This is a genomic window from Streptomyces sp. YKOK-I1 (genome assembly GCF_054660435.1).
On sequence record NZ_BAAGDR010000001.1, the window covers coordinates 6,264,288 to 6,378,273 of the forward strand.

96 protein-coding genes, 1 pseudogene and 1 riboswitch (2 of these 98 only partly in view) are annotated in these 113,986 nt (G+C 72.8%); of the genes and pseudogenes, 61 read left to right on the forward strand and 36 right to left on the reverse strand.

The annotated features are described in order from the left end of the window. Positions 1–1,198, forward strand: partial view of a glutamine--fructose-6-phosphate transaminase (isomerizing) gene (gene glmS / locus ACYQ8Q_RS27955; protein ID WP_460068602.1) — the 3' portion only. The gene continues 650 nt to the left of window position 1, outside the view; 1,198 of the gene's 1,848 nt are visible here — the last part of the coding sequence; its start codon lies off the left edge, out of view; the stop codon is at positions 1,196–1,198. Here the strand turns inward: glmS and ACYQ8Q_RS27960 are convergent. Beyond that, positions 1,172–1,360, reverse strand: coding sequence for a DUF397 domain-containing protein (locus tag ACYQ8Q_RS27960; protein WP_460068603.1), 189 nt, complete (start codon positions 1,358–1,360; stop codon positions 1,172–1,174). The genes glmS and ACYQ8Q_RS27960 overlap by 27 nt on opposite strands. 8 nt (positions 1,361–1,368) lie before the next feature. Continuing rightward, positions 1,369–2,205, reverse strand: a complete 837-nt coding sequence (locus tag ACYQ8Q_RS27965; protein ID WP_460068604.1) for a helix-turn-helix domain-containing protein — start codon at positions 2,203–2,205, stop codon at positions 1,369–1,371. Between the two features lie 116 nt (positions 2,206–2,321). On the opposite strand from ACYQ8Q_RS27965, the gene ACYQ8Q_RS27970 reads away from it, so the two are divergent. Further along, complete coding sequence (locus ACYQ8Q_RS27970; protein WP_460068605.1) at positions 2,322–2,735, forward strand: ATP-binding protein; 414 nt, start codon at positions 2,322–2,324, stop codon at positions 2,733–2,735. Here the strand turns inward: ACYQ8Q_RS27970 and ACYQ8Q_RS27975 are convergent. Beyond that, entirely contained in the window at positions 2,732–3,502 is a 771-nt protein-coding gene (locus tag ACYQ8Q_RS27975) for a calcium-binding protein (protein ID WP_460068606.1), read from the reverse strand. The genes ACYQ8Q_RS27970 and ACYQ8Q_RS27975 overlap by 4 nt on opposite strands. A 264-nt stretch (positions 3,503–3,766) precedes the next feature. Between ACYQ8Q_RS27975 and ACYQ8Q_RS27980 the strand changes: the two genes are divergently transcribed. Next, positions 3,767–4,468, forward strand: coding sequence for a PH domain-containing protein (locus ACYQ8Q_RS27980; protein ID WP_460068608.1), 702 nt, complete (start codon positions 3,767–3,769; stop codon positions 4,466–4,468). Positions 4,469–4,626: 158 nt separating this feature from the next. Here ACYQ8Q_RS27980 and ACYQ8Q_RS27985 read toward each other — a convergent pair whose 3' ends face one another. Next, on the reverse strand, positions 4,627–6,345 hold the full coding sequence (locus ACYQ8Q_RS27985; RefSeq protein ID WP_460068609.1) for a M16 family metallopeptidase: 1,719 nt from the start codon (positions 6,343–6,345) through the stop codon (positions 4,627–4,629). 6 nt (positions 6,346–6,351) lie between these two features. Then, on the reverse strand, positions 6,352–7,308 hold the full coding sequence (locus ACYQ8Q_RS27990) for a hypothetical protein (RefSeq protein ID WP_460068610.1): 957 nt from the start codon (positions 7,306–7,308) through the stop codon (positions 6,352–6,354). 93 nt (positions 7,309–7,401) lie between these two features. Between ACYQ8Q_RS27990 and ACYQ8Q_RS27995 the strand changes: the two genes are divergently transcribed. After that, a complete protein-coding gene (locus ACYQ8Q_RS27995; RefSeq protein ID WP_460068611.1) occupies positions 7,402–7,773 on the forward strand; it encodes a holo-ACP synthase in 372 nt (123 codons plus the stop codon). An 85-nt stretch (positions 7,774–7,858) separates the two neighbouring features. On the opposite strand, the gene ACYQ8Q_RS28000 is transcribed toward ACYQ8Q_RS27995, so the two are convergent. Genes ACYQ8Q_RS28000 through ACYQ8Q_RS28010 form a run of 3 tightly spaced genes read right to left on the reverse strand, consistent with a single transcriptional unit; the run spans position 7,859 to position 10,311 of the window. Continuing rightward, a complete protein-coding gene (locus ACYQ8Q_RS28000) occupies positions 7,859–8,644 on the reverse strand; it encodes an ABC transporter permease (RefSeq protein ID WP_460068612.1) in 786 nt (261 codons plus the stop codon). Then, complete coding sequence (locus ACYQ8Q_RS28005) at positions 8,641–9,597, reverse strand: ATP-binding cassette domain-containing protein (protein WP_460068613.1); 957 nt, start codon at positions 9,595–9,597, stop codon at positions 8,641–8,643. The genes ACYQ8Q_RS28000 and ACYQ8Q_RS28005 overlap by 4 nt, the downstream gene beginning before the upstream one ends. A 48-nt stretch (positions 9,598–9,645) precedes the next feature. After that, complete coding sequence (locus tag ACYQ8Q_RS28010) at positions 9,646–10,311, reverse strand: DUF4097 family beta strand repeat-containing protein (RefSeq protein ID WP_460068614.1); 666 nt, start codon at positions 10,309–10,311, stop codon at positions 9,646–9,648. 220 nt (positions 10,312–10,531) lie between these two features. Between ACYQ8Q_RS28010 and ACYQ8Q_RS28015 the strand changes: the two genes are divergently transcribed. From ACYQ8Q_RS28015 to tsaE, 5 genes are all read left to right on the forward strand, one after another. After that, a complete protein-coding gene (locus tag ACYQ8Q_RS28015; protein ID WP_460068615.1) occupies positions 10,532–11,299 on the forward strand; it encodes a helix-turn-helix domain-containing protein in 768 nt (255 codons plus the stop codon). Between the two features lie 10 nt (positions 11,300–11,309). Next, positions 11,310–12,848, forward strand: a complete 1,539-nt coding sequence (locus ACYQ8Q_RS28020) for an NAD(P)H-hydrate dehydratase (RefSeq protein WP_460068616.1) — start codon at positions 11,310–11,312, stop codon at positions 12,846–12,848. Beyond that, a complete protein-coding gene (alr, locus tag ACYQ8Q_RS28025) occupies positions 12,841–14,007 on the forward strand; it encodes an alanine racemase (RefSeq protein ID WP_460068617.1) in 1,167 nt (388 codons plus the stop codon). Before ACYQ8Q_RS28020 ends, alr begins: the two co-directional genes overlap by 8 nt. Positions 14,008–14,103: 96 nt before the next feature. Then, positions 14,104–15,360 (forward strand): alpha/beta fold hydrolase, encoded by a 1,257-nt coding sequence (locus ACYQ8Q_RS28030; protein WP_460068618.1) that lies wholly within the window; start codon positions 14,104–14,106, stop codon positions 15,358–15,360. After that, positions 15,326–15,838, forward strand: coding sequence for a tRNA (adenosine(37)-N6)-threonylcarbamoyltransferase complex ATPase subunit type 1 TsaE (tsaE, locus tag ACYQ8Q_RS28035; RefSeq protein ID WP_460068619.1), 513 nt, complete (start codon positions 15,326–15,328; stop codon positions 15,836–15,838). Before ACYQ8Q_RS28030 ends, tsaE begins: the two co-directional genes overlap by 35 nt. A gap of 14 nt (positions 15,839–15,852) precedes the next feature. On the opposite strand, the gene ACYQ8Q_RS28040 is transcribed toward tsaE, so the two are convergent. Further along, a complete protein-coding gene (locus ACYQ8Q_RS28040; RefSeq protein WP_460068620.1) occupies positions 15,853–16,035 on the reverse strand; it encodes a hypothetical protein in 183 nt (60 codons plus the stop codon). Positions 16,036–16,158: 123 nt separating this feature from the next. Further along, positions 16,159–16,710 carry a hypothetical protein gene (locus tag ACYQ8Q_RS28045; RefSeq protein ID WP_460068622.1) on the reverse strand — a complete coding sequence of 184 codons (552 nt, stop codon included), beginning with the start codon at positions 16,708–16,710 and terminating at the stop codon, positions 16,159–16,161. 120 nt (positions 16,711–16,830) lie between these two features. Between ACYQ8Q_RS28045 and tsaB the strand changes: the two genes are divergently transcribed. From tsaB to ACYQ8Q_RS28065, 4 genes and pseudogenes are all read left to right on the forward strand, one after another. Beyond that, positions 16,831–17,484, forward strand: a complete 654-nt coding sequence (tsaB, locus tag ACYQ8Q_RS28050; RefSeq protein WP_460068623.1) for a tRNA (adenosine(37)-N6)-threonylcarbamoyltransferase complex dimerization subunit type 1 TsaB — start codon at positions 16,831–16,833, stop codon at positions 17,482–17,484. Beyond that, complete coding sequence (rimI, locus tag ACYQ8Q_RS28055; protein ID WP_460068624.1) at positions 17,481–18,026, forward strand: ribosomal protein S18-alanine N-acetyltransferase; 546 nt, start codon at positions 17,481–17,483, stop codon at positions 18,024–18,026. The genes tsaB and rimI overlap by 4 nt, the downstream gene beginning before the upstream one ends. Further along, positions 18,019–19,104 (forward strand): tRNA (adenosine(37)-N6)-threonylcarbamoyltransferase complex transferase subunit TsaD, encoded by a 1,086-nt coding sequence (gene tsaD / locus ACYQ8Q_RS28060; RefSeq protein WP_460068625.1) that lies wholly within the window; start codon positions 18,019–18,021, stop codon positions 19,102–19,104. The genes rimI and tsaD overlap by 8 nt, the downstream gene beginning before the upstream one ends. After that, positions 19,101–19,349: pseudogene (locus ACYQ8Q_RS28065) on the forward strand (hypothetical protein); the annotation flags it as partial. The gene tsaD and the pseudogene ACYQ8Q_RS28065, both read left to right, overlap by 4 nt. 309 nt (positions 19,350–19,658) lie before the next feature. Here the strand turns inward: ACYQ8Q_RS28065 and ACYQ8Q_RS28070 are convergent. From ACYQ8Q_RS28070 to ACYQ8Q_RS28080, 3 genes are all read right to left on the reverse strand, one after another. Then, positions 19,659–20,600 (reverse strand): hypothetical protein, encoded by a 942-nt coding sequence (locus ACYQ8Q_RS28070; RefSeq protein WP_460068626.1) that lies wholly within the window; start codon positions 20,598–20,600, stop codon positions 19,659–19,661. Then, complete coding sequence (locus tag ACYQ8Q_RS28075) at positions 20,597–22,060, reverse strand: M48 family metallopeptidase (RefSeq protein ID WP_460068628.1); 1,464 nt, start codon at positions 22,058–22,060, stop codon at positions 20,597–20,599. The genes ACYQ8Q_RS28070 and ACYQ8Q_RS28075 overlap by 4 nt, the downstream gene beginning before the upstream one ends. A 76-nt stretch (positions 22,061–22,136) precedes the next feature. Continuing rightward, complete coding sequence (locus tag ACYQ8Q_RS28080; RefSeq protein ID WP_460068629.1) at positions 22,137–24,455, reverse strand: beta-xylosidase/alpha-l-arabinosidase; 2,319 nt, start codon at positions 24,453–24,455, stop codon at positions 22,137–22,139. A 128-nt stretch (positions 24,456–24,583) separates the two neighbouring features. Here ACYQ8Q_RS28080 and ACYQ8Q_RS28085 point away from each other — a divergent pair, with 128 nt between their 5' ends. From ACYQ8Q_RS28085 to ACYQ8Q_RS28110, 6 genes are all read left to right on the forward strand, one after another. Beyond that, positions 24,584–25,633 (forward strand): LacI family DNA-binding transcriptional regulator, encoded by a 1,050-nt coding sequence (locus ACYQ8Q_RS28085; protein ID WP_460068630.1) that lies wholly within the window; start codon positions 24,584–24,586, stop codon positions 25,631–25,633. An 81-nt stretch (positions 25,634–25,714) separates the two neighbouring features. Next, entirely contained in the window at positions 25,715–27,070 is a 1,356-nt protein-coding gene (locus ACYQ8Q_RS28090) for an endo-1,4-beta-xylanase (RefSeq protein WP_460068631.1), read from the forward strand. Between the two features lie 104 nt (positions 27,071–27,174). Then, positions 27,175–28,230: an LCP family protein gene (locus tag ACYQ8Q_RS28095; RefSeq protein ID WP_460068633.1), complete on the forward strand. Its 1,056-nt coding sequence runs from the start codon at positions 27,175–27,177 to the stop codon at positions 28,228–28,230. A 98-nt stretch (positions 28,231–28,328) separates the two neighbouring features. Then, positions 28,329–28,685, forward strand: a complete 357-nt coding sequence (locus tag ACYQ8Q_RS28100) for a YciI family protein (RefSeq protein WP_358990745.1) — start codon at positions 28,329–28,331, stop codon at positions 28,683–28,685. Between the two features lie 48 nt (positions 28,686–28,733). Beyond that, positions 28,734–29,993 carry an RNA polymerase sigma factor gene (locus ACYQ8Q_RS28105; RefSeq protein ID WP_460068635.1) on the forward strand — a complete coding sequence of 420 codons (1,260 nt, stop codon included), beginning with the start codon at positions 28,734–28,736 and terminating at the stop codon, positions 29,991–29,993. A 94-nt stretch (positions 29,994–30,087) separates the two neighbouring features. Continuing rightward, the gene (locus tag ACYQ8Q_RS28110; protein ID WP_460068636.1) at positions 30,088–32,127 is read left to right on the forward strand and encodes a cell wall-binding repeat-containing protein; all 2,040 of its coding nucleotides are present in this window, start codon (positions 30,088–30,090) and stop codon (positions 32,125–32,127) included. Here the strand turns inward: ACYQ8Q_RS28110 and ACYQ8Q_RS28115 are convergent. After that, on the reverse strand, positions 32,105–33,307 hold the full coding sequence (locus tag ACYQ8Q_RS28115) for a THUMP-like domain-containing protein (protein WP_460068638.1): 1,203 nt from the start codon (positions 33,305–33,307) through the stop codon (positions 32,105–32,107). The two genes, ACYQ8Q_RS28110 and ACYQ8Q_RS28115, sit on opposite strands and share 23 nt — an antisense overlap. 153 nt (positions 33,308–33,460) lie before the next feature. Here ACYQ8Q_RS28115 and ACYQ8Q_RS28120 point away from each other — a divergent pair, with 153 nt between their 5' ends. The 4 genes from ACYQ8Q_RS28120 (at position 33,461) to groL (ending at position 37,460) form a co-directional block, all read left to right on the forward strand. Beyond that, a complete protein-coding gene (locus tag ACYQ8Q_RS28120; RefSeq protein ID WP_460068639.1) occupies positions 33,461–34,393 on the forward strand; it encodes a polysaccharide deacetylase family protein in 933 nt (310 codons plus the stop codon). Beyond that, complete coding sequence (locus ACYQ8Q_RS28125; protein WP_460068641.1) at positions 34,390–35,175, forward strand: polysaccharide deacetylase family protein; 786 nt, start codon at positions 34,390–34,392, stop codon at positions 35,173–35,175. The genes ACYQ8Q_RS28120 and ACYQ8Q_RS28125 overlap by 4 nt, the downstream gene beginning before the upstream one ends. Before the next feature lie 213 nt (positions 35,176–35,388). Next, positions 35,389–35,697 (forward strand): co-chaperone GroES, encoded by a 309-nt coding sequence (gene groES / locus ACYQ8Q_RS28130; RefSeq protein ID WP_039652762.1) that lies wholly within the window; start codon positions 35,389–35,391, stop codon positions 35,695–35,697. 137 nt (positions 35,698–35,834) lie between these two features. Next, a complete protein-coding gene (gene groL / locus ACYQ8Q_RS28135; protein ID WP_460068642.1) occupies positions 35,835–37,460 on the forward strand; it encodes a chaperonin GroEL in 1,626 nt (541 codons plus the stop codon). A gap of 94 nt (positions 37,461–37,554) precedes the next feature. Here groL and ACYQ8Q_RS28140 read toward each other — a convergent pair whose 3' ends face one another. The 3 genes from ACYQ8Q_RS28140 to ACYQ8Q_RS28150 form a co-directional block, all read right to left on the reverse strand. Continuing rightward, complete coding sequence (locus ACYQ8Q_RS28140) at positions 37,555–38,262, reverse strand: ester cyclase (protein ID WP_460068643.1); 708 nt, start codon at positions 38,260–38,262, stop codon at positions 37,555–37,557. A 90-nt stretch (positions 38,263–38,352) separates the two neighbouring features. Then, the gene (locus ACYQ8Q_RS28145; protein ID WP_460068644.1) at positions 38,353–39,126 is read right to left on the reverse strand and encodes an SDR family NAD(P)-dependent oxidoreductase; all 774 of its coding nucleotides are present in this window, start codon (positions 39,124–39,126) and stop codon (positions 38,353–38,355) included. 108 nt (positions 39,127–39,234) lie between these two features. After that, positions 39,235–39,903 carry an MOSC domain-containing protein gene (locus ACYQ8Q_RS28150; protein WP_460068645.1) on the reverse strand — a complete coding sequence of 223 codons (669 nt, stop codon included), beginning with the start codon at positions 39,901–39,903 and terminating at the stop codon, positions 39,235–39,237. A gap of 81 nt (positions 39,904–39,984) precedes the next feature. Between ACYQ8Q_RS28150 and ACYQ8Q_RS28155 the strand changes: the two genes are divergently transcribed. After that, positions 39,985–40,926, forward strand: coding sequence for a LysR family transcriptional regulator (locus ACYQ8Q_RS28155; protein WP_460068646.1), 942 nt, complete (start codon positions 39,985–39,987; stop codon positions 40,924–40,926). Between the two features lie 72 nt (positions 40,927–40,998). On the opposite strand, the gene ACYQ8Q_RS28160 is transcribed toward ACYQ8Q_RS28155, so the two are convergent. Beyond that, a complete protein-coding gene (locus ACYQ8Q_RS28160) occupies positions 40,999–41,328 on the reverse strand; it encodes a WhiB family transcriptional regulator (protein ID WP_055638477.1) in 330 nt (109 codons plus the stop codon). 379 nt (positions 41,329–41,707) lie between these two features. Between ACYQ8Q_RS28160 and ACYQ8Q_RS28165 the strand changes: the two genes are divergently transcribed. From ACYQ8Q_RS28165 to ACYQ8Q_RS28180, 4 genes are all read left to right on the forward strand, one after another. Next, on the forward strand, positions 41,708–42,319 hold the full coding sequence (locus tag ACYQ8Q_RS28165) for a response regulator transcription factor (protein ID WP_003948568.1): 612 nt from the start codon (positions 41,708–41,710) through the stop codon (positions 42,317–42,319). Between the two features lie 1,339 nt (positions 42,320–43,658). Continuing rightward, complete coding sequence (locus tag ACYQ8Q_RS28170) at positions 43,659–44,246, forward strand: sigma-70 family RNA polymerase sigma factor (RefSeq protein ID WP_359287472.1); 588 nt, start codon at positions 43,659–43,661, stop codon at positions 44,244–44,246. Between the two features lie 155 nt (positions 44,247–44,401). Beyond that, positions 44,402–45,907 (forward strand): IMP dehydrogenase, encoded by a 1,506-nt coding sequence (gene guaB / locus ACYQ8Q_RS28175; RefSeq protein WP_460068647.1) that lies wholly within the window; start codon positions 44,402–44,404, stop codon positions 45,905–45,907. A gap of 114 nt (positions 45,908–46,021) precedes the next feature. Next, the gene (locus tag ACYQ8Q_RS28180) at positions 46,022–47,146 is read left to right on the forward strand and encodes a GuaB3 family IMP dehydrogenase-related protein (protein WP_398684473.1); all 1,125 of its coding nucleotides are present in this window, start codon (positions 46,022–46,024) and stop codon (positions 47,144–47,146) included. 638 nt (positions 47,147–47,784) lie between these two features. Here ACYQ8Q_RS28180 and ACYQ8Q_RS28185 read toward each other — a convergent pair. Beyond that, entirely contained in the window at positions 47,785–48,993 is a 1,209-nt protein-coding gene (locus ACYQ8Q_RS28185) for a nucleotide sugar dehydrogenase (protein WP_460068648.1), read from the reverse strand. Between the two features lie 272 nt (positions 48,994–49,265). Here ACYQ8Q_RS28185 and ACYQ8Q_RS28190 point away from each other — a divergent pair, with 272 nt between their 5' ends. From ACYQ8Q_RS28190 to ACYQ8Q_RS28230, 9 genes are all read left to right on the forward strand, one after another. Then, positions 49,266–50,972 (forward strand): glycerol-3-phosphate dehydrogenase/oxidase, encoded by a 1,707-nt coding sequence (locus tag ACYQ8Q_RS28190; RefSeq protein ID WP_460068649.1) that lies wholly within the window; start codon positions 49,266–49,268, stop codon positions 50,970–50,972. A gap of 207 nt (positions 50,973–51,179) precedes the next feature. Further along, positions 51,180–53,321 (forward strand): serine/threonine-protein kinase, encoded by a 2,142-nt coding sequence (locus tag ACYQ8Q_RS28195; RefSeq protein ID WP_460073512.1) that lies wholly within the window; start codon positions 51,180–51,182, stop codon positions 53,319–53,321. A 165-nt stretch (positions 53,322–53,486) separates the two neighbouring features. Further along, on the forward strand, positions 53,487–56,234 hold the full coding sequence (locus ACYQ8Q_RS28200; protein WP_460068650.1) for a protein kinase: 2,748 nt from the start codon (positions 53,487–53,489) through the stop codon (positions 56,232–56,234). A 190-nt stretch (positions 56,235–56,424) separates the two neighbouring features. After that, the gene (locus ACYQ8Q_RS28205) at positions 56,425–58,293 is read left to right on the forward strand and encodes a serine/threonine-protein kinase (RefSeq protein ID WP_460068651.1); all 1,869 of its coding nucleotides are present in this window, start codon (positions 56,425–56,427) and stop codon (positions 58,291–58,293) included. A gap of 59 nt (positions 58,294–58,352) precedes the next feature. Beyond that, the gene (locus ACYQ8Q_RS28210; RefSeq protein WP_460068652.1) at positions 58,353–60,158 is read left to right on the forward strand and encodes a serine/threonine-protein kinase; all 1,806 of its coding nucleotides are present in this window, start codon (positions 58,353–58,355) and stop codon (positions 60,156–60,158) included. Between the two features lie 51 nt (positions 60,159–60,209). Beyond that, entirely contained in the window at positions 60,210–61,820 is a 1,611-nt protein-coding gene (locus ACYQ8Q_RS28215; RefSeq protein WP_460068653.1) for a serine/threonine-protein kinase, read from the forward strand. A 48-nt stretch (positions 61,821–61,868) separates the two neighbouring features. Beyond that, positions 61,869–62,669, forward strand: coding sequence for a serine/threonine-protein kinase (locus ACYQ8Q_RS28220; protein ID WP_460068654.1), 801 nt, complete (start codon positions 61,869–61,871; stop codon positions 62,667–62,669). Positions 62,670–62,802: 133 nt separating this feature from the next. Then, a complete protein-coding gene (locus tag ACYQ8Q_RS28225) occupies positions 62,803–64,482 on the forward strand; it encodes a succinic semialdehyde dehydrogenase (RefSeq protein WP_460068655.1) in 1,680 nt (559 codons plus the stop codon). Positions 64,483–64,556: 74 nt separating this feature from the next. Beyond that, positions 64,557–66,353 carry a GMC oxidoreductase gene (locus ACYQ8Q_RS28230; RefSeq protein WP_460068656.1) on the forward strand — a complete coding sequence of 599 codons (1,797 nt, stop codon included), beginning with the start codon at positions 64,557–64,559 and terminating at the stop codon, positions 66,351–66,353. A gap of 118 nt (positions 66,354–66,471) precedes the next feature. Here ACYQ8Q_RS28230 and ACYQ8Q_RS28235 read toward each other — a convergent pair whose 3' ends face one another. Both ACYQ8Q_RS28235 and ACYQ8Q_RS28240 read right to left on the reverse strand, forming a co-directional pair. Next, positions 66,472–67,515, reverse strand: coding sequence for an LPXTG cell wall anchor domain-containing protein (locus tag ACYQ8Q_RS28235; protein WP_460068657.1), 1,044 nt, complete (start codon positions 67,513–67,515; stop codon positions 66,472–66,474). A 709-nt stretch (positions 67,516–68,224) separates the two neighbouring features. Continuing rightward, a complete protein-coding gene (locus tag ACYQ8Q_RS28240) occupies positions 68,225–68,506 on the reverse strand; it encodes a chorismate mutase (RefSeq protein ID WP_460068658.1) in 282 nt (93 codons plus the stop codon). Between the two features lie 429 nt (positions 68,507–68,935). On the opposite strand from ACYQ8Q_RS28240, the gene guaA reads away from it, so the two are divergent. Beyond that, on the forward strand, positions 68,936–70,516 hold the full coding sequence (guaA, locus tag ACYQ8Q_RS28245; RefSeq protein ID WP_460068659.1) for a glutamine-hydrolyzing GMP synthase: 1,581 nt from the start codon (positions 68,936–68,938) through the stop codon (positions 70,514–70,516). A 3-nt stretch (positions 70,517–70,519) separates the two neighbouring features. On the opposite strand, the gene ACYQ8Q_RS28250 is transcribed toward guaA, so the two are convergent. Then, complete coding sequence (locus ACYQ8Q_RS28250) at positions 70,520–71,008, reverse strand: pyridoxamine 5'-phosphate oxidase family protein (RefSeq protein ID WP_460068660.1); 489 nt, start codon at positions 71,006–71,008, stop codon at positions 70,520–70,522. 148 nt (positions 71,009–71,156) lie between these two features. Between ACYQ8Q_RS28250 and ACYQ8Q_RS28255 the strand changes: the two genes are divergently transcribed. Continuing rightward, positions 71,157–71,951 (forward strand): class II aldolase/adducin family protein, encoded by a 795-nt coding sequence (locus tag ACYQ8Q_RS28255; RefSeq protein ID WP_359287455.1) that lies wholly within the window; start codon positions 71,157–71,159, stop codon positions 71,949–71,951. On the opposite strand, the gene ACYQ8Q_RS28260 is transcribed toward ACYQ8Q_RS28255, so the two are convergent. Then, positions 71,920–72,846 carry a DUF4429 domain-containing protein gene (locus tag ACYQ8Q_RS28260; protein ID WP_460068661.1) on the reverse strand — a complete coding sequence of 309 codons (927 nt, stop codon included), beginning with the start codon at positions 72,844–72,846 and terminating at the stop codon, positions 71,920–71,922. The two genes, ACYQ8Q_RS28255 and ACYQ8Q_RS28260, sit on opposite strands and share 32 nt — an antisense overlap. 203 nt (positions 72,847–73,049) lie before the next feature. Between ACYQ8Q_RS28260 and ACYQ8Q_RS28265 the strand changes: the two genes are divergently transcribed. Both ACYQ8Q_RS28265 and ACYQ8Q_RS28270 read left to right on the forward strand, forming a co-directional pair. Continuing rightward, positions 73,050–74,339 (forward strand): hypothetical protein, encoded by a 1,290-nt coding sequence (locus ACYQ8Q_RS28265; RefSeq protein WP_460068662.1) that lies wholly within the window; start codon positions 73,050–73,052, stop codon positions 74,337–74,339. A 132-nt stretch (positions 74,340–74,471) separates the two neighbouring features. Next, positions 74,472–75,005, forward strand: a complete 534-nt coding sequence (locus tag ACYQ8Q_RS28270) for a DoxX family protein (RefSeq protein ID WP_460068663.1) — start codon at positions 74,472–74,474, stop codon at positions 75,003–75,005. Between the two features lie 6 nt (positions 75,006–75,011). Here the strand turns inward: ACYQ8Q_RS28270 and ACYQ8Q_RS28275 are convergent, their stop codons facing one another. Together ACYQ8Q_RS28275 and ACYQ8Q_RS28280 are read right to left on the reverse strand one after the other, a co-directional pair. Continuing rightward, positions 75,012–75,266: a hypothetical protein gene (locus ACYQ8Q_RS28275; protein WP_460068664.1), complete on the reverse strand. Its 255-nt coding sequence runs from the start codon at positions 75,264–75,266 to the stop codon at positions 75,012–75,014. Further along, positions 75,253–76,719 carry a PspC domain-containing protein gene (locus ACYQ8Q_RS28280; RefSeq protein ID WP_460068665.1) on the reverse strand — a complete coding sequence of 489 codons (1,467 nt, stop codon included), beginning with the start codon at positions 76,717–76,719 and terminating at the stop codon, positions 75,253–75,255. The genes ACYQ8Q_RS28275 and ACYQ8Q_RS28280 overlap by 14 nt, the downstream gene beginning before the upstream one ends. A 179-nt stretch (positions 76,720–76,898) precedes the next feature. Here ACYQ8Q_RS28280 and ACYQ8Q_RS28285 point away from each other — a divergent pair, with 179 nt between their 5' ends. Further along, entirely contained in the window at positions 76,899–78,191 is a 1,293-nt protein-coding gene (locus ACYQ8Q_RS28285) for an ATP-binding protein (protein ID WP_460068666.1), read from the forward strand. Beyond that, the gene (locus tag ACYQ8Q_RS28290; RefSeq protein WP_460068667.1) at positions 78,188–78,934 is read left to right on the forward strand and encodes a LuxR C-terminal-related transcriptional regulator; all 747 of its coding nucleotides are present in this window, start codon (positions 78,188–78,190) and stop codon (positions 78,932–78,934) included. Before ACYQ8Q_RS28285 ends, ACYQ8Q_RS28290 begins: the two co-directional genes overlap by 4 nt. A gap of 5 nt (positions 78,935–78,939) precedes the next feature. Here ACYQ8Q_RS28290 and ACYQ8Q_RS28295 read toward each other — a convergent pair whose 3' ends face one another. Beyond that, complete coding sequence (locus ACYQ8Q_RS28295; protein WP_460068668.1) at positions 78,940–80,016, reverse strand: C40 family peptidase; 1,077 nt, start codon at positions 80,014–80,016, stop codon at positions 78,940–78,942. Between the two features lie 515 nt (positions 80,017–80,531). Here ACYQ8Q_RS28295 and ACYQ8Q_RS28300 point away from each other — a divergent pair. Further along, positions 80,532–80,885 (forward strand): hypothetical protein, encoded by a 354-nt coding sequence (locus ACYQ8Q_RS28300; RefSeq protein ID WP_359287446.1) that lies wholly within the window; start codon positions 80,532–80,534, stop codon positions 80,883–80,885. Here the strand turns inward: ACYQ8Q_RS28300 and ACYQ8Q_RS28305 are convergent. Continuing rightward, positions 80,863–81,870, reverse strand: a complete 1,008-nt coding sequence (locus tag ACYQ8Q_RS28305) for a tellurite resistance/C4-dicarboxylate transporter family protein (protein WP_460068669.1) — start codon at positions 81,868–81,870, stop codon at positions 80,863–80,865. The two genes, ACYQ8Q_RS28300 and ACYQ8Q_RS28305, sit on opposite strands and share 23 nt — an antisense overlap. Before the next feature lie 91 nt (positions 81,871–81,961). Further along, positions 81,962–83,116 carry a C40 family peptidase gene (locus ACYQ8Q_RS28310; RefSeq protein WP_460068670.1) on the reverse strand — a complete coding sequence of 385 codons (1,155 nt, stop codon included), beginning with the start codon at positions 83,114–83,116 and terminating at the stop codon, positions 81,962–81,964. Between the two features lie 8 nt (positions 83,117–83,124). After that, positions 83,125–83,297: riboswitch (cyclic di-AMP (ydaO/yuaA leader) on the reverse strand. Between the two features lie 232 nt (positions 83,298–83,529). Here ACYQ8Q_RS28310 and pcrA point away from each other — a divergent pair. Next, positions 83,530–86,061: a DNA helicase PcrA gene (gene pcrA / locus ACYQ8Q_RS28315; RefSeq protein ID WP_460068671.1), complete on the forward strand. Its 2,532-nt coding sequence runs from the start codon at positions 83,530–83,532 to the stop codon at positions 86,059–86,061. A 60-nt stretch (positions 86,062–86,121) separates the two neighbouring features. Here the strand turns inward: pcrA and ACYQ8Q_RS28320 are convergent, their stop codons facing one another. Both ACYQ8Q_RS28320 and ACYQ8Q_RS28325 read right to left on the reverse strand, forming a co-directional pair. After that, on the reverse strand, positions 86,122–87,672 hold the full coding sequence (locus ACYQ8Q_RS28320; protein WP_460068672.1) for a M23 family metallopeptidase: 1,551 nt from the start codon (positions 87,670–87,672) through the stop codon (positions 86,122–86,124). Between the two features lie 230 nt (positions 87,673–87,902). Next, on the reverse strand, positions 87,903–88,817 hold the full coding sequence (locus ACYQ8Q_RS28325) for an esterase/lipase family protein (protein WP_460068673.1): 915 nt from the start codon (positions 88,815–88,817) through the stop codon (positions 87,903–87,905). Between the two features lie 353 nt (positions 88,818–89,170). On the opposite strand from ACYQ8Q_RS28325, the gene ACYQ8Q_RS28330 reads away from it, so the two are divergent. Further along, positions 89,171–89,587 carry a cobalamin B12-binding domain-containing protein gene (locus ACYQ8Q_RS28330; RefSeq protein WP_460068674.1) on the forward strand — a complete coding sequence of 139 codons (417 nt, stop codon included), beginning with the start codon at positions 89,171–89,173 and terminating at the stop codon, positions 89,585–89,587. Positions 89,588–89,624: 37 nt separating this feature from the next. Here the strand turns inward: ACYQ8Q_RS28330 and ACYQ8Q_RS28335 are convergent, their stop codons facing one another. Together ACYQ8Q_RS28335 and ACYQ8Q_RS28340 are read right to left on the reverse strand one after the other, a co-directional pair. Then, positions 89,625–91,247, reverse strand: a complete 1,623-nt coding sequence (locus ACYQ8Q_RS28335; protein ID WP_460068675.1) for a DUF5691 domain-containing protein — start codon at positions 91,245–91,247, stop codon at positions 89,625–89,627. 89 nt (positions 91,248–91,336) lie between these two features. Beyond that, positions 91,337–92,698, reverse strand: a complete 1,362-nt coding sequence (locus ACYQ8Q_RS28340) for an SWIM zinc finger family protein (protein WP_460068676.1) — start codon at positions 92,696–92,698, stop codon at positions 91,337–91,339. Positions 92,699–92,866: 168 nt separating this feature from the next. Here ACYQ8Q_RS28340 and ACYQ8Q_RS28345 point away from each other — a divergent pair, with 168 nt between their 5' ends. The 7 genes from ACYQ8Q_RS28345 (at position 92,867) to sucD (ending at position 102,028) form a co-directional block, all read left to right on the forward strand. Further along, on the forward strand, positions 92,867–93,997 hold the full coding sequence (locus ACYQ8Q_RS28345) for an ATP-binding protein (RefSeq protein WP_460068677.1): 1,131 nt from the start codon (positions 92,867–92,869) through the stop codon (positions 93,995–93,997). Between the two features lie 253 nt (positions 93,998–94,250). After that, positions 94,251–96,743, forward strand: coding sequence for a DUF5682 family protein (locus ACYQ8Q_RS28350; RefSeq protein ID WP_460068678.1), 2,493 nt, complete (start codon positions 94,251–94,253; stop codon positions 96,741–96,743). Further along, positions 96,740–97,912: a VWA domain-containing protein gene (locus ACYQ8Q_RS28355; RefSeq protein ID WP_460068679.1), complete on the forward strand. Its 1,173-nt coding sequence runs from the start codon at positions 96,740–96,742 to the stop codon at positions 97,910–97,912. The genes ACYQ8Q_RS28350 and ACYQ8Q_RS28355 overlap by 4 nt, the downstream gene beginning before the upstream one ends. A gap of 162 nt (positions 97,913–98,074) precedes the next feature. Further along, positions 98,075–98,896 carry a hypothetical protein gene (locus tag ACYQ8Q_RS28360; RefSeq protein ID WP_460068680.1) on the forward strand — a complete coding sequence of 274 codons (822 nt, stop codon included), beginning with the start codon at positions 98,075–98,077 and terminating at the stop codon, positions 98,894–98,896. Between the two features lie 147 nt (positions 98,897–99,043). Beyond that, entirely contained in the window at positions 99,044–99,493 is a 450-nt protein-coding gene (locus ACYQ8Q_RS28365; protein WP_460068681.1) for a hypothetical protein, read from the forward strand. A 450-nt stretch (positions 99,494–99,943) separates the two neighbouring features. Then, positions 99,944–101,122 (forward strand): ADP-forming succinate--CoA ligase subunit beta, encoded by a 1,179-nt coding sequence (sucC, locus tag ACYQ8Q_RS28370; protein WP_460068682.1) that lies wholly within the window; start codon positions 99,944–99,946, stop codon positions 101,120–101,122. Between the two features lie 21 nt (positions 101,123–101,143). Further along, positions 101,144–102,028 (forward strand): succinate--CoA ligase subunit alpha, encoded by an 885-nt coding sequence (sucD, locus tag ACYQ8Q_RS28375; RefSeq protein WP_460068683.1) that lies wholly within the window; start codon positions 101,144–101,146, stop codon positions 102,026–102,028. A 77-nt stretch (positions 102,029–102,105) separates the two neighbouring features. Here the strand turns inward: sucD and ACYQ8Q_RS28380 are convergent, their stop codons facing one another. Beyond that, positions 102,106–102,939 carry an RNA polymerase sigma factor gene (locus ACYQ8Q_RS28380; RefSeq protein WP_460073513.1) on the reverse strand — a complete coding sequence of 278 codons (834 nt, stop codon included), beginning with the start codon at positions 102,937–102,939 and terminating at the stop codon, positions 102,106–102,108. Positions 102,940–103,056: 117 nt separating this feature from the next. Here ACYQ8Q_RS28380 and ACYQ8Q_RS28385 point away from each other — a divergent pair, with 117 nt between their 5' ends. Next, positions 103,057–104,661 (forward strand): cell division protein PerM, encoded by a 1,605-nt coding sequence (locus ACYQ8Q_RS28385; RefSeq protein ID WP_460068684.1) that lies wholly within the window; start codon positions 103,057–103,059, stop codon positions 104,659–104,661. Positions 104,662–104,665: 4 nt separating this feature from the next. Here the strand turns inward: ACYQ8Q_RS28385 and ACYQ8Q_RS28390 are convergent, their stop codons facing one another. Next, positions 104,666–105,499 (reverse strand): hypothetical protein, encoded by an 834-nt coding sequence (locus tag ACYQ8Q_RS28390; RefSeq protein WP_460068685.1) that lies wholly within the window; start codon positions 105,497–105,499, stop codon positions 104,666–104,668. 301 nt (positions 105,500–105,800) lie between these two features. Here ACYQ8Q_RS28390 and purN point away from each other — a divergent pair, with 301 nt between their 5' ends. After that, positions 105,801–106,433, forward strand: coding sequence for a phosphoribosylglycinamide formyltransferase (gene purN / locus ACYQ8Q_RS28395; protein ID WP_460068686.1), 633 nt, complete (start codon positions 105,801–105,803; stop codon positions 106,431–106,433). Next, the gene (purH, locus tag ACYQ8Q_RS28400) at positions 106,430–108,007 is read left to right on the forward strand and encodes a bifunctional phosphoribosylaminoimidazolecarboxamide formyltransferase/IMP cyclohydrolase (protein WP_460068687.1); all 1,578 of its coding nucleotides are present in this window, start codon (positions 106,430–106,432) and stop codon (positions 108,005–108,007) included. The genes purN and purH overlap by 4 nt, the downstream gene beginning before the upstream one ends. Before the next feature lie 66 nt (positions 108,008–108,073). On the opposite strand, the gene ACYQ8Q_RS28405 is transcribed toward purH, so the two are convergent. Further along, positions 108,074–108,688, reverse strand: coding sequence for a hypothetical protein (locus ACYQ8Q_RS28405; protein ID WP_460068688.1), 615 nt, complete (start codon positions 108,686–108,688; stop codon positions 108,074–108,076). 198 nt (positions 108,689–108,886) lie between these two features. On the opposite strand from ACYQ8Q_RS28405, the gene ACYQ8Q_RS28410 reads away from it, so the two are divergent. The 5 genes from ACYQ8Q_RS28410 (at position 108,887) to ACYQ8Q_RS28430 (ending at position 113,055) form a co-directional block, all read left to right on the forward strand. After that, entirely contained in the window at positions 108,887–109,741 is an 855-nt protein-coding gene (locus tag ACYQ8Q_RS28410; protein ID WP_460068689.1) for a bifunctional methylenetetrahydrofolate dehydrogenase/methenyltetrahydrofolate cyclohydrolase, read from the forward strand. After that, entirely contained in the window at positions 109,731–110,204 is a 474-nt protein-coding gene (locus tag ACYQ8Q_RS28415) for a DUF3017 domain-containing protein (protein ID WP_460068690.1), read from the forward strand. The genes ACYQ8Q_RS28410 and ACYQ8Q_RS28415 overlap by 11 nt, the downstream gene beginning before the upstream one ends. Before the next feature lie 61 nt (positions 110,205–110,265). Next, positions 110,266–110,727 carry a helix-turn-helix domain-containing protein gene (locus ACYQ8Q_RS28420; protein WP_460068691.1) on the forward strand — a complete coding sequence of 154 codons (462 nt, stop codon included), beginning with the start codon at positions 110,266–110,268 and terminating at the stop codon, positions 110,725–110,727. 149 nt (positions 110,728–110,876) lie between these two features. After that, positions 110,877–111,758 carry a helix-turn-helix domain-containing protein gene (locus ACYQ8Q_RS28425; protein WP_460068692.1) on the forward strand — a complete coding sequence of 294 codons (882 nt, stop codon included), beginning with the start codon at positions 110,877–110,879 and terminating at the stop codon, positions 111,756–111,758. A gap of 307 nt (positions 111,759–112,065) precedes the next feature. Continuing rightward, on the forward strand, positions 112,066–113,055 hold the full coding sequence (locus ACYQ8Q_RS28430) for a malate dehydrogenase (RefSeq protein ID WP_460068693.1): 990 nt from the start codon (positions 112,066–112,068) through the stop codon (positions 113,053–113,055). Here the strand turns inward: ACYQ8Q_RS28430 and ACYQ8Q_RS28435 are convergent. Then, on the reverse strand, positions 113,048–113,986 hold the 3' portion of the coding sequence (locus ACYQ8Q_RS28435; RefSeq protein WP_460068694.1) for an MFS transporter. Its footprint extends 498 nt past the window's final position; only the last 939 of its 1,437 coding nucleotides appear in the window; its start codon lies beyond the right edge, outside the window — the gene reads right to left on this strand; it ends in the stop codon at positions 113,048–113,050. The genes ACYQ8Q_RS28430 and ACYQ8Q_RS28435 overlap by 8 nt on opposite strands.

Consider the following 113,986-nt stretch of genomic DNA (forward strand, 5'->3'; position numbering starts at 1 on the left):
GCGCCGGGACGGTGTGACGGTGACCGGCTTCGACGGGACCCCGGCCGAGGTGCGGTCGTACCACGTCGACTGGGACGCCTCCGCCGCCGAGAAGGCGGGTTACGACTACTTCATGCTCAAGGAGATCGCCGAGCAGCCGAAGGCCGTCGCCGACACCCTGCTGGGCCGGATCGACGCGAGCGGCTCCCTGACCCTCGACGAGGTCCGCATCGGCGCCGCCGAGCTGCGCGAGGTCGACAAGGTCGTCATCGTCGCCTGTGGTACGGCCTTTCACGCGGGCCTCATCGCCAAGTACGCCATCGAGCACTGGACCCGTATCCCCTGCGAGGTCGAACTCGCCAGCGAGTTCCGCTACCGGGACCCGATCCTCGGCCCCCGCTCCCTCGTCATCGCCATCTCCCAGTCCGGCGAGACGATGGACACCCTCATGGCGCTACGGCACGCCCGTGAGCAGGGCTCCAAGGTGCTCGCCATCTGCAACACCAACGGCTCGACCATCCCGCGAGAGTCCGACGCCGTCCTCTACACCCACGCCGGGCCCGAGGTCGCCGTCGCCTCGACGAAGGCGTTCCTGACGCAGCTGGTCGCCTGCTACCTGGTGGCGCTCTATCTGGGCCAGGTCCGGGGCACCAAGTGGGCCGACGAGATCCGCGCCGTCATCCGTGACCTCGCCCAGATCTCCGGCCAGGTCGAACGTGTCCTCAAGACCATGGAGCCGGTACGGGCGCTGGCCCGCTCCCTCGCCGACAAGAAGACGGTGCTGTTCCTGGGCCGGCACGTCGGCTACCCGGTCGCGCTCGAAGGGGCGTTGAAGCTCAAGGAACTCGCCTACATGCACGCCGAGGGGTTCGCCGCCGGTGAGCTGAAGCACGGGCCGATCGCCCTCATCGAGGAGGACCTGCCCGTGGTCGTGGTCGTCCCCTCGCCCCGCGGCCGGTCCGTCCTCCACGACAAGATCGTCTCCAACATCCAGGAGATCCGGGCGAGGGGTGCGCGGACGATCGTGATCGCGGAGGAGGGCGACGAGGCGGTCGCCCCGTACGCCGACCACCTCGTACGGATCCCTGCGACGCCGACGCTGCTTCAGCCGCTGGTGGCGACGGTGCCGTTGCAGGTCTTCGCCTGCGAGCTGGCGACGGCACGGGGCAACGAGGTGGACCAGCCGCGCAACCTAGCGAAGTCGGTCACGGTCGAGTAGGCCGGCCAGGAACGTGCCGAAGGCCTCGGCCGGGAAGGTGAGGGTGCCTCCGGCCGGGGCTTTTGTGTCGCGTACGGAGGTGTGGGTGGGGGTGGTGGCGATTTCTACGCAGGCGTTGCCGTCGCCCTCGCCGGAGTAGGACGACTTCCGCCAGTTGTCCATGGAGTACCTCACAGCTCTTTCGCCAGCTTGTGGATGAAGTCGCGGGATGGTTCGGGGCCGAGCGATGCAGCCTCCACCCTACGGAAGCGCGTTCGATAGGTGGTGAGTTCGGCTTCGGAATCGACCAGGACCGTGCCGTGGGGTGCGTCGCGTACGACCGTGTCCAGCTTGGGTACGGGACCGCCGACGTACGTCATCGTGCTGGAGGCGATGGCGAAGTCGTCGCGGTCGAAGGGGATGACCCGCAAGGTGATGTGGTCCACTTCGGAGAGTTCCAGCAGGCGGGCCAGTTGGGTCACCGTGGTGGCGCGGTCGCTGACCCGGATGCGCAGGGCCGACTCATGGAGCAACACCGTGTACGGGGTGGTGTGCTGCTGGCGTGTCATCCGATGCCGGATGCGCAACTCGATCTCCGACGGGGTGAGTTGCGGCAGCCTCGCTGAGAAGACGGCACGTGCGTAGCCCTCGGTCTGGAGGAGGCCCGGCACGTACAGAATGCCTACCTCGTGCCGGAACCGGCCGTGGTACTCCAGCTCGGAGAGGTCCAGAAAGGGGGTCGGCAGCAGCCCCCGGTACTCCTCCCACCAGCCCCGGGTCCGGTCCGTTGCCATCGGCACCAGGGCGTCGACGAATTCCCCGTCCGTGCAGGCGTAGTGGGACGCGAGTCGGCGCAGACGCTCCTCGCTCACGCCGACGATTCCGGATTCGATGTGGCTGATCTGAACCCTGCTTGCTCCGAGCAGCGCCGCTGACTGGGTGGCCGTGAGCCCTGCTGCTTCGCGGAGCCTGCGCAGTTCGATCCCCAGACGTGCCTGACGGGCCGTTGGGTCGCTCCTGAGGACCATCCGTTGCTCCTCCTCGTTCGGGGGTAGATTGCGCGATCGGCTTGCCTGGGATGACAGGTTATCCCTACGTTGGGTGATGTAACGCACACTCTACGAAACGGAGTTGAGGTAGCCCCATGCCCGAACCCTGGGAGTACTCCCTCCACATCCCCAACGACCCCCGCGCCGTCACCGTTTCGCGTCACACCCTCCGGGCGATCCTCACCCTCCACGGGCTCGCCGGCCTCCTCGACACCGCCGAGCTCCTCGCCGCCGAGCTGGTCTCCAACGCCGTACGGCATCAGAAGGGGCCCGCCGCGCTGAAGGTGCGATGGAAGGAAGGGGTGTTGCAGATCGGTGCCTGGGACGCGGACCCGGAGCCGCCCGAACCGCCTCTCCAGCTGGACGAGTTGGACGAGTTGGACGAGGGGGCGGAGAGCGGCCGCGGTCTCGCCATCGTCCGGGCCTGCTCGGACCTCTGGCACTGGCAGCCCATGTCGAGATTCGGCAACCGGGGCAAGTACGTGTGGTGCGAGCTGGCCGCGGCCTAGCGCACCACGACCCGGTCCCCCTGCGAAGTCGCCCCCGTGGAGACGGTGTTGGCGGTGAACCGCCAGCGCCACGTGCCGGTGGTGTTCGCGGTGACCTTGGTGCTCAGCTTGCCGTGGCTGTCGGTGGTGACCTTCTTGACCGTCTTGAAGGTGTCGGTTCCGGACTTGCGGAACTGGAGGGTCACGGACTTGCCCGCGTAGCCGCCCCAGACGTTGGTGTCCCAGTCGGCCCGGGTGAGCGAGCCCGTCACGGTGAGCTGGTGGCCCTTGGCGACCGGCTCGGGCGTGGCGTCGGCGGCCTCCAGTCTGGTGTGCCGCTTGACGGCGAACGGTACGCCCGGCGACAGGCGGTGGGAGCCGCCGTCGACGGCCACGGCCTTGGCCTTGAAGTGCCAGGCGCCCGCCGAAGCGTTCCGCAGGTCCTGCGCGTCCGTGCCGTCCGGCGAGAGCGGGAAGGAGTAGACGCAACTCCGGGTGGTCCCGCTCTGCGCGGTGCACTCGTTGCGGGTGGGGCGGATGACCAGCCCGTCGGGGCCCACCAGCTTGGGGCCGATGACGTCGGCGATCCCGGAGTCGTCCTGGGCGGTCAGCGTGACACCGACCGAGGTGCCGAGTGTGGAGCCGACGGCCACGGTCGCCTTGGACACGGTGACGGACGTGATGCGGGTGTCTCCCACGGTCGTGTCGGCGTGGGCGGCGGGCGCCACGGCGGCGAGGGCGACCAGGGGAGCGAGGGTGACGACAGTCGTCGTGCGGTGCTTGCGCATGGTTCTCCCGGTACGGGTGGGGCCGGAGCGGGGTCCGGATGCGGGGGGAGACTCACGAGGACGCCACCGAGTTGTACGTTCGCGTCCTGGGGATCCACGTACAACGCGGTCATGGGTGGCGGCGACATCACCGGCAACGGCAAGGGGTCCTTCGGCGGCCGCGTGAAGATCTTTACCGGCTGGAGGGGATACAAGGGGATCTTCCAGACCCGGATCACAGGCATCGGCGATACCCTCCCCCTGCCAAAACGGGGGGAGTTCGGGATGACTGACGGGATCGAGCGGGAGTACCGCAGACGGCGGGCGGTGCCGGTGGTGTACCTCAGCCTGGTGGCCGTGACGGTGGTCGTCGGCGTGAACGTGCTGCGGATGACGACGCTGCCCGGCACGACGGGCGGCTGGGACCTGGTGGCGCCGGCCCTCTGGGTCGTCGTCGGCGGCCGGGTGGCGCTGGAGCACTGGCGGGCGCGGACGTCCGTCACCGCCGAGGGTGTCACCGCGCGGGGGCCGCTGCGGACCCGTACCCGGGCCTGGTCCGAGATCTACGGCATCCGGGTCGAGGGCGGCAAGCGGGGCGGCAGCCCGCGCTGGCCGGCCTATCTGTACGACGTCGAAGGGCGCCGGATCCGTCTCTTCCAGCTCGACGAGCAGCAGGTGGGCGACCCGGTCGGCGAGGTCGCCGACCTGTCCGCCACCGCCGTACGGCTCGGGTTCCTGGCCCCGCAGACGCGGCCCGAGCTGGAGGAGCTGATCGCGCGCAGGGCACGGCGGCGCACGGCGTTCCAACGGGCGGTCGTCGGCTGTCTGATCGTCGTGGTCGCCGCGTTCGTCGTCTTCACCTGGCTGGTCTTCACCGACCGGCCGACCCATACGTTCCTGCTGCTCCTGGGCCTGCCGCTGCTCTGCCTTCCCGTCCTCTTCCTCGCCCTGGACCGGCTGGGCGAGACGCTCGCCGCGCGGCGGTGAGGCGTTCGCCGTCAGGAGAAGGCCCTGAGGTGGCTCCTCACAGCACAGGCGGAGTCCGGGGCCGCCGGGTACGCCAAGACCCTCCTCGACCAGTTGGCCTGGTGGTCCTTCGCACTCCGCTCGGCCCGCGAGGCCGTTCCGTATCCGGTGTGACCGGGTCAGCCCCGTCTGCGGCGGCGGGCCCGCCACAGGGCCGCCGTCACCGCCGCCAGGGGCAGCCACATGATCCAGACGCCCACCACCACGTCCCACTCCGGGTTCGCGGCCGAGGCCTCGTCCGCCGTGATGACGGCGCAGAGCAGGCCCCAGACGGCGGCCAGCAGGCCCACCGTCCACAGGCCGAGGGTCCAGGGCCAGGTGGACCGGCCGGAGGCGGCGGGGGCGGTCGCGCGCTTGCGGGGCTGCGGGATCCGGTCCGGTTCCCGCGCCGGCATCGGGACGGCCGCCGTGGCCGGCACCGCCGCGTCCAGGGCCGCGATGCGCTCCGGGGTCACGCCCTTGTAGAGGGTCGGCTCGACCGTCACCGAGAAGCCGTCGTGGCCGGTGAGGGTGCGGGCGCCGTCGGGGCGGACGGTCATCGCGGACGTCGCGTCGTAGCGGACCGTCACCGGTCCGCGCGGCGTGCGGAGACTGACGCCCTCCGCCCCGATGACCAGGGTCACCTTGTCGTCCTCCAGGGACTGGTGGCGGGTGCCCGTGACCGCCTCCGGCGAGTACTGCGGGGCCAGGGTCAGGCCCGCCCAGTCCACACCCCTCCCGGGGACCTGGAGGAGCGCGTCGGCCCAGACCTCCCGGGCCACCTCCCGCAGATCGGCCACGGTGACCGCGTCCAGCTGGGCCCGGCGCTGCTCGGGCGTGAGGATGCGGTGGCCGAGGAGCAGGCTCAGCGCGTACGAGGGCAGGGACGCGGCGCCCAGGTCCGGGACGTCGTACATCTTCACGAGCTTGGCGCGCACGGAGTCCAGTTCGGACTGCTCGATCCGGCCGGCGCGCAGCCGCGCGAGGGTGTCGACGAAGCCGCCGACCACCGCGTCCTGCTTCTGCGGGAGCGCGTCGGCGTACGCGGTGAGGGTGGCGTACTCGGCGTCGCGCGGGGTGTAGTCGGCCTCCGCCGAGTAGGAGTAGCCGCCCTCCTGGCGCAGGTCCTGGAAGAGGGCCCGGCCGAGGACGTCCGCGAAGACGGTGGCGGCCGTGGAGCGGCGGACGATCGAGGTGAGCACCACATGGCCGTCGTCGCCGTGGATGTAGGCGGGGGTGACGGGCAGCGCGCTGGTGGCGGCGGGGGCCGGCAGGCGGGTGCCGTGCGGGAGGGTGAGGTCGAGGCCCTCGGGGACCCGCTCGCTGGTGATCCACAGGACCGCGTTGTCACGGGTGAAGCGGGTCTCGGCCCACTGCCGGACATGGTCCGCCGTCAGGCTCCAGGTGCCCAGCTCGTTGTAGCTGGTCAGGCCGTAGCTCTGGGCGCCGTACCGCCACAGCGGCATCTGGTGGTTCGGGCCGCCGCCCCGGCCGGCCGCCTCGGTACGGAGGATCTCCTTCTCCGTCTCCAGCCGGTCCATCGGCAGGTCGCGCAGCGCCGCGCACACGCTGTTGAGGTACCGGACGACCTCCTCCTCGTCGCCGGTGACGTGGAAGAGGGTGTACGCGTTCGCCGTCGCGCCGTTGTAGTGCAGGTCGGACAGGCCGAGGCGGTGCAGCGCGAGATGCTCGACGAGATGGGTGATCCCGGAGGTGGCCAGCGTCTCGTCGGCGCGGCCCACCCGGAAGAACAGGCCCGCGGTGATCTCGCTCGCGGAGGTCGGGGCGTACAGGGTGGGGATGCCGTCGGTCGTGGTGTGGGAGAGCACGCCGTCGAGGAGGTCGAGTTCGGTCGTCATCGGTGGTCAGGCCCCCAGTGCGGACTTGCGGTACTTCAGGAACGTCGTCCTCGGGTCGCTCGTGTAGTCCCACGGGTCCTCCGAGGCGCGGTCGCCGAGGAACGCGAAGTGCGCAGCCGCGTCGGGGAAGTGGCCGCCGAGCGAGAAGGCGAACGCGAACGCGTTGTGCGCGCCGACCGAGTTCCAGTCGGGGCGGTGGTCCGGGTGCAGGACGGAGATCCGCGCCGCGTTGCGGAGGTCGTCGCGGACCGGTATCCCGCGCAGGTACGCCGTGGCTTCGGGGCCGTCCAGATCGAGCCAGTGCTCGATGTGGGCGAGCGCGACCAGCGCGCCGGAGTTCGAGCCGTCGGGGGAGGCCGTCGCGCACTCCCGGGCGAAGCCGTGCGCCGCCTCCCAGGAGCCGCTCCACTTCGGGCAGACCTGCTGGAGCAGCTGGACCTGGGCGCGGTAGTGGTGCGGGTGGTGGGCGGAGAGCCGGTCGTAGCGGCGGCGGGCCTCGGCCTGGCCCAACTGGAGTCCGCGCGCGGTCGTCAGACGGGCCGTCCAGGCCGGGGCGTACGACGGCTGTTCGGCGCAGACCTCGATCAGGATCTGCTCGGCCTTGCGCAGCCAGCCGTGGAACCGCTCGAACTGGTCGGCGGAGACGTGCTGGGCGCGGGCTGTGCTGCGGATCGCCCAGCCGATGCGGACGTACCGCTCCGCGAGGGCGGTGCGCGGCAGCGGATCACCCGGGTGGTCGGCGGCCGCCCGCTCCAGGAGGAACTCGGACCCGTCGATCCCGGCGAGGACCCCGACGGCGGAGGAGACCTTGTCGACCGAGTCCAGGCCCGAGACATACGCCTGCACGGCGTTCCAGTCCTCGGACCGCGCGGCCGTACGCAGGGGGATCAGCTCGGGAAGGTTGTCGAACAGATCGAAGGTCGGCCCGTTCGAGGGCCTGGCTCTGCCGCTGGTACCGCTCATCTTCCCGCCCCCTGGTGGTGATCAAGTTGCCGCAGGCTAGCACCAGGCTGCGACAACGGGGAGAGCGGTGCGCCCCGCCTTAGAGTGCTCGGCATGAGCATCATCGGGGTCGGTATCGACGTGGCCGAGATCGAACGGTTCGCGGCGTCGCTGGAGCGGACGCCCGCGCTTGCCGCGCGGCTTTTCGTCGAGAGCGAGTTGCTGCTGCCGAGCGGGGAGCGGCGGGGGGTCGCCTCGCTGGCGGCGCGGTTCGCGGCGAAGGAGGCGCTGGCCAAGGCGCTGGGGGCGCCGCCGGGGCTGCTGTGGACCGACGCCGAGGTGTTCGTGGAGGCGAGCGGGCAGCCCCGGGTGCGGGTGCGGGGGAGCGTGGCGGCCCGGGCGGCGGAGCTGGGGGTGCGGGGGTGGCATGTGTCGTTGAGCCATGACGCCGGGGTGGCTTCGGCCGTGGTGATCGCGGAGGGATAGGGCCGAGGGGCGAGCGCGCAGGGGGAGCGCGGCGGACCGCCATGGCGGTCCTTCGCCATGGCGGTCGCTTCGGGGCACACCTCGCTCACTTCTGGTCGGCGCCGAACCTCGCCGTCGACCAGAAGTAGCCGAGCACCGCGAGGCCCAGGCACCAGCCGACCGCCAGCCAGCCGTTGTTGCCGATCCCGGTGCCGAGCAGCAGGCCGCGGAGGGTCTCGATGGCCGGGGTGAACGGCTGGTACTCGGCGATCGGCCGGAACCAGCCGGGCATGGTGTCGGCCGGGATGAAGGCGCTGGAGATGAGCGGCAGGAGGATCAGCGGCTGGGCGCTGTTGGCGGCGGCCTCGGCGTTCGGGCTGGCCAGGCCCATGCCGACCGCGATCCAGGTGAGCGCCAGGGAGAACAGGGCGATCAGCCCGAAGGCGGCGAGCCACTCCAGGGCCGTGGCGTCGACGGAGCGGAAGCCGATGGCCACGGCGACCACGCCGACGAGGACCACACTGGCGACGCACTGGAGCACACTGCCCACGACATGTCCGACGAGCACGGAGCCGCGGTGGATGGCCATGGTGCGGAAGCGGGCGATGATGCCCTCGTTCATGTCGGTGGAGACGGACACCGCGGTCCCGACGACCGTGCCGCCGATGGTCATCAGCAGGATGCCCGGGACGATGTAGGCGATGTAGTCGGAGCGGTCGCTGCCGCCGATGCCCGCGCTCATCACGTCGCCGAAGATGTAGACGAAGAGCAGCAGGAGCATGACAGGCGTGAGCAGCAGGTTCAGGGTCAGGGACGGGTAGCGCCGGGCGTGCAGGAGGTTGCGGCGCAGCATGGTGGAGGAGTCGCGGACGGCCAGGGCGAAGGTGCTCATCGGGTGCTCTCCTTGGACTGGTGGGGGATGTCCGCCGGGCCGGTGAGGGCGAAGAAGACGTCGTCGAGGTCGGGGGTGTGGACGGTGAGTTCGTCGGCCTCGATGCCGGCGGCGTCGAGCCGGTCGAGGAGGGTGCGCAGGGCGCGCTGGCTGCCGTCGCTGGGGATCTGGAGGGTGAGGGCCTCGTCGTCGCGGGCGGCCTCGTGCAGTGCGGCGGTGGCGCGCCGGTAGGTGGTGGGGTCGGTGAAGCGGAGGCGGACGTGGCCGCCGGGGACGAGGCGTTTGAGTTCCTCGGCGGTGCCTTCGGCGGCGAGGGTGCCGTCGTGGAGGACGGCGATGCGGTCGGCGAGCTGGTCGGCCTCCTCCAGGTACTGGGTGGTGAGGAGAACGGTGGCGCCGTCGGCGACGAGTTCGCGGATGATCTGCCACATGCTGTGGCGGGAGCGGGGGTCGAGGCCGGTGGTGGGTTCGTCGAGGAAGATGATGCGGGGGCTGCCGACCAGGGTCATGGCGAGGTCGAGGCGGCGTTTCATGCCGCCGGAGTAGGTGGAGGCGGGCTTCTTCGCGGCGTCGGTGAGGTCGAAGCGCTCCAGCAGGGCGGCGGCGGTGCGCCGGCCCTGGCTGCGGGGCAGGTGGTGCAGGTCCGCCATGAGGAGCATGTTCTCCTCGCCGGTGACCAGGCCGTCGACGGCGGAGAACTGCCCCGTCACCCCGATCGCGGCCCGCACCGCCTGGGGGGCGGTGCGCAGGTCGTGGCCGCCGACCCGGATCTCGCCGGCATCGGCCGTGATCAGGGTGGAGAGGATCTTGACGGCGGTCGTCTTGCCCGCCCCGTTCGGGCCGAGCAGGGAGAAGATCGTGCCTTCCGGGACGGCCAGGTCCACGCCGTCCAGGACGGTCTTGTCGCCGTAGGACTTGCGCAGCCCGGTCGCCGCGATGGCGAGGTCGGTCATGAGAGGTGCCCCCTGTGTATGCGGTTGTGCTCGGTGACGGCTGGCTGATCAGTGGCTGGCGGCGGTGATGTCGCCGTGGGAGGTGGTGGCGCGGATGTCGAGTACGGCGGTGCCGTCGTTCTTGAGGGAGTTGCTGACGCGGCCGTGGCCGGTGCCGGCGTCCAGGGCGGCCGAGACCCCGGCGGCCGCGGTGACCGAGATGTCGCCGGACTGGGTGCTGAGGACGACCGAGCCGCGTACGGCCTCGGCGATCCGGATGTCGCCCCGCGCGGTGCTGATCTCCGCGGGGCCGCCCAGCCGGCCGATCTCGATGTCGCCGTCGACCGCGCCGAGGCGGACGCTCGCGGCCTCGTCGATCTTGATCTGGCGGTAGGCGCCCTCGAAGGCGAGGTCGCCGAGGCGTCCCACGACCCGGAGTTCGGCGGCTGCGGCCTTGCCGTCGACGCGGGAACCGGCGGGCAGCTGGACGGTCACCTCGACGGAGCCGGTGTTGCCGAGGCCCCGGCTCTTCGCCGCCGGGGCCTCGACCCACAGCACACCGTCGGCGTAGGCGACCTCGATCTCCTCCGCCGCCTTCACGTCGCGGTTCTTGGCGGGGTCCGCGGGCCGGACCTCGACCGTGGTGTCGGCGCGGTCGGCGGCGATGAACTGGATGCGGCCGGCGGGGATGTCGAGGATCACGGAGACCGGGGCGGGGGTGTCGAACTTCTGCATGGTGAGCTCCTTGGCTTCGTTTTCTGATGAGGGAAAAGCTACGTTGCGTTCATGGATGCGGCAACATAGTCGTTGCGATGGATTGTCATCAGTGCAGGTAGAGGCCGATAAATCGTTGCAACGGCTAGGGATTCAATGCAACGGGCGCCCCTTCTGTCGTTGCAATGGGATGAGAGTGAAGGCTATGCTTCGGGCCGTACGGACCATGAAGGAGGCCGCGATGCCGGGAGGCAGACTCACCCAGCAGGAACGTCAGCAGATCGCGCTGGGGCTGGCCGACGGCCTCGCCTACGCGGAGATCGCCCGACGCCTGGACCGCCCGACCTCGACCGTCACGCGCGAGGTCCTGCGCAACGGCGGCCCCACCGGCTACCGCGCCGACCTCGCCCACCGGGCCACCGAACACCGCGCCCACCGCCGCAGGCCGAGCGCGCCCCGGACGGCGGACCGGCCCGCGCTGCCCCACGGACGCGACGCCGAGGCCGTACGCGCGTACGAGGAGGCGTTCACCACGATCTTCATGCAACAGGGCCTGCCCCAGATGGCGTCCGGGGTGCTGGCCTGCGTCTACACCACCGACGAGGGCAGCCTCACGGCGTCCGAACTCGTCCAGCGGCTCCAGGTCAGCCCGGCGTCCGTCTCCAAGGCGGTCGCGCTCCTGGAGAACATGGGACTCATCCGCCGCGAGCGCGGGGAAGGCCGCCGCGAACGCTATGTCGTCGACACCGACGTCTGGTACCAGGGGATGATCGCCAGCGCCCGGTCCCACACCCAGCTCGCCGAGACCGCGCGCCGGGGCGTCGGCGTCCTCGGCCCCGACACCCCGGCCGCCGTCCGCCTGGAGAACATCGCCCGCTTCGTCGACTTCGTCGGCGAGAGCATGGTCCGCGCCGCCGAGCAGGCCCGCGACATCCTCTACGCGAAGACCGGGACGCAGGCCCCGGACGACACCGCCCCGGACGGCGCCGCCGGGCCGGGCCCGGTGTGAGACTTGCGCCATGCGTACTGCCTTCTCTGTGGACACGGTTCGGAGCGCCGAGCGGGAACTGATGGGGCGGCTGCCCGAAGGGGCGCTGATGCAGCGGGCCGCCGCCGGGCTCGCCGTCGCCTGCGCCGAGGCGCTGGGGCGGGTGTACGGACGGCGGGTCGTGCTGCTCGTGGGCAGCGGGGACAACGGGGGTGACGCCCTGTACGCGGGAGCGCGGCTGGCCCGGCGGGGCGCCGGGGTGAGCGCGGTGCTGCTCGCGCCCGACCGGGTGCACGGCGGGGGGCTCGCCGCGCTGCGGGGGGCGGGCGGTGCGGTGGTGGGGGCGGAGGCGGCCGAGGACGTCGTCCGGCGGGCCGACCTCGTCGTGGACGGGATCGTCGGGATCGGGGGGAAGGGCGGGCTGCGGCCCGAGGCGGCGGCGCTGGTCGCGGCCGTCGAGCGGTCGGGCGCCGTCGTCGTCGCCGTCGATCTGCCCAGCGGGGTGGAGGCGGACAGCGGGGAGGTGCGGGGGACCGCCGTACGGGCCGATGTGACGGTGACGTTCGGGACGCACAAGCCGGGGCTGCTGATCGACCCGGCGCGGGAGCACGCGGGTGTGGTGCGCCTCGTCGACATCGGGCTCGGGGACGTCCTGCCGGAGGAGGCCGGGCTGGAGGCGCTCCAGCACACGGACGTCGCCGCGCTGCTGCCGGAACCCGGGGGCGAGAGCGACAAGTACCGGCGGGGCGTGGTGGGGATCGCCGCCGGGTCCGCGCGCTACCCCGGAGCCGCCGTGCTGGCCGTCGCGGGGGCGCTGCGGGGCGGGGCGGGGGCCGTACGGTACGTCGGGCCCGCCGGGGAGGCCGTGCTCGCGCGGTTCCCCGAGACGCTGGTGTCGCACCGGGGGCCGCACAAGGCGGGGCGGGTCCAGGCGTGGGTGGCCGGGCCGGGCGCCGGGGAGGACGCCGCGACCGTCGCCGAGGTGCTGGCGACCGAGGTGCCCGTGCTGCTGGACGCGGACGGGCTGCGGCTCGCGGAGCGGGAGGCGGTACGGGGGCGGAGCGCGCCGACCCTGATGACCCCGCACGCGGGAGAGGCCGCCGCGCTGCTCGGGGTGACCCGGGAGGAGGTCGAGGGGGCCCGGCTGGCCGCCGTACGGGAGCTGGCGGGGCGTTACGCGGCGACCGTCCTGCTGAAGGGCTCGACCACCCTGGTCGCCGACCCCGGTGGGGGACCGGTGCGGGTGAACGCGACCGGGACGCCCTGGCTGGCCACCGCCGGCAGCGGGGACGTGCTGTCGGGGCTCGCCGGGTCGCTGCTCGCGGCGGGGCTGCCGGCGCTGGACGCGGGCAGCGTCGCGGCGTATCTGCACGGGCTCGCCGGGCGGCTCGCGGCACGGGGCGCGCCGGTGGGCGCCCACGACGTGGCGGACGCGATCCCGGCGGCCTGGCGGGACGTACGGGATGCGCGGGACGTACGGGACGTTCGGCGCCGAAAGGCGCGGGGGTCGCTGCGGCCCGGCACTCAAGCGCTCCGCGGGGCCTCTGAGACACTGGGCGGCGATGAGTGAGAACGCCAGGACCCCTTCCGCCCCGCCGCGCGCCCGTGCCGAGATAGATCTGGGCGCGCTGCGGGCCAATGTGCGGACCCTGCGCGCCAAGGCGCCGGGGGCCGCGTTCATGGCGGTGGTCAAGGCCGACGGCTACGGGCACGGCGCCCTCGCCTGTGCCCGCGCCGCCGTGGAGGCGGGGGCCGGCTGGGTGGGGACCGCCACCCCCGAGGAGGCGCTCGCCCTGCGCCGGTCCGGGCACCTGCCGGCCGACGTCAGGATCATGTGCTGGCTCTGGACGCCCGGAGGGCCCTGGCGGGAGGCCGTCGAGGCCGATCTCGACATCTCCGTGAGCGGGTCGTGGGCGCTGGAGGAGGTCCTGCTCGCCGCGCACGCCGCGGGCCGGCCCGCGCGGGTGCAGCTCAAGGCCGACACCGGGCTCGGCCGCAACGGCTGCCAGCCGGGCGAGGACTGGGCGCGGCTCGTCGCCGCCGCGCTGGAGGCCGAGGAGGGCGGGCTGCTGCGGATCACCGGGCTGTGGTCGCACTTCGCCTGCGCCGACGAGCCCGGACACCCGTCCGTCGCCGCCCAGCTCGGTCTCTTCCGGGAGATGGTCGGGTACGCCGAGGCGCGCGGCGTACGGCCCGAGGTGCGGCACATCGCCAACTCGCCGGCCACGCTCACCGTCCCCGAGAGCCACTTCGACCTGGTCCGGCCGGGCGTCGCGATGTACGGCCTGTCGCCCGGCCCGCAGCTCGGCTCCGCCGCCGACCTGGGCCTGCGCCCGGTGATGACGCTGGCCGCCTCGCTGGCGCTGGTCAAACAGGTGCCGGGCGGACACGGCGTCAGTTACGGGCACCACTACGTGACCCCCGGCACGACCACGCTGGGGCTGGTGCCGCTGGGGTACGCCGACGGGATCCCCCGGCACGCCTCCGGCACCGGACCCGTCCTGGTGGCCGGCAAGTGGCGCACGGTCGCCGGGCGGATCGCCATGGACCAGTTCGTGGTCGACCTCGGCGGGGACGAGCCGGGCGCCGGGGCGGAGGCCGTGCTGTTCGGTCCGGGCGATCGCGGCGAGCCCACCGCCGAGGACTGGGCGCAGGCGGCCGGAACCATCGGGTACGAAATCGTCACGCGCATCGGATCCCGCGTTCCCCGCGTCTATGTGAACGAGTGACGAAGCGGGTGGCCCGCGGGTAGGACATGTCTTCGGCAGCCGTGACACAGGCTGCGGGCACGCTGTGGACGAGCACCTGGACAGGAGGAGCGGTACGTGAGCGAGAGCAGTGCGGAGGCAGTGGCGGACGCCGCCTCGGCGGCCGTCGCCGTCGTCTCCGCCACGGGGGCGGCCGGGGGCTGGCGCCGGGCGACCGGTATCGCCGGAGCCGCGATAGGCGTGATCGCCGCGGGCGCCGCGGCCGGGGTCGCCATCGAGCGGATGACCGTGGGGCGCGGGATGCGGGCCAAGGCCCGGCTCGCCCTGGACTCGGCGGGGCCGTACGGCGGGCTGCGCGGCACCCCCGGCAAGGCGATCGCGGACGACGGCACCGAGTTGTACTACGAGGTCGACGACGTCGAGCCGCAGGGCGGGCCCGCGGGGCGGCGGCGCCGGCTGTTCGGGCGCAAGGCGCCCCTTCCGGTCACCGTCGTCTTCAGCCACGGCTACTGCCTCACCCAGGACTCCTGGCACTTCCAGCGGGCGGCGCTGCGGGGGGTCGTACGGACCGTGCACTGGGACCAGCGCAGCCACGGGCGGTCCGCGCGCGGCGCGGCCCAGCTCCGGGACGGCGCACCGCTCACCATCGACCAGCTCGGGCGCGATCTGCGGGCCGTGATCGACGCGGCCGTGCCCGAGGGGCCGGTGGTGCTGGTCGGGCACTCCATGGGCGGGATGACCATGATGGCGCTGGCCGCGCAGTATCCGGAGTTCCTGCGCGAGCGGGTGGTCGCCACCGCCTTCGTGGGAACGTCCTCCGGGCGGCTCGGCGAGGTCAACTTCGGGCTGCCGGTCGCCGGGGTCAACGCGGTGCGGCGGGTGCTCCCCGGGGTGCTCAAGGCGCTCGGGCAGCAGGCCGCGCTGGTGGAGAAGGGGCGGCGGGCCACCGCCGATCTGTTCGCGGGGATCATCAAGCGGTACTCGTTCGCCTCGAAGGACGTCGATCCGGCCGTCGCCCGGTTCGCCGAGCGGATGATCGAGGGGACGCCGATCGACGTCGTCGCCGAGTTCTACCCGGCCTTCACCGATCACGACAAGACCGAGGCGCTCGGGCTGTTCACCGGGATGCCGGTGCTCGTCCTGGCGGGCATCGGGGACCTGGTCACGCCCAGCGAGCACAGCGAGGCGATCGCCGACCTGCTGCCGGACGCCGAGCTGGTGCTCGTCCCGGACGCCGGGCACCTCGTGATGCTGGAACACCCGGAAGTGGTCACCGACCGCCTCGCCGACCTTCTCACCCGCGCGGGTGCCGTTCCGGCAGGGGCTACGGTGGGGGGCTATGGAAGCACCAGCGGCACCGCACAACCCGGCTGAGATCGAGCTGACCGTCACCTCCCCCGAGCAGATGCGGGAGCTGGGCCGCCGCCTCGCCAAGCTGCTGCGGGCCGGCGATCTCGCGATGCTCAGCGGGGAGCTCGGCGCGGGCAAGACCACCCTCACCCGGGGGCTGGGGGAGGGTCTCGGGGTGCGCGGGGCCGTGACCTCGCCGACCTTCGTGATCGCCCGCGTCCATCCCTCCCTCGGGGACGGGCCGCCGCTCGTCCACGTCGACGCCTACCGTCTCGGCGGCGGGCTGGACGAGATGGAGGACCTCGACCTCGACGTGTCCCTGCCGGAGTCCGTGATCGTCGTGGAGTGGGGCGAGGGCAAGGTCGAGGAGCTGACCGACGACCGGCTCCAGGTCCGCATCCACCGGGCCGTCGGCGACACCACGGACGAGGTGCGCCACGTGACCGTCAGCGGGCTGGGCACCCGCTGGGCGACCGCCGACCTGAGCGTGCTCGCGGCCTGAAGCGCACGAGTGTCCTACGCCGCCCGGGGGTGCGCGGCGGGCTTTCCCCTGGTGGCCGGGCGGTCAGGCAGGCGCGGGGGTGTCGAGACGGCCTCGGCCGCGGCGCACGACGAGAGCAGCTCGCGCATGGACACCCCGGCGAGCGTGAACGGCCGGGGCGGCCGGACCTCGGTGGTCTGGGGCTCGTCGGCCGGCATGGCACCTCCCGGGGACGGGGGCTGGTTAGGTACACCTAACTAGCGCTGGGATACCATGTGACCACGCGCAAGACGCCGTACGCAACATTTTGCCGACCGGTTGTCGGAATCCTTCACGCCAGGTCACCGGATCACGACGACCCGCTGCCCGATCGTCGCGAAGTCCCACATCGCGTCCCCGTCCGCCCGGGTCTGCCGGATCCCGCCCGTGCGCACCATCGCGTCCGGCGCCGGGGCCGTGGCCTTCACCGCCGCGCTGAAGCCGATGACCACACCGTCCACCGAGGCGAACCGGACGACGTGCTCCACCGGGGTGCCGTCGGTGCCGGTGACCGCGCCCGAGCGGGAGGTCACCGAGTAGCGGCCGGGCGGCGGGTCGACCCGGCCCGCGGTGACCCGGAACGTGCGCTCGACGTTGCCCGCCATGCCGACCAGCCACACCCGGTCGTCGTCCAGCGAGTACACGACCCGCCGGCCCGCGCCCGAGTTCCCGGGCAGCGCGGTGGGGTGCGCCCGGTCGCGCGGCGCCTTGCGGGCGGCGGCGGAGGCGGCCGCGGTGGGGGACGTGCCGAGTCCCGGAGGCACGTGCGCGGAGGCCTGGTAGGCGAGGAACCCGACCGTCGCCACGGCCGCCGCCGTGAGCCCGGCGACGAGGGTCGAGCTGCTGACTGCCACCAGCGACCACCCCATGAAAAGAAAAATTGTCCTATGTCCTGTTTCCTGGCGACCGTAGCAGCCGTCACGGGCTCCGCCCGGACATCCGACACAGGCGCCCGGGAGCCGTAGGCTGTTTGCGTGCTCTTGCTCGCTCTGGATACCGCCACCCCCGCCGTCACCGTCGCGCTCCACGACGGCACGGACGTCATCGCCTCCTCCAGTCAGGTGGACGCCCGCCGGCACGGCGAGCTGCTGCTGCCGGCCGTCGACCGACTGCTCGCCGAGGCGGGTCGCGCCCTGGACGCCGTCACGGCGATCGTCGTCGGGGTCGGCCCCGGTCCGTACACCGGGCTGCGCGTCGGGCTGATGACCGCCGACACCTTCGGGCTCGCGCTCGGCGTCCCGGTGCACGGGCTGTGCACCCTCGACGGCCTCGCGTACGCCTCCGACCTCACAGGACCCTTCGTCGTGGCGACCGACGCCCGGCGCAAGGAGGTCTACTGGGCGCGCTACGACGACTCCCGCACCCGCGTCACGGAACCCGCCGTGGACCGGCCCGCCGACATCGCGGGCCAGGTCGCCGGGCTCCCGGCCGTCGGCGCGGGCGCGCTGCTGTACCCGGACACCTTCCCGCAGGCGCACGAACCCGAGCACGTCTCGGCGGCGGCCCTGGCCTCCCTGGCCGCCGAGCGGCTGGCGGCCGGCGAGGAACTGCCCGCCCCGCGCCCGCTGTATCTGCGCCGACCGGACGCCCAGGTCCCCAAGAACTACAAGGTGGTCACCCCCAAGTGACCGACGCCGTGACCCCGAGCCTGCGCGAGATGCGCTGGTGGGACATCGATCCCGTGCTGGAACTGGAGAAGGACCTCTTCCCCGAGGACGCCTGGTCCCGGGGCATGTTCTGGTCCGAGCTGGCGCACTCCCGGGGAGCCGAGGCGACCCGCCGTTATCTCGTCGCCGAACAGGGCGGACGGGTCGTCGGGTACGCCGGGCTCGCCTCCGCCGGGGACCTTGCCGACGTCCAGACGATCGCCGTCGCCCGCGAGCAGTGGGGCACCGGCCTCGGCGGGCGGCTGCTCACCGAGCTGCTGAGGGCGGCGACCGCCTTCGACTGCGCCGAGGTGATGCTGGAGTGCCGGGTCGACAACGTCCGGGCGCAGAAGCTCTACGAACGCTTCGGCTTCGAGGCGATCGGCTTCCGGCGCGGCTACTACCAGCCCGGCAACGTGGACGCCCTGGTCATGCGCCTGACCGACCCGGCGGCGTCCCTGCGCCAAGAAGCGGCGTCCCTGCGCCGAGAAGAAGACGACCAAGGAACCGACACCCATGGCTGACGAACCCCTCGTCCTCGGCATCGAGACCTCCTGCGACGAGACCGGCGTCGGCATCGTCCGGGGCACCACCCTGCTGGCGGACGCCGTCGCCTCCAGCGTCGACGAGCACGCCCGCTTCGGCGGGGTCGTCCCCGAGGTGGCCTCCCGCGCCCACCTGGAGGCGATGGTCCCCACGATCGACCGGGCGCTGAAGGAGGCGGGCGTCGGCGCGAAGGACCTCGACGGCATCGCCGTCACCGCCGGGCCGGGCCTGGCCGGTGCGCTGCTGGTGGGCGTCTCGGCGGCGAAGACGTACGCCTACGCCCTCGGCAAGCCCCTCTACGGCGTCAACCACCTCGCCTCGCACATCTGCGTCGACCAGCTGGAGCACGGCCCGCTGCCCGAGCCGACGATGGCGCTGCTGGTCTCCGGCGGCCACTCCTCGCTGCTGCTGTCGTCCGACATCACCTCCGACGTCCGGCCGATGGGCGCCACCATCGACGACGCGGCGGGCGAGGCCTTCGACAAGATCGCGCGCGTGCTGAACCTCGGCTTCCCCGGCGGGCCGGTCATCGACCGCTACGCCCGCGAGGGCGACCCGGCGGCCATCGCCTTCCCGCGCGGGCTGACCGGGCCGCGCGACCCGGCGTACGACTTCTCCTTCTCCGGCCTGAAGACGTCTGTCGCCCGCTGGATCGAGGCGAAGCGGGCGGCCGGCGAGGAGGTGCCGGTGCGGGACGTGGCGGCCTCCTTCCAGGAGGCGGTCGTGGACGTCCTGACCCGCAAGGCCGTACGGGCCTGCAAGGACGAGGGCGTCGACCACCTGATGATCGGCGGCGGGGTCGCCGCCAACTCGCGGCTGCGGGTGCTGGCCCAGGAGCGCTGCGAGAAGGCGGGCATCCGGCTGCGGGTGCCGCGTCCCAAGCTGTGCACGGACAACGGCGCGATGGTCGCCGCCCTCGGCGCGGAGATGGTCGCCCGGGGCCGCGCGGCGTCGGGCTGGGACCTGTCGGCGGACTCCTCCCTCCCGGTGACGGACCCTCATGTCCCCGGCCACGACCATGTGCACGAGGTCGCCAAGGACAACCTCTACTCATGACGGTCGCACTGATGTGGGAGGCCCGGGCGGTCCAGGGCCGGGGCGCCGACCTGCTCGCCTGGGCCGAGGGCCGGACCCTAGCGGAGCGCCCCCTGCGCCGCGAGACCTTCCGCGCCCCGCAGGACCGGGTCCTCGTCGTCACCTGGTGGGACGCGGAGTACGACGCCGCGCTCCCCGAACTCCCCGATCCGGAGCCCGACCTGGTGACCCGTCCGGTCCACCGCTGGCGCTTCGTGTCCGTCGAGCGGTCCTGGTACGCGGTCCGCTGCGTCTTCCGCCACGGCCCCCTCGGCGTCTACGAGGAGCGCGTCACCCTGTGGACCGCGGGCTCCCCCGACGAGGCCGTCGCCCGGGCGGAGGCCGAGGCGGCCGGGTACTGCGAGGGCCTGGACGGCGTCGAGTACGTCCGTTTCGCCGAGGTCTGCACCCTCGGCACGGCCCCCGGCGAGGGTACGGAGGTGTTCTCCCTCATGCGCGAGAGCACCCTGCCGCCGGGGGAGTACGTGGAGCGCTTCTTCGCCACGGGGGCGGAGCGGGCGGACGGCTGACGGGCCTCACGGCTGCGGCGCCGACAGGAGCCACACCGAGGTGGTCAGGGTCGCGCAGGCCAGGACGAAGGCCAGGGTGCCGGTCAGGGTCGGGCCCGTCATGACCAGGCCCAGGACCAGGCCGAGGAGGGTGCCCAGGCCGGTGGCGGCGGCCGCCTCGTGCCAGGGGGGCGCGGCCGTGGTGCCGGGCGGGAGGACGAAGGCGTCGCGGAGGTCGGCGCGCACCGCGTCGTCGTCGAGGACGGCGCCGGTCGGGGGATGCTCGCGCAGCCGGCCCAGGGGGACCAGACGGGTGCCGTCGGGGAGGGCCACGACGGTGCGGCGGCCGGTGCCGTGCGCGGTGACCCGGAGCTCGGCCGGCGCCTCGTGCAGGGCCGGGTGCCACATGACCCGTTGCCAGCGGGTACGGCCCTCGGGACCCGTCAGTTCCAGCCAGGTCCCCCTCGACGCGCGCCAGGCCGCCCGGCGGGTGCCGGTGCGCACCCGGGCCGTCATCGGGCGGCCGGGCCGGCGGGCGGCCCGCCGAAAGCGCAGGCCCCGCCAGAGCCAGACCAGGGTCAGCGGCAGGGCCACGGCGGCGCCCAGGAAGACGGGAGCGAGCAGATCGTCCTCCTCGGCCGTCTCGTCCGGGTCGGCCGGGAAGCCCCGGGGGTCGTCGGCGGTGGGGTCGTAGGCGACCCGGAAGTCCTCGCCCTCGGCGTAGCGGTCGGTGTCGTAGACGCCGAAGCGCTGGACGTGGGTGCGGCCCGTGCCGTCGGTCCAGCGGACGCGGATGTCCAGGTCGTCGCCGATGCCGTCCTCGACGACCACGCCGGTCGTACGGGCGGTGGCCCGGTCGCGGGCGTCCAGGTAGCCGTCGGCGCGCAGGCCTGCCCAGCCGGCGAGCAGGGCGTATCCGGCCAGGGTGACGGCGATGCCGAGGAGAGCCGCGCGCAGGGGGGTTCTCATGCGGGCGACTCCTTCGTGCTCTCGTTCGCGCTCCGCAGGAGGGCGCGGGGGACGGTCGGGTCCGCGGCCGTCACGGCCTCGGCGAGCAGTTCGGAGAGGTCCACCGTGCGGCCGTCGGGGGACGTCAGGACCGTGTGCATCCAGCGGGTGGCGGGGGTCCAGCCGGCGGTCTCCAGGACCTCGGCCAGCGCTCCGGCCATCGCCGCCGTGCAGACGGTGCGGGCCAGGTGGGGGCGGGCGGCGCGGGGGACCCGTCGCAGGCCGGGCTCCAGCCGGCGGGCCAGCCCTCGCCAGGTGCCGTCGGCGAGCGTGTCCAGGGCCGCGCCGACCGCCGCCTGCGGGGTGTCGCGCCCGGTGGCCTTGAACAGCAGGGCCGTGCGGTGGTCGTCGCCGAGGCCGCGCAGTTCTTCGGCGGGCAGGTCCAGCAGCCGTACCGCCTCGACGTCGTCCTCGTCCTCGCCGTCCTGGAGGGCGAGACGGTGGACGCACCAGCGGGCGATCTCCGCCGCGTCGCGCAGGGGGACCGGTGTGCCGCCGTACGTGCCCGTGCCCGGGAGCACGGGCAGCGCGGCCAGGCGGACCGGCTCGGGCGGGTGGTCGGCCGCCGCGTACGGGTCGATCGCGTCCTCGTCGGCGGCGGCGAGGGCGGCGCGGTGGGCCACGTGCGGGTCGGCGAGGGCGGTGTCGAGGGCGTCGTAGAAGTCCTCGGGCCAGGCGTCCCGTTCGGCGAGGTCGGCCAGCCAGGCTTCGCCGAGGCCCTCGAAGACGGCGTGCAGCCGGATGGTCCGCCGCAGGGCCGCCGCCGTGGCCTCGGTCCCGGCGATCCGGGCCGCGTCCGCGTCGGCGGCCGTCTCCGCCCGCCAGAAGTCGGGCTGGGAGGCGCGCAGAAGGGGGGCGGCCAGGGGCGCCAGGGGGCGGACGGGGGCGTCCAGGCGGTCGGCGAGGCGGGCGCGGGCGTACCGCAGGAAGGAGGCGCGGCGGCTGTCCACATGGCGGTGGTGGGCCAGCTCATGGGCGATGACGGAGGCGAGTTCGGCCTCCGTGAGGGTGCGCACCAGGGGCAGGCCCAGGAAGAGGACGTGGGTGCGCACCCCGCAGACCCGGGCCCGGGTCAGGGAGGCCTCGACGCCCGGGACGATCCGGACCAGGAGGGGTGCGCGGAAGCCGAGGCGGTCCGCCACGTCCCGGACGAGCGCGGCCAGTTCGGGTGCGTCGTCGGGGCGCACGGCCCGGCCGGGCAGCGGGCCGCGGTCCCGGGCGACGGCGCCGGTGATGCCGAACCAGAACAGCACCATGGGGGCGAGCGGCGACCAGTCCGGGCCCCAGAGCAGACAGACGGTGAGCAGGACCGCGCCGCCGGCGGCCGTGGGGAGCAGCCCGACGGTCAGCAGGGCGGCGGCCAGCAGCCACTGCCGGGCGGCGGTGTACCGTGCGGGCTGTTCCGGTATGGCGGTTTCCATGTGAGGCGGTTCCCGTCGCGCGCCTGAATGCAGGAGGTCGGCGGATTCTGACACATGGGCACCCACCGGGGGCACCTCAGTTTCGTACGACTTCCGTCCCGCACCTGAGCCGCCGGTCCGCCCCCACCTCGCGCACCGGGCCCGTCAGCCGCAGCCGGGCCGTCTCCCGCACCAGCGCGCTGGAGGTGCCCAGCCGCAGCTCCAGCTCGCCCGGTTCGACGACCCGGCGTCCCGCGCGGTCGGTGAAGGCGGACAGGTCGGTGTGGAAGCGGAAGGTGACCCGGGCGGACTCGCCGTCGGCGAGGTCGAGCCGCTGGTAGCCGATCAGCCGGACGTCGGGGCGGGTCACGCTCGCCACCGGGTCGTGCAGATACAGCTGGACGACCTCGGTGCCCGGCCGGGGGCCGGTGTTGCGGACGGTGACGGACAGGTCGTACGCGCCGTCCGTGCCGATCTCCGCCGCCGGCGCCTGCGGGCCGCCGCCGGTGAAGTCCTCCCAGGCGAAGGAGGTGTACGAGCGGCCGTGACCGAAGGCGTACAGCGGGGTCGGGTCCAGGCTGCTCACCTCGCCCGCCAGGCCCAGCGGCGGCTGGAGGTAGGTCCAGGGCTGGCCGCCGGGCACGCGCGGCACACTGACCGGGAGGCGGCCGGAGGGGTTGAGGCGGCCCGACAGCACGCCGGCCACCGCCGGGCCGCCCTCCTCCCCCGGGAAGAAGGCCTGGACGACCGCGCCGAGCCGCCCGTGCCAGCGGCCGAGCGCGTAGGGGCGGCCGGTGAGCAGGACCAGGACGACGGGGACGCCCGTCGCGACCAGTGCGTCCAGCAGGTCGCCCTGGACGCCGGGCAGGGTCAGGTCGGCCACGTCGCAGCCCTCGCCGGAGGTGCCCCGGCCGAAGAGGCCCGCCCGGTCGCCGAGCACCGCCACGCACACGTCCGCCTCGGAGGCGCGCGCGATGGCCTCGGTGAAGCCGGAGGGGTCGGGGTCGGAGACCGGGCAGCCCTCGGTGAACGTCACCTTGGCGTCCGGGAGTTCGGTGCGCAGGGACTCCAGCAGGGTGGGGATCTCGATGCCGGTCTCCACCCCGGGGTGGTGGGGGAGCACATGGGAGGGGAAGGAGTAGCAGCCGAGCATCGCCAGGGCGTCCGCCGCCCGCGGGCCGACCACCGCGATCCTGGTGTCGGGGGCGAGGGGGAGCAGTCCGGCGGGGTTGTCCAGCAGGACCACCGACTCCTCCGCGAGCCGGCGGGCCAGCGCACGGTTCGGGGCCGGGTCGAGGTCCACGGACTCCGGGTGTTCCGGCTGCCAGTCCTCGTCCAGCAGGCCCAGTTCGCACTTCTGGAGCAGGACCCGGCGGGCCGCCCGGTCGACCAGTTCCTCGGGGATCTCGCCCGCCCGGACCGCCGCGACCAGCGCCTCGCCGTAGTGCTTCACCGTGGGCAGCTCGACATCGATGCCGGCCTCCAGCGCGAGGCGCGCCGTCTCGGCGGGGGTGCCCGCGACCCGGTGCAGGGTCTGGAGGAAGCCGATGCCGAAGTAGTCGGCGACGACCGTGCCGGTGAACCCCCACTCCTCGCGCAGCAGCCGGGTCAGCAGCTCGGGGTCGGCGGAGGCGGGGACGCCGTCGCGCTCGGTGTAGGCGGCCATCACGGAGCGGGCGCCGCCCTCGCGGAGCGCCATCTCGAACGGGGGGAGGGTGACGTCCGCGAACTCGCGGGTGCCGGCCCGTACCGGGGCCAGATTGCGGGCGCCGGCGGAGGAGGCGTACCCGGCGAAGTGCTTGAGGGTGGCGACGACCCCGGCGGACTCCAGGCCGCGGACATACGCCGTGCCGACCGTGGCGACCAGGTAGGGGTCCTCGCCGATCGTCTCCTCGACCCGTCCCCAGCGCGGGTCGCGGACCACGTCCAGGACGGGTGCCAGGCCCTGGTGGACGCCGACCGCGCGCAGATCGCGGCCGATCGCCCGGCCCATCTCCTCGACCAGCGGCGGGTCGAAGGCGGCGCCCCAGGCCAGCGGGACCGGGTAGGCGGTGGCCCGCCAGGCGGTGAACCCGGCCAGGCACTCCTCGTGGGCGAGGGCCGGAATGCCGAAGCGGCCCGCCGCGGCGATCCCGCGCTGGGCGGCGGCCAGGGCGCGGGCGCCGGTCGACGGGTCGACGGGGGCGGTGCCGAAGGGGCGGGTGAGCTGGCCGAGCCCCCGGGTGATCAGGTCGTCCCAGTCGTAGTCGGCGGTCATGTCGTGCTGGTGCGGGGCGACTCCCCCGCCGTCCGTCGCGGCGCCGACCCACACGCCGTACAGCTGGGCGGTCCTCTCCTCCAGGGTCATCCGGGAGAGCAGGTCGTCGACTCGGGCGGTGGCGGGCAGCGCGCGGTCACGCCAGGGGGCGGTGGTCATGAAACTCCTGTCCCGGGGGATCCTGTCCCGAAGGATTCGAATGTTTCGTAACACACTTCGAATGTTCCGGGAACCTATGGCGCTGAGAGGGGTTAGTCAAGAGGCCGCGCGGGGATACGATCGCCGCCATGACACGCTCCGAGCCCGCTGAAACGCGGCCGCAGACCGCCACGCTCGCGGAGATCGCCCGCGAGGCCGGTGTCTCGGCCCCGACTGTTTCGAAGGTCCTCAACGGCCGTGCCGACGTCGCCCCCGCGACCCGCACCCGTGTCGAGGAGCTGCTGCGCGCCCACGGCTACCGGCGACGGCGGGCCGAGGCGACCCGTTCGCCCCTGATCGACCTGGTCTTCCACGAGCTGGAGAGCGCGTGGGCGATGGAGGTCATCCGGGGGGTGGAGAACGTGGCGCGCGACGCCGGGCTGAGCGTGGTGCTGAGCGAGAGCGCCGGCCGGCTCACCCCCGGGCGGACCTGGGCCGACCAGGTCGCCGCCCGCCGCCCGCACGGGGTGGTGCTGGTGCTGTCCGGCCTCGACGAGTCCCAGCGGGCGCTGCTGACGAGCCGCACCATCCCGTTCGTGGTGATGGACCCGGCCGGCGACCCGGGGGCGGACGTGCCGTCGATCGGGGCCACCAACTGGCAGGGCGGCCTGGCCGCCACCCGCCATCTGGTGGAGCTGGGGCACCGGCGGATCGGGGCGATCAGCGGGCCCCCGCAGATGATGTGCAGCCGGGCCCGGATCGACGGCTACCGGGCCGCCCTGGAGACCGCCGGGCTGCCGGTCGAGCCGGCGCTGATCAAGACCGGCGACTTCCACCACGAGACCGGCTACCGGCTCGGCCGTGAGCTCCTCGACCGCCCCGACCGGCCCACCGCCGTCTTCGCCGGCAACGACCTCCAGGCCCTCGGCGTCTACGAGGCCGCCCGTGAGCTGGGGCTGCGGATCCCGGAGGACGTCAGCGTGGTCGGCTTCGACGATCTGCCGGTGGCGCGCTGGGTGGGGCCGCCGCTGACGACCGTACGGCAGCCGCTGACCGAGATGGCGGAGGCGGCCGCCCGGCTGGTGCTGGAGCTGGGGCGGTCCACGGCGCAGGAGACGCCGGCCGCGACCCGGGTGGAGCTGGCGACCAGTCTGGTGGTGCGCACGAGCACCGCGGCGCCGCCCCTGGCCGGAAGTTGACGTATTGACGGGTGTGGTGGGCGCCTCCACACTCCTCCGAAGTCAATCGGTTGCACGGCCGAAACTTTCGGAGGCACCCGCATGAGATCTCTGAGAACAGGCCTGTCCCTGACCTCCCTCGTGACATCGCTCGCGGCGGGCTTCGCGCTGCTGCTCGCCGCCCCGGCCGCCCAGGCCGCCGACACGCCCCTGCGCGACCTCGGCACCGCCAAGGGCAAGGTCATCGGCACGGCGGTCACCGGCTCCAAGCTGACCGGCACCTACGGCGACATCGCCGGGGCGCAGTTCTCCTCGCTGACCCCCGGCAACGCCATGAAGTGGGGGTCGGTGGAGCCGACCCAGGGCTCCTTCAACTGGACCGAGGCCGACCAGATCGTGGCCTTCGCCCAGGCGCACAACCAGCAGGTGCGCGGCCACACCCTGGTCTGGCACAGCCAGAACCCGAGCTGGCTGACGAACGGCAGCTGGACCTCCGCCCAGCTGAGCACCCTCCTGCAGAACCACATCAACACCGAGGTCGGCCGCTACCAGGGCAAGCTCGCCGCCTGGGACGTCGTCAACGAACCTTTCAACGAGGACGGCACCTACCGCTCGACCCTCTGGTACAACGGCCTCGGCGCCGACTACATCGCGAACGCGCTGACCTGGGCGCGGGCCGCCGATCCGGCCGCGAAGCTCTACATCAACGACTACAACGTGGAGGGCGTCAACGCGAAGTCGACCGCCCTGTACAACCTGGTCAAGTCGCTGAAGGACCGGGGCGTCCCGATCGACGGGGTCGGGCTCCAGGCCCACCTCATCCTCGGACAGGTCCCGTCCACCCTCCAGCAGAACATCCAGCGCTTCGCCGACCTCGGCGTGGACGTGGCGATCACCGAGCTGGACATCCGGATGACCCTGCCCTCGGACAGCACCAAACTCGCCCAGCAGAAGGCCGACTACAAGGCGGTCACCGCCACCTGCGTGGCGGTCGCGCGCTGTGTGAACCTCACGGTCTGGGGCTTCACCGACTCCGACTCCTGGGTGGAGAGCACCTTCCCGGGGCAGGGCGCGGCGACGCCGTACGACGCGAACTACGCGCCGAAACCGGCGTACTACGGCATCGCGGAGGCGCTCGGCGGGACGAGCACGCCCCCGCCGACCGGCGCGTGCACGGCGTCGTACAGCGTGGGCAGTCAGTGGAACACCGGGTTCACCGGGAACGTGACGGTCTCCTGTTCGGGCGCCTCGCTGTCGTCCTGGAAGGTGACCTGGACGTACGGCGCCGGGCAGCAGATCACCCAGGCCTGGAACGCCACCTGCACCCAGTCGGGGGCGGCCGTGTCCTGCGTGAACGCCTCGTACAACGGGACCGTGCCGGACGGGGGTTCGGTGAGCTTCGGGTTCAACGCGAGCTGGAGCGGGAGCAATCCCGTGCCGACGGTGACCCTGGGCTGATCGCCGGTGATGCCGGGCTGAGAATCGTGAGATTTTCACGAGAAATCCCGGTCGGGCCCGCCGTCCTAACAGTCCGCTAATAATCCGCACCTACCTTCCTCCCCGTGACGCGACACGAGGAGCACGGCGAAGACGGCAGAAGAACGGGCCGGCGGTCCACAGTGCTGAGGGCCGCCGGCCTCACCCTGGCCGCCGCCCTGGTGCTGGGCATCGGGACGGCGGGCTGGGCCTACTGGCACCTCAACGACAACATCAGAAGCGTCGACATCGACCAGGCGCTCGGCGACAACCGCCCGGCGAAGTCGGTCACCACCCCGACCGCGTCCGCCTCGGCGTCCGCCTCCCCGCTGCCCACCGAGGCGGTGAACATCCTCGTCCTGGGCTCGGACTCGCGCAGCGGCAAGGAGAACCAGGAGCTGGGCGGCGGCGACAGCTCCGGGGCCCGCTCCGACACGGCGATGGTCGTCCACATCGACGCCGGCCGCACCGGCGCGACCGTGGTCAGCATCCCGCGCGACACCCTCGTCACCCGCCCGTCCTGCCCGCTGTCCTCGGGCGGTACGTCGGCGGTGGCGTACGGCGTGATGTTCAACACCGCCTACGCGCTGGGCGGCCCGGTCTGCGCGGTGAAGACCGTCGAGTCGATCACGAACGTCCGGATGGACCACTACATCGAGGTCGACTTCTCCGGCTTCGCCAAGCTGGTGAACGCGCTCGGCGGGGTCACCGTCACCACCGACGAGGACATCGACGACGACGACAGCCACCTGCACCTCGCGGCCGGCACCCACCACCTGGGCGGCAAGCAGGCCCTCGCCCTCGCCCGCACCCGGCACGGCATAGGCGACGGCAGCGACCTCGGCCGGATCAAGCTCCAGCAGAAGCTGGTCAAGGCCCTGCTGGAGCAGATCGCCTCGACCGACCTGCTGACCAGCCCCACCGAGCTCTACGAGGTCGCCGACGCGATCACCGGCAGCCTCACCACCGACACCGGCCTGAACTCCCTCTCCGAACTGACGGAACTCGGCCGGAGCCTGAAGGGCCTCACGGCCGACAAGGTCAAGACGATCACCATGCCGGTGGTCACCGCCCCCTCCGACCCCAACCGCGTGGTCGCCGAGGAACCGGCGGCGAGCAAGCTGTGGAAGTCGCTGAGATAAAAAAAGTCCGGGAAGGGTGTCGATCCGGTCGGTTCCCGTTCGACGCAGGGGTGAGAGGCCGGGAAGGAACCGGTCGCCGTGAGACACGAGGAGTCACCATGCCCCGTTACCTGTCGCTCGTGAAGATCGACGAGAACTCCGCCCCCGCCGAGGGCCCCAGCCCCGAGCTGATGCAGCGGATGGGCGAGCTGATCGAGGAGGTCACCAAGGCCGGCGTCATGCTCGACACCGCCGGGCTGCTGCCGTCCGCGCAGGGCACCCGGGTGCACTGGGAGGGTGGGCGGATCTCCGTCACCGACGGGCCGTTCACCGAGGCCAAGGAGGTCGTCGGCGGGTACGCGATCATGCAGTGCAAGGACCGCGCCGAGGCCATCGAGTGGGCCACCCGGTTCCTGAAGGTGCACGAGGAGTTCTGGACCGTCACCTGTGAGGTGCGGGAGATCGCCGAGGGCTGAGCCCGTCCGCTGTGCGGACCCCGCGGGCAGGGTGTTCGATGGTGGGCTGTGGAACCACAGCCCACCACCGAGCCCCGGACCGCCATCGAGACCGTCTTCCGCCTGGAGTTCCCCCGGGTCGTCGCCGCCGTCACCCGGGTCGTCCGGGACGTCGGCATCGCCGAGGAACTGGCGCAGGACGCCCTGGTCGCCGCACTGGAGCAGTGGCCCCGGGACGGCGTCCCGGACCGGCCCGGCGCCTGGCTCACCGCCGCCGCCCGCCACCGCGCCGTCGACCTGGTCCGCCGCCGGGAGAACTACGCCCGCAAACTCCAGGAGATCGGCCGCACCCTGGAGGACACACCCCCGCCGCAGGAACCGCAGGACCCGGACGCCATCGACGACGACCTGCTCCGGCTCGTCTTCACCACCTGCCACCCGGTGCTGTCCCCCGAGGCCCGCACCGCCCTCACCCTGCGCCTGCTCGGCGGTCTGACCACGGCCGAGATCGCCCGCGCCCACCTGGTCCCCGAGCCCACGGTCGCCCAGCGCGTCGTGCGCGCCAAGCGGACCCTCGCCACGAAGAACGTCGCCTTCGAGGTGCCGTACGGCCCCGACCGCGAGGCCCGGCTCGGCTCGGTCCTCGACGTCATCTACCTGATCTTCAACGAGGGCTACGCGGCCACCGCGGGCGACGACTGGCTGCGCCCGGCGCTGTGCGAGGACGCGCTGCGCCTGGCCCGGCAGCTCGCCGCGCTGATGCCCAAGGAGCCCGAGGTGCACGGCCTGGTCTCCCTGCTGGAGTTCCAGGCCGCCCGCACCGCCGCCCGCACCGCCCCCGACGGCACACCCGTCCTCCTCAAGGACCAGAACCGGCGCCGCTGGAACCGCATGCTGATCGCCCGGGGCATCACCGCCCTGGACCGCGCGGGTGCCCTTGGCGGCGCCCCGGGCCCGTACGCCCTCCAGGCCGCCATCGCCGCCTGCCACGCCCACGCCCCCACCTACGAGGACACCGACTGGACCGCCATCGCCACCCTCTACGCCCTGCTGGCCGCCCGCGTCCCGTCCCCGGTCGTCGAACTCAACCGCGCGGTCGCCGTCTCCATGGCCGACGGACCGGGCCCCGCCCTGGAGATCGTGGACACCCTCGCCGCCGGGCCCGCCCTGAACGGCTACCACCTGCTGCCCAGCGTCCGCGGCGACCTGCTGCTGCGCCTCGGGCGTACGGCGGAGGCGCGGGCCGAGTTCGAGCGGGCGGCGTCCCTGGCGCGCAACGAACGCGAGCGGGAGCTGCTGCGGGCCCGGGCGGCCACGTGCGATGCGTAACTCCGTTCCTATGTGGTCCGGTTGACGTCTAAAGTGTGCGAGCCGCTGTGACGCGGCTGTGACGTGTGATCCCTGGGGGGACGACAACTTGAGAATGTTCACGCGCCGCCGTGCCGCGGCGCTCGCCACCGCGGCCGCGCTCGCCGCCGTGGGCACCCTGGCGACCGCGCCGGGTGCCGCCGCCGACGACGCGGGCCCCTGGCCCGGCATTGAGGGACGGATCCTCAACGACGGCGGACTGCTGATCGACCCGGCCACCGGCTCGGGCAGCTCCATCCCCAACGTCGACAACTACGCCACCTGGGCCCCGGACGGCAGCCGGGTGATCTCCTCCTGGAGCCAGGTCTCCAGCGTGCGCCCCAACGGCAGCGGGAAGATCACCCTGCCCTGGGCGCAGGACGTGCGCTCCAGTGCCGTGTACGAGGACCTGGCCTTCTGGTGGGCCGGCCGCTACGTGGTCTTCTCGACCGGCGGCCAGATCGTCTACGGCCCCTCCGACGGCTCGTGGGCGCCCCGCCCGTTGCTGACCGCGACCCAGGAACCGTCCTCGGTCTGCGACAGCGAGCCGACGGTGAGCGTGGGCGGCCTGCTCGCCTTCGAGCGCCGCACCGCGAGCTGCACCAGCACCCCCGGCGTGTACGTCTTCGACGGCACCGCGCAGACCGTCAAGCGGGTCCTCACCGACGCCGAGCAGCCCGCCTTCTCACCGGACGGCACCAGGCTGGCGTTCGTCCGCAAGGACACCGACGGCAACCCGCAGGTCTTCCTCGCGCAGGCCGACGGCACCGAGGTCAAGCAGCTCACCACCGGCCCGAACCGGTACGCCAACCCGTCCTGGTCGCCCACCGGCAAGCGGATCGTCCTCGACGTCCACACCTCGCCGAACAGCGACGACGTGCACACCCTCGCGTACGTCGATGTGACCACCGGCGAGCTGACCCCCGTCACCGACGCCTCGCGCAGCAGCTCCGTCAACAACCCGAGCTGGCAGCCGCTGCGCAAGAACGGCGTCGGCCGGGTCTGGGGCTCGGACGCCTACGCCACCAACATCGCCGCCTCCCGCTGGACCTGGAACACCCTCGGCGAGAGCGTTCCCGGCCTGATGAACGCCAAGTCCGCGGTGCTCGTCAACCGGGACGACGCGGCGTACTCCGTCACCGCGCCCGCCCTGGCCGGCAAGAAGCAGGGCCCGGTGCTGCTGACCCCGAAGACGGGGCTGTCGTCGGCGGTGAAGAAGGAGCTGAAGCGGTCCCTGAAGCCGGGGAAGACCGTGTACCTCGTCGGCGGCACGTCCGTCCTGAGCGGTACCGTCGCCACCCAGCTCACGTCGCTCGGCTACGTCCCCAAGCGTCTGTCCGGCGCCGACCGTTACGCGACCTCGGTCGCCGTGGCGAAGGCCGTCACCACCGCCCCGAAGTACGTCTTCCTGGCCGGCGGCACCGAGTACCGGGCGGCCCTGTCCGCGGCCGCCGCGGCGAGCGCCGACGGCAGCGCGAGTGCGGGCAGCGTGGTCCTCACCAACGGCAACAAGCTGACCTCGTCGGTGAAGTCGTACCTCAACAGCCTGAACCCCGCGAAGACCATGGTCATCCCGGTCGGTTCGGCCGCGAAGTACGCGCTCACCCACACGAGCTTCTCCCGCTGGCCGTCGACGTACTACTACTACCCGATCTCGGGCAGCACGGACGCGGCGATCTCGGTCAACATCGCCAAGTTCTGGTGGAGCGCGCCCGGCCAGACCTCGCTCGCCTACTCCGGCCAGTGGCGGGACGGTGTCTCCGCGGCCGCCGCGATGAACGTGTTCGGACCGCTGCTGTGGACCGGCCGCCCGGCCCTGTCCACCGAGGTCAAGAGCTATCTGCTGCGCGAGTCCGCGAGCACCAACTTCACCGCGGCCTTCGGCAACACCGGCGCGGTCACCACCGCGGCGGTCGACACCGTGGGCGCCTCGATCAGCGCGGGCAGCAGCTGGTTCGACTACCGCCCGTACTACAACGGCGTCATCCCGACGGCCACCCGTGCGACGACGTTCGCGCTGCGCACCAACGACGGCCAGGAGGCCACGCTGGAGCGCACGGGCCCGACCGGCGCCGACCCCACGATGGACCTGCTCAAGACCGTCCACCGGCAGTAGTGGCCGGATCCCGGGCGGCGGGCGCTCCGAGCAGCATCGTCGGGGCGCCCGCCACCCGGGTGAGGAACACGGTCACCGCGTGCGGCCCGTGTCCCTTCGGCAGCACCTTCCGGCGCAGCTCCTCCGGCTCCACGGCCGAGCCGCGCTTCTTCACGGTCAGGATCCCGACCTCCCGCTCCCGCAGCAGAGCCTTCAACCTCTTGACGTTGAAGGGCAGTTGATCGGTGATCTCATAGGCGGTGGCGTACGGGGTCGGGCGCAGTGCGTCAGCGGTGACGTACGCGATGGTCTCGTCGACCAGTCCGCCGTCGAGCTCCTCGGCCACCTCCGCGACCAGATGGGCCCGGATGACGGCGCCGTCGGGTTCGTAGAGATAGCGGCCGAGGGGCCGTACGGCCGGGTTCGGCAGACCGGTGCCGAGCAGGGTCCGCGGGCCCGGCAGCAGCGTGGCCCGCACGGCCCCGGGCTCGGTGCCGAACCACAGCACCGCCTCCTTCACGTCCCCGCCGTCCGAGATCCACTCGGCCTCGGCCTGAGGCGGCACCGCCTCGTGCGGCACTCCGGGCGCGATCTTCAGCGCCGCCCGGGGCGCGGCGAGGGCGGCGCCGACCGCCCAGGACAGGGGCGGCGAGTACGCCTCGGGGTCGAAGATCCTCCCGCGTCCGCCCCGCCGCGCGGGGTCCACGAACACGGCGTCGTAGCCGCTCGTGTCCACCTCGGTGACATCCGCCTCCCGTACGTCGACCAGTCCGGCGAGTCCGAGCGCCTCGGCGTTGGCCCGGGCCGCCGCGGCCGTGAGCGGATCGCGGTCCACGGCGAGTACCCGGATGCCCGCCCGGGCCAGCGCGATCGCGTCACCGCCGATCCCGCAGCACAGGTCGGCCACCGAGGTCACGCCGAGCTCCTGCAGGCGTCCGGCGCGGTACGCGGCCACACTCGCCCGCGTCGACTGCTCCACCCCGTTGGGCGTGAAGAACATCCGCCCGGCGTCCTCGGCCCCGAACTTCGCCACCGCCCGCTGCCGCAGCCGCGCCTGCCCGAGCGCCGCCGACACCAGCTCGGCGGGATGCTCACGGCGCAGCCGCGTGGCGACGGCGAGTTCGTCGGCGGGGGCGGTCCCCCGCACGGCGTCGAGCAGAGCGAGGCCTTCGGGGGTGAGGAGGGGGGTCAGGTCGGTCACGGGGCCATTGTCCGTCAGGGGAGAGGCCGGGGCGGCGCCGGCCGGTGATCCTGTCCGGCCGGCGGTCCTCGTGTGGGCCGGTCGGGGGACCGTGGGGCCTCGGTGGCGGTGTCGGGGCGGGGTACGGGGGCGTGGCTGGGAAGATCCGGCGCCATGGGAGATGTCGTACAAAACGATAAAAATGGCGCCTCTCGGGTCAGGCTGCGCGGCGGCATCGCGCTGCTCGTTCTCACCGCGATCGTGGCGGGCTGCGCGGAGGGCGGCGACCCCGAGGGCAGCGACCCGGCCCCCGGCCAGCAGGCCGGCGAGGCCGCGCCCCCGGTCCGGGCGCTGCACTCGTACGCGGAGCGGCTGCGCGCCGCGCAGGCGGCCCGGATCGCCGCGGCCCGGCGCTGGGGCCTGAAGCAGGTCCCGCTCACCCCGCCGCCCCCGCCCGCGAAGAAGCCCCGGATCACCACCCGGGACGGCTTCGAGGTGCGCGACCACGAGGAACTCGGCCTCCCGCCCGTCTTCACCTCGGTCCCCACCCGGGACAAGGTCGTCTTCCTCACCATCGACGACGGCGCCGAGAAGGACCCGCGGTTCCTGCGGATGATGAGCGAGCTGAGGATCCCGTACACCGCCTTCCTCAGCGACTACCTCATCAGCGACGACTACCCGTACTTCAAGAAGATGCAGGCCGCCGGGGTGACCCTGAACAACCACACCCTCCACCACCCCTATCTGCCCGGCCTGTCCTACCGGCGGCAGAAGCACGAGATCTGCGGCATGCAGACGGTGCTCGGCGAGCGCTACGGCAGGCGCCCGGTCCTCTTCCGGCCGCCCTACGGCAACTACAACCGCGACACGCTGGTCGCCGCGAAGTCCTGCGGGGTGAGGTACGCCCCACTCTGGGACGAGGAGGTCTTCGTCGACCACTGGGAGTACCGCGAGTGGGACCGCGACCTCCACCCCGGCGACATCGTCCTGAGCCACTTCCGCGGCCGGGGCGAGTGGAAGGGCACCATGCCCGACATGGTCCGCCGGTTCCTGAACAAGGTCACGGCACAGGGATACGCGGTGGCACGCCTGGAGGACTACCTGTGAGGACGCGGGGGCTGATCGCCGTACTGCTGGCGCTGGCGGTGACGGCGCTGACCGGCTGCGCCCAGTCCGTCGACCCGATCGAACGCCTGGGCAAGAAGGCGGCCCAGCGGGTGCGCCCCCTCTCCCACGGTTCGGGCGGTCCCGGCAGCCCGGGCGGTCCCGGCCGCGCCGCCGGCTCCGGCCGCTCCGGCCAGGAGCCCCTCCCGCCGGTCGTCGACCGTGTTCCCACCCACGACAAGGTCGTCTTCCTCACCTACGACGACGGCGCCGAACGCGACCCCCGCTTCATCGACCTGGTCCGCGAACTCCGCCTCCCCGTCAGCGTGTTCCTCACCGACAGCGTGGTCGGACCCGGCTACGGCCACTTCGCCCGGCTGCGCTCGGTCGGCGCGACCCTGGAGAACCACACCCTCGACCACGCGGCCCTGCGCGGTCTGCCGTACGCCGGCCAGCGCGCCGAGATCTGCGGCCAGCAGGAGAAACTCCACGCCCGCTTCGGCCTGCGCCCCCGCCTGTTCCGCCCGCCCTACGGCACGTACGACACCACCACCCTGCGCGCCGCCGCCGACTGCGGCATCACGGCCGTCGTCCTCTGGCGCGCCGCGATGGGCCCCGCCGGGCTCACCTACCCGCACGGCGCCCCCGGTCTGCGCCCCGGCGACATCGTCGCCCTGGACCCGGACGAGTCCACCGGCCCGAGCCTGCGCGAACGGACGACGGCACTGCTGCGGGTGGTGCGGGAGCGGGGCCTGACGGTGGGGAAGCTGGAGGACTACCTGTAGGCGTTCCGGGGCCCGGAAAACGGCCGACGCGCCACGGGGATTAGCAGTCCGCTTGACCGAGTGCTAATCGCGGTCATAGTCTCGGCTCTGGCACTCCCCACTGGAGAGTGCCAACAACGCGACGGGCAGGTCCGGCACCCGCGACGACGGATCCACCTGGTCGCCACCTCAGACAGTTAACCCCGTGAGATCTCCGAAGGGGGAGGTCGGATCGTGACGACCGCCAGCTCCAAGGTTGCCATCAAGCCGCTTGAGGACCGCATTGTGGTCCAGCCGCTCGACGCCGAGCAGACCACGGCCTCCGGCCTGGTCATCCCGGACACCGCGAAGGAGAAGCCCCAGGAGGGCGCCGTCCTCGCCGTGGGCCCGGGTCGCTTCGAGAACGGCGAGCGCCTGCCGCTCGACGTCAAGGTCGGCGACGTCGTCCTGTACAGCAAGTACGGCGGCACCGAGGTGAAGTACAACGGCGAGGAGTACCTCGTCCTCTCGGCTCGCGACGTCCTCGCGATCATCGAGAAGTAGTTCTTCACCCGAGCATTTCGATGCTTGATGCTGCGCCCCTGGCTCCCGCCACCACATAAGAAGCCGGGCGCCCGGGGCGCAGTGCCTTTTCACCCCACGTTTTCCGCCCACAGATTTCCGAGAGGGCTGCCGCTGTCATGGCGAAGATCCTGAAGTTCGACGAGGACGCCCGTCGCGCCCTCGAGCGCGGCGTCAACAAGCTGGCCGACACGGTCAAGGTGACGATCGGTCCCAAGGGCCGCAACGTCGTCATCGACAAGAAGTTCGGCGCCCCGACCATCACCAACGACGGCGTCACCATCGCCCGTGAGGTGGAGATCGACGACCCGTACGAGAACCTCGGCGCCCAGCTCGTGAAGGAGGTGGCGACCAAGACCAACGACATCGCGGGTGACGGCACCACCACCGCCACCGTGCTGGCCCAGGCGCTCGTCCGCGAGGGCCTGAAGAACGTCGCCGCCGGTGCCTCCCCGGCCGCCCTGAAGAAGGGCATCGACGCCGCGGTCAAGGCCGTCTCCGACGAGCTGCTCGCCACCGCGCGCCCGATCGACGACAAGGCGGACATCGCCGCCGTCGCCGCGCTGTCCGCCCAGGACCAGCAGGTCGGCGAGCTCATCGCCGAGGCGATGGACAAGGTCGGCAAGGACGGTGTCATCACCGTCGAGGAGTCCAACACCTTCGGTCTGGAGCTGGACTTCACCGAGGGCATGGCCTTCGACAAGGGCTACCTGTCGCCGTACTTCGTGACGGACCAGGAGCGCATGGAGGCGGTCCTGGAGGACCCCTACATCCTCATCAACCAGGGCAAGATCGGTTCCATCGCCGACCTGCTGCCGCTGCTGGAGAAGGTCATCCAGACCAACTCCTCCAAGCCGCTGCTGATCATCGCCGAGGACGTCGAGGGCGAGGCCCTGTCGACCCTGGTCGTGAACAAGATCCGCGGCACCTTCAACGCGGTCGCGGTCAAGGCCCCCGGCTTCGGTGACCGCCGCAAGGCGATGCTCCAGGACATGGCCACCCTCACCGGTGCCACCGTCATCTCCGAGGAGGTCGGCCTCAAGCTCGACCAGGTCGGCGTCGACGTCCTCGGTTCCGCCCGCCGCGTCACCATCACCAAGGACGACACGACGATCGTCGACGGCGCCGGCGACTCCGCCGACGTGCACGGCCGCGTCGCGCAGATCAAGGCCGAGATCGAGAACACCGACTCCGACTGGGACCGCGAGAAGCTCCAGGAGCGCCTCGCGAAGCTGGCCGGCGGCGTGTGCGTGATCAAGGTCGGCGCCGCCACCGAGGTGGAGCTGAAGGAGAAGAAGCACCGTCTGGAGGACGCCATCTCCGCGACCCGCGCCGCGGTCGAGGAGGGCATCGTCTCCGGTGGTGGCTCCGCGCTGGTCCACGCCGTCAAGGTCCTCGAGGGCAACCTCGACAAGACCGGCGACGAGGCCACCGGTGTCTCCGTGGTCCGCAAGGCCGCCGTCGAGCCGCTGCGCTGGATCGCCGAGAACGCCGGCCTGGAGGGCTACGTCATCACCTCCAAGGTCGCCGAGCTCGAGAAGGGCCAGGGCTTCAACGCCGCCACCGGCGAGTACGGCGACCTGGTCAAGGCCGGCGTCATCGACCCGGTCAAGGTCACCCGCTCCGCCCTGGAGAACGCCGCCTCCATCGCCTCCCTCCTGCTGACGACCGAGACCCTGGTCGTCGAGAAGAAGGAAGAGGAAGAGCCGGCCGCCGCGGGCGGCCACCACGGCCACTCGCACTGAGGCACGCCGCCCCTGCGCGAAGAAGCCCCCGTTCCGGTGCGGAACGGGGGCTTCCCCCTTCGCGGGCGGATGGTGGTTCGGGTGGCGGCCGGAGTCAGCCCTCCAGTGCGTCCAGGGCGCCCAGTTGGGCCATCAGCCCCAGCCGGTCGTACTGCCACCAGGCCTCGCAGATCTTTCCGTTCCCGTCGAAGCGGAAGACGGTCGTCCCGGTCATGGTGACCTGCTTTCCGGTGGCCGCGAGGCCCATGAAGTCGCCCTTGTGGGTGCCGCGCCAGGTCCACCGGTTGCACACCCGGTCGTCCTGCGCGATCTGGTCCTCCAGCTCGAAGGCGAAGTCGAAGCCCGCCCGCCACATGGAGACCTCGCGCCGCAGCGCGTCCATCCCCATGGTGTCCTGCTCGTTGGCCGGGTCGTGGTCGTGGTAGTCCTGGGCGATCAGACCGTCGAGCGGAGGCAGTTCACCCCGGGTGCCGATCGTCTCGAACATCCGCCGCGCGGTCGCCGCGTACAGCTTCTCGTCCCGTACGACGTCCAGATCCGTGAACGTCGGCATCTCGTCGCACAGGGCCACCAGCTCGCGGAAGATCTTGTCGGTCTCCGGCAGGTTCGAGTTCCGCATCGCCTCCTCGTACGAGGGGAACTCCACGATCTCGATGAAGTGCGACGCGTCCGAGCGGTCCTTGCCCACCACCGCGTGCGTCGCCGTCCGCTTCCCCCTGGTCTGTTCGACCCATGTGTCCATCAGCCGGTCCATCTCGTCGAACCGACTGGTCCTGCAGTCGATGAGCTGCACGAATGTCATGACGCCGCCTCCGGTCCCCCTGGGTCCGGTCTTCTGACAAGCCCATTTTCCCACCGGAGCGCCGACGTCACCTGCGTACCGGGACGCCGGTCACCGAGGCCCGTACTTCCGCCCGGTCCGGGAACTGATCCCGCCCAGCAGCGCACGCGGCGTCACCTTCACCAGACCCATCAGCGTCTTGTAGCGCGGGTCGGGGATCGACAGCGACTTCCCGCGCGCCAGATCGTCCAGCGCGGCCGCGACCAGCTTGTCCGCGTCCAGCCACATCCAGCCCGGGATGTTGTCCGTGCCCATCCCGGCCCGCTCGTGGAACTCCGTGCGCACGAAACCCGGGCACAGGGCCATCAGCCGTACGCCGCTGCCGGTCAGATCCTTCGCCGCGCCCTGCGTGAACTGCACGACCCACGCCTTCGACGCCCCGTACGTCCCGCGCGGCAGGAACGCCGCCACCGAGGCCACGTTCACCACACCGCCGCGCCCGCGCTCCCGCATCGAGGCCACCGCCGCCGACGTCAGCCGCAGCACCGCCTCGCAGTGCACCTTGAGCATCTTCAGCTCGTCGGCCATCGGTACGTCGAGATAGCGGCCCTTGTTGCCGAAGCCCGCGTTGTTGATCAGCAGGTCGACCGGGTTCTTGCGGTCGCCGAGCCGGGCGGCCACCGCCTCGATGCCCGCGTCGGTGGCGAGGTCGGCGACCAGCACCTCCGCCTCGATGCCGTGCCGGTCGTGCAACTCGGTCGCCTGCTCGCGCAGCCGCTTGGTGTCCCGGGCGACGAGGACGAGGTCATGCCCGTCCGCCGCCAGTCTGCGGGCGAACGCGGCGCCGATGCCCGCGGTCGAACCCGTGATGAGAGCCGTTGTCATGGCAGAAGCGTAGTGACCCGGACTGTGCGGGTCCGCTCTCTGCACGCGGCCTCCCGAACGTGAAGGACCGGTGCGCGCCGCAGCCGTGACCGCAGCCGTGACCGCCGCTCAGCCGCCGTGCTCCGCCACGTACTTCCGGGCCCGCGCCAGGGCCTCCGGATGCAGCGCCTCGCCCGCCGCGAGCAGCCGGGGCAGCAGGTCACGACGGGTGGTCACGGCCTGGAACTGCATCCGGGCCGTCACCTCGTGCTCCGGCACGTGGACGATCTCGATCGCGTCCCCCGCGCGGACCTCGCCCGGCTCGATCACCCGCAGATACGCGCCGGTCGCCGCCTTCTCCGTGAACCGTCTGACCCACTTCGCCTCGCCCATGTGGCCCTGGAAGGTGCGGCAGGGGATCCGTCCGGAGGTCACCTCCAGCACCACGTCCGGGCCGATCCGCCAGCGCTCGCCGATCCGCGCCCCGGAGACGTCGAGGCCGCTGGTGGTGAGGTTCTCGCCGAACGCACCGGCCGGCAGCGGGCGCCCCAGCTCGGGCTCCCAGTCGTCGAGGTCCTCGCGCGCGACCGCGTACACCGCCTGGTCGTTCCCGCCGTGGTGGATCAGGGAGCAGACGTCGTCCCCGGCCAGTCCGCTGCCGGCGACGCCCTTCGGGCCCGGGGCGGAGATCTGCACCGGCCCCTCGACCGGCCGCTTGTCGATGCCCGTCAGCTTCTGCGGGTGATCGGTGTACGGGACGGTGCGCGCCCGGCCCACGTTGACGGAGAGAAGCCTCATGGCCACCACGGTAGGTCACCGAACCTCAAAGGGGCCACGCATTTTTCGACTCGGTACCCAAGATGCGCTTATGCTCGAAAGATGATCGAGGCCCGTCATCTCCGCGTCCTGCGCGCCGTCGCCGCCACCGGCTCCTTCTCGGCGGCCGGGCGCGAGCTGGGCTGCACCCAGCCGGCCGTCAGCCAGCAGATGAAGGCGCTGGAAGCCTCCGTGGGCACCCCCCTGCTGATCCGCAGCGGCCGGGAGATGCGGCTGACCCAGGCGGGCGAGGCCCTCGTACGGCACGCGGCCGGGATCCTCTCCGGCCTCACCGCCGCCGAGGAGGAGGTCGCCGCGATCGCCGGGCTGCGCGCCGGCCGGGTCCGGCTGGTCTCCTTCCCCAGCGGCAGCTCCACGCTGGTCCCCACCGCCCTCGCCGCCCTGCGCGCCGACCATCCCGGCACCCGGGTCTCCCTGGAGGAGGCCGAACCGCCCGAGTCGGTCGACGCGCTGCGGGCCGGCGACTGCGACATCGCCCTCGCGTTCCGCTACGCGCGCGTGCCGGGCGTGGGGGCGGGGGCGGCCGAGGGGCAGGCCGAGGAGTGGGACGACCTGGTCGTACGGCCGCTGCTGACGGACCGCCTCGTCGCCCTCGTACCGGAGGGGCACCGGCTGGCGCACACGCGGGCCGTCGCCATCGGCGAACTCGCCGCCGAACCGTGGATCGCGGGCTGCCCGCGCTGCCGGGGCCAGCTGGTGCAGGTGTGCGAGCGCGCGGGCTTCACCCCCCGCATCGACTTCGCGACCGACGACTATCCGGCGGTGGTCGGCCTCGTCGGCGCCGGTCTCGGGGTGGCCGTCCTGCCCCAGCTCGCGATCGAGTCCGTACGGCCCCGGGGAGCGCGCGCGGTCACCCTGGAGCCGGCGGTGCGGCGGGAGATCGTCGCGCTCACGCTGCCCGACCTGGCCCAGGTGCCGGCGGTGGCGGCGACGCTGGAGCGGCTGGAACGGGCGGCGGGCCATGTGAGGCCGCGGAGCGCATGAGAACGGCGGGCACGCAGGACTGCCCGCCGTTGTGCCCGCCGTTGTGTGCAGAAACGTTCCTTCAGTAATCCTTCACGTGTCCGACGACGCGTCCCTCGCGCCCGTCGACGCCGACACCAGGCGGTTGCGCGCCCGGCCCATCAGCTCCTCGCGCTCGTCCTCGGTCAACCCGCCCCACACGCCGTACGGCTCACGTACGGCGAGCGCGTGCGCGGCGCACTGCGCGCGGACCGGGCACCTCATGCAGACCTCCTTGGCCGAGTTCTCTCGAGCGCTCCGAGCCGCCCCGCGCTCACCCTCCGGATGGAAGAAGAGCGAACTGTCCACCCCGCGGCAGGCAGCCAGGAGCTGCCAGTCCCACAGGTCCGCGTTCGGTCCGGGAAGGCGGGAGAAATCTGCCATTGTGTGACCCCTTGTAGCCGTTCTGAGCGGATACGGTGCCCACGACCGTACAACTACGATCTAAGGAGATGAAAATATGACTCATTGCGAATCTAGCCTCAGACACCAGCTAAAGGGAAGAAATAGGGCTGAATGGGGCATGGGTTGTGATGAAAGCTTGAGGGTCAGCGCGGCAGCCTCCACCGTGTCCGCGCCCTCACGTAGAGTGCCGAAGACTGCACGCGGCCCCGTAACTCTTTCGAGTGACCATCGTTGAGAGTGCGAGGCGGTTGAAAACACAAACGCTCGGGCAGGCGTCCGAGACGGTCGACCGCACAGGTGACGATTTCCCACCAGCCTGGAGGCACAAGGTGACGCGCATCAGCTGCGGAGGGCGGCCATGACTTCCGTCCTCGTCTGCGACGACTCCCCGCTTGCCCGAGAGGCGCTCCGCCGCGCGGTCGCGACCGTGCCCGGCGTCGAGCGCGTGACGACGGCGGCCAACGGCGAGGAAGTCCTCCGCCGCTGGGGCGCCGACCGCTCGGACCTCATTCTGATGGACGTGCGCATGCCCGGACTGGGCGGCGTCGAGACCGTACGGCGGCTGCTGTCCGCCGACCCCGGTGCGCGCATCATCATGCTCACCGTCGCCGAGGATCTGGACGGCGTGGCCCTCGCGGTCGCCGCCGGCGCCCGCGGCTATCTGCACAAGGACGCCTCGCGCGCGGAGCTGCGGGCGACCGTCACCCAGGCGCTCGCCGACCCGACCTGGCGACTGGCCCCGCGCCGGCTGCGTTCCGCCGAGATGGGCGCGGCGCCCACGCTCACCGCGCGCGAGATCCAGGTCCTCGAAGGCATGAGCCACGGCCGCTCCAACGCGGAGATCGGCCGCGAACTGTTCCTCTCCGAGGACACCGTCAAGACCCACGCCCGGCGCCTGTTCAAGAAACTCGGCGCCTCGGACCGCGCCCACGCGGTGGCCCTGGGCTTCCGGTGGGGCCTGGTCCGCTAGCACCGTCCGGCGGTCATGCCGCGGGGCGGGGCCGGCGCCCTTGCCGGTGGCACGGGGCCGGGGTGCCTTGCTGCGGTGCGGCGCCGGTGCGGGTCTCTGTTCTGCGGGGTTGGTCTGGTTTCCGTGGTGCGGGGCCGGTCTGGGTTTCTGCGGTGCGGGGCCGGTGCGGGTTCCTGTGGTGCGGGCCTGGTTCGGTTTCCGCGGTGCGGGGTCTGGCGTGCTTTCCCGCGGTGCGGGGGCCGGGGTGGCTTCCGCGATTCGGGTCCGGTGGTCCTGTCCGCACGGGCGGGTCCGGATTGCCCGCCCGCCGCACGGGGCCGGCTCGACTTCCCGCAGGGGGCGCAGCCGACGGCGTCGTCGTCGGTCGCCGGCTCGGCTCTGTTCACGCGGGAGCGACGTCCGTCGCCTCACCCGTGCCGCGCGGTTGGACGCCTTCCCGCGTGCCGGGAGCAGTCCGTGCCGGGGCACTCACCCGTGCGCGGACGGGTCCGTACGGGTGCACCCCACCGTTGTCCTGCCCCCCGCTCACCCAACGGTGTCGATCGGCCGCCGTCGCCATCCGCGGCCGGTCCGACCGGGGAGGGCACGGAACCACGAGTCGCCCCCTGGTCCGCCGCCCCGCTTACGGCGGGGTCGGTCCGGGGTCTGCCCCGCCTGGTTGGTTGCGTGGGTCGGTCCGGGTCTGTCGTGCCTGGTCCTGTGGCGGTCGGTCCGGGGCTGTCGTGTCGGGTTCTGGTGGGGCTGGTCTCGGGTCTGTCGTGTCGGGTTCTGGCGGCGGCTGGGTCTCGGGGTGTCCTGCCGGGCTCTGGCGACTGCTGGTCCGGGTCTGTCGTGTCGGGGTTCCGGCGACGGCTGCGGCTCGGGGACGGCGCGTCGAATTCCGGCGTCGGCCGGGGGTTCGCGGGTGTCGTGTCGAGGGGTGGGTTCGGGGCGGGCGCCCGGATGTGGCGGGGGCGATGGGGGTGGCGTTGCGATGGGGGCGTGCGCGGGGGCGCTGCCGTCGGGTTCGTGGGCCGTTCGGCGGATGTGGTCGTTCCGGCGGGTGGTGTCCGGTCGGTCGAGAGGAGTGGGGGCATGAGGGAACCTCCCTGGTCAGGCAGGGTCGGGACGCCTGGTTCCGGGCCGGTGGACGGAGGCGGCGCCGGGCTCCGCCGAGTGCCCGCTGCTCGTTTCGCCGCCGATGCCGCATCCTTGAGATGTGGAGTCTCTCGGGGACGAGTCGGTCGAGCGGAAGGGGAGGGCGCAGGGGATGAGTTCCGGCGCACCTGCTCATAACGCTTCGGTGCACAACGACGAGCACGGTGCCGCGGACGCTTCGGCCGCAGTGCACCATGGACCGATGCGCGACGACGAGGCGGTCACTGCCGTGGGGACGATCGGTCCGCTCGTCCATCGCGCCGTCGACGGCGACGAGCAGGCCACGCACGACCTGCTGGCTCATGTCCACCCCCTGGCGCTGCGCTACTGCCGCACCCGGCTCTCCCGGCTGCCCGGCGACGCGCGCCACTTCGTGGAGGACCTCGCCCAGGAGGTCTGTGTCGCGGTCCTGCTCGCCCTGCCCCGCTACCGGGACACCGGCAGACCCTTCGAGGCGTTCGTGTTCGCCATCGCCTCGCACAAGGTCGCCGACCTCCAGCGGGCCGCCATGCGCCACCCCGGCTCCACGGCGGTCCCCTCCGACGAGATGCCGGAACGCCCCGACGACTCCCTCGGCCCGGAGGAGCGCGCCCTGCTCAGCAGCGACGCCGAATGGGCCAAGAAACTCCTGGCCAACCTGCCCGAGAACCAGCGGGAGCTGCTCCTGCTGAGGATCGCGGTGGGCCTCACGGCCGAGGAGACCGGTCAGATGTTGGGAATGTCACCCGGAGCGGTCCGGGTGGCCCAGCACCGGGCGCTGAGCCGGCTGCGGGCTCTCGCCGAACAGTAGAAAACACGCATACCTCGGCGGCGTATGAACAGGCGCGCCGATGTTTCCGTACGAATATACGAAGCCCGGAGCGGCGTCCCACCGTGGAATTCGGGAGGTGCACTTCCCGTTAGCATGGACATCCGCACCGATCAAGGCCATTTGGGGAAGGTGTCATGACTGCCAACGTCGACGGAGTGCCCGCCAAATTCGCGACCCTGGGGCTGACCTACGACGACGTGCTGCTGCTGCCGGGAGCGTCCGAGGTGCTCCCCAACGCGGTCGACACCTCGTCCCGAATCTCCCGCAACGTCCGGGTCAACATCCCGCTGCTGTCCGCGGCGATGGACAAGGTGACCGAGTCCCGCATGGCGATCGCGATGGCGCGCCTCGGCGGCGTCGGCGTGCTCCACCGCAACCTGTCCGTCGAGGACCAGGTCAACCAGGTCGACCTGGTCAAGCGGTCCGAGTCCGGCATGGTCACCGACCCGATCACCGTGCACCCGGAGGCCACGCTCGCCGAGGCGGACGCGCTCTGCGCCAAGTTCCGCATCAGCGGTGTCCCGGTCACCGACCCGGCCGGCAAGCTGCTCGGCATCGTGACCAACCGCGACATGGCCTTCGAGAGCGACCGTACCCGTCAGGTCCGCGAGGTCATGACGCCGATGCCGCTGGTCACCGGCAAGGTCGGCACCACCGGTGTCGAGGCCATGGAGCTGCTGCGCAGGCACAAGATCGAGAAGCTTCCGCTGGTCGACGACCAGGGCCTGCTCAAGGGTCTGATCACGGTCAAGGACTTCGTCAAGGCCGAGAAGTACCCGAACGCGGCGAAGGACTCCGAGGGCCGGCTGATCGTCGGTGCCGCCGTCGGCGCCAGCCCCGAGGCGCTGGAGCGCGCCCAGGCCCTGGCCGAGGCCGGGGTGGACTTCCTGGTCGTCGACACCTCGCACGGCCACAACAGCAACGCCCTCAGCTGGATGGCGAAGATCAAGTCCAGCGTGAACGTCGACGTGATCGGCGGCAACGTCGCCACCCGCGACGGCGCGCAGGCGCTCATCGACGCCGGTGTCGACGGCATCAAGGTAGGCATCGGCCCCGGTTCGATCTGCACCACGCGTGTGGTGGCCGGTATCGGCGTCCCGCAGGTCACCGCGATCTACGAGGCCTCCCTCGCGGCCCGTCCCGCCGGGGTCCCGCTGATCGGCGACGGCGGCCTCCAGTACTCCGGCGACATCGGCAAGGCGCTCGCCGCCGGCGCCGACACGGTGATGCTGGGCAGCCTCCTCGCCGGCTGTGAGGAGTCCCCGGGCGAGCTGCTGTTCATCAACGGCAAGCAGTTCAAGTCGTACCGCGGCATGGGCTCGCTGGGCGCCATGCAGTCCCGCGGCCAGGGCCGGTCGTACTCGAAGGACCGCTACTTCCAGGCCGAGGTCGCCTCCGACGACAAGCTCGTGCCCGAGGGCATCGAGGGCCAGGTGCCCTACCGCGGCCCGCTCGCCAACGTGCTGCACCAGCTCGTCGGCGGTCTGCGCCAGACCATGGGCTACGTCGGCGCCGCCACCATCGAGGAGATGGAGACGAAGGGCCGCTTCGTGCGGATCACGTCGGCGGGTCTGAAGGAGTCGCACCCGCACGACATCCAGATGACGGTCGAGGCGCCGAACTACAGCCGCAACAAGTAGTCGGCAGCCGCGCACAGCTGAGTACAGGGCGGTCCCGGGCGCACCGGGGCCGCCCTTGTCGTGCCCGTCGGCGATACTGGAAGACGCTGAACGCATCAGGGAAAGGCCACAGACGTGACTGAGATCGAGATCGGGCGCGGCAAGCGCGGCCGCAGGGCGTACGCCTTCGACGACATCGCCGTCGTCCCCAGCCGCCGTACGCGGGACCCGAAGGAGGTCTCGATCGCCTGGCAGATCGACGCCTACCGATTCGAGCTGCCCTTCCTGGCCGCCCCCATGGACTCGGTCGTCTCCCCGGCCACCGCGATCCGCATCGGCGAGCTCGGCGGCCTCGGTGTGCTCAACCTCGAAGGCCTGTGGACCCGGTACGAGGACCCGCAGCCGCTGCTCGACGAGATCGTCGACCTCGACGCGGACACGGCGACCCGCCGCCTCCAGGAGATCTACTCCGCCCCCATCAAGGAGGAGCTGATCGGCGCGCGCATCAAGGAGGTGCGCGACTCCGGCGTGGTCACGGCGGCCGCGCTCTCCCCGCAGCGCACGGCCCAGTTCTCCAAGGCCGTCGTCGACGCGGGCGTGGACATCTTCGTCATCCGCGGTACGACGGTCTCGGCGGAGCACGTCTCCGGTTCGCACGAGCCGCTGAACCTGAAGCAGTTCATCTACGAACTCGACGTCCCGGTGATCGTCGGCGGCTGTGCCACCTACACGGCGGCCCTGCACCTGATGCGCACCGGCGCGGCGGGCGTCCTGGTCGGCTTCGGCGGCGGCGCGGCGCACACCACGCGCAACGTGCTGGGCATCCAGGTCCCGATGGCGACCGCGGTGGCCGATGTCGCGGCCGCCCGCCGTGACTACATGGACGAGTCCGGCGGCCGGTACGTGCACGTCATCGCGGACGGCGGGGTCGGCTGGTCCGGCGACCTGCCCAAGGCGATCGCCTGCGGCGCCGACTCGGTGATGATGGGCTCCCCGCTGGCCCGTGCGACCGACGCGCCGGGCAAGGGCCACCACTGGGGCATGGAGGCCGTCAACGACGAGCTGCCGCGCGGCAAGAAGGTCGACCTCGGCACGGTCGGCACGATCGAGGAGGTCCTCACGGGCCCCTCGCACACCCCCGACGGCTCGATGAACCTCTTCGGCGCCCTGCGCCGCGCGATGGCCACCACCGGCTACAGCGAGCTGAAGGAGTTCCAGCGCGTCGAGGTGACGGTGGCGGACTCCGTGCACCGGCGGTAGCACGTAGAGCGTCGCGAGGGCCGGTCACCCACGGGGGTGACCGGCCCTTGGGCATGCCTGGACGGGCACGAGGGCGTGTGAGGTGGGGCGGGGGCGCGCGGTTGCGTTCGGGCCGAATCCGGGCTGGTCAGGGGGGTCGCAGGCGATAACGTCCCTCTCGGCGCCCCAGTTGTGTGGGGTTGCCCCCTTCCAAGGACATCGTTCCGGTCCCCGGCCCTCGGGGCCCGGCCCGAGTTCCTGAACGGGCCGTTCACCGGGCATGGGCGGCGTCGTGGAAGCGGGCGCCCGTGGGACGCCATCGCAAGCCCAGCCGCTGGGACCGGATCCGTCTTCGGATGGTCCAGTTTCGGAGGAGGTGGATCTTGCGACTTTTCGGATGGTGAGCGGCCGCCCCCAACACAAGTAGGGGCGGACACTCCGTGATCCATCCAGGAGCCTGCCGCAGTGCCCCTGCGGTGGGCTCCACCCTTTTCGGATGGTGAGCGGCCGCCCCCACAAAACCTAGGGGCGGACACTCCGTGATCCATCCAGGAGCCTGCCGCAGTAGCCGCTGCGGTGGGCTCCACCTGTTCCTACCGTACTGGCGCCGGATCCCACGTGCCACCATCCCGGAGACCACCGCCACCACGCGCCCCCCTTCACAACCGATGCGCCGCCCCCGTGGGCGTGGCCCCCCGTGTGTCCAGCAGCAGCTGGGCCTTCACCGACAGGCCCTGGAGGTCGTACGTGCGGTGGTGCTGGAGGAGGATCGTGAGGTCGGCGTCGGCGGCGGACTCGTAGAGGGAGTCGGCGCGGGGGACCGGGCGGTCGAGGACGCTCCAGGAGGGGACGTGGGGGTCGTGGTAGCTGACCGCGGCGCCGAGTTCCATCAGGCGGATCGCGATCTCGTGGGCGGGGGTGCCGGTCAGGTCGGCGAGGTCGGGCTTGTAGGTGACGCCGAGGAGGAGGACGCGGGCGCCCCGGGCGGACTTCCCGTGCTCGTTGAGCAGGGCGGCGGCGCGCTGGACGACGTACCGCGGCATCCGGCTGTTGACCTGCTGGGCCAGTTCGACCATGCGCAGGGGGCTGCCCGGGAGGCCCGCGCGGTCCAGCGGGACGGAGTGGCCGCCGACGCCGGGGCCGGGGCGGAAGGCCTGGAAGCCGAAGGGCTTGGTCTCGGCGCAGCGCACGACGTCCCACAGGTCGACCCCGAGGTCGTGGCAGAGGACGGCCATCTCGTTGACGAGGGCCATGTTGACGTGCCGGAAGTTGGTCTCCAGGAGGTGGACGGTCTCGGCTTCACGGACGCCACGCGCGCGTACCACCTTGTCGGTGAGGCGCCCGTAGAAGGCGGCGGCGGATTCGGTGCACGCGGGGGTGAGGCCGCCGATGACCTTCGGGGTGTTCGCGGGGGTGAAGGCACGGCTGCCGGGGTCGACCCGGCTGGGGGAGTGGGCGAGGTGGAAGTCGCGCCCGGCGCGCAGGCCGGACGTCTCTTCGAGGAGCGGACGCAGGAAGTCCTCCGTCGTCCCCGGGTGGACCGGGGACTCCAGGATGACCGTGGTGTGCGGGCGCAACTGGGCGCCGAGGGCGCGGGCGGCGGCCTCGACCTGGCCGAGGTCGAGGCCGCCGCCCGCGTCGCGCGGGGTGGGCGCGCAGATGACGGCCGTCCGTACCCGGCTCAGCCCGGCGGGGTCGGTGGCGGTCCGGAAGCCCCCCGAGAGCATCCGGCGCAGTTCGGCGGCGCTGAGCGAGCCCGTCTCGGGTCCCGTCCGGTAGCCGAGGGTGGTGATGCCGGCGGCCACCGCGGCCTGGGCCAGGGGCAGGCCGAGCGGGCCGAGTCCGATGACGGCGAGATCTGCGGGCATGGCGTGGGCCGTCCTTCCCAGTAACCGAAGCGGGACAGGTACGCAAGCCCTGTGGACAGGATGGGCGAGCGCAATGTCAGACTAGGAGTAAATATGACCGTTATGCGGGATTGATCGACTGTGTTCCGTGAGAGTTGTCCACAGGCTGGGGGTGCGTGGTGGCTGAAGTCGGGCAAGGCGGTCAGAATTTTGGGCAGGGGGACACGCAGGGGGACACCGAGCGGGCCTCGCCCTGAAGGTGCGGCCGGCGCGACGGACAGCGGGAGGCAGCGGTGAGGACAGCGACACTGGGGCCGGCACAGCGAGCCGAGTCACTGGCGGGCATGGCCGAGCGTGAGCTGGACGTGCTGGTCGTGGGAGGCGGCGTGGTCGGCGCGGGTACCGCCCTCGACGCCGTGACCCGGGGCCTGTCCACGGGTCTCGTCGAGGCGCGCGACTGGGCGTCGGGCACGTCGAGCAGGTCCAGCAAGCTGATCCACGGCGGACTGCGCTATCTGGAGATGCTCGACTTCGCCCTCGTCCGCGAGGCGCTGAAGGAACGCGGACTGCTGCTGGAGCGGCTCGCACCGCACCTGGTCAAGCCCGTCCCGTTCCTGTACCCGCTCCAGCACAAGGGCTGGGAGCGGTGGTACGCCGGCTCGGGCGTCGCGCTCTACGACGCGATGTCCATGGCCCGCGGGCACGGCCGGGGCCTGCCCCTGCACCGCCATCTGAGCCGCCGTCACGCCCTGCGCGTCGCCCCCGCCCTGCGCAAGGAGGCGCTGGTCGGCGCCCTCCAGTACTACGACGCCCAGGTGGACGACGCCCGCCTCGTCGCCACCTTGGTGCGCACCGCGGTCTCCTACGGCACGAAGGCCGCCAACCGGGCCCGCGTGACGGCCTTTCTGCGCGAGGGCGAACGGGTCGTCGGAGCCCGTGTGCAGGACGTCGAGGGCGGCGGCGAGTACGAGGTCCGCGCCCGGCAGATCGTCAACGCCACCGGGGTGTGGACCGACGACACCCAGGGGATGGTCGGCGAGCGCGGCCAGTTCCACGTCCGCGCCTCCAAGGGCATCCACCTCGTCGTGCCCCGCGACCGCATCAGCTCCTCCAGCGGCCTGATCCTGCGCACCGAGAAGTCCGTGCTGTTCGTCATCCCCTGGGGCCGGCACTGGATCGTCGGCACCACCGACACCGACTGGGACCTCGACAAGGCCCACCCGGCCGCCTCCAGCGCCGACATCGACTATGTGCTGGAGCACGTCAACTCGGTCCTCAGGGTGCCGCTGACCCGCGACGACGTCGAGGGCGTCTACGCGGGCCTCAGGCCGCTGCTGGCCGGCGAGTCGGACGCCACCAGCAAGCTGTCCCGCGAACACACCGTCGCCCACCCCGCGCCCGGCCTGGTGGTCGTGGCCGGCGGCAAGTACACGACGTACCGGGTGATGGCCAAGGACGCCGTCGACGAGGCCGTGCACGGGCTGGACATGCGGGTCGCCGACTGTGTCACCGAGGACGTGCCGCTGCTCGGCGCCGAGGGCTACCGGGCGCTGTGGAACGCGCGGGCGCGCATCGCCGCCCGCAGCGGACTGCACGTGGTGCGGGTGGAGCATCTCCTCAACCGCTACGGGGCGATGGCCGAGGAGGTGCTCGACCTCATCGCCTCCGACCCCTCCCTCGGCGAACCGCTCCAGGCCGCCGACGACTATCTGCGCGCCGAGATCGTCTACGCCGCCTCGCACGAGGGGGCGCGGCACCTGGACGACGTCCTGACCCGGCGCACCCGCATCTCCATCGAGACCTTCGACCGCGGCACGCGCAGCGCCCGGGAGGCGGCCGAGCTGATGGCGCCCGTGCTCGGCTGGGACAAGGACCAGATCGAGCGCGAGGTCGAGCACTACGAGAAGCGGGTGGAGGCGGAGCGCGAGTCCCAGCTCCAGCCCGACGACCTGACGGCGGACGCGGCCCGGCTCGGGGCGCCGGACATCGTGCCGCTCTGATCGTCGAACTCCGTTCGGCACAAGGCCTGTTCACGTCGGGATCAGGCCTTGCGCCCCGGTGTCACCTGGGCCTTGGCCGGACTGCGCCGCGCCTTCTGGCCGGAATGCTCCCCGCCTCCGGGAGCGCGAGAGGCACCCTGGGCGTCGGGCACTTGTCGGGTGAGGGACAATGGAGGCTCTTTCAGGGCGGGTTGCATGAGGGGACGCATGTCGGAGGCGGAGCGGGCGGGAGCATCCCGTCAGGACAAGAGCGCACGTCTCCTCGCCGGTCGGTACCGGCTGGGAGGCGTACTCGGCCGCGGCGGCATGGGGACGGTGTGGCGCGCCGAGGACGAGACACTCGGCCGGACGGTCGCCGTCAAGGAGCTGCGGTTCCCGGGGAACATCGACGAGGACGAGAAGCGCCGGCTGATCACCCGGACCCTGCGCGAGGCCAAGGCCATCGCCAAGATCCGCAACAACAGCGCGGTGACCGTCTTCGACGTGGTCGAGGAGGACGACCGGCCGTGGATCGTGATGGAACTCGTCGAGGGCAAGTCGCTCGCCGAGGTCATCCGTGAGGACGGCGTGCTGGAACCGAGGCGTGCCGCCGAGGTCGGCCTCGCGATCCTCGACGTGCTGCGCTCGGCGCACCGCGAGGGCATCCTGCACCGTGATGTGAAGCCGTCCAACGTGCTGATCGCCGAGGACGGCCGGGTCGTGCTCACCGACTTCGGCATCGCCCAGGTCGAGGGCGACCCGTCCATCACCTCCACCGGCATGCTCGTCGGCGCCCCCTCCTACATCTCCCCGGAGCGCGCCCGCGGCCACAAGCCCGGCCCGGCCGCCGACCTGTGGTCGCTCGGCGGTCTGCTCTACGCCTCGGTCGAGGGCTCCCCGCCGTACGACAAGGGCTCCGCGATCGCGACGCTCACCGCGGTGATGACCGAACCGCTGGAGGAGCCGAAGAACGCCGGTCCGCTCCGGGACGTCATCTACGGGCTGCTCACCAAGGACCCCCAGCGGCGGCTCGACGACGCCGGCGCGCGGGCGATGCTCGACGACGTGATCCACGCGCCCGACCCCAAGGAGGCCGAGCCGGCCGACGCCACCCGGCTCGTGCCGATCCCGGTCCAGCCGGACGGCCCCGAGGGCCGGGGGAGTTCGGCCGGGGAGGCGGGCGAGAAGCTGCGCGGCGCGCTGCGCTCCGTCCGCAAGAAGGCCGCCGTCGCCGCGGGCGCGGCCTCCTCCGCGGCCGCGTCCCGCGTCAAGTCCGGCAGCGGTACGGCGGCTTCCGGCGCCCGGGAGGCCTCCGCCCCCGCCGCGTCCGCCACCACGGTGTCCCCTTCCGTGGGCACCGCCGAGGCCCGGCACACCGGCGCGGCGACCGCGTCGGCGCCCGCCGCGCCGACCACCAGGACGGCCACGGCGCCGCCCGCCCCGGCCGGCTCCGCGCCCACCACCGTGACGCCCGCCGTGACGCCCGACGCCGCCACCGGTTCCGCCGGGAGCAGCGGGAGCGCCGGGACGAACGGCACGAAGGGCGGCCGCAGTTCGGGCTGGCCCGTGATGACCCCGCCGGACCTGCCGCCGCGCCCCGTGCCGAGGGCGCCGCTGACCGATGTGGTGCCGAAGCGCACGCTGGTGATCATCGCCGTGGTGGTGGTGCTCGCGGTGCTCGGCACCGTGCTGGCCCTCACCCTCGGCGGCGGTGACGGCGACAGCGCGAGCGGCTCCGGCAAGAGCGGCGGCACCGTGGCGAGCGGCGGCGCGAGCGCGAGCGCGGAGACCAAGGAGGACGAGAGCGACGCCAGCCGTACGGACGGGTCCGCCTCCCAGTCCGGCTCGCAGTCCACCGGCTCGGCCGCCTCCGGCTCGACGCCGAGCAACACCACGGCCGCCGGCGGCACCGGATCCGACGTGTCCACCACCGACGCCGGCCAGACGGCGACGACGCACGAGGGGACCCGCTACTCGATCGGGCTGCCCACCGGCTGGAAGTTCCAGACGTCGAGCTCCGCCGGCGACCGGTTCACCGGCCCCGACGGGCAGCGGCTGCTGGTCGCCTGGACGACCACGCCCAAGGACGACCCGGTCGCCGACTGGAAGAGCCAGGAGCGCTACATGACGCGCTCGCAGTACCGGAAGATCCGAATACAGGCGGTGAACTACCGCGGCTGGAACACGGCCGACTGGGAGTTCACCTATGTGGAGGGCGGCACCAAGTACCGGGTCGTCGACCGCGGGTTCGTCGTGAGCGACACCCAGGGGTACGCGCTGATGTACACGGCGAAGGCGGCCAAGTGGTCCACCGCACTGCGCAAGAGCACCTGGCAGACCCTCACGGACACCTTCACACCCAAGAAGTAGCCAAGAAGTAGCGGTCCGGATCCGGTATCCCCTCTCGGAGAGTTGCCTCCGGCACGTATCGTGAAGGGCTGCGGACCGTGTGCATCCAGCTCCGTGGCCGGATACGACTGCAACGGGTCGTGTGGTGAACGGATGTGACCGACCGGGGCGGCCGGGGGAGGCAATGTGGACGACTACGCGGGACGGGTACTCGCCGACCGCTACCGCCTGCCGCTGCCCCCCTCCGACGAGTACGAACTCACCGAGACCCGGGCCTTCGACACCTACAGCGGACAGGAAGTCCTGGTCCGCCAGGTGCCGTTGCCCGAGGTCGTCGAGGCCGAGGTGCTGGACGCCGGAGGGCTGCCCGAGGGGTTCACGGCACGTGAGCACCGGGGCGGCGCCGGGCGGGTCCCCGGCGCACGCGGGGGCGCGAGCACCCGGCGGCCCGCCGATCCCGTCGTACGGCGTGCCGTGGAGGCCGCGCAGGCGGCGGCGAGCATTCCCGACCACCCCCGGCTCGACCAGGTCTTCGACGTGTTCGCCGACGGCGGTTCGCTGTGGATAGTGAGTGAGCTGGTGGCCGCCCGGCCGCTCGCCGCGCTCCTCGCCGAGCAGCCGCTGACCCCGTACCGGGCCGCCGAGGTCGCCTCGGACGTGCTCACGGCCCTGAGGGTGCTGCACGCCCACGGCTGGGTGCACCGCAACATCACCGCCCGCACCGTCCTCGTCTGCGACGACGGACGGGTCATGCTGACCGGCCTCGCGGTCGGCGCGGCGGAGGAAGCGCTGTGCGGCTACGACCCGGTGCCGGCGGAGGAACAGGCGCCGGGCGCGGTGCTCCGGACGCCCTCCGCGACGGCTGCGCACCCACCGGCGCCCGGCCCAGCCACCGGTAACGCGGGCGGTGTGGGCGCAGGTGGTTTCCCCGGAGGGGCTGCGGCGGGTTTCCCCGGAAGGGCCCCGGGAGGCGCCGTCGGTGATGCCCTCGGGGCTTCCGACGGAGGGCCGGATGCCCGGGGTCTCGGCGCGTTCGGCGGCGGGTCCGTGGGCGGACCCGGGAGCGGCGCCGAGGATCCCGAGGCCGCTCGGCGGGCCGCGATCGAGGCGCGGGTGGCCGGGGGGCTGCCGGGGCCGGCGGGTGAGCAGGTCACCGGCGCCGGGGCGTCGGGCGAGGTCGCCCGGCGGGCGCCCCTGGAGACCGGTGGGGACATCCGTGCCGCGCGCGCCGGGGCGATCGCCGCCTACCGCGCGGGCGCCCGCGCCGCGGCCCGCGTCCAGGAGTCCCAGCAGAACGGGCGCACGGCCCTGCCGGGGGCCCGCACCCCCGCCGAGGACGACCACGGCCCCGTGACAGCCTCCCCGTACGGCGCACCCGGCACGAACACCGCGCGCCAGGGCGGCCCGCACGCCCTGAGCGGTACCACCGGCGCCCCCTCCGGCCCGCCCGGACAGATCGCCGACCCCTACGGCGTACGAGGCACCCCCGCACCGAACGCCGGACCGGGCCCGGCGCCCGCCCCGGCCGCCGGAGGGCATCCGCCCGTCCCCGCAGCCGCGGGACAGCCGCCCGCCCCCGTCCCGGCGCAGCCCGGCGGGGTGGCCGGCGACGGGCGTTCCGGGGCGCGTTGGGACGACCTCGTGGCCGCCGGGGCGCCCGGTGGAGCCGTGCGCCGGGGCCCCGCCACCGCGCTCGCCGCCGAGCGGGCCCGGCAGGCCCGGATGGCGGTCGTCGGGCCCGTCACCGAGCGCTGGGCGCCCGAACAGGCCGGGCCGGTGCACGAGAACTGGCAGCTCGCCGCGCCGATCGGCCCCGCCACCGACCTGTGGGCGCTCGGCGCCCTGCTCTTCCGGGCCGTACAGGGACACGCGCCCTACCCCGAGGAGTCGACGGCGGAGCTGGTGCAGATGGTGTGCGCCGAACCGCCCGCCTTCGCCGAGGAGTGCGGACCGCTCAGGCCGGTCGTGGAGTCGCTGCTGCGCCAGGACCCGACCGAACGCCTCGACTTCGAGGAACTGCGCGGCTGGCTGCGCTCGCTGGTGCGCTCCGCGCCCGAGCCGGAGGCGGGCACCCACGTCGTCGCCGCGCCGCCCAGCGACCCGCGCCGGCTGCCGATCGTGCGCCGCAAGGGCGAACTGGTGCGCAGACGGCGCGCCGGGCTGCCCGCCCCGCACGGCCGCCACAAGCGGGCCCGGCAGGACCCGGGCCGCTCCCCGCGCAGCCTCGGCCGCACCCTGCTGGTGCTGATCCTGCTGCTGCTGGCCGGGGCCGTCGCCTACGCCGTCCTGTTCATGCCCAAGGCCGGCGAGGACGGCGCGACCGCGACCGGCGGCACCCAGAACACCGGGGCCACCGCCTCCGCGAGCGCGCCCGCCGGACAGGCCCCCGACGCGAGCAGCGAGCCCCGGCCCGACCAGACCTCGCCCGGCGACGGGACGAGCGCGGAGGCCACCGAGCCCCAGACCGGCTCCGGCGCGGACGTCGCCGACGGCTTCACCCTCCGCAAGGACGCCGCAGGTTTCCGGATCGCCGTCGCCGACGGCTGGGGCCGCACCGGCAAGAACGGGCGAGGCCAGATCGTGTACTCCCACGGCGACTTCGAGCTGATCGTCGTACCGGGGCGGGACAGCGCCTCCGCCAACGGCAGCGACCCGATGGTCTACCAGCGGGAGAAGGAGAGCGAGCTCCAGCCGTACCGCGACTCCAGCTGGGCGACCGCCTCCGGGCTGCGGACCACCACCGTGGGCACCCGCACGATGGCCGAAGGGCAGTTCACCTGGTCCGACGGCGGGCGCGAGCTGTACGTCCGCAACCTCGCGATCCTCATCGACGGTCGCTATCACGTCGTCCAGGTACGCGGGCCCGAGGCCGAACGGGACGAGGTCACCCGGCTCTACGAGCAGGCGGCGGCCACCTACCAGTACACCGGCTGAGCAGGCCCGTTCACCGGCTGAGCAGGCACGTTGGCAGGCCCGGGCGAGCGCTCGGCCCGGGCGGTTCCCGGACGGGCGGAGAAGCGACAACCGTCACAGTGCTGTCTCCTTGGCACCCCCCTTGTTCCCCGGAGGCATCCCGGTCTTTACGCTGACCCTGTCAAGAGCATTGCGGGGCAACGTGAATCAGATGCAGGGCCTGCTCCTCGCGGGCCGCTACCGGCTCGCCGACACCATCGGCAGCGGTGGCATGGGTCGGGTGTGGCGGGCGCACGACGAGCTGTTGCACCGTGCGGTCGCCATCAAGGAGCTGACCGCCGCCCTCTATGTCACCGAGGGCGACAAGCCGGTTCTGCTCGCCCGGACCCGGGCGGAGGCGCGCGCCGCGGCGCGGATCAACCACTCCGCCGTCGTCACCGTGCACGACGTGCTCGAACACGACGGCCGGCCGTGGATCGTGATGGAGCTGGTCGAGGGCCGTTCGCTGGCCGACGCCGTCAAGGAGGACGGCCGGGTCGAGCCGGCCGAGGCCGCCCGGATCGGTCTGTGGGTGCTGCGCGCCCTGCGCGCCGCGCACTCCGCCGGGGTCCTGCACCGTGACGTCAAGCCCGGCAACGTGCTCATCTCGCACGACGGCCGGGTCCTGCTCACCGACTTCGGCATCGCCCAGATCGAGGGCGACACCACGATCACCCGGACCGGAGAGGTCGTCGGCTCCGTCGACTATCTCGCCCCGGAGCGGATCCGCGGCCAGGACCCCGGCCCGTCCTCCGACCTGTGGGCGCTCGGCGCGACCCTGTACACCGCGGTGGAGGGGCGCTCGCCGTTCCGCCGCACCTCGGCGCTGAGCACCCTGCAGGCCGTCGTCGAGGACGAGGCCGCCGAGCCGCAGTACGCCGGTCCGCTCGGCCCGGTCATCGCCGCGCTGCTGCGCAAGGACCCGGCCGGCCGCCCCTCCACCTCCGAGGCCGAGCAGCTCCTCGCCGAGGCCGCCGAAGGGCGCCGCCCGAACGGCGCACAGGCCTTCGTGCCCACGCAGTACGGCGGGCCGGGCGGATACACCCACCCCGGCCTGAACCAGGGAGTCCCGGACGCATACGGGGGACCCGGCCTCGGGACGAGCGGTACCGGGCCGTCGTACCCGTCAGGGCCGTACCCGTCCGGGGTGCCGTACGACTCAGGGGCGCAGTACGTCTCCGGGGCGCAGTACGTCTCCGGGGCGCACGCCGCGCCACCTACGGGACCCGGTCCGGCGGAGGCGTCGACACCCGTCCCCGGCGCCACCGGCCCGACCGCCGCGGGCCTCCCGCACTCCGGCACCGGTTCCGGCCCCGTCCCGCACCCCGTGCACTCGGGCCCCGTCCAGGTCGGCCCCGCCCCGGCCGCGCAGCCCCCGCGCCGCCGCAGGCTGCGCACGCTCGCGCTCGTGGTCGTGGTCGCCGCGCTGGTCGGCGGGGGGACCGCCGTGGCGCTCCAGAAGTGGGGGCCGGACCGGGAGGACACCGGCGCGTCCGCCGCGCCCCACGACTCCGCCTCGTCGAGCCCCTCGTCCGAGGTGAGCCCCGGCAGCCAGGGCGGCGTGCCCGACTCCTGGGTCGAGATCGACGACGACCTGGGCTTCGGGCTCTCGCTGCCCGACGACACCTGGACGCGGTCGGTCTACCAGGACGACGGCGACCTCAAGCAGATCGACTACTCCCCGGACGGCGGCGAGCACTTCGTCCGGATCGCCCTCGACAAGTCGCCGGACTACAACGACCCGTACGCCCACCAGAAGGACCTGGAGGCGCAGCTCGACCGGCTGGTGGACTACAAGACGGTCAAGCTGGAGAAGAACGTCTACCGCGACCGCGACGGCTCCGAGTGGGAGTACACCTGGACCGCGCTGGCCAAGGACACGGAGTTCCCCGGGCCGCGCCGGGCCATCGAGGAGACGTACATCGCCCGGGACGGCTCGGAGTACGCGATCTACATGTCCTCCCCGGCGAAGGACTGGGCCACCACCGCCCAGCAGTTCAAATCCGTACTGCAGAGCTGGCGGGAACCCAGCGCCTCCTGACGGGGGGTTGGCCGGTCGGCCACCCGGAGCGGGGACATCCGGTGGGGCATGATGGGCCCATGGGGACCGAGGGGGACGCCGTCCGCGTCATCGCGGGCCGCTACCGGCTCGAGGCAAGGCTCGGGCGGGGCGGCATGGGCGTCGTGTGGCGTGCCACGGACGAGCTGTTGGGACGGCGTGTCGCGGTCAAGGAGCTGATCCAGGACGACACGCTCTCCGCCGAGGAGGCGCGCGGACGCCGCGACCGGACGCTGCGCGAGGCCCGCGCGGTGGCCCAGTTGAGCCACCCGCACATCATCGTCGTGCACGACGTCGTCGAGGACGACGAACGGCCGTACATCGTCATGGAGTTGATCAAGGGCGGGTCACTCGCCGACCGGATCGCCGGGCACGGCCCGCTGGCCCCCGAGGAGGCGGCCCGGATCGCCATCGCCCTGCTCGGCGCCGTGCGCGCCGCGCACACGGCCGGGGTGCTGCACCGCGACATCAAGCCGGCGAACGTGCTGCTGGAGGACGACAGCGACCGGGTCGTCCTCACCGACTTCGGCATCGCGCAGGTCGCGGGCGCCACCACGCTCACCGAGACCGGTTCCTTCGTCGGCTCGCCCGAGTACACCGCCCCGGAGCGGATGTCCGGCGCCCGCACCGGCCCCGAGTCCGACCTGTGGTCGCTGGGCGCGCTGCTGTGCACCGCGCTGAGCGGCGCATCGCCCTTCCGGCGCGACTCCCTGGGCGGCATCCTGCACGCCGTCGTGTTCGCCGAGATCCGTACGCCCGCCGAGGCCGCCCCGCTGCTGCCCGTCGTTCGGGGGTTGTTGGAGCGCGATCCGGAACGGCGGCTCGCACCGGCGGAAGCGGAGCGGCTGCTGCGCGCCTTCCTCGACACCGGGCGTACGCCGGAGCCCGTGGGCTCCGGGTACACCCCGACCCAGGAGGATCTGCCGGCCCGGTCCCGGGCGACCGGGAGGTTCCGGCGGCCCTCCGCGCGGGCGGACCAGCCCCGGCCGCCGGAGGAGTCACGGGCGGAGCCGTCCCGGCCCGCGGAGCGGACCCGGCCGGGGGCCGAGCAGACCCGGCTGGGCTCGGAGCCGCTGCCCGCGCGGGAACGTTCCTCGCGGGGTGTGCTCATTGCCGCGCTGCTGGTCGCCGCGATGGCGGGGGCGGGCGTGTCGGCGGCGGCACTGCTGGTGAACCGCGACGGCGGCGGTTCCTCGCCCACGAATCCCACGAGTTCCGCACGGCCTTCGGGCGCCACGGGCGCCACGGGTTCTACGGGTTCTACGGGTTCTACGGGTTCGGCGTCCGGGGAGGCGACGGGCGCGGGTCCGGCCGCCGGAGGCTCGGCGAGCCCCGGCACCACGACGGCCACCCCGTCCGCCACGGCCACCGGTGCCGCCAATCCCGCCTCCGACGATCGCCCCAGCGCCCCCTCCGGCTACCGCGTCGCCGACGACCCCGCCGGGTTCGCCCTGGCCGTACCGGAGGACTTCACGCGCGTGCCGCAGGGCGAGCGGGTCTTCTACATGTCCCCCGGGGAGACCTTCCGGCTCGGCATCAAGGTCTCCGCCCCGGAGTCGGGCGGCCCGCTGGGCGTGATGCGGCGCGCGGCCGCCAAGGGCCCCGACACCAACCCCGGTTACCACGACGGCACGGTCACCGAGACCACCCACGACGGGGACCCCGCCGCCCTCTGGGAGTTCACCTGGGACGGCTTCAGCGCGGCGGAGGGCCCCCGGCACACCTACGACCTGTGCTGGGAGGAGGGCGGGCGGCTGTACGACGTGTGGGTGTCGGCGCCCGTCGGGAAGGTGCGGGAGGCTCGGGAGTACTTCGACGTCGCGGTCGACACGTTCGTGACACGGTAGTTGCCGTTCTCCGGTGGAAACCGGCCCGCCTGGCGCGATAGGGATGGACCCATGAGCCACCACGGGGGTGTCGGCCACGAGCCCGACGAGACGACGAGTTTTGTCCTGCAACCGCCCGCCCCGCGACCGCCCGCCCCGCAGGAGGCGGAGCCCGGCGTCGGACGGCTCATAGCCGGCCGGTACCGGCTGCTCGCCAAGCTCGGGCACGGCGGCATGGGCACGGTGTGGCGGGCCAAGGACGAGACCGTGGACCGCGAGGTCGCCGTCAAGGAACCCCGCGTACCGGACCACCTTCCCGAACGGGAACGGGCCAACGCCTTCGAACGGATGCGCCGCGAGGCGCGGGCGGCGGCCCGGCTCGACCACCCCGCCGTGGTCACCGTGCACGATGTCGCCGTCGTCGACGGACAGCCCTGGATCGTGATGGAGCTGGTCCACGGCCACTCCCTCGGCAGCGTCCTGCAGGAGGGCACGCTCGGCCCCCGCGAGGCCGCCCGGATCGGCCTGGAGGTGCTGGCCGCGCTGGAGGCCGCGCACGCGGCGGGCATCCTGCACCGGGACGTCAAACCGGACAACATCCTCCTCGGCCGCCACGACCGGATCGTCCTCACCGACTTCGGCATCGCCCAGATCGAGGGCGAGACCAGCCTGACCGACACCGGCGGCTTCGTCGGCTCGCCCGAGTACATCGCGCCCGAGCGGGTGCTCGGCCGGCGCCCCGGCCCGGCCTGCGACCTGTGGTCGCTCGGCGTGGTGCTGTACGCGGCCACGGAGGGCGTGTCGCCGTTCCGCCGCAGCAACACGCCCGCCACCCTCCAGTCCGTCCTGCACGCCGTGCCCGCCCCGTCCGCCGCCGCACAGGGCCCGCTCGCCGAGGCCGTCAACGGGCTGCTCGACAAGGACCCGGCCCGCCGCCCCGGCGCCGCACAGGTACGGGCGCTGCTGGAGGCGGCCGTACGCCCGCCCGCGCCGCTCCCGGAGCCGGTGCTCGCGGCCGACGCGCCCGCCCCGACGACCGAGGTGTCCGCCCGCCGGCGCCGCAGGGGCCGTACGGCATGGACCTCGCTCGCGGCCGTGCTCCTCGCGGCGGCCGCGACGGCGTACGTGCTGATCGCCGACCCGTTCGCCGGACCGCTGCCGGACGGCTGGTCCCGGCACCACGAGAAGGACGTCACCGCCACCCTCGCCGTGCCCGGCTCCTATGTGCGCAGCGAACCGGACAAGGACCGCAGGGACGACGAGCACTGGGTCGCCTACACCGACCCGAGCGGCGCGATCTCCGTCGTGCTGGAGGTGGCGCGCAGGGCGCAGGACACGGGCAGGAACATCAAGGCCTCGGCGGCGGCCGAGATGTACGCCGACGACGGGGACTTCAAGGAGTCGGGCAGCTACGAGCTCGACATGCCGAAGAAGCCGCGCACGAAGACCGACGGCAACGCGCGGTACCGGGACGGCAGACCCGCCGCCGGCAACACCGTGGTCTACACCACCGACGACAGCCAGGACCCGCGCCCGCGCGAACTGCGGATCTTCTACTACCGGTCCGCCGCCGGGGACATGTACAAGCTGCTGATCGGCTACCCGGGCAAGGGCGACTTCACCGCGCGGGGCCGGGAGGTGGCGCGGACGGCGATCGCCAACCTGGACCTCGACAAGCCGTAGACGGCCGTGGGCAGCCGTGGACACGGGTGCTCGTGGTAGTCATGGGACATGAGTGACGACGGCGCCCCCATAGGCGTCAACGACCTTGTCGCGGGCGGGCGTTACCGACTGCTGGAACGGATCGGCTCCGGCGCCGCGGGCACGGTGTGGCGGGCCCACGACGACCTCCTGAACCGCGAGGTCGCCGTCAGACAGCCCCGGCTGCCCGGCGGCCCGGGCGACGAGGACCGCCGCAGGGCCGCCCACCGTCTCCACCACGAGGCCCGGGCCGCCGCCCTCGTCGACCACCCCTCCGCCGTCGCCATCCTCGACGTGGTGGAGGAGGACGGCGCGCCCGAGGCGGCCGGTGACGGACCGCCCTGGATCGTCATGGAGCTGATCCGCGGCGAGTCCCTGCACGAGACGCTCGCCCGCGGCCCCCTCGACCCCGCCGAGGCCGCCCGGATCGGCCTCGCCGTCCTCGGCGCGCTGCGCGCCGCGCACGCCGTCGGGATCGTCCACCGCGAGGTGCGGCCGGCGAACGTCCTGCTCGGCCCGGACGGCCGGGTCGTCCTCACCGGCTTCGGTCCGGCCCCCGCCCCGGAGCCGCCCACCGGCGCCCTCCCCGGCTCCCCGGACTTCGCCGCCCCCGAGCGCAGAGCGGGCCGCGACGCAGGCCCCGCCTCCGACCTCTGGTCGCTCGGCGCCCTGCTCCGCGCCGCCGTGGCGGACGCCGGCCCGCTGGACCCGCTCGTCCGGCGCCTGCTCAGCCCGGACCCGGCCGGCCGGCCGGAGGCGGCGCAGGCGGAGGCGGAGCTGGCGGCGCTGGTCGCGGCGTCGCACGGACGTCTGGAGCTGGAGAGCCGCTGAACCGGCCCGTGCCCCGATCGGCGCCCTGATCAGCGGCTTCGTTGCCAGTGGACACTGGCGTCATGTGGACGGTCGGTGAATCCCCGTTACCGGCGGGTACCCAAAGTCCTCCCCGCGGCATACCCTGCGCGTCATGACGGACTCGCAGGCCCCGGACAGCACCGGTACGACGACCACGGCCGGTACGACGGCTACGGCAGGCACGACCACGACGGGTACGGCCACGGCCGGTACGAACCCCCTCGCCCCCGCCCCCGCAGGGGTCCGCACCGCCGCCGACGTGGTCACCCCCCAGCTCGTCGCCCAGCTGACCAAGGGCGTCGTCGGCTCCGGCCGCACCGCGAACCACACGCCGTTCACCGGCGAGAAGCTCGCCGACCTGCCCGAGTCCACCCCCGAGGACGTCCTGAAGGCCTACGAGGCGGCCCGCGCCGCACAGGCCGTGTGGGCGCGGACCCCCGTACGGGAGCGCGCCGCCGTCCTGCTCCGCTTCCACGATCTGGTCCTGGCCCGCCAGGCCGAGGTCCTCGACCTCATCCAGCTGGAGACCGGCAAGGCCCGCCTGCACGCCCACGAGGAGGTCCAGGCCGTCGCGGTCGCCGCCCGCCACTACGGCCGCCGGGCCGCCGCGTATCTGCGGCCCAAGCGGCACGCCGGCGCCATGCCGACCCTCACCAAGGTCACCGAACTGCGCCACCCGCGCGGGGTCGTCGGCCAGATCGCCCCCTGGAACTACCCCCTGGAGCTCTCCGTCGGCGACGCGCTGCCCGCCTTCGTCGCGGGCAACGCGGTCGTCATGAAGCCGGACACCGAGACCTGTCTGACGGCCCTGTGGGCCCGCGACCTCCTCATCGAGGCCGGGCTGCCCGCCGACGTCTTCCAGGTCGTCCTCGGCGAGGGCCCGGTCGTCGGCCCCGAGGTCGTCCGGCACGCCGACTACGTCTCCTTCACCGGCTCCACCCGCACCGGGCGTGAGGTCGCGCAAGGTGCGGCGGCCCGGCTGGTCGGCGTGTCCCTCGAACTCGGCGGCAAGAACGCCATGCTGGTCCTCGACGACGCCGACATCGAGAAGGCCGCCGCGGGCGCCGTCCGGGCCTGCTTCTCCTCCGCCGGCCAGCTCTGCATCTCCATCGAGCGGCTCTACGTCCACGAGTCGATCGCGGACGCCTTCCTGGAGCGCTTCGCCACCCGCACCAAGGGCATGCGCCTCGGCAACTCCCTCGCCTACGGCGCCGACATGGGCTCCCTGGTCGGCGAACGCCAGCTGGAGACCGTGTCCCGGCACGTCGAGGAGGCCGTGGCCAAGGGCGCCAAGGTGGTCGCCGGAGGTGTGGCCCGCCCGGACATCGGCCCCTACTTCTACGAGCCGACCATCCTCGACGGCGTCACCGAGCCCATGGCGGTGTGCGGCGAGGAGACCTTCGGCCCGGTCGTCTCGATCTACCGCTTCACCACCGACGACGAGGCGGTCGCCCTCGCCAACTCCACGCCGTACGGCCTGAACTCCTCCGTCTGGACCAGGAACGCCCGCCGTGGCGCCGAGGTCGCCGCCCGACTGCGCACCGGCACGGTGAACGTCAACGAGGGCTACGCCCCCGCCTACGGCAGCGTCCAGTCCCCGATGGGCGGCATGAAGGACTCCGGCCTCGGCCGCCGCCACGGCTCGGAGGGCATCCTCAAGTACACGGAGGCCCAGACGGTGGCCCAGCAGCGGCTGCTGCCGATGGCGCCGGCGCTGGGGATGGACGACGAGAAGTACGCGGCGTTCATGAGCACGAGCCTGAGGGTGATGAAGGCACTCCGGTTGCGCTGAGGTCTTTGAAGGGGCGCGGGGAACTGCGCGAGCAACCACGTACCACCCGCACGGACACTCAAAGAGGAGCACACGTGCCCCAGGACACCCACGCCCACGCCTACGACTACGACGTCCTCGTCGTCGGCTCCGGCTTCGGCGGCTCGGTGACCGCCCTGCGCCTCACCGAGAAGGGCTACAGCGTCGGCGTCCTGGAGGCCGGCCGCCGCTTCACCCGCGAGACCCTCCCCAAGAACTCCTGGGACCTGAAGAACTACCTCTGGGCCCCCAAGCTCGGCTGCTACGGAATCCAGCGCATCCACCTGCTGGGCAACGTCATGGTCCTCGCCGGCGCAGGCGTGGGCGGCGGCTCCCTGAACTACGCCAACACCCTCTACGTCCCGCCGAAGCCGTTCTTCGAGGACCCCCAGTGGCGGGACATCACCGACTGGCAGGAGGAGCTGAGCCCGTACTACGACCAGGCACGCCGCATGCTCGGCGTACGGCTCAACCCCACGACCACCCCCTCCGACGTGCACCTGAAGGCGGCCGCCGAGCGGATGGGTGTCGGCGACACCTTCCACCTCGCACCGGTCGGCGTGTTCTTCGGAGACGGCAAGGACGGGGACGGCGCCGACGCCGTGAAGGCGAAGCCCGGCGAGCGGGTCGCCGACCCCTACTTCGGCGGCGCGGGCCCCGACCGCAACGCCTGCACCGAGTGCGGCGAGTGCATGACCGGCTGCCGGCACGGCGCGAAGAACACCCTGAACGAGAACTACCTGTACCTCGCCGAGAAGGCGGGCGCGGTCGTCCACCCCATGACGACGGTCGTGTCGGTCACGGACGACTCCCGGGGCGGGTACGCGGTGGCGACCCTCCCGACCGACGACCGCCGCCGCGCCGGGGGCCGTACCTTCACGGCCCGCCGGGTCGTCCTCGCCGCCGGCACGTACGGCACCCAGACCCTGCTGCACCGTATGAAGGCGAACGGACAACTGCCGTATCTGTCCGACCGGCTCGGTGAGCTGACCCGCACCAACTCCGAGGCGCTGGTGGGAGCCCAGACCGACGACCGCCGCTACCGCCGGGCGACCGGCGCGCCGAAGGTCGACTTCACCCGCGGCGTCGCCATCACCTCCTCGATCCACCCGGACGAGAACACCCACATCGAGCCGGTCCGCTACGGCAAGGGCTCCAACTCCATGGGCGGGCTGTCCATCCTCCAGGTCCCCTACGCGGAGGGCTCGTCGAGGGTGGCCGGCTGGCTCGCCAACGCCGCCCGCCACCCTCTGCTCGTCCTGCGCTCGCTGTCCAACCGGCGCTGGTCGGAGCGGACCATCATCGGCCTGGTGATGCAGTCGCTGGACAACTCGCTGACGACGTATCTGAAGCAGACGGGTGTCGGCAAGGGGCTGCTGACGGCCCGCCAGGGCCACGGCGCGCCCAACCCCAAGCAGATCAGGGCCGCCTCCGAGGCCGCCGCCGCGATCGCCGCCGACATCAACGGCTTCGCCGGCTCCAACGTGGGCGAGCTGATGGGCACCCCGCTCACCGCCCACTTCCTCGGCGGCTGCCCGATCGGCGACTCCCGGGATACCGGGGTCATCGACCCGTACCACCGCCTCTACGGCCACCCCGGCATCTCGGTCGTGGACGGCGCCGCGGTCTCGGCGAACCTGGGCGTCAACCCCTCCCTCACCATCACCGCCCAGGCCGAGCGGGCGATGTCGTACTGGCCGAACAAGGGCGAGAGCGACCCGCGTCCGGCGCAGGGAGCGGCGTACGAGCGTCTGAAGCCGGTGGAGCCGCAGGCTCCGGCGGTCCCGGCGGAGGCGTTCGGCGCGCTGCGCCTGCCGTTCCTGGGGATGCCGACGGTGCCGCCGAAGAAGTGACGGGCACGGCGGGTTCGGGATCTGCGGGATCTGCGGGGTGTGCGGGGTGCGCGGGCAAGCGAAAGGGACCTGCACCCCCCTCCGAGCGCAGGTCCCTCTCGCTGTCCCGGGCGGCGCCTTACGCGTGCGCGCCGGTGGTCCTGCGGCGCCGGACCGCGACGACCGCCCCCGCACCGGCGAGGACGGCGACACCGCCGACGAGGCCGATGACCGGGAGCGAGGAGTCGGAGCCGGTGGAGGCGAGGCTGCCGCTGATCGGCTTGGCGCCGCCCTGGGCGCGGGTGCCGTCGTCCGTGTCGGGCTTCTCGCCGTTCGGCGTGGCGTCGTCGACGTCACCCGCGTCGCTGCCGGCGGCGAGGATCTTCACGTCGTAGAAGTCGCCGTTGCCGTGGCAGGTGGCGTCCTTGCCCGCGTAGATCGCCTCGCTCAGCGCGAAGGACGAGCCGGCCGGGGCCGAGGCCTTGACCTTCACCCGCAGGTCGAGCGTGCTGGAGCTGTGCTTCTCCAGGGTGTCGAGCAGTCCGACGAAGGAGCCGGTGACGTTGACCTTCTTGCCGTTCTCGTCCTCGTAGGAGTCCTGGAAGCCGTCGGTCCACTTCCCGTCCTCCTTGACCTGGATGACGGCGAGGCCCTCGGACAGCCAGGCGTCCGTGTCGTCGCCGTACTCGAGGAACGCGTCGATGTAGACGTTCGTCAGGTCCTGGTCGGAGTCGTTCTGGACCTTGAAGGTGAAGCCGTGCCAGCCGGAACCGGCCACGATCTTGTTCGGCAGGCCCTTGATCTGCGCGGTGAGGTTCTCGTCCAGCTCGAAGGCCCTGCAGTCCGTGAACGGGTCGAACGGCTTCTCGCTCGCGGACGCGCTCGTGGAGGCCGAGCCACTGGCCGAGGACGAGGAGGACTGCGTGGCCGAGCCGGACGGGGAGCCGGAGGCGCTGCCGGTCTGCGACTCGGACGCCGAGGGCGAGGTGGTGTCGGACGCGGAGCCGGACGGGCTCGACGTGTCCGAGGCGTCCGAGTCCGGCGCGGCGGCGGTCTCGGACTCGGAGGCGCTCGCGGACGGCGAGCCGGACTCCTCGGCGAACGCTCCCGGCGCCAAGAGCAGGGCGAGCGGCACCATCGCGGCCGTCGCGGCGGCGGTGAGGAGAGTCCGGCGAAGCTTCATGAAGACCTCGGAAGATCGACTGTTGGGGGAGGCCTTCTGCGAATGTGGGGCGCAGGCGTGACCCGTGTTTCGCCTGATGTGACCCGCGAGCCCTGTGAACAGTTGTCCTCCCTTCACAAGATCCTTATGTGATCTGCGTCACATCTGAGGCGGGGAGGGGTGCACTAAGGGTGCGGTACGGGGTGCGCGCACGACGAAGGGCCCCGCGGGGCGGATCCGCGGGGCCCTTCTTTCGTCAGCACCGGCGTCAGGGCAGCGCCGGTGCCTGGGAGGCGGCGCCGGGGGGTTGCGCCGCTCTATTGGTCTGGACCTCTGAAAGTCATCCGGGACATAACGCGCAAGAGGGTCGTCCGGGACGGGACTTGGAGCGGTGAGGGGCTTTTTCTGCATCGTGCTGGATGAACGCGGCGCCCGCAACCGTTCGACCCGGCTCTTGTGCATTTCGCCCTGTCCGCCGATCGGCCCCGGGCGTCCCCGAGGCCGACCGTTCTCTTGGGTGACCGGGCTGCTGTCCCCTGCCGTCCGGTCACTTACCTGGAGCGAGGTCCCACGACGCACGGCACGATCCGTCCGCCTCATCGCTCCAGTGAGCCACGCGTGGTACTTCCGGGCCCGCACCTGGCTGGAACGGACACCGGGACCAACGAAACGGGACCGACGGCGGTCACGCGCCGTACGGGTGAGAGAGCGCCCGAACTCAGATGCGACCTCAGATGCGACCCCGGCAGAGCTCCAGCAGGGTCATCGCGAGGGTGGTGCCGGGCTTGCCCAGTGCCTCCCTGTAGTGGCCGAGGACCTCCATCTCGCGCGAGAGGTTCACGCGCCGGCCCCCGGAGGTGATCCGGGCCTCCTGGATGACGGCGGACACGGCCGCCCGTTCCTGGATCAGGCCGATGATCCGGTCGTCGAGGGCGTCGATGCGCTCCCGCGCACCGGTGATCACATCGGCGGCCTCGGAGGTACGGGCGCCGGTCACGTCGAGGGAGGTCATGGGGACTCCTGGTGGGTGTCGGGTTCGGATGAGGCCCCGGACCGACAACCCCGGAAAACGCCAGACGCCCCGGGCCTTGTCGGCCCGGGGCGCCTGGGAAGTCGCTTGTCAGTGGCTCAAGCAGCACGACCATGGCAGCCGGTGGGCCGGTTGCCATAGGTAAAGAGGAAGGTCGAAAGCTCGCGCATGGCGGCAGTATGCCACAGCCCCCCACCCTCTCCCCGCCCCCTGTCCCGCCCTCCCTCTTCTCCGCTTCCCCCGTGCTTGCCCCCTGCCTCGCCTCCCCTTTTTTCCCAACCGAGTCGGGTGAGTGGGTGGGCGGAGGCCGGGGGTCCGGGGGCGGAGCCCTCAGGGACGGGACCGTTCCGACGGCCACCTCGGTAGAATCGGCGTACACACAGACCCCCGCCCCACCGCCGGAAGGCCCCCGTGTCATCAGCGACTCCCGCTGCCGCCGCCCCCGACACCGTCCTGGTCGTCGACTTCGGCGCGCAGTACGCCCAGCTCATCGCCCGCCGAGTCCGCGAGGCCCGGGTCTACAGCGAGATCGTGCCGAGCACCATGCCGGTCGCCGAGATGCTCGCCAAGAACCCGGCGGCGATCATCCTCTCCGGCGGCCCCTCGTCCGTGTACGAGGAGGGCGCCCCCCGCCTCGGCCGCGAGCTGTTCGAGGCCGGCGTCCCCGTCTTCGGCATGTGCTACGGCTTCCAGCTGATGGCCCAGGCCCTCGGCGGCACCGTCGACAACACCGGCTCCCGCGAGTACGGCCGTACGGATCTGCACGTCTCCCGGACCTCCTCCACCCTCTTCGAGGGCACCCCGGCCGAGCAGCACGTGTGGATGTCGCACGGCGACGCCTGCTCCGCCGCCCCCGAGGGCTTCACGGTCACCGCGTCCACGGACGTCGTCCCCGTCGCCGCCTTCGAGAACGACGAGAAGAAGCTCTACGGCGTCCAGTACCACCCCGAGGTCATGCACTCCACGCACGGCCAGCAGGTCCTGGAGCACTTCCTCTACCGCGGCGCGGGCCTGAAGCCCACCTGGACCACCGGGAACGTGATCGAGGAGCAGGTCGCCGCGATCCGCGAGCTGGTCGGTGACAAGCGCGCGATCTGCGGTCTGTCCGGCGGCGTCGACTCCGCGGTGGCCGCGGCCCTGGTCGGCCGTGCCATCGGCGACCAGCTGACCTGCGTGTACGTCGACCACGGCCTGATGCGCAAGGGCGAGACCGAGCAGGTCGAGAAGGACTTCGTGGCCGCGACCGGCGTGAAGCTGGTCGTCGTCGACGCCGAGGAGCGCTTCCTGACCGCGCTCAAGGGCGTCTCCGACCCCGAGGAGAAGCGCAAGACCATCGGACGCGAGTTCATCCGCGTCTTCGAGCAGGCCCAGGCCGAGATCATCGCGGACGAGGGCCCGGCGGTGGAGTTCCTGGTCCAGGGCACGCTCTACCCGGACGTCGTCGAGTCCGGCGGCGGCACCGGCACCGCGAACATCAAGTCCCACCACAACGTCGGCGGGCTCCCCGAAGACCTGGAGTTCCAGCTCATCGAGCCGCTCCGCAAGCTCTTCAAGGACGAGGTCCGCATGGTCGGCCAGGAGCTCGGCCTGCCCGAGGAGATCGTCCAGCGCCAGCCGTTCCCCGGCCCGGGCCTCGGCATCCGGATCGTCGGCGAGGTGACGAAGGAGCGTCTCGACCTCCTCCGCGACGCCGACGCGATCGCCCGCGAGGAGCTCACCGCCGCCGGGCTCGACCGCGAGATCTGGCAGTGCCCGGTCGTCCTGCTCGCGGACGTCCGCAGCGTCGGCGTCCAGGGCGACGGCCGCACCTACGGCCACCCGATCGTGCTGCGCCCCGTCTCCTCCGAGGACGCCATGACCGCCGACTGGTCGCGGCTGCCGTACGACGTCCTCGCGAAGATCTCCACCCGGATCACCAACGAGGTCCGTGACGTCAACCGCGTCGTCCTCGACGTCACCTCCAAGCCCCCGGGCACCATCGAATGGGAGTAGGGCTCACCTGCGCCTGACGACGCGCAGCCCTGCACCGGGCTGCCAGACCTGCACGACGAGATACGTCTCGTCCTCGACGTAGGTCCTGACGACCTCCGTCAGCTCGGTGCGGAAGAGGTGGAACGGCTCCGGCGGTTCCACCTCTTCGCTGTACGCCCCCTTCACCGCCGGATCCTCGACCTCCACCGCCCGCCCCGCGATCCGTACGTCCCCGCCGCCCATCCCCGTGCCCTCACCCGGGTTGGCCTGGAGCGCGAACCGCGGATCGCGCCGCAGATCGAGCGCCTTGACCGAATCCGGCATCATCCCGAGCCACAGCTCACCGTCGAGGAACCGGACCTCCAGGCCCGTCGTCCGCGGAGAGCCGTCCTTGCGCAGAGTGGCCAGAACATGGTGGGTGAACGCGCCGAACCGCTCCTCGACGGTCCGCGCGAGGCCGGGCTCGGCAGCCGTGAACGCGGCCCAGTTCGCCGCCGTGTCGTTCGCTGTCATACCCGGAGTGTGAACGCGATACAGGACATCTCCTGTCGCATTTCTGTCGTGTTCCACAGACGCACGTCATCTTTGCATAACAAGCCTGTTCTCCTGCGCTGACCGAGGGTAACTTCCGCCCGTACACCCACCCAGTGCTGGAGGACCGATGCACGGGCCCACGCCGCCTGCCCCGCTGCCCACCGACCGGCTGAACTTCGCGATGCCGCCGATGCACGACTCGGTCGAGGACGAGCGCCGGCACCGCAAGGAACGCCTGGCGGGCGCCGTACGCATCTTCGGCCGCCTCGGCTTCGAGGACGGCGTGTCCGGCCACATCACCGCCCGCGACCCCGAATACAGCGACTGTTTCTGGGTCAACCCGTTCGGTATGCCATTCAAGCACGTCACCGTCAGTGACCTGGTTCTGGCCAACTCCGACGGCCAGGTCGTCGAGGGCGGCTACCACGTCAACCAGGCCGCCTTCACCGTCCACGCCCAGGTGCACGCCGCCCGCCCGGACGTCGTCGCCGTCGCCCACTGCCACTCGGTGTACGGCCGCGCCCTCGCCGCCCTCGGCGAACTCCTCGACCCCCTCACCCAGGAGAGCTGCGCCTTCTACGAGGACCACGCCCTCTACGACGCCTACACCGGGGTCGCCGTCGACGCCGAGGAGGGCCGGCGCATCGCGAGCGCCCTCGGCTCCCGCAAGGCCCTCGTCCTGCGCAACCACGGCCTGCTCACGGTCGGGGACTCGGTCGACGCGGCCGCCTGGTGGTTCCTGTCCATGGAACGCTCCAGCCAGGTCCAGCTCACCGCCCGCGCCGCCGGCCGCCCCCTGCTGATCGACCACCGCGCGGCCGTCGCCACCCGCGAACAGCTCGGCGGCGACCTCGTGGCCTGGATCAACTACCAGCCCCTCTGGCAGGACATCAGCCGCAGCGAACCGGACCTGCTGAGCTAGGCCCCTCCTGGAAGCCGCGCAGTATCACGGCCTTCGTCCGCGCGAACTCCTCGTCCGTCAGCACCCCGTCCCGATGCAGCTCACCCAGCTCCCGCAGCCTGCGCAGCAGTACGTCGTGCGGGTCGGCCTGGGCGGGAACGGCCGCCGCCCGCCGCTGCGGCCGGCCCGCGCCCCCGGCGTCCGCCCACGCCGAGGGGTGCGGCATCCGCGCCGTCACCGCCGTCGCCACCAGCGCGGTCAGCAGATCCCGCTGCACACCGCCCCACAGGTCCAGCGCATACGGATCCTTCTCCGCCGGAAGCTTCGCGCACACCGTCTCCCCGGTCACGAACCGCAGAAAGCCGTCCTCGTGACCCGAGTTGGGCAACCACTCCACCCGCACCAGATCCCCCACCGCGATGATCCGCGGCCCCGTCGCCCGCTTCACCCGGTCCGAGGTGTCCGCCCAGTCGATCCGCACCCGCGTCCCGTCGAAGGACACCGTGCCGTCCGACGAACGCACCGACACCGGAACCGGCGGCCCCGGCAGCAGATAGGCCCGGGCGGGCTCCTTGGGCACCTGGTCCAGCAGCAGCGCGTGCCGGATCTCCGCCACGACGTACTCCGCCAGCCCGTGGCGGTCCACGTCCACCAGCAGCCGGTACGGATCCGCCGCCTCCGGCAGCCGCCCGCCCGTCGCCTGCAACAGCGGATCCGCCCCCTCCCTGAGCCGCATCCGCAGCCGCCCCCGCCGTCGCTCCGGCTCGTAGACGACCCCGGCGACCGCCTCCAGCGGCACGACGATCTCCCCGTACGTCTGCCGGAACAGCGGCACGGAACGGTGCAGCCCCGGCGTGATCCGGACCGCCGTACCGTCGAAGGCCCAGCTCCCGTCACGCTGGATGATCTCGGCCATACGGACAATTCTCGCAGCCGGGTCAACACGACCCCTCCCTTCTTCACCCGCTCTGACCAGACCTGCCGAAGCCGGACCGTGTGCGGTAGGGCACAATTCGCTGTCATCGCGGGGGAGTTGTCAGCGGTGCGGCGGCCGGGATCCACAACGGGTCCCTCACAGGCCGCCGCTCGTTCGGGTCACGGGGAAGGCGGGCGTCGGACGTGGCGGTACAGGAGGCGAGACAGGGCGCGCACCCGGGCACGGGCACGGGCCCCCACGACGGCGGCTGCACCTGCGGGGACTGCCCGCACGGCGCCCGCGAGGGACACCGGCGCGCGGTCGCCGCGTTCCTGCTCAAACGCGACGAGTTCGCCGCCGGCCAAGGCCTGCCGGCCGCCGTCGCCCACTCCGCCTCGGCCTCCCGCCAATGGGTCTCCGAGGAACTCACCCAGTCGGCAGAACTGGTCGCCGAACGCGGCCGCGCCGAGGGCGAGGCCTGGCTGTCCCGCCTCTGGCTGCGCACCGCCACCACCGTCTGGGTGGCGGTCGTGCTGCTCCTCCTCGTCCAGGCCCTCACCGCGATCGGCGCGGGCTGGACCTCGGCCCGCACCGCCGGACTCCTCGCCGCCCTCCTCGTGGCCGGCGCCCTCACCACCGCCTCCTGGTTCCACCGGGCCCGCGGCGGCGCCCTCGCCCCCGTCATCGGCGAGGACAACCGCCTCTCCACCTCCCGCGCGGTCGCCGCCGCCTGGGTCCTCCTCCTCTCCTACGCCGTCCTCGTCCTCGTCGGCCGCCTCGCCGCCGCCTCCGGCCACGCCGAACGCGACACCCTCATCTCCGGCCTCGACCTCGCCCGCGGCGCCGGTGTCGTGACCGTCCTCGCCGTGGTCTGCGGCATCGCGGTCCTCGTCCGCCGGGTGGTGGGCCTACGGGTCCTGGGCCAGCGGCTCCAGAAGGTCCGCGCCCACCGCCCCCGGGCCGCCGACCTCCTCACCGACGACTCCGGCCGCGGCACCTTCGCCGACATCCAGTACGTCGTCATCAGCGCCGTCGCCCTGGCCTTCGCAGCGGTCCGCCTCGCCCGCCGCCCCGACCAGCTCCCCGACCTGCCCTGGGGCCTGGCCGTCGTGGTCCTGGTCTCGGCCGCGACCTACCTCGCCGGCAAGTACGCCGAGGGCGGCCGCCCCGTCATCCTCTCCGTCGTCCGCTCCCGCGAGGCCGGCGACCTCGACGCCCCCATCCGCACCGGCGACGACATCGAGATCCGCGGCGCCGGCTTCGTCCCGCCCGGCGCCCAGACCGCCGACCGCCTGTCCCGCATGGTCGTCCGCATCGGCCCGGTCCATGTGCATGTCCCCCTCGTCCCGGTCACCGGCGGCTTCAGCAACCCCACCGACGCCGTCCTCACCGTCCCGGTCCCCGTCGACGTCGAACCCGGCCGGCTGGAGGTCCAGGTCGTCACCGCGGCGGGCGTGGAGACGAACCGCTACACGATCGACGTCACCGAGTAGCCATGTGAACGCGCGGGCGGAGTGAAACCAGGGAGACCCGCGGGCTGTGCCAACAATTGAGCGCACCCCCCATTTCGTACGTATGGTCTGGTGAGGGGTCCCACCACTCAGGGCGAGAGGCGGCTACGGGCGATGACTCACGGTATGCGGACGGACACCTATCCTCCTTACCTCCAGGGCGGCGGCCGGGGCTGGCGGGACACCGCCACCCACTACGCTCTCCTTCCTCTACGGATCTTCCTGGGCGTCACCTTCATCTACGCCGGCGTCGACAAGCTCACCGACAGCGCCTTCATGAAGGACGGCGGCGCGGGCTCGATCGGCGACACCATGCGTGCCGTCCGTGACTCCTCGGCCATCCCCGCCCTGGTCGACCTGGCCCTGAAGAACCCGGTGGGCTTCGGTTACGCCATCGCCCTCGGCGAGCTCGCCGTCGGCATCGGCGTCCTGATCGGCCTCCTCACCCGGCTCGCCGCTCTCGGCGGCGCGCTGATCTCCCTCTCCCTCTGGCTGACGGTGAGCTGGGCCTCCGACCCGTACTACTACGGCAACGACCTCATCTACCTGATGGCCTGGCTCCCCTTCGTCCTCGCCGGCGCCCCCTACCTCTCGCTCGACGCGCTCTGGCACAACCGGCGCCGGCAGCGAGCAGGCGGCCTGGACTGACTCGCCTCACACCGGTCTGCCGCCGGTGTGCGCTCCCGTGGCCCCGGTGGGCGTGGCCCGGTCGGCGCGACGCCGTCTGCGCAGGGACCGGGCCGCCACGCCCGTCACACCGGCCAGGAAGAGGCCGACCACGACGAGGGGGATGACCGCGAACCAGGGGGTCTCCCAGAGCCCGCCCGCGTCACCTGCGTAGATGACACCCGCGAGGGTGAAGAACGCGCCCGCGACCAGCCTGCCGGGCTGGAACTCATGACGCAGCACGGCTCACCACCGCCTGTCCCACCCCGACCTGGAGGTCCAGGTCGACCCTCCCGGCCGTGTCCTCGCTGCCCGACACCGGCGGCAGCGTCATCGTCCTGTGCTTGCCCGGCTCCACGTCCACGTCCTCCTTGTTCTCGCCGGGCAGCTGGACATCGCCCAGCCCCACGTCGATGCTCAGCCTCACCGTCACGTCCGGCGGCACGATCACCCGCAGCCGGCCCACCCCCACCTCCGCGTTCGTGCGCACCGTCTGTCCCTTGGCCACGTCCAGCCGGGACAGGTCCAGCGTCGCGTCACCGGTGCCGAGGTCGTAGGCCCTTCCCACCTCCGACACCGCCGCCGGCCGCCAGGTCCGCTCGACCCAGTGCGTGCTCACGTCCCTGGGCAGGACCGCCGAACCCGCCAGCAGGCCGGCGGTGACCAGCGCCAGGAACACCGACCCCGCGCCCGTGCGCCCCAGGAACGAACTGATCGCGATCCCCGCGCCGAGCACGACGAGCGCGGCGGCCAGCCCGGCCTGCAGGCTGGTGCCCAGCGGATGGTCGTCCCAGGTGAGCCGGGTGACGAGGCCGCCCGCGAGCACGGCCAGCAGGAACACCCAGCCGCCCGTCCAGCGGGGGCCGCGCGGAGCGGGGGAGCGGCCGGGCGGGACGCGTATGTGCTCGCGGGCGCCCGGGTGGCCGCTGAGGCTGACATTGACGGCCGCCGCGATGTCCCGCCCCCAGGAGTCCCGGGGACCCCACAGATAGCCGGTGCCGCCGTCATGGGTGCCGTCCTTGACGATGGGGTCACGCCACCAGGAGGGATAGGAGGCCGGAACCGGCGGTGCCTGGGCCTCCGGCGGGGCGTCGGCGACGGCCTGCGCCGCGAGCGGATCGGGGTCGGCGGAGCCCCGGTGCCGCGACCAGTACCCGGCCCCCGCGAGCAGGAGCGAGAGGACCACGGCGAAGGTCAGCACACTGCCGTTGTTCAGCATCGACAGGAACACGCCGCAGCCGACCAGCGCGAACAGCACGGCCGCCAGGGCCTGGCCGTCGACCCGGCCGGTGAGCAGCTTGCGCACCTCGTGCTGCTCGTCGTCGGAGTAGGGGACGAACAGCCACGCGAACCCGTAGAAGATCAGGCCGATGCCGCCCGTCGCGGAGAGCACCGCGAGTGTGATCCGGAAGATCACCGGATCCATGTCGTAGTGCCGCCCCAGCCCCGAGCACACCCCGGCGAGCATCTTGTACTGCCGGTCACGCCGGAACCTGTCGGACCCCTCGACACCCTCGACACCCCTGGCGCCCTCGGCGCCGTCTGCTCCCCTGTCTCCGTGCGCGGGCGCGCCCGCCTGCCCGTGCGCGCGAGGCTTCTCACCCGCGGCGCCCCGGGCGCCGGTGGACGGGGCGGCCGCGTCGGGCGCGGTGCCCCCGTCGGGCACGGCGTCCGCGGCGTGCTGGTGATTTTCCATGGGTCCATGGTGGCGGGCCCGCGGCCCCGGCGGCAGTCGGAACGACCCTGGTCGGACCCTGATATCGGCCCTGAGCCAACGCCCGGGAGGCGTTCGACCTCCGCGGGGGCCGAAGATCAGGGGCGTCTCGGGGACGAACCCTGATGCCCGGGCCCGCACGCTGTGTGACCATCGTTGGCATGCCGGAAGCCGCAGCAGCGCCACTCGTCGAACCGCGGCCGCCGCGCAAGCTCTACCGCAGCAGCGACGGACGCTGGCTCGGTGGCGTGGCGCGGGGGCTCGCCGGGCATCTCGGGCTGCCCGTCGTGTGGGTGCGGCTCGTCTTCGTCGGCCTGTTCATGGCCGACGGCCTCGGCGCCCTGCTCTACGCGGCCTTCTGGTTCTTCGTACCGCTCGGCGTCGGCGGCGTCGGAGACCAGAGGCCGCCGTCCCTGGTCTCCACCGAGACCGCGCCCGACGGCCGTCGCAGACTCGTCCCGCGCAGACCGGACCGCGGCCAGATCGTCGCCCTGCTCCTCATGGTCGTCGTCGCCCTGGTCTTCGTCGGCAATGTGAACCTGGGCAGCGGCGCCAAGGCCTATCTCCTGCCCGCCGTCCTGGTCGGCGCGGGCGTCGCCCTCGTCTGGCGCCAGGCGGACAACGCCCGCCGGGCCCGCTGGGTCGAGGTGGGGCGCAGACGCCGCACGCTCACGCTGCTGCGGGCCGGCGCGGGCGTCCTCCTCGTCACCGCCGGCGTCTCCGGCATCTTCGTCCTCCAGGGCTCGGCCGCCCACCTCGGCTCGGTCCTCCAGGCCGCGCTCGCCGTCCTCGTCGGCATCACCCTCCTCGCCGGGCCCTACCTGGTCCGGATGACCCAGGACCTCTCCGAGGAGCGTCTGATGCGGATCCGGGCCCAGGAGCGGGCCGAGGTCGCCGCCCATGTCCACGACTCCGTGCTGCACACCCTGACCCTGATCCAGCGCAACGCGGAGAACGCGGGCGAGGTGCGCCGTCTCGCCCGCGCCCAGGAGCGCGACCTGCGCACCTGGCTCTACAAACCGGAGGGCACCGGCAAGGACGAGGAGGACGAGCCGGCGACGGTCGCCGAGGCGGTCCGGCGCAACGCCGCCGAGGTGGAGGACAAGCACGGCGTCCCCATCGAGGTCGTGGTCGTCGGCGACTGCCCGCTCGACGAGCGGGTCGGCGCACAGATGCAGGCCGCGCGCGAGGCGATGGTGAACGCCGCCAAGTACGGTGGCGAGGGCGGCGCCGTGCAGGTGTACGCGGAAGTCGAGGGCAGGGCGGTCTTCGTGTCCGTCCGGGACCGTGGCCCCGGCTTCGACCTGGACTCGATACCCGCCGACCGCATGGGCGTTAGAGAATCGATCATCGGCCGTATGGAGCGCAATGGCGGCACGGCCCGGCTGCGGGCGGTGCCGGGCGGCGGCACGGAGGTCGAGCTGGAGATGGAGAGGGCGGAGAAGACGTCATGAGCGACCCGACCGAGATGAACGCGGCGGCGGCAGCGGGGGACGCGCCCGAGCCGGCGCCGACCTCCGGCGAGAGCACGGGCGGGCGGCGCGTGCGGGTGGTGCTGGTCGACGACCACCGTATGTTCCGCACCGGTGTGCAGGCCGAGATCGGCCAGACCGAGCAGACGGGCGTCGAGGTCGTCGGCGAGGCGGCGGACGTCGACCAGGCGGTCACCGTCATCACCGCGACCCGGCCCGAGGTGGTCCTGCTCGACGTCCATCTGCCCGGCGGCGGTGGGGTCGAAGTGCTGCGCCGCTGCGCCTCGTTGATGGCCGATGCCGAACAGCCGGTGCGTTTCCTCGCCCTGTCCGTCTCGGACGCGGCCGAGGACGTGATCGGGGTGATCCGCGGAGGTGCCCGCGGCTATGTCACCAAGACGATCACCGGCACCGATCTGGTCGACTCCATCTTCCGGGTGCAGGAGGGCGACGCCGTCTTCTCGCCGCGCCTCGCCGGGTTCGTCCTGGACGCGTTCGCCTCCACCGATGCCCCGCCGGTCGACGAGGACCTCGACCGGCTCACCCAGCGCGAGCGCGAGGTGCTGCGTCTCATCGCCCGCGGTTATGCGTACAAGGAGATCGCCAAGCAGCTGTTCATCTCGGTGAAGACGGTCGAGTCCCATGTGTCGGCGGTGCTGCGCAAGCTCCAGTTGTCCAACCGTCATGAGCTGACGCGCTGGGCGACGGCACGACGGCTGGTGTGACTGGCTCACACCACCCGGGTCGCGCCCGCGAAGGGCATCTCGTCGATGGGGGCGATGCGTACCGGGGCTGAGGGGTTCGGGGCGTGGATCATCCGGCCGTTGCCGATGTAGAGGCCGACGTGGGTGATGCCGGAGTAGAAGAAGACCAGGTCGCCGGGGCGGAGTTCGGAGCGGGGGACGCGGTGGCCGACGCCGATCTGGGCGTAGGTCGTGCGGGGCAGGGAGACCCCGGCGGAGCGGTAGGCGGCCAGGACCAGGCCCGAGCAGTCGAAGGCGTTCGGGCCGGTGGCACCCCACACATAGGGGCTGCCGAGCTTGGAGTAGGCGAAGGAGACGGCCGCCGCCGCTCGGGAGTCGGGGGCGGGGGCGGAGGCGGGCGCCTGGAGGGGCGCGCGGGCGCCGGAGGAGGCGCGTGAGGCGCGGTCGGCCGTTCCGGTGCCGCCGCCCAGGTCGGCCGCGATCCGGGCGCGTTCCGCCGCCGTCAGCCGGGAGAGCAGGCTGCGGGCCGCGGTGAGCTTGTCGGTGACGGTCTTCTTGTGCTCCTTCAGTTCCGCCTTGCGGGCCTTGAGGGAGGTCAGTTCGAGGCGGGCGGTGCCGCGCAGCTGCTCGATCTCGCGCAACTGCCGGCGGACGCGGGTGACGGCGGCGGACTGGCGGTCGCCGGCGCGTTCGGCGAAGGCGGCGCCGTCGAGATACTCGTCGGGGTCGTCGGAGAGCGCCAGTTGCACGGCGGGGTCGAGGCCGCCGCTGCGGTACTGCGCCGCCGCGATCGTGCCCAGGGCCTCCCGCGCCGAGTTGAGCTTCTCCTCCTTGCGGGCCGCCTCGTCCCGCAGGGTCCGAAGACGCTGTTCGGCGGCGGTGGCCTTCTCCTGCGCGCCGTTGTACTGCTCGGTGGCCGACTCCGCCTCCTGGTACAGCTTGTCCACCTTGACCTTGACCTGTGCGGTGGTCAGCTGGGGCTCGGCCTGTCCGGTTCCGTCGAAGGCCGTGGCGGTCGCCGCGCCGGCGAGGGCGAGGGTGAACGCCGTACGGGCCGTCTGGCCGCCGAGCGAGCGCTGTCGGGGCTTGCGGTGCGCTGCCACGTGGGACTGCACGTCCTTTCGTACGACCGCCTCGGCCGTGGGGGTGTCGACCGTCGTCGGACGGACCCACGGCGGTCAGGCGGCCCCTCGGCCGTCGGGGGAGCGGACGGACGACCGAGGGAGGCGCTGACGTGTCCGGCGGCGGCCCGCACAGGGGGAGCGGGACGCCGCCGGACCTTCTCGGCGGTGGTGTCCGACTGCCGCCCCTGGCCCGGGCGGCGGTGGGGAGCCGGTCACCTGGGGGAGGACGCTAGGCCCGACCGTGTCCGTTCGGTGACCTGATGTGCGGAAAAGGCGGGAGCGGACCACCGGCTGACTGTTTCTGCCCGGCGGGCCGGGCCGGGGGCGTCGGGTTCGCGCGACGCCATGATCGATGACGCGATTCCGGGGCGCCTCGGCGTGGCGGGATGCTATGGACGCATATATGCGAGTGCGGTCACCGGGGGAGGGCGGCTGCCGGGAGACGGGGGGCCGGTGTCGGGCGGCAGGGGCCGGGCTGATTAGCATCCGACTTCATGGACGTACTCATCCATCTTTTCGTCGGCCTGCACATCATCGGCATCGCCGCGCTCCTGGGCGGTTTCCTCACCCAGATGAAGGCGATGGGCCAGGGCACGGCCCGTTTCGTGCCCGCGATGCTGCACGGCGCGGCGACCATGCTGGTCACCGGTGTGATCCTGGTCGGCCTCAACCAGGCCGACGACCAGCCCGTGAACAACATCAAGATCGGGGTGAAGCTGGCGCTGCTGGTGGTGATCCTCGGCCTGGTCTATGTGAAGCGGGACGACGAGAAGGTGGAGAAGCCGCTGTTCGGCCTGGTCGGCCTGCTGACCGTGGCGAACATCTTCATCGCCGTCCTGTGGACCTGACGGACCCGACCGATCCGCCGAACCCGTTGATCAGGGCCGCCGTGGCGACCGCCAGCCATGCCGCCACCGCGACCCACAGCAGCACCTCCCCGGGCCCCTTCAGCCCCGGGACGTCGGCGGCGCCGGCGACGGACATCGTCGCCACCGCCGTCATCCCCATCGGGAACACCGTCGCCCACCGCCGCACGTCGTAGCGCGGCCGCGGCCGGAGCACCTCGGCGGCGAGCAGGACGGCGTACGAGGCGAGGGCGAGGACGAGCAGCGCGAGTGTCATCCCGCGCAGGACGCCCCGGTCGTCGGCGTTCCACAGGTACAGCGCGTGGTCCGCGTCGATGAGCCGCGCCCCCGCGAGCGCCGAGACGGCGAGCGCCCCGCCGGCCACCCACTGGTCCCCGGCGCCCTCGGTGACCTGCCGCCGGTCGAACAGGGCGAGCATGCCCGCGTAGAGCACCAGGCCGAGCCAGAACAGCACGAGCGCCGTGTGCGCCGGCCAGGCGAGGGTCTCGGCCTTCGCCAGGGTCGCGCCCAGCACCGCTAGCCCCTCGGTGGCCACACAGCACAGGAACACGGCTCCGGGCATCCGGCGGTCCCGGTGGCTCATGACGCGTCGCACGACCTGCCGTACGACACCGGTCATCAGCACCGGCCACAGCACGGCCGCCAACGCCAGCAGCGCCCAGGCCAAGGTCTGCCGGCCCAGCGCCGAGACGCCCGTGCCGAGCACGGTCGTGGCGGCCACGGCGGTCAGCCCGGCCGGTGTGCCCGCCTCCGCCAGCCAGCGACGGCGCTCCCACAGGAGCCGTACGGCGAAGTCGGCGGCCAGCGCCACCCAGGCCGCGCCGGCCAGGGCCAGCGCGGCCTGGGACAGGATCTCGTGTCCCGCCAGGCGCAGTCCGATGGACAGGACGCCGGTGGCCAGCACGGCGGCTCCGGCCGCCGGCGGACGCCGCGCCCACCAGGCGCGCAGGGAGGAGGTGCCGGGCATGGGCCCGATGCTAAGGACGCGAAGCGGCTCACACGGCGGCACACGCGCGTAGTCGCAAAAAACGACCTGCACGCGCGTGCCCGCACATGGCTCAGGCCGGGCGGACCACGCTGTGGATGCCCGACTCGCCGTCGTAGTAGATCGACTCCTCGCGGACGTACGCGCCCGGCTTCGGGGCGTGGATCATCATGCCGTTGCCGATGTAGATGCCGACGTGGCTGATGTCGTCGTAGAAGAAGACCAGGTCGCCGGGGCGGGCGTCGGCGAGCGAGACGGTGGTGCCGGCGTTCACCTGGTCGTAGGTGGTGCGCGGCAGGGAGACGCCGGCGGCCTTCCAGGCGGCCTGGGTGAGGCCGGAGCAGTCGTAGGAGTCGGGGCCGGTGGCGCCCCAGACGTACGGCTTGCCGATCTGCGCACGGGCGAACGCGAGCGCCTTCTCGGCCTTGGTGGTGTACGAGGAGTCCGACGACGAGGAAGAAGAAGACGACGAAGAGGATGAAGAGGACGACGTGCCGGTGTCCTGCCGGGCGGCCTGTGCCGCCTGCTGCCGGGCCAGCTCGGCCGCCTCGCGTGCGGCCTCCTCCTGCTTCTGCTTCTCGATCTCCGCCAGCCGCGCCTTCTCCTGCGCCGTCAGCTGCGACAGCAGCTCGCGCGCGTCGCCGAGCTTCTTCTGGACGGCGGCCTTGGCGGTCTTCAGATCGCTCTGGGTGTCGTCGAGCGTCGCGAGGCTCTCGGCGGCCTCCTGGCGCTTGCGCATCGTCGCCGACTGCTCGGTGACGTAGTCGTCGACGGCGCCCTTCTGGCGGTCGGTCAGCCGGCCCATCAGCTGGGTCTGGTCGAAGTAGTCCTGCGGGGAGTCGGCCAGTAGGAACGTCGCCGTGTCGGGCGCGGAGGCGCCGGTGCGGTACTGGGCGGCGGCGAAGGAACCGAGTTCCTCCCGTGCCTCGTTGAGCTTCTGGGTGCGCTTCGCGACGTCGTCGAGGAGACCGTCGACGTGCTTGCGCTGCTTGGTCGTCTTCTCCTTGGCGGCGTTGTACTTCTCGGTCGCCGACTCGGCCTGGCGGTAGAGGTCGTCGACCTTCTTCTCGACCTCCTCCAGGCTCGGCTTGCCGTCGTCGGCAGGAGCGGCGTTCGCCGACTGGGAGAGCAGGGCCACGGAGGTGAGCGCGGCGGTGGCCAGGGCGGGCGTGCGTATGCCCGCCACGCGGCTGCCCGAAAAGCGCGGCTTGCGGTGCTGCGACGCCAAGAGAGGCGACTCCTTCCATCTCCCGCCTACCGGGTTAGCTGTCGGGTTCGGGCGGATGGTTCGGAAGGGCGCCCTACGGCCGCCTCCCGCTGGGGAGTCGGGCCGATTCACCCCGGGGTCTCGGTGGGTCCCCGGCTCCGGCTGCCGCACAGGGGCGCACCGGACTCGGCGGAGGCCGTACGGCCCGGCGAGGTTTCGCCGGTGGGGATCCGCGTGGCCTGCCCGGCACGGTAGCCAACTCGTGTGGTCCGTGTGAAGGTTGATGGGCGATATGCCCGATACATTTTCGTTATCTTATGCAAAGCCAGGACACGGAATCACGTGCTGTGATACCGCCGCCTCGGAAGGTGAGGGCGGAGATGTTCGGGGGACGGCCGCGCGTTGTCAGTGGGGCACCCTAGACTCGGAGAGCGATGAGCAGCCTCTTTGACGACAGCTTCCTGGCGAACCTCCAGGCCCCCGCCGGCCGCGAGGAGGAACCCCCGCCGCCGCCCGAGGACGATCACGTTCCGGAGTCGGTTCCGGACGATCTGTTCGGCGGGAAGTTCGACGTGCCCCCGGACCGATGGGGGTCCCCCCGCTCGAGCGGAGCCGAGAGCGGGGGAGGGTACTACCGCGACGGCGCCCCCCGCCCGGTGATCGACGCGGCCGCCCTCCTGGAAGGGCTCAACGACAACCAGCGCGCGGCCGTCGTGCACGCCGGCACCCCCCTGCTCATCGTCGCCGGAGCCGGTTCCGGCAAGACGCGCGTGCTCACCCACCGCATCGCCCACCTCCTGGCCGAGCGCGGCGTCCATCCGGGCCAGATCCTCGCGATCACCTTCACCAACAAGGCCGCGGGCGAGATGAAGGAGCGCGTCGAGCAGCTCGTCGGCCCGCGCGCGAACGCGATGTGGGTGATGACCTTCCACAGCGCGTGCGTACGGATCCTGCGGCGCGAGTCGAAGAAGCTCGGCTTCACGTCCTCCTTCTCGATCTACGACGCCGCCGACTCCAAGCGGCTGATGGCCCTGGTCTGCCGTGACCTGGACCTCGACCCCAAGCGCTTCCCGCCGAAGTCCTTCAGCGCCAAGATCAGCAACCTGAAGAACGAGCTGATCGACGAGGAGGACTTCGCCGCCCAGGCCGGCGACGGCTTCGAGAAGACCCTCGCGCAGGCCTACGCGATGTACCAGTCCCGGCTCCGCGAGGCCAACGCGCTCGACTTCGACGACCTGATCATGACCACGGTCAATCTGCTGCGCGCCTTCCCCGATGTCGCCGAGCACTACCGCCGCCGCTTCCGCCATGTCCTCGTCGACGAGTACCAGGACACCAACCACGCCCAGTACGCCCTGGTCAGGGAGCTGGTGGGCACCTCCGAGCACCCGGTCGACGTCCCGCCCAACGACTACGACGTGCCGCCGGCCGAGCTGTGCGTCGTGGGTGACGCCGACCAGTCGATCTACGCCTTCCGTGGCGCGACGATCCGTAACATCCTCCAGTTCGAGGAGGACTACCCGGACGCGACGACGATCCTGCTCGAGCAGAACTACCGCTCCACGCAGACGATCCTGTCCGCCGCCAACGCCGTCATCGAGCGCAACGAGTCCCGCCGACCCAAGAACCTGTGGACCAACGCGGGCGCGGGCGCGCGCATCACCGGTTACGTAGCCGACACCGAGCACGACGAGGCGCAGTTCGTCGCCGACGAGATAGACCGCCTCACCGACGCGGGCGACGCCAGGTCCGGCGATGTAGCGGTCTTCTACCGCACCAACGCCCAGTCCCGTGTCTTCGAAGAGGTCTTCATCCGTGTCGGCCTGCCCTACAAGGTCGTCGGCGGCGTCCGCTTCTACGAGCGCAAGGAGGTCCGGGACGTCCTGGCCTATCTGCGCGTCCTCGCCAACCCGGAGGACTCCGTCCCGCTGCGCCGGATCCTCAACGTCCCCAAGCGGGGCATCGGCGAGCGCGCCGAGGCGATGATCGACGCCCTCTCCCAGCGCGAGAAGATCAGCTTCCCGCAGGCGCTCAAGCGCGTCGACGAGGCGTACGGCATGGCCGCGCGGTCGACGAACGCGGTGAAGCGGTTCAACGTGCTGATGGAGGAGCTGCGCACGATCGTCGAGTCCGGGGCGGGCCCGGCGACGGTCCTGGAGGCCGTGCTCGAACGCACCGGCTACCTGGCCGAGTTGCAGGCCTCCACCGACCCGCAGGACGAGACCCGCATCGAGAACCTCCAGGAACTCGCCGCCGTGGCCCTGGAGTTCGAGCAGGAGCAGGCCGAGGGGGAGGGCGCGGCCGCCGGGGGGCTCGCCGCCTTCCTGGAGCGGGTCGCGCTCGTCGCCGACTCCGACCAGATCCCCGACGAGGACGAGGAGGGCTCCGGCGTCATCACCCTGATGACCCTGCACACCGCCAAGGGCCTGGAGTTCCCGGTCGTCTTCCTCACCGGCATGGAGGACGGCGTGTTCCCGCACATGCGCGCCCTCGGCCAGGCCAAGGAGCTCGAGGAGGAGCGCCGACTGGCCTACGTGGGCATCACCCGCGCGCGGGAGCGGCTCTACCTCACGCGGTCCTCGCTGCGCAGCGCCTGGGGCCAGCCGTCGTACAACCCGCCCTCCCGGTTCCTGGAGGAGATCCCGGCGACCCATGTGGACTGGAAGCGGACGGGGGCGAGCGCGCCCGTGTCCTCCGGTCCGGTCTCCGGCGTGGCGGCCTCGCTGTCCTCGTCCCGCTCGCGGTCCTCGGCCGCCGGAGCCTCCGGCTTCGCGACCCGCCGGGGCGCGACGGAGAAGCCGGTGGTCGCGCTGGCCGTCGGCGACCGCGTCACCCACGACCAGTTCGGCCTGGGCACGGTCGTCGGCGTGAAGGGCACAGGAGGGAACGCGGAGGCGACCATCGACTTCGGCGACAGCAAGCCCAAGCGGCTGCTGCTGAGGTACGCACCGGTGGAGAAGCTCTGAGACCTCGCGCCTGAGCCCCCGCTTCCCCAGCGGGGGCTCACGACGGAACAGTCGCAGGCGCTACGTCGGGTCCAGCCCGTGGCTGCGCAGCCACGGCAGCGGGTCTATGGGCGAACCGCCGGCCGGCCGGACCTCGAAGTGCAGGTGCGGGCCGGTGGAGTTGCCCGAGTTCCCGGAGTACGCGATCGGATCGCCGGCCTTCACCGTCGAACCGGAGGCGACGCGGTACGTGGAGAGGTGGCAGTACCAGGTCTCCGTGCCGTCCTTCGCCGTCACGATCAGCATGTTGCCGTAGGCGCTGTTCCACTGCGTCCGTACGGTGCCGTCGGTCGCCGACATCACCGTCGTGCCGTAGGAGACGGGGAAGTCGATGCCGGTGTGCTGGGACATCCAGTTGACGCCGGCCTGGCCGAAGTAGGCGCTCAGTCCGCGCTGGGCGACCGGGAGGGCGTACTTCGGGCGTAGCCGCTCCTTGCGGGCCGCCTCCGCCGCCGCCTTCTTCTTCTCGGCCGCCTGCTGTTCCTTGAGGTCGATGCGTTCCTGCGTCCGGCTGGCCCGGTCGGCGAAGTTGTCGGCCTCGGCGCTGAGCGTCTCGAGCTGGGAGTCCAGCTTGTTGTTGGCGGCGGACGGCTTCACCGCCTGCGCCTCCGAAGCGGTGGCCGTGGTGTCCTTGTCGTCGCCGCCGGTCAGCGTGCCGACGGAGGCGGCGGCGATCCCGGCCACGCCCATCACACACGCCGAGGGCACCGCCACGGTCAGCAGCGCGGAGCGCTTCGGGGGCGTACGGCGGCGGGAACGGCTCGCGTTGCGGGCGGCCGCGCGGGTGGCGGGCGCCGGCGCGATCTCCTCCTGGTCGTCCAGGAGGGGGTGCTCGGACACCGCGGGCAGCTCGCCGGTGGCGGACAACGCGCCGCCGTCGGACGCCTGTTCGTCGTGGCCGACCGACTCGAAGGTGGCGGTGGCCTGCTGGTCGAAGGGGATCTCGGCCGGCTGCTCGTACGCGTCGGAGGCCGCGCCGGTCTCGCTGTCGCCGCCGGAGTTCCACTGTGTGGCGTCGTAGGCGCCGGTCTCGAAGGTCTGGGTGCCCCACTCCCAGTGCTGGGTCTGGTCGGCGGGGTTGCCGGACTGGTCCGGCTGGAGCCAGGCGTTCGCGTCCCACTGGCCGCCGGTGTCGGACACCGAGGTCTGCGGCGGGACGAGCGGGAGCTGCTGGTGGCCGGTCGGCCAGCCGGTCGTGTCGTAGGCGCCCGAGTCGTAGGCGGCGTGGTGCTGGGCCGCGTACGGGTCGTAGTTCAGGACGTGGTGGCCGCTCGTGTCGTGGAGCTGGTGGCCGCCGGTGTCGACCATGGTCGGCTGGGCGCCGACGTTCCACTGCCCGGTGCCGTAGGCGCTGTCGCCGGGGCTCGCGCCCGTGGCGTCGCCGGGGAGGCCGCCGTAGAGGGGGTCGGCCGTGAAGTGGCCGGTGTGCTGGGCGCCGGTGTCGTAGCCGTGGTACGAGGTGAAGCCGTCGTACGAGGCTTCCTGGGTGCCGTACGACGCGTAGGGCGCGGAGTCGGCGTCGGAAGCCGGAGCCGGGGTGGTCATGGTCCCCGACGGGTGACGGTCGTTCACCAACTTCTCTCTCGCCTCGACAACAGGGGCTGCCAGAGCAGTGCGGCGACTGTACCCGGCGGTATGCGGGCGCGACAATCTTCCGCAGGTTTCGTGCTCGAAGGAAAGGGGCAATCGGCCGTGTTTCGGGGGACGGCGGACGCGGGTTTGGCCTTATGTTCGAAGATTGTTCGAGGCGAGGCGGGTCTCGAATGTCTATCGAATCCCTGCGGGCGGTTGCCGGGCGGACCTCATGCCACCGTCAGACCGCCGGCGCGCGTGGCCGCCGTGGCCGTCTCCGAGGTGTCGAGGGCCTGCCGTATGCCGGTCGCGACCGCCGGATGCACGGGCAGGGCGAGATGGCCGATCCCCGTCACCCGGACGTTCTGCGTGACCAGGTCGGGGTGGTCGATCCGGGCCGTCTCCAGCGGGTCCATCAGATGGTCGAGGTCGCTCCAGAAGCTGACGAAGTGCGTACGGCAGCCGGGCGCGGGCCGGGACAGCTCCTCGATGACCTCCGAGCCGGGGCGCATCTGGCGCACGATCGGGTGCGCGTTCGCCAGCGGCACCACCTTGGTGCCCGAGTGCGGGGTGCCCAGCGTGACCAGTGTGCGGACCCGGACGTCACCGCCCAGCCGCTGCACGTAGTAGCGGGCGATCAGACCGCCCAGGCTGTGCCCGACGACATCGACCCGGGTGCTGCCCGTGCGCTCGCATATCTCCTCTATGTGCCGCCCGAGCAGTTCGGCCGCCGTGCGGATGTCGCAGGTCAGGGGCGAGTAGTTCAGCGACTCCACGCGGTGCCTGCCGTGCTGGGCGAGGCTGCGGCGCAGCAGGACGAAGACCGAGCGGTTGTCGATGAAACCGTGCAGCAGGACGACCGGGAGCGGGGCCGGGGTGGGAAGCTGCGTGGGGCACGCGGTGCCATTTTCGTTCGATGTGCTGTTCTCTCCGGGCGGAAGCGCGGGGCGACGCCGCTCCTGGGCGATGCCGGAGGGGTAGAGCAGGAGGTGGCCGGCGAGGATGGCGAGGTCCAGGACGGTGGCCTTCAGCAGGGCCGTGGAGAGCCCGGCCAGCCTGCCGGGGATGTTCGGAAGGCTCGGAAGGTCCGGCAGCAGACGCCGGTAGAGCGGAAGAAAGGGCTGCAGCACCCTGGTGACCTGCATCGCCGACCTCCTGTCGGCACACGCCGAGGACGTCTCTGTCCCCCGTGTGCCCTCGGGGAAGTCGCGGCGGAGGAGATCGGCTGCCGGGCGGCCGGCGGGGTCCTTGGCCCCGGGCGTCCGTCGCGCCTGTACCGATGCGCCGTACCGCCGCGGCGCGCGGTCTGCGGCGCGGCGGTACGGCGACCTCGTGTGCGGCTCCCGTTACTGTCCCATCGTGTGATTTCCCCGTTGGCCCGTGCCACGAAACGGCCGGTTGCGGGATGCTGGCGATAACGTTCGTTCACTTCCCCGGGTGGGTGGCACGGGGTGTCCGGGCCGTCGAGAGCGGGCGGAGTCGCTTCTGGGAGGCAGTCATGGGTGTGGCATCCGGTCCGATCCGCGTGGTGGTGGCCAAGCCGGGACTCGACGGCCACGACCGCGGCGCCAAGGTGATCGCCAGGGCGCTGCGCGACGCCGGCATGGAGGTCGTCTACACCGGGCTCCACCAGACCCCCGAGCAGATCGTTGACACGGCGATCCAGGAGGACGCCGACGCGATCGGACTGTCCATCCTGTCCGGGGCGCACAACACGCTCTTCGCCGCGGTGATCGACCTGCTCCGGGAGCGGGACGCCGCGGACATCCTGGTCTTCGGCGGGGGGATCGTCCCCGAGGCGGACATCGCCCCGCTGAAGGAGAAGGGCGTCGCGGAGATCTTCACCCCCGGGACGCCCATGGCGGTGATCGTGGACTGGGTCCGGGAGAACGTGGGGCAGCCGACCGGGTCCTAGTGGTCCATGGGGTGACACGGGCGGCCGGCCGCCTCCCTCACGACGGCGGCCCCGCCAGTTCCTGTGCCATCACCGCCCTCAGCCGCAAGGTCGTCCCCAGGCGCTGGAACGCCTCCGCCCAGTAGCCCCCGGCCCCGGGGGACGCGTCCTCCGTTTCGTCGGGTACGGCGAGCAGGGCGTCCAGCCGGGAGGCCTCCGAGGGGTCCAGACAGCGCTCGGCGAGGCCCATCACCCCGCTGAAACTCCAGGGGTAACTTCCGGCGTCCCGCGCGATGTTGAGGGCGTCGACCACCGCCCGCCCGAGCGGGGCGGCCCACGGCACCGCGCACACGCCGAGCAGCTGGAACGCCTCCGACAGCCCGTGCGCCGCGATGAACCCGGCCACCCACTCCGCCCGTTCGCCCACCGGCAGGGTGCCCAGCAGCTTGGCCCGCTCGGCGAGGGACACCGCGCCCGGGCCGCCCGCCCCGGGCGCGGACGGCGGTCCGAGCAGCGCCCGCGACCAGGCCGCGTCCCGCTGCCGTACGGCCGCCCGGCACCAGGCCGCGTGCAGCTCGCCCAGCCAGTCGTCGGCCACCGGGAGCGCGACGATCCGCTCCGGGGTACGGCCGCCCAGCCTGCCCGGCCACGCGGCGAGCGGGGCCGCCTCCACCAACTGGCCCAGCCACCACGAGCGCTCACCCCGGCCGGCCGGGGCGTGGGGGGCGACGCCGTCGCGCTCCATGTCCGCGTCGCACTCATGGGGCGCCTCGACGACGAGCGTCGGCGTGTCGCCGGTGTGGTCGACGGCCACGCACGCGCCGGCCCGGACCGCCATCCGCGCGGCGAGCGCCGAACCCGGCAGCGCCGACAGCAACTCGGCCGCCGTCGCCCGCACATTGCGACTGCGGTCCGCCAGTGCCGCCTCCAGGAACGGCTCGTCCCGCTCGCCGAGGCCGGCGCGCAGCGAGTCGAGGAACATCAGCCGGTCCTCCGCGCGCTCGGTCGGCCAGGTCGACTCCAGCAGCGCACGGGCCGCGTCGGGGGCGCGGGAGCGCAGCGAGGCGAGCAGGGCGACCCGCTCGGCGAACAGGCCCTCCTGCCACAGCTTCTCGATCCGCCCCGTCTCCTCCGGGCGCGGCAGCGACGCGTCCCCGCCCGGCGCGGCGCGCAGCGCGAACCGCCACTCCGGGTTCAGCCGGGCCAGCCACAGGGCGCGCGGGCCCGCGAACCTCAGCGCCGCCGGCCGCAGGTCGGTGCGCCCGCGCGCCGCGTCGAGCAGCGCGGGCAGGGCCTCGGCGGGCGGCGCGTACCCGTGCGCGTTCGCCGTCGCCAGCCACTGGGGCAGCAGCTCCACGAGGTCCGGTGCGGTGCCCCTGCGCCCGCCTCCGCCGGTGCCGGGGCGGTCGGCGAGCAGCAGGGCGAGTCTGCGGGCCGCGGGAGCGGGCAGCGCGGGGCGGGGGTCGGCGGGAGCCGGTTCGGGGCGGGTCGCGGCCCGGCCCGGACGCAGCCCCGCCCGGCGCCGCACGGTCTCGGCGGCCGCCGCGTCCAGCAGCGCGGACGGCGCCGGACGGCCCGCGGCGGACCCGGGGAGCGGACGGCGGTCCGTGCCCAGGAGGGCTGCGGTGACCAGGTCCTCCCAGGTGGGAGCGGCGTCCGTGTGGGGCGTGGGGGTGGGCACGGCGGTGGGTGCAGGGGTGGGGTGCAGGGGGGTCCCCTCTGTCTCGGTCCCAGCCGGATCAGTCTTGGTCCCGGCCGGATCTGTCCCGGTCACAGCCGGACCGCCTCTCCAGGGCCGGTCGGCCAGGCGGTCAGCGGGGTGAAACCCCGGTGGCCGCACTCGCCGAACACCGTCACCGGGGCGCCGCCCGAGAGCGCGACCAGCCGCCACAGACCGGGACGGGCGGCCGCCGCGGGGGTGAGCGGCAGGGCCGTGTCGCCGTCGGCGTCGGCCAGCTGCCAGGACGGGCCGTCGGGGGTCGGTACGACGCCGTCCAGGGTCACCGGGACGGACTCCTGCCAGGGGTCGTCGCGCAGCGACGCGCCGTAGAGCGCGGCCGCCTCGGTCGTCGTCAGGCCCGGCGGGCGGGCCGTGGTCGGTGCCGGTGGCGCGAACTGCTCGCCCAGCGCCGCCCGTCGCCGCCCGGTGCCCGGATGGGCGGACAGCTCCGCGTCCAGGGCCAGACCGACCGGCAGGGCGAGGTCGGGCGCGCGGCCGGCGGCGCCGTAGGACAGCACGAGGGCGGTGCGGCCCGAGGCGATGCCGTGCAGCCAGATCCGGCGGGTCGTCAGTTTCGGGTCCGCCGTGTCGTACTCGGCGAGAACCAGCCAGTGGTCGCGCAGCGGCGGGCCGGCCGGCCGGGCGGTCAGGCCGACACGGGAGCGGACCGTGGCGGCCAGGGCGTCCGGGAGCCGCTCGCGGCGCAGCCAGCCCTGGCCGAGGAGGTGGAGCAGGGCGCACTCCTCCAGCAGCCGGACCGGCCAGTCGGGACCGGACCCCGGGATCGACCCCAGCTCCCGCACCCGCGCCGCCAGTCCGGGGGCCTGGGCGTCGACCATGCGGGCCGCCGTCTCCTCCCACAGCCCGTACCCCGCCTGCTCGGCCGAGGCGAGGCCGGAGCGCAGTAGATCGGCCAACCGCTGCTCCAGCTCCGTCGCCCCCGCGGTGATCCGCTCGGCGCGCCGCTCCGCCCTCCGGCGCGCCGCCTCCGGATCCGCCGGTCCGGAGCCGGGACCCGCCGCGCCCACCTCCCCCTCCTCCTCCGTACGCCCCTGCCGCCGCGCGATCCACCTCTCGGCCCAGTCCGGCGCCGGCCGCACCGGGACGGCCGCCTCCCCCGCCGACCGGAGCAGCAGCAGACCGAGCGCGTGCTTGCACGGGACCTTGCGGCTCGGGCAGCTGCACCCGAACCCCGGGCCGGAGGCGCCGGGCGCGTCCGAGGTGTCGACGACCGTGCGGTACGGCTCGCCGCCGCTGCCGCCGCACACCCCCCACACCGTCCCCTCCCGCGATCTGCCCGTCCCGGACCACGCCCCGGCCACGCCGAGTTTGCTCCCCGCTTTGCGTGACGCGGAGTCAGGCGCCAGTGCCAGCACCCGGTCCGCGGTCCAGCGCACCTCCTGCTGAGTCATGTCGTCGACGGTAGGTCCTCCCACTGACAATCGGCCCGGCCAGCGGCCGCCGCACCCCCGCCGCGCCCTCGCTCCAGGGCGTTTTCGCAGGTCGGAACGCATTGTCAGTGGTGTGGTGCACGGTGGACACCAGACCCGAACCGGCCGAGCTGGAGGGGGACCTCAGCCATGTCCGTGTCCGTAGACCCGACGTTCGTGAAACCCGGTCAGACCCAGCCCGCGGAGGCGTTGCGGCCGCATGCCGAACACGCCTTCGCCGATGAACTCGCCGTGCTCGCGGCCCAGGACGACCGGCCGCGACCGGCCCGCTGGAAGCTGTCGCCGTGGGCCGTCGCCACCTATCTCCTCGGCGGCACCCTGCCCGACGGCACGGCGATCACACCGAAGTACGTGGGCCCGCGCCGCATCGTCGAGGTGGCCGTCAGCACCCTCGCCACCGACCGCGCCCTGCTGCTGCTCGGCGTGCCCGGAACCGCCAAGACCTGGGTGTCCGAGCACCTGGCCGCGGCGGTCAGCGGCGACTCGACCCTGCTGGTGCAGGGCACGGCGGGCACCCCGGAGGAGGCCATCCGCTACGGCTGGAACTATGCGCAGCTGCTGGCGCACGGCCCGAGCCCGGACGCCCTGGTGCCCAGTCCCGTCATGCGCGCCATGGGGGAGGGGGCCACGGTCCGCGTCGAGGAATTGACTCGCGTCCCCGCAGACGTTCAGGACACACTCATCACCATCCTGTCGGAGAAGACGCTGCCGATACCTGAACTGGGGCAGGAGGTTCAGGCGGTCCGCGGCTTCAACCTGATCGCCACTGCCAACGATCGGGACCGCGGGGTCAATGAACTGTCCAGCGCTCTGCGCCGCCGCTTCAACACGGTGGTGCTGCCGCTGCCGGCGAGTGTCGACGCCGAAGTCGACATCGTGGCACGGCGTGTCGACCAGATCGGCCGCTCCCTCGAGCTGCCGGCCGTACCGCACGGGGTCGACGAGATCCGTCGCGTGGTGACCGTCTTCCGCGAACTGCGGGACGGGATCACCGGCGACGGCCGAACCAAGCTGAAGTCTCCCAGCGGCACGTTGTCCACGGCCGAAGCCATCTCCGTCGTCACCAGCGGTCTCGCCCTGGCCGCGCACTTCGGCGACGGTGTGCTGCGGCCCGGCGACCTCGCCGCGGGAATCCTCGGCGCGGTCGTCCGCGATCCGGCCGCCGACCGGGTCGTCTGGCAGGAGTACCTGGAGACGGTGCTCCGCGAACGCGACGGCTGGGGCGACTTCTACCGCGCCTGCAGGGAGGTGAGTGCGTGAACCGGAATGACAAGGACTCGAGATGGCCGCGGCTGCGACCGGTACCGAAGGGGGGTGAGCACATGAACCGCATGAACGACGACAAGGACTCGCGCTGGCCGCGCGCGTGACGACTCGGGCGGGACGGTTCGCACGGGACGACTTGGGCGTGACGGTTCGCACGGGACGACTTGGGCGTGACGGTTCGGACGGGGCGTCACGGACCCGCTGACACGGATCTGATGACACAGGCGGGATGACAGGGGGGTGAGCGATGACGGGGATCCAGGACAGCGGGCGGTCGGCCGAGGAGGTGCGGTGGCCGCTGTTGCTCGGGGTGCGGCATCACGGACCCGGATCGGCGCGGGCGGTGCGGGCGGCGCTGGAGGCCGCCCGGCCCCGGACCGTGCTGATCGAGGGGCCGCCCGAGGCCGACCCGCTGATCCCCCTCGCCGCCGGGCAGGACATGCGGCCGCCGGTCGCGCTGCTCGCCCACGCCGTCGACGAACCGGGACGCTCCGCGTTCTGGCCGATGGCCGAGTTCTCCCCGGAGTGGGTGGCGCTGCGCTGGGCGCTGGAGCGGGGCGTTCCGGCCCGCTTCATCGACCTCCCCGCCACCCACACCCTGGCCTGGGAAGGCCGGACGGACGCCGGGGACGGACCGGCCGTGGAGGAACGGAGCGACGCGCCGGGCGGCGCACTGCGCATCGACCCGCTCGGCGCGCTCGCCGAAGCCGCCGGGTACGACGACGCCGAACGCTGGTGGGAGGACGTCGTCGAGCACCGCGGCGCGGGCGAGCGGGACCCGTTCGCGCCCTTCGCCGCCGTCGAGGAGGCGATGACGGCGGTGCGGGAGACGTACGAGGCAGCGGAGGGGGACCGCGACCTCGTCCGGGAGGCGCATATGCGGCTCCAACTGCGCACGACGCAAAGGGAGTTCGGGGACGGCGGTGTGGCCGTGGTGTGCGGGGCCTGGCATGTGCCGGCCTTGCGCCGCAAGGCCGCCGTCGCCGACGACCGGGCCCTGCTGAAGGGGCTCGCCAAGGTCAGGGCCGAGCTGACCTGGGTGCCGTGGACCCACCGCAGGCTGGCCCGGGACGGGGGATACGGGGCGGGCATCGACTCACCCGGCTGGTACGCGCATCTGTTCGGTGCGCCGGACCGGCCGGTCGAGCGGTGGCTGACCAAGGTGGCCGGGTTGCTGCGCGCGGAGGACCGGATCGTGTCCCCCGCGCATGTCATCGAGGCGGTCCGCCTCGCCGAGACGCTCGCCGCGCTGCGCGGCCGGCCGCTGCCCGGTCTGAGCGAGACCACCGACGCGGTACGCGCCGTGCTGGGCGACGGGTCGGACATACCGCTGGCGCTGGTGCGGGACCGGCTCGAGGTCGGGGACGTGCTCGGGGAGGTGCCGTCCGGCGCGCCGGCCGTGCCCCTGCAGCGCGACCTCGACCGGGCCCAGCGCCGGCTTCGGCTGAAACCGGAGGCGGCGGAGCGGGAGGTGGAGCTCGATCTGCGCAAGGACACCGACGGCGGGCGCAGCCGACTGCTGCACCGGCTGCGGCTGCTGGGCGTGGCCTGGGGCGAGCCGGTGGCCTCGCGGGGCAGTACGGGGACCTTCCGGGAGACCTGGCGGCTGCGCTGGGAACCGGAACTGTCCGTGCGGGTCGCCGAGGCCGGCGTGTGGGGGACGACCGTGCGCGCCGCGGCGACCGCCAGGACCGAGGCGGACGCCGTCCGCGCACGGGACCTCGCCGAGGTGACCGCGCTCGCCGAACGCTGTCTGGCGGCCGGTCTCCCCGACGCGCTGTCCATCGTGATGCGGGTCCTCGCCGACCGGGCGGCGCTCGACACGGACGTCGGCCGGCTCGCCGAGGCGCTGCCCGCCCTGGTCCGCTCCCTGCGCTACGGCGACGTACGCGGCACCGACACCGGCGCGCTGGCGGAGGTCGCCACGGGCCTCGCCGAACGGATCTTCGTCGGCCTGCCCCCGGCCTGCACCGGCCTGGACACGGACGCGGCGGAGGAGATGCGCCGTCATGTGGACGCGGTGCACGGGGCGGTGGGACTGCTGGAGGAGACGGCGGCACCCGGCATCGGCGGGATCGCCCCGGCTCCGGACGGACCGCTCGGGCGCCGCGGTGAACTGCGGGTGCGCTGGCGGGCAGTGCTGCGGGCGCTGTCCGGACGGGACCGGGTCGCGGGCGTCGTACGGGGGCGCGCGGTGCGGCTGCTGCTCGACGACGGGGAGGTGGGGCAGGGGGAAGCGGCCCGGCTCATGGGGCTCGCGCTGTCGCCGGGGACACCGCCCGGGGACGCGGCCGCGTGGATCGAGGGCTTCGTCGGCGGCGGTTCGGGGGGAGGGCTGCTGCTCGTGCACGACGAGCGGCTGCTCGCGCTGGTCGACGGCTGGCTCACGGGGGTGTCGGCGGAGGCGTTCACGGATGTGCTGCCGCTGCTGCGGCGGACGTTCTCGGCGTATGAGCCGGGGGTGCGCAGAACGCTCGGTGAACTGGTCCGGCGGGGTCCGGGGGAGCGGGCGGCCGCGGTGCGGCCGGGGGCCGGCGTGCTCGGTTTCGCGGCCGGGCTCGACGAGGAGCGGGCCGACGCGGTGCTGCCGGTGGTGCGGCTGCTGCTGGGTCTGGACGGCACGTCCGGAGGCACCCCCGACCGTGCGTCCGGCGGCGCCCTCGACCGCACGTCCGGTGACCGCTCCGGCGGCGGCTTTGACGGCAGTTCCGATGGCGACCTGGCAGGGGTGGGCAGATGACGGGCGAGGCGGCTGAGGCGGGCGGCGCGGCTCAGGAGCGGCTGCGGCGGTGGCGGCTGGTGCTCGGCGGGGACGAGGCGGACGGGACCGGGCGGGAGCTGTCCGGGCGGGACGCCGCGATGGACAGGGCGCTCACCGCGCTCTACGGGAAGGGAGAGCGGCCGGCGACGGGACGGGACCGTTCGGCGGGGCTCGGGGCGTCGGCCCCGTCCGTGGCGCGCTGGCTCGGGGACATCCGGACGTACTTCCCCACCTCCGTCGTCCAGGTGATGCAGCGTGACGCCATCGACCGGCTCGGGCTGTCGGCGCTGCTGCTGGAGCCGGAGATGCTGGAGGCGGTCGAGGCCGACGTCCATCTGGTCGGCACGCTGCTCTCGCTCAGCCAGGCGATGCCGGAGACGGTGAAGGAGACGGCACGGGCCGTCGTGCGCAAGGTGGTCGAGGACCTGGAGAAGCGGCTCGCCACCCGGACCCGGGCCACCCTCACCGGCGCCCTCGACCGCAGTGCCCGCGTCCACCGGCCACGCCATCACGACATCGACTGGAACCGCACCATCGCCGCCAACCTCAAGCACTACCTGCCCGAACACGGGACGGTCGTGCCGGAGCGGCTGGTCGGACACGGGCGGGCGGCACGGGCCGTGCGGAAGGAGGTCGTCCTCTGCGTCGACCAGTCGGGGTCGATGGCGGCCTCGGTGGTCCACGCCTCCGTGTTCGGGGCGGTCCTCGCGTCCCTGCGGTCCCTCGACACCCGGCTCGTCGTCTTCGACACGGCGGTCGTCGACCTCACCGACCGGCTGGCCGATCCGGTCGACGTCCTCTTCGGCACCCGCCTCGGTGGCGGTACGGACATCAACCGGGCGCTCGCCTACTGCCAGTCGCGGATCACCCGGCCCGCCGAGACGGTCGTCGTGCTGATCAGCGACCTGTACGAGGGCGGCATACGCGACGAGATGCTGAAGCGGGTCGCGGCGATGAAGGCGTCGGGCGTGCAGTTCGTGGCGCTGCTCGCGCTCTCGGACGAGGGGGCTCCGGCCTACGACCGGGAGCACGCCGCCGCGCTCGCGGCACTGGGCGCACCGGCGTTCGCCTGCACCCCCGACCTGTTCCCGGAGGTGATGGCGGCGGCGATCGAGAAGCGTCCGCTTCCGGTGCCGGACACCGTGTGACTCCCGCGACATCCGCGTCCGCAAAAGGGACATGGGGCATAGGGGGGTTGCGTCACCACGGGACGCGCGTGCAAGGATCGGCGCACGTTCGCCCGCACGTTCGCCCGCACGTTCTCTGACGTGTTCGCTCGCATGTTCCTCGCACGGGAGGATCCTCCCTTCTTGACCTTGCCCGCCGTTCTGCCCGGTGCCGTTCCGCGCGTTCTGCGCGAGGCGGTCGGGCGGCGTGCGCTGCAACTGGCGCTGCTGGTGGGCGGGTTGATCGCGTTCGGCGTTCTCTGCGGAGGACAGGCGCAGGCGGCGGAAGGGACGCCGGCGGATGTGACGGCCGTTCTCTCGGGAACGGTCGAGGCTCCGGTGCAGGTTTCGGTGCAGGTTCCGGTCTCCCTTCCGGTGGTGCATGCCGACCGTGTCCTGGGGCCCGTTCGCGAGGTCGTGACGGCGGTGACCGAGCAGGTGGCACAGGCCACTTCGGAACTGCCCGTCCTGTCGGAACTGCCGACCCTTCCCGACCTGGAGGAGCTGCCGGACGGCTCCGAGCCGCCCTCCGTCCCGGCGCAGCCCCTTCCCGTGCCGGTCACCCAGGCGCCCGCGCCGGACTCCCCGGTGACCTCGTCGCCCGACGGGCACCGGTCCGGGCACGTCTCCCCCCGGCACGAGGCGGCCGACGCGGCCACGGTGTCGTACGGGCCCGTGCTCCCCGCCGTCCTCGGCGATGCGGGCGGCCTGCACACGGCCGCGCACCACGACCCGGCGCCCGCCCGCGCCGGGCAGGTTCCCGCGCACCGGGCTCCCGGTGGTGAGCCCAGCGGTCTGCTGGGCGGTGCCTCCGCGCTCGACGGCGGCGCGTCGCGCCACGCCGACGCGCAGGCCGTGACGGTGTCCCACCGGATGCCGGTGCCGCTGGTGTCCGGCGGTGCCGTGCGGTCGGACACGGCCGGGACCCGGGACAGGCACCGGGACATTCCGGTCTTCCCCGGCTAGGACCGGGCAGCCCTTCCCTCGTCGCAGACCTGCCGCGCGGGGGTGGAACAGGTCTGCCCACCCGCGCCCGGAGCTCTCCCGCCCCGGCGCCGGAACGTCCCTCAGCCTTCCGAACTCTCGGAACCCCCATAAGGATCTGACGTACGCATGGACAAGAACATCCGCCGTTTCCCCGCCGCCGCCGACGTGACCTCGACGGTCACGGACACCGCCACCGTCACCCACATCAGGTCCAGGGCCGCGGCCCGGGCGAGGAGTGGTGCCGTCCAGGTCATCCTGGGCGCCCGGGCCGCCCGGGCGGACCAGGCGCTGCAGGCGGTCGGCCGCAAGCCGGTCTCCACCTTCGCCCTCATGGCCTCCATCGCCCCTGTCCTCCCTGTCCTCCCCGCCGTCCCCGGCACCCCCGCCGCCCCCACCGTTCCCGCCGTCCCCGCCGTTCCCGTGGACACGGACGGACACGGACCGGCGTACGGCGTGATCGACGAGGTGCGGCCGTACGCGGTCGGTGCCGTCGGTGCCGTCGGTGCCGTCGGTGCCGGTGAGCGGTGCGCGCACGGCCTGACCGGGCAGACGAGCGATCCGGCGTACCGCGTCTGAGCGCTCCGCCGGCGTTCCCCACGAGCGCCCTCTCAGCGCTCCCCGTGTTCTTCGTGAGGTGACGGGCCCGGATGGCCGAAAGCCGTCGGACCGTCCGGACGGAGCCTCGTGGAGGAGGGCGAGGGGTCCCCATCGGGGTGGGGACCGAGCGCCCGCGGCCCCTCGAAGGGCTGGTCAAGGGGCCTCACCGGGTCGACCCCAACCCGGTGAGGCCCCGCACACGCGACACTGCGTGCCAGTGAGCGCGACATCATGTGACAGGTATCACCGCTCAGGTGTGACCCGCGATTTAGAGGCCCCCCGCAAGCAGCGATAACCTGCGAGACGGACATGCCGCGCGCTCGGACACCGTGTGCGCCTCCCCTGTGACACATGCGGACGTCACGTTGCCCATCGCGGCACGCCCACGCATCCAACGAACCGCGAGATCACTGATAGGGACGGAAGCGCGTGGACCTGTTCGAGTACCAGGCGAGGGACCTCTTCGCCAAGCACGATGTACCGGTGCTGGCCGGTGAAGTCATCGACACGCCTGAGGCGGCCCGCGCAGCCACCGAGCGTCTCGGTGGCAAGTCCGTCATCAAGGCCCAGGTGAAGGTCGGCGGCCGCGGCAAGGCCGGCGGCGTCAAGCTCGCCGCCTCCGCCGACGAGGCGGTCGAGCACGCGACCAACATCCTCGGTATGGACATCAAGGGCCACACGGTCCACAAGGTGATGATCGCCGAGACGGCCCCGGAGATCGTGGAGGAGTACTACGTCTCCTTCCTCCTCGACCGTGCCAACCGCACCTTCCTCTCCATCGCGTCCGTCGAGGGCGGCATGGAGATCGAGGAGGTGGCGGAGACCCGCCCCGAGGCCGTCGCCAAGACGCCGATCGACGCCAACGAGGGTGTGACCCCCGAGAAGGCCCGCGAGATCGTCGAGGCCGCGAACTTCCCGGCCGAGGTCGCCGACAAGGTCGCGAACGTCCTGGTCACCCTGTGGAAGACCTTCGTTGAGGAGGACGCGCTCCTCGTCGAGGTCAACCCGCTGGCCAAGGTCGCCTCCGGTGACGTCATCGCCCTGGACGGCAAGGTCTCCCTGGACGAGAACGCCGAGTTCCGTCAGCCCGAGCACGAGGCGCTGCAGGACAAGGACTCCGCGAACCCGCTGGAGGCCGCCGCCAAGGCCAAGAACCTCAACTACGTCAAGCTCGACGGCGAGGTCGGCATCATCGGCAATGGCGCGGGTCTCGTCATGAGCACCCTCGACGTGGTCGCGTACGCCGGTGAGAACCACGGTGGCGTCAAGCCCGCCAACTTCCTCGACATCGGCGGCGGCGCCTCCGCGGCCGTCATGGCGAACGGCCTGGAGATCATCCTCGGCGACCCGGACGTCAAGTCCGTCTTCGTCAACGTCTTCGGCGGCATCACCGCGTGCGACGAGGTCGCCAACGGCATCGTCCAGGCGCTGAAGCTCCTGGAGGACCGCGGCGAGGACGTCACCAAGCCGCTCGTCGTGCGTCTGGACGGCAACAACGCCGAGCTGGGTCGTCAGATCCTCTCCGACGCCAACCACCCGCTGGTCCAGCGCGTGGACACCATGGACGGCGCGGCCGACAAGGCCGCCGAGCTCGCGGCTGCGAAGTAAGGGACGAGGGACACCACAGCCATGGCTATCTTCCTCAACAAGGACAGCAAGGTCATCGTCCAGGGCATGACCGGTGCCACGGGCATGAAGCACACCAAGCTCATGCTGGCCGACGGCACGAACATCGTCGGTGGTGTGAACCCCCGCAAGGCCGGCACGTCCGTCGACATCGACGGCAACGAGATCCCGGTCTTCGGCACGGTCGCCGAGGCGATCGAGAAGACGGGCGCGAACGTATCCGTCCTCTTCGTGCCGCCGGCCTTCGCCAAGGCCGCCGTCGTCGAGGCCATCGACGCCGAGATCCCGCTCGCGGTCGTCATCACCGAGGGCATCGCCGTCCACGACTCGGCCGCGTTCTACGCGTACGCCGTGTCCAAGGGCGACAAGACCCGGATCATCGGCCCGAACTGCCCGGGTCTGATCACCCCCGGCCAGTCGAACGCCGGCATCATCCCGGGCGACATCACCAAGCCGGGCCGCATCGGCCTGGTCTCGAAGTCCGGCACGCTGACGTACCAGATGATGTACGAGCTGCGTGACATCGGCTTCTCGTCCGCGGTCGGCATCGGTGGCGACCCCGTCATCGGCACGACCCACATCGACGCGCTCGCCGCGTTCGAGGCCGACCCCGACACCGACCTGATCGTGATGATCGGTGAGATCGGCGGCGACGCCGAGGAGCGGGCCGCGGCCTTCATCAAGGACAACGTGAAGAAGCCGGTCGTCGGCTACGTCGCGGGCTTCACCGCGCCCGAGGGCAAGACCATGGGCCACGCCGGCGCCATCGTCTCCGGTTCCTCCGGTACGGCCGCCGCGAAGAAGGAGGCCCTCGAGGCCGCCGGCGTCAAGGTGGGCAAGACGCCCACCGAGACGGCGAAGCTGGCGCGCGAGATCCTCGCCGGCTGAACAGCCTCCGGCTGAACGTCTGTGGGCCCGCTCCCCGTCCGGGGGGCGGGCCCACGGCGTTTCCTCGCGCCGGGCCGTCAGCGCGGTTGGGGGGCGAGGCGTTCGGGGCCGTTCGCCGGATTCGAACGGAGTTTCTTCCGCAGCGCCGTCTGCTTCTTCGACAGGGTGCCCGGAGCCGCCTCCGGGGGGACTCCCCGGACCGTCGTGCCCGGGGGGACCGGCGGGTCGTACCGGGTGGGGGCCGTCCGCACGGTCAGGGCGGTCGCGCCGATGATCGTCACCGTGAAGGCGATCGCCGCCCGGGTCCAGAAGCGGGCGCGGGCCTCGCAGCCGGCCCGGACGGTCGCGGGGCGGGCCGCGCGCAGCCGTTCCGCCGAGGCCAGCTCGGCGAGGCGCTCGTGCAGCGCGGCCGGATCGGCCAGCCAGGGCAGCGACGCGGCGAGGGTCTCCCGCGCGTGCAGCAGACGGTGCGCGGTCGCGGGGGTGCTCGCCTCCGTCTCCGCCGCCGTCTCCGGCAGATCGAGGCCGACACCGTCGTAGAGGAGGACCGTCCGGCGGTACGACGGCGGGAGGGCGAGGAGTACGGCGAGCAGGGCGCGGTCGGCGGCGTCGGCGGGCGGGGGTTCGGGGTGCCGGAAGCGGGGACGGAACCGGTGCCAGGGGGAGAGCGCGTAATCGTGCGCGGCGGCCCGGACCCAGCTTGCCGGGTCACGGTCGACGGCCACCTCGGGCCAGTGCTGCCAGGCGAGTTGAAAGGCCCGTTCGACGGATTCGCGGGCGAGTTCGCGGCGGCCGCAGAGGAGGTAGGTCTGGCGTACGAGAGCCGGGGCGCAGAACGCGTACAGCGCGTCGAAGGCCTGAGCGGGCGTCAGCCGGGCGGCGAGCGGCGGAGTCGGGTTCTTCACGCGTATGCCTCCGGCTTGCGGCGGCGCCGGGAGCTGCTTCGTACGAAAAAGAACATAAACGTATATTGAGTGACACGGCGAAGGTTCGCCTGTTACGCCGGGAAAGAGCGTGTCGTTGGGACCATGGCGGGCGTGACGCCGTCTTCGCTCTCCTCCCGTATGCGTGATCGCTCACCGGGGCTCGTGGCCTCCGCGCTCGGCGGGGTGCTGGCCGCCGGGCTGGGGCTCGCGGTGTTCGCCGTGCTGGTGATGGTGCTGTGGATCAGCTCGCCGTATCCGGACAGCGGGCCGGGCGGGGCGCTGCATGTCGCCGCCGCGCTGTGGCTGCTGGCGCACGGGGCGGAACTGGTGCGCACCGACACGCTGTCCGGGGTGCCGGCGCCGGTCGGGGTGACGCCGTTGCTGCTGCTGGTGCTGCCGGTGTGGTTGGTGCACCGGGCCGCTCGGGACGCGGTCGAGGGAGAGGGCGAAGGCGAAGGAGAAGGCGAAGGCGCGGGCGCGGGTGAGGGGGAGGGGGAGGGGGAGGGTGAGGGGCGGGCCGAGCCGGTTGATGCGCGGACCGCCTGGGTCGGGGTCGTGGCCGGGTATCTCGGGGTGGGGATCGGGGTGGCCTGGTACGCGGCCGGGGGTGCGCTGCGGCCCTCGTGGGGGTGGACCGTGGTGGGTGTGCCGGCGGTGGCCGCGGTCGCGGCGGGGATGGGGGTGTGGTCGGCGGACGGGCGGACCTGGGAGCTGTTCGGGCGGGTGGTGCCCCGGCGGGAGGGGGCGCAGTGGGGTGCGGTGGCCGCGCGGGCGGCGGGGGTCGGGGCCGTGGCCCTGGTGGGGGGCGGGGCGTTGCTGGTGGCGGTGTCGTCGGTGTGGCACGCCGGCGCCGCGCGGGCGGCGTTCCTCCAGCTGACAGAGGGGTGGTCCGGGCGGTTCGCGGTGCTGCTGCTGTGTCTGGCGCTGGTGCCGAACGCGGCGGTGTGGGGGGCGGCGTACGCGATGGGGCCCGGGTATGTGCTGGGCGTGGGGCATGTGGTGTCGCCGCTGGGGTCCGATCCGGCGCCCTTGCTGCCGCCGTTTCCGCTGCTGGCGGCGGTGCCGGAGGCGGGGGCCGGGACGGTGTGGAACTGGGCGGCCGGGGTGGTGCCGGTGCTGGCCGGGGTGGTGGTGGGGATGTGCGTGGGGAGCGCGGGGGCCGGGTCCAGCGGTGGGGTGGCTCAGGCGCCGGTGGAGGCGTGGTCGCGGTGGCGGACCGTGGGGGGAGTGGCCGCGGCGGGGGTGGGGTGTGGCGTGGTGGTGGCCGTGCTCGGGGGGTTGGCCGGCGGGCCGTTGGGAGTGGGGGTGATGGCTCGGTTCGGGCCGGTGGGGTGGCAGGTGGGGGGAGCGGCGGTGGTGTGGGTGGTGGGCGTGGGGGTCCCGGTGGGGCTGTGGGCGCGGAGACGGCGGGGGCGGGGGGTCCGGGAGTTCTCCTGGACGGAGGCGGGGGTCGTGGTCGGGCGGGAGGCGGACGCCGGGACGGAGGAAGGGGTGGGGGAAGGGCTGGGGGAAGTGGCGGAGGTGGAGCCCGGGGCGGAGTACGGGGGCGAGCCGTACGACTTCGATGCGGTGGAGGGGGACGCGGGGGAGCCGGAGTGGCATGGCAACGAAGCCCGGGAGGCGCGGTGGGCTGCGCTGCGGGACGCGGCGGGCGGGGAGGAGCAGAAGGGGCACCCCCGGACGGAGGGGCACCCCCGGACGGGCTGAGTGGCTACGCGTTCGCGCCCAGGATGCCCTTCAGTTCCTTCGGGAGAAGGTCGCTGCAGGACTGCCTGGCCTCGTTGGTGAGGGCGTCCTTGGTGCAGGTGTAGTAGTCGCGGTAGACGAGTTGCGCGGTGAAGGTCATGGCCACCAGGGCGAGGGCCAGGGAGGCGGTGACCAGACCGCTGACGGCGGCGGTCGTCTGGGGGCGGCCCGTGGGCGCGGCCGGGGTGTCGGGGTCGGGGGTGCGGGGCTTGGTGCGCAGGGCGCTGATGCCCCAGTTCAGGGCGAGGGCGCCGAGCAGCAGGGCCACGTACGGCCAGCCGAAGAGGGCGAAGAAGAAGGCCCACATGCCGGACAGCAGCGCGTAACGGGCGCGGCGCTGGGCCGGGTCGGTGGGGTCCCAGCGCGGGTTGGGCGGGGGGTTCGGGCCCTCCGGGCCGCCGCCGCCCGGGCGCTCGCCGAAGCCGCCGCCGTTGGAGCGGCCGGGCTGCTGGTCGCTCCAGTGGCCGCCCCAGGGGGAGCGGCCGCCGTCGGGGGAGTCGCCACCGCCGGGCGGCGGGCCCCAGGGGGCCGGGTTCTCGCCGCCGCCGTTCGCCGGACGGCGGGGCTGCCAGGGGCGGTCGGGGGTGCCCTCGGGGGGAGGAGCGAAGGGGTTGTCCTCATCGCCCCGAGAAGAGCCGCCCCGAGAAGAGCCGCCCCGCGAAGAGCCGCCCCGCGAAGAGCCTTCCTGAGGTTTGTCGGACTCGGGAGGTGACGACGGGCGCTCGCGCAGCAGGGCGCCGCGCTCTCCCGGCACGGGCTGCGGGGGGAGCGGGTGGAGTCGCAGGCTGCGGTCCGGCATCAAGTGTGCGTCTTCCCCTAGGTGATACGACGGTCCAGCTTCGGCTTTCGGTGAGCCCTCGGAGAGGGAACGCACCGCACGGGCACCGCGTTCCCGATCCCGCTCCTCGCAGACGCTACCTTCCGGCCACGCCCCCGTCCCGTGGGGGCCGCCTCGTGTGCCGGTATCGTTGCTGACGGTCGGCTGCTTCGTAGGCTTCCCCGTATCCGGGGGCGCGATGCATTCGTACGAACGTACAAGTCGTAAGTCGCATGTCGTCGCCGGCCGTGCGCAGCTGCTTCCCCGAGAAAGGGTTCTCCCCGTGGCCGCCAAGCCGTCCGTGGCCAAGCGCCTCGTCGTGCTGGTCTCCGGATCCGGTACGAATCTGCAGGCACTCCTCGACGAGATCGCCGCCACCGGCGCCGAGGCCTACGGGGCCGAGATCGTCGCCGTCGGAGCCGACCGGGACGGGATCGAGGGGCTCGCCCGTGCCGAGCGCGCCGGCCTCCCCACCTTCGTGCGGAGGGTCAAGGACTACGGCAGCCGGGAGGAGTGGGACGCCGCCCTCACCGGCGCCGTCGCCGCCCACGAGCCCGACCTCGTCGTCTCCGCCGGGTTCATGAAGATCGTGGGGAAGGAGTTCCTGGCCCGGTACGGGGGGCGGTTCGTCAACACGCACCCCGCGCTGCTGCCCAGCTTCCCCGGCGCGCACGGTGTGCGTGACGCGCTGGCGTACGGGGCCCGGGTCACGGGCTGCACCGTCCACTTCGTCGACGACGGTGTCGACACCGGACCGATCATCGCCCAGGGCGTGGTCGAGGTCCGGGACGAGGACGACGAGAGCGCTCTGCACGAGCGCATCAAGGACGTCGAGCGAAGGCTGCTCGTCGAGGTCGTGGGGCGGCTCGCCCGCAACGGCTATCGCATTGAGGGACGAAAGGTAGTTATCCAGTGACCGCCCAGACCGCAGAGAGCAGCTCCCAGCGGGCGATCCGGCGCGCGCTCGTCAGCGTGTACGACAAGACCGGACTCGAGGAGCTGGCCCGTGGGCTGCACGAGGCCGGTGTCGAGCTGGTCTCGACCGGGTCCACCGCCTCCCGGATCGCCGCCGCCGGCGTCCCCGTCACCAAGGTCGAGGAGCTGACCGGCTTCCCCGAGTGCCTGGACGGCCGCGTCAAGACGCTGCACCCCAAGGTCCACGCGGGCATCCTCGCCGACCTGCGCCTCGACAGCCACCGTGAGCAGCTCGCCGAGCTGGGTGTCGAGCCGTTCGACCTGGTCGTCGTCAACCTCTACCCGTTCCGGGAGACCGTCGCCTCCGGCGCCTCCGACGACGAGTGCGTGGAGCAGATCGACATCGGCGGCCCCTCGATGGTCCGGGCCGCGGCCAAGAACCACCCGTCGGTCGCCGTCGTCACCAGCCCCGCCCGCTACGGCGACGTCCTCGCCGCGGTGCAGGGCGGCGGCTTCGACCTCGCCGCCCGCAAGCGGCTCGCCGCCGAGGCCTTCCAGCACACCGCCGCCTACGACGTGGCGGTCGCCTCCTGGTTCGCCTCCTCCTACGCCCCCGTCGACGAGTCGCGGTTCCCCGACTTCCTCGGCGCCACCTGGGAGCGGGAGGACACCCTCCGCTACGGCGAGAACCCGCACCAGCCCGCCGCGCTCTACGTCGACGGCAGCGGTGCCGGTCTCGCCAAGGCCGAGCAGCTGCACGGCAAGGAGATGTCGTACAACAACTACACGGACACCGACGCCGCGCGCCGGGCCGCGTACGACCACGACGAGCCCTGCGTCGCGATCATCAAGCACGCCAACCCCTGCGGTATCGCGATCGGCGCGGATGTCGCCGAGGCGCACCGCAAGGCGCACGCCTGTGACCCGCTGTCGGCCTTCGGCGGGGTCATCGCCGTCAACCGGCCCGTCAGCAAGGAGATGGCCGAGCAGGTCGCCGAGATCTTCACCGAGGTCATCGTCGCGCCCGACTACGAGGAGGGGGCCCTCGAAGCCCTCGCCAAGAAGAAGAACATCCGGGTGCTGAAGGCGCCGGGCGCCCCCGCCAACCCGGTCGAGGTCAAGCCCGTCGACGGTGGTGTCCTGCTCCAGGTCACCGACCGCCTCCAGGCCGACGGCGATGACCCGGCCCACTGGACCCTGGCGACCGGCGACGCGCTCGGCGCCGAGGAGCTGGCCGAGCTGGCCTTCGCCTGGCGGGCCTGCCGGGCCGTGAAGTCCAACGCCATCCTGCTCGCCAAGGACGGCGCCTCCGTCGGCGTCGGCATGGGCCAGGTCAACCGGGTCGACTCCTGCAAGCTCGCCGTCGAGCGGGCCGGTGAGGAGCGGGCGCGCGGGTCGTACGTCGCCTCGGACGCGTTCTTCCCGTTCCCGGACAACATCGACGTCCTGGGCGCCGCCGGGGTCAAGGCCATCGTGCAGCCCGGTGGTTCGGTCCGTGACGAGCTGGTGGTCGAGGCCGCGCAGAAGGCGGGCATCACCATGTACTTCACCGGGACGCGGCACTTCTTCCACTGACCGGCGCACACACGGAGGCGGGCGGCCCGGCAGCATGCCGGGCCGCCCGCCTCCGCGTACGGCGGCTCAGTACCGCGGACGGTTGAACCAGTCGCCGCTCTTGATCATGCCCACCAGGATCGTGATGCCGAAGGCGAGCGAGATGATGCCGCCGAGGGCGCCCGCGGCTGCCGTCTCCGAGAGTCCCTGCCCGATGTTGACGAGGCTGCCGAGGATCATCAGCGAGGCGTAGATCATCGTGCCGATGCGGATGCCGCCGCCGCCGTTGCGCATCTTCACGCCCAGGAAGACCGACAGGCCGCCGAGAGCCAGCATCAGCAGCGCGATCGCGGCGACCACCCCGGCCACCATGCCCGTGTCGGCGTCCGAGCTGCCCGCCGCCGCGAGGATGATGCCGAAGATCACGGCGGCCAGGAACTGGAAGCCCGCGAGGATGAACAGCAGCACCCGGGCGGTGGTGACGATCCCCGGCATCTGCATCGGCATCTGCATGGGGTAGCCGTAGCCCTGCGGGACCGGCGGCGCCTGCGGGTAGCCCTGGCCCGGCTGGGGAGCGGCCGGGTAGCCGTAACCGGGCTGGGGAGCGGTCGGGTAGGACGGGTAGCCGGGCTGCTGCGGCGGCTGGCCGGGCTGCGGCTGCGGGGGCGGGCCGTAGGGGTTGTTCGGGTCGCCGAAACTCATGGCGCTGCTTCCTCCGTCGGTCGTCGAGTGCAGGGACGGCGGGCGGCGCACTGCGGAGGAAGATCAGAGATGCGGTGCGTCCCCCCGGTACTGCCCGCGCACTGTGACCTCAATCGTTCTGCAATGGCCGGTTTCTTGTCCAGCGGCATTCCGGGTCCGGATTGGAACCGGGAGCCGGTCATCCGGGAGGATGGGGTCATGACCGCCCAGATTCTCGATGGCAAGGCCACCGCGGCCGAGATCAAGTCAGAGCTGGCCGCCCGTGTGGCGGCGCTGAAGGAGAAGGGCGTGACGCCCGGCCTCGGCACGATCCTGGTTGGCGACGACCCCGGCAGCCAGAAGTACGTCGCCGGCAAGCACCGCGACTGCGCGGAGGTCGGCATCGCCTCCATCCAGCGCGCACTGCCCGCCACCGCCACGCAGGAGGAGATCGAGGCGGTCGTTCGCGAGCTCAACGACGACCCCGCCTGCACCGGTTACATCGTCCAGCTCCCGCTGCCCCGCGGCATCGACGAGAACCGCATCCTGGAGCTGATGGACCCGGCCAAGGACGCCGACGGTCTGCACCCGATGAACCTCGGCCGGCTCGTCCTCAACGAGCCCGCTCCGCTGCCCTGCACCCCCAACGGCGTGCTCACCCTGCTGCGCCGCTACGGCGTCGAGATCAAGGGCGCCGAGGTCGTGGTCGTCGGCCGCGGGGTCACCATCGGCCGCCCGATGCCGCTGCTGCTCACCCGCCGCAGCGAGAACGCGACCGTGACCCAGTGCCACACCGGCACCCGCGACCTCTCCGCGCACCTCAGGCGCGCGGACATCGTCGTGGCCGCCGCCGGCAGCGCCCATCTGATCCGCGCCGAGGACATCAAGCCGGGCGCGGCCGTCCTCGACGTCGGCGTCTCGCGCGACGCCGAGGGCAGGATCAAGGGCGACGTCCACCCGGACGTCCGCGAGGTCGCCGCCTGGATCTCGCCCAACCCCGGGGGCGTCGGCCCGATGACCCGTGCCCAGCTGCTCGTCAACGTGGTCGAGGCGGCGGAGCGCAGTGCCGGCTGAGGACGCCCCCGGCGAGGCCGGGGACATCGAGGTGCGGGACCCCGTCAGCGCGCCGGACGCGGACGGCGTGCCCCGCCGGCACACCCGGCGCTTCCCGCTGTTCACCAAGGACACCGCGCGCCCCGAGGGCGCGGGGCGGGCCGCGGCCGGCGATGCGCTGGCCGCGCGGCAGTGGCCGATCATCGCCGTACTGGCACTGGTCGCCGTCGGTCTGCTGGTGACCGCGCTCGACCAGTTCCGGGCGGGCACGATCGTGATCGGCGTCGGGCTGCTGACCGGGGCGGTCCTGCGGTGGACGCTGCCGGGGGTGGGGATGCTGGCGGTGCGGTCGCGGTTCACCGACATCGCCACGTACGGGGTGCTGGGGGCGGTGATCGTGCTGCTGGCGCTGATGGCCCAGCCGGATCCCTGGATCCAGATCCCCTTCCTGAAGGACACGCTGCACTTCACCGTCAGCAGCTGACCGGAACCGGGCGGGTGTCCGGTGTCGTCCCGTCCATGGGACCGAGGAGGAGGTGGGCGGGATGGGCGCCTGGCAGCCGCTGCCCGACGGGCTGCCGCCGGAGGTACGGCACTTCGTGGAGCTGCTGCGGCAGCTCAAGGACGGCACCGGCCTGAGCCTCGCCTCGCTCGGTGCCCGCACCGCGTACAGCAAGTCCTCCTGGCAGCGCTATCTCAACGCCGTCCAGCCACCGCCCCGGCAGGCCGTCGCCGCGCTGTGCCAGGTCGCCGGGCTGACCGGCGCGGACGCCGAACGGCACGTCGTGCGCTGGGAACTGGCCGTGGAGGCCTGGCCGCGCCCGGCTCCGGCGAACCCCGGCGAGGCGTACGAGGACGACCCCACCGTCCCCTGGTGGGAACGGCTGGACGAACGGGCGGCCGAACCCGAGCCGGCCCGCCCCGCAGGCCGGCTCCTCCTCCTCGCGGTCCTGCTGCTGCTCGCCCTGCTGCTGGCCGCGGTCGGCGGGGCCATGGTCTTCGGCTGACGATCCGTTCCGTGCGGCCGCTGTCGCGTGCGGCCCCCGTTCCGTGCGGCCCCGTACCGATACGTCGGCCGTTCGGGTTTGTGTCCCGAATCGTCTGGACATCGGGGCTAACGTGGCCGAAAGGCTGCCGGGCGGAGGGAGGGGGCTCCATGGCTCGCTGGCGGGACCTGCCGGACGAACTCGATCCACAGGTGCGGGAGTTCGCCGAACTGCTGCGCCGGGTGGTGGACCGTGCCGGGCTGGGCGTCGGGGCGGTCGCGGACCGGACCGGGTACAGCAGGACCGCGTGGGAGAAGTACCTCGACGGCCGGCTGCTCGCCCCCAAGGGCGCGGTCGTCGCCCTGGCCGAGGTCACCGGCACCGCGGCGGCCGACCTCGTCACGGTCTGGACGTCGGCCGAACGGGCCTGGAGCACGGCGCGGCTGCGGCAGGAACGGACCGTGGACGACTCACGGATCGTCCGGGCCAGGGCGGCGCCGGGGGAGTTCGGGCCGCCGACCCGGCCGGCCGGCACCGCCAAAGGGGCGCGGCGGGGAGCCCGTGCGCGGCGGCCGGTGCTGTACCTCGCCGCGGTGGTGGGGGTCCTGGTCCTCGCCGTGGGGGCGTTCCTGCTGACCGACGCGGTGGTCCCGGGGCGGACGGCGGGTTCGTCCGGGCCGCCCTCGCCGTCGGCCCGGACGAGCCCGGCCCTGCCGCCGGGGGTCCTGTGCGCGGGCGCCGGCTGCACCGGCAAGGACGCCGAGCGGATGGGGTGCACCGGTGACCCGGTGACCACGGCGAAGAGCGCGGTGGTCGGGCCCGCCGTGGTCGAGGTCCGCCACAGCGAGACGTGCGGCGCGGCCTGGGGCCGGATCACCCGGGCGGTACCGGGGGATGTCGTCCGGGTGACCGTCGGCTCGCACGAGGAGAGCGGGACCATCACCGGCACCGGCGAGACGATCGCGTACACGCCGATGATCGCCGTACGCGACCCCGACCGGGCGACGGCCTGCGCGGTCCTCGCCTCGGGAGCGAAGGGGTGCACCGGCTAGAAAAAGCCGGTGTACAGGAATACCCGCCTCCACCCTGGGCACGCGAACGGTACCCCCACGGGAGTCCGGCACGATCCGGTACCCCCACCCGGCGGCCGCCCGGTTCCACCTCTCCCGGACCGGCGGCCGCCTTTTCCGTGCCACGGGCCGGGGCTGTGGGGTGGGCCACACGGCCCCGGACGTCCGGGATCCCGGATGCGCGATAGCCTGACCGCTGGATGGATCTCTTGATACCAAGAGATCGATCATTTGTACGTCCCATCCGGGGCAGGGACGCCCCACCGACAGCTGTCATACGGAGAACGCCATGACCCGCACTCCCGTGAACGTCACCGTCACCGGCGCGGCCGGCCAGATCGGTTACGCCCTGCTCTTCCGCATCGCCTCCGGCCAGCTGCTCGGCGCGGACGTGCCGGTCAAGCTGCGCCTCCTGGAGATCACCCCCGCGCTCAAGGCCGCCGAGGGCACCGCCATGGAGCTCGACGACTGCGCGTTCCCGCTGCTCCAGGGCATCGACATCACCGACGACCCGAACGTCGCGTTCGACGGTGCCAACGTCGCCCTGCTCGTCGGCGCCCGCCCCCGCACCGCGGGCATGGAGCGCGGTGACCTGCTCTCCGCCAACGGCGGCATCTTCAAGCCGCAGGGCAAGGCCATCAACGACCACGCCGCGGACGACATCAAGGTCCTCGTCGTCGGCAACCCGGCCAACACCAACGCGCTGATCGCCCAGGCCGCCGCCCCGGACGTACCGGCCGAGCGCTTCACCGCGATGACCCGCCTCGACCACAACCGCGCGCTGACCCAGCTCGCGAAGAAGACGGGCTCGACGGTCGCCGACATCAAGCGGCTGACCATCTGGGGCAACCACTCCGCCACCCAGTACCCGGACATCTTCCACGCCACGGTCGCCGGCAAGAACGCCGCCGAGGTCGTCAGCGACGAGAAGTGGCTCGCCGAGGACTTCATCCCGACCGTCGCCAAGCGCGGTGCGGCCATCATCGAGGCCCGTGGCGCCTCCTCGGCCGCCTCCGCCGCCAACGCCGCGATCGACCACGTGCACACCTGGGTCAACGGCACCGCCGAGGGCGACTGGACCTCCATGGGCATCCCGTCGGACGGCTCCTACGGCGTCCCGGAGGGCCTGATCTCCTCCTTCCCGGTCACCACCAAGGACGGCGTGTACGAGATCGTCCAGGGCCTGGACGTCAACGAGTTCTCGCGGGCGCGGATCGACGCGTCGGTGAAGGAGCTGGAGGAGGAGCGCGAGGCGGTTCGCGCTCTCGGGCTCATCTGAGTTCTTCTGTGACGGCCGCGGGCCCCGTTCCGGTTTTCGGAGCGGGGCCCGTTGGTGTGTCGGGGGCGGGTCGCAGGGCCCTGCGCCGGGTCGTGCCGTAGCCCTTCATCACCACGGCCGTTGCCGTCAGGACCGCGAGGGACACCGTGCGCAGGGCCGGGCCCATGCCCGTCGCCAGGTCGGGGTGGGCCGACAGGGCCGTGCCCGCGACGGCGACGCCGAGGGCCGCGCCGATCTCGCGGGCCGAGGTGCCGAGGCCGGAGCCCAGGCCCGCCTGGTGGCGGGGGAGGGCGGTGACCAGGCCCAGGGTCAGCGTGGGCATGGACAGGCCGGTGCCGGCCGAGATGACGAGCAGCCAGCAGGCGTAGACGGCGTACGGCGTGTGCGCGTCGGCGGTGGACGCGCCGAGCAGGCCCAGGCCGATCAGGGCGAGTCCGGAGCCGACGACCGGGCGGGGGTGCGCCGCCCAGCGGGCCGCGAACCTCGGGACCAGGGCCATGCCCACGACCAGCGGCAGGATCGCGACCCCGGTGACGGCGGGCCGGAACCCCTTGACCTCTTGCAGGTACTGGGAGTTGACGAAGAACAGCGCGAACAGGCCGAAGAAGCCGGTGGCCATGCCGAGGGTGGTCGCGCGCAGCAGGGGGTACCGGAAGACCCGCGGGTCCAGGAGCGGGGCGGGAGAGCGCAGGGAGCGCACGGTGAAGACGGCGATCAGCAGCGCCCCCGCCGCGAACGAGCCCAGGATCAGCGGCGAGGCCCAGCCGTGGCCGGGGCCCTCGATGATGCCGTGCAGCACGGCGACCAGGCCCGCGGTGAGCAACAGGGTGCCCAGCGGATCGAGGCGGCTGTGCTCGGAGCGGGCGGTGCGCGGGGTGGTCCGGGCGACCGCGAGGGCGAGCAGGGCGGCCAGCGGGACCATCGCCGCGAA

Coding starts and splice junctions, on each gene's coding strand:
- ACYQ8Q_RS28000 (WP_460068612.1), bottom strand. CDS start 8,644: ATGAGCACCTTCGCCCTGGCCGTCCGCGACTCCTCCACCATGCTGCGC.
- ACYQ8Q_RS28420 (WP_460068691.1), top strand. CDS start 110,266: ATGGGCGCCTGGCAGCCGCTGCCCGACGGGCTGCCGCCGGAGGTACGG.
- ACYQ8Q_RS28165 (WP_003948568.1), top strand. CDS start 41,708: ATGACTTCCGTCCTCGTCTGCGACGACTCCCCGCTTGCCCGAGAGGCG.
- ACYQ8Q_RS28345 (WP_460068677.1), top strand. CDS start 92,867: ATGTCCGTGTCCGTAGACCCGACGTTCGTGAAACCCGGTCAGACCCAG.
- ACYQ8Q_RS28330 (WP_460068674.1), top strand. CDS start 89,171: ATGGGTGTGGCATCCGGTCCGATCCGCGTGGTGGTGGCCAAGCCGGGA.
- ACYQ8Q_RS27975 (WP_460068606.1), bottom strand. CDS start 3,502: ATGCGCAAGCACCGCACGACGACTGTCGTCACCCTCGCTCCCCTGGTC.
- ACYQ8Q_RS28410 (WP_460068689.1), top strand. CDS start 108,887: ATGACCGCCCAGATTCTCGATGGCAAGGCCACCGCGGCCGAGATCAAG.
- ACYQ8Q_RS28270 (WP_460068663.1), top strand. CDS start 74,472: ATGACTCACGGTATGCGGACGGACACCTATCCTCCTTACCTCCAGGGC.
- ACYQ8Q_RS28350 (WP_460068678.1), top strand. CDS start 94,251: ATGACGGGGATCCAGGACAGCGGGCGGTCGGCCGAGGAGGTGCGGTGG.
- ACYQ8Q_RS28120 (WP_460068639.1), top strand. CDS start 33,461: ATGGGAGATGTCGTACAAAACGATAAAAATGGCGCCTCTCGGGTCAGG.
- ACYQ8Q_RS28170 (WP_359287472.1), top strand. CDS start 43,659: ATGCGCGACGACGAGGCGGTCACTGCCGTGGGGACGATCGGTCCGCTC.
- ACYQ8Q_RS28090 (WP_460068631.1), top strand. CDS start 25,715: ATGAGATCTCTGAGAACAGGCCTGTCCCTGACCTCCCTCGTGACATCG.
- tsaD (WP_460068625.1), top strand. CDS start 18,019: ATGGCTGACGAACCCCTCGTCCTCGGCATCGAGACCTCCTGCGACGAG.
- ACYQ8Q_RS28205 (WP_460068651.1), top strand. CDS start 56,425: ATGCAGGGCCTGCTCCTCGCGGGCCGCTACCGGCTCGCCGACACCATC.
- ACYQ8Q_RS28255 (WP_359287455.1), top strand. CDS start 71,157: ATGCACGGGCCCACGCCGCCTGCCCCGCTGCCCACCGACCGGCTGAAC.
- ACYQ8Q_RS28145 (WP_460068644.1), bottom strand. CDS start 39,126: ATGACAACGGCTCTCATCACGGGTTCGACCGCGGGCATCGGCGCCGCG.
- ACYQ8Q_RS28385 (WP_460068684.1), top strand. CDS start 103,057: ATGGCGGGCGTGACGCCGTCTTCGCTCTCCTCCCGTATGCGTGATCGC.
- ACYQ8Q_RS27965 (WP_460068604.1), bottom strand. CDS start 2,205: ATGGTCCTCAGGAGCGACCCAACGGCCCGTCAGGCACGTCTGGGGATC.
- ACYQ8Q_RS28225 (WP_460068655.1), top strand. CDS start 62,803: ATGACGGACTCGCAGGCCCCGGACAGCACCGGTACGACGACCACGGCC.
- ACYQ8Q_RS28040 (WP_460068620.1), bottom strand. CDS start 16,035: ATGCCGGCCGACGAGCCCCAGACCACCGAGGTCCGGCCGCCCCGGCCG.
- ACYQ8Q_RS28240 (WP_460068658.1), bottom strand. CDS start 68,506: ATGACCTCCCTCGACGTGACCGGCGCCCGTACCTCCGAGGCCGCCGAT.
- ACYQ8Q_RS28290 (WP_460068667.1), top strand. CDS start 78,188: ATGAGCGACCCGACCGAGATGAACGCGGCGGCGGCAGCGGGGGACGCG.
- groL (WP_460068642.1), top strand. CDS start 35,835: ATGGCGAAGATCCTGAAGTTCGACGAGGACGCCCGTCGCGCCCTCGAG.
- ACYQ8Q_RS28405 (WP_460068688.1), bottom strand. CDS start 108,688: ATGAGTTTCGGCGACCCGAACAACCCCTACGGCCCGCCCCCGCAGCCG.
- tsaE (WP_460068619.1), top strand. CDS start 15,326: ATGGAAGCACCAGCGGCACCGCACAACCCGGCTGAGATCGAGCTGACC.
- ACYQ8Q_RS28430 (WP_460068693.1), top strand. CDS start 112,066: ATGACCCGCACTCCCGTGAACGTCACCGTCACCGGCGCGGCCGGCCAG.
- ACYQ8Q_RS28220 (WP_460068654.1), top strand. CDS start 61,869: ATGAGTGACGACGGCGCCCCCATAGGCGTCAACGACCTTGTCGCGGGC.
- ACYQ8Q_RS27980 (WP_460068608.1), top strand. CDS start 3,767: ATGACTGACGGGATCGAGCGGGAGTACCGCAGACGGCGGGCGGTGCCG.
- ACYQ8Q_RS28355 (WP_460068679.1), top strand. CDS start 96,740: ATGACGGGCGAGGCGGCTGAGGCGGGCGGCGCGGCTCAGGAGCGGCTG.
- ACYQ8Q_RS27985 (WP_460068609.1), bottom strand. CDS start 6,345: ATGACGACCGAACTCGACCTCCTCGACGGCGTGCTCTCCCACACCACG.
- ACYQ8Q_RS27970 (WP_460068605.1), top strand. CDS start 2,322: ATGCCCGAACCCTGGGAGTACTCCCTCCACATCCCCAACGACCCCCGC.
- ACYQ8Q_RS28160 (WP_055638477.1), bottom strand. CDS start 41,328: ATGGCAGATTTCTCCCGCCTTCCCGGACCGAACGCGGACCTGTGGGAC.
- ACYQ8Q_RS28005 (WP_460068613.1), bottom strand. CDS start 9,597: ATGACCGACCTCGCCATCGCGGCGACCGGGCTGCGCAAGTCCTACGGC.
- ACYQ8Q_RS28155 (WP_460068646.1), top strand. CDS start 39,985: ATGATCGAGGCCCGTCATCTCCGCGTCCTGCGCGCCGTCGCCGCCACC.
- ACYQ8Q_RS28325 (WP_460068673.1), bottom strand. CDS start 88,817: ATGCAGGTCACCAGGGTGCTGCAGCCCTTTCTTCCGCTCTACCGGCGT.
- ACYQ8Q_RS28070 (WP_460068626.1), bottom strand. CDS start 20,600: ATGAGAACCCCCCTGCGCGCGGCTCTCCTCGGCATCGCCGTCACCCTG.
- ACYQ8Q_RS28365 (WP_460068681.1), top strand. CDS start 99,044: ATGGACAAGAACATCCGCCGTTTCCCCGCCGCCGCCGACGTGACCTCG.
- ACYQ8Q_RS28215 (WP_460068653.1), top strand. CDS start 60,210: ATGAGCCACCACGGGGGTGTCGGCCACGAGCCCGACGAGACGACGAGT.
- ACYQ8Q_RS28195 (WP_460073512.1), top strand. CDS start 51,180: ATGTCGGAGGCGGAGCGGGCGGGAGCATCCCGTCAGGACAAGAGCGCA.
- ACYQ8Q_RS28085 (WP_460068630.1), top strand. CDS start 24,584: ATGACACGCTCCGAGCCCGCTGAAACGCGGCCGCAGACCGCCACGCTC.
- ACYQ8Q_RS28285 (WP_460068666.1), top strand. CDS start 76,899: ATGCCGGAAGCCGCAGCAGCGCCACTCGTCGAACCGCGGCCGCCGCGC.
- ACYQ8Q_RS27960 (WP_460068603.1), bottom strand. CDS start 1,360: ATGGACAACTGGCGGAAGTCGTCCTACTCCGGCGAGGGCGACGGCAAC.
- ACYQ8Q_RS28150 (WP_460068645.1), bottom strand. CDS start 39,903: ATGAGGCTTCTCTCCGTCAACGTGGGCCGGGCGCGCACCGTCCCGTAC.
- ACYQ8Q_RS28015 (WP_460068615.1), top strand. CDS start 10,532: ATGCCGGGAGGCAGACTCACCCAGCAGGAACGTCAGCAGATCGCGCTG.
- ACYQ8Q_RS27990 (WP_460068610.1), bottom strand. CDS start 7,308: ATGAGCGGTACCAGCGGCAGAGCCAGGCCCTCGAACGGGCCGACCTTC.
- sucD (WP_460068683.1), top strand. CDS start 101,144: ATGGCTATCTTCCTCAACAAGGACAGCAAGGTCATCGTCCAGGGCATG.
- ACYQ8Q_RS28185 (WP_460068648.1), bottom strand. CDS start 48,993: ATGCCCGCAGATCTCGCCGTCATCGGACTCGGCCCGCTCGGCCTGCCC.
- ACYQ8Q_RS28250 (WP_460068660.1), bottom strand. CDS start 71,008: ATGACAGCGAACGACACGGCGGCGAACTGGGCCGCGTTCACGGCTGCC.
- ACYQ8Q_RS28080 (WP_460068629.1), bottom strand. CDS start 24,455: ATGACCACCGCCCCCTGGCGTGACCGCGCGCTGCCCGCCACCGCCCGA.
- pcrA (WP_460068671.1), top strand. CDS start 83,530: ATGAGCAGCCTCTTTGACGACAGCTTCCTGGCGAACCTCCAGGCCCCC.
- ACYQ8Q_RS28210 (WP_460068652.1), top strand. CDS start 58,353: ATGGGGACCGAGGGGGACGCCGTCCGCGTCATCGCGGGCCGCTACCGG.
- alr (WP_460068617.1), top strand. CDS start 12,841: ATGAGTGAGAACGCCAGGACCCCTTCCGCCCCGCCGCGCGCCCGTGCC.
- ACYQ8Q_RS28390 (WP_460068685.1), bottom strand. CDS start 105,499: ATGCCGGACCGCAGCCTGCGACTCCACCCGCTCCCCCCGCAGCCCGTG.
- ACYQ8Q_RS28010 (WP_460068614.1), bottom strand. CDS start 10,311: ATGCAGAAGTTCGACACCCCCGCCCCGGTCTCCGTGATCCTCGACATC.
- ACYQ8Q_RS28300 (WP_359287446.1), top strand. CDS start 80,532: ATGGACGTACTCATCCATCTTTTCGTCGGCCTGCACATCATCGGCATC.
- ACYQ8Q_RS28425 (WP_460068692.1), top strand. CDS start 110,877: ATGGCTCGCTGGCGGGACCTGCCGGACGAACTCGATCCACAGGTGCGG.
- ACYQ8Q_RS28075 (WP_460068628.1), bottom strand. CDS start 22,060: ATGGAAACCGCCATACCGGAACAGCCCGCACGGTACACCGCCGCCCGG.
- ACYQ8Q_RS28235 (WP_460068657.1), bottom strand. CDS start 67,515: ATGAAGCTTCGCCGGACTCTCCTCACCGCCGCCGCGACGGCCGCGATG.
- ACYQ8Q_RS28260 (WP_460068661.1), bottom strand. CDS start 72,846: ATGGCCGAGATCATCCAGCGTGACGGGAGCTGGGCCTTCGACGGTACG.
- guaB (WP_460068647.1), top strand. CDS start 44,402: ATGACTGCCAACGTCGACGGAGTGCCCGCCAAATTCGCGACCCTGGGG.
- ACYQ8Q_RS28020 (WP_460068616.1), top strand. CDS start 11,310: ATGCGTACTGCCTTCTCTGTGGACACGGTTCGGAGCGCCGAGCGGGAA.
- ACYQ8Q_RS28110 (WP_460068636.1), top strand. CDS start 30,088: ATGTTCACGCGCCGCCGTGCCGCGGCGCTCGCCACCGCGGCCGCGCTC.
- ACYQ8Q_RS28140 (WP_460068643.1), bottom strand. CDS start 38,262: ATGACATTCGTGCAGCTCATCGACTGCAGGACCAGTCGGTTCGACGAG.
- ACYQ8Q_RS28340 (WP_460068676.1), bottom strand. CDS start 92,698: ATGACTCAGCAGGAGGTGCGCTGGACCGCGGACCGGGTGCTGGCACTG.
- ACYQ8Q_RS28100 (WP_358990745.1), top strand. CDS start 28,329: ATGCCCCGTTACCTGTCGCTCGTGAAGATCGACGAGAACTCCGCCCCC.
- ACYQ8Q_RS28305 (WP_460068669.1), bottom strand. CDS start 81,870: ATGCCCGGCACCTCCTCCCTGCGCGCCTGGTGGGCGCGGCGTCCGCCG.
- ACYQ8Q_RS28280 (WP_460068665.1), bottom strand. CDS start 76,719: ATGGAAAATCACCAGCACGCCGCGGACGCCGTGCCCGACGGGGGCACC.
- ACYQ8Q_RS27995 (WP_460068611.1), top strand. CDS start 7,402: ATGAGCATCATCGGGGTCGGTATCGACGTGGCCGAGATCGAACGGTTC.